92 protein-coding genes, 1 tRNA gene, 1 other RNA gene and 2 pseudogenes (1 of these 96 running past the window's edge) are annotated in these 115343 nt (G+C 51.3%); 36 read left to right on the top strand and 60 right to left on the bottom strand.

Going from position 1 to position 115343, the window contains the following annotated elements; all coding sequences use genetic code 11:
* The first annotated feature begins 317 nt into the window (after positions 1 to 317).
* From A6301_RS20880 to A6301_RS20895, 4 genes are all read left to right on the top strand, one after another.
* The gene (locus A6301_RS20880) at positions 318 to 2222 is read left to right on the top strand and encodes a beta-glucoside-specific PTS transporter subunit IIABC (RefSeq protein WP_234258709.1); all 1905 of its coding nucleotides are present in this window, start codon (positions 318 to 320) and stop codon (positions 2220 to 2222) included.
* Positions 2223 to 2287: 65 nt separating this feature from the next.
* Positions 2288 to 3715 carry a glycoside hydrolase family 1 protein gene (locus tag A6301_RS20885; protein WP_234258710.1) on the top strand — a complete coding sequence of 476 codons (1428 nt, stop codon included), beginning with the start codon at positions 2288 to 2290 and terminating at the stop codon, positions 3713 to 3715.
* A gap of 141 nt (positions 3716 to 3856) precedes the next feature.
* Positions 3857 to 4705 (top strand): BglG family transcription antiterminator LicT, encoded by an 849-nt coding sequence (gene licT / locus A6301_RS20890; RefSeq protein WP_205541184.1) that lies wholly within the window; start codon positions 3857 to 3859, stop codon positions 4703 to 4705.
* Between the two features lie 248 nt (positions 4706 to 4953).
* On the top strand, positions 4954 to 5985 hold the full coding sequence (locus A6301_RS20895) for a LacI family DNA-binding transcriptional regulator (protein WP_234258655.1): 1032 nt from the start codon (positions 4954 to 4956) through the stop codon (positions 5983 to 5985).
* 61 nt (positions 5986 to 6046) lie between these two features.
* Here the strand turns inward: A6301_RS20895 and A6301_RS20900 are convergent, their stop codons facing one another.
* The 6 genes from A6301_RS20900 to nudK form a co-directional block, all read right to left on the bottom strand.
* Complete coding sequence (locus A6301_RS20900; RefSeq protein ID WP_107170346.1) at positions 6047 to 7570, bottom strand: glycosyl hydrolase 53 family protein; 1524 nt, start codon at positions 7568 to 7570, stop codon at positions 6047 to 6049.
* Positions 7571 to 7794: 224 nt separating this feature from the next.
* Positions 7795 to 8880 (bottom strand): ABC transporter ATP-binding protein, encoded by a 1086-nt coding sequence (locus tag A6301_RS20905; protein ID WP_107170347.1) that lies wholly within the window; start codon positions 8878 to 8880, stop codon positions 7795 to 7797.
* A gap of 36 nt (positions 8881 to 8916) precedes the next feature.
* Entirely contained in the window at positions 8917 to 9729 is an 813-nt protein-coding gene (locus A6301_RS20910; protein ID WP_107170348.1) for a carbohydrate ABC transporter permease, read from the bottom strand.
* A gap of 1 nt (position 9730) precedes the next feature.
* Positions 9731 to 10612 carry a carbohydrate ABC transporter permease gene (locus A6301_RS20915; protein WP_107170349.1) on the bottom strand — a complete coding sequence of 294 codons (882 nt, stop codon included), beginning with the start codon at positions 10610 to 10612 and terminating at the stop codon, positions 9731 to 9733.
* Between the two features lie 63 nt (positions 10613 to 10675).
* Positions 10676 to 11941 (bottom strand): ABC transporter substrate-binding protein, encoded by a 1266-nt coding sequence (locus tag A6301_RS20920; RefSeq protein WP_107170350.1) that lies wholly within the window; start codon positions 11939 to 11941, stop codon positions 10676 to 10678.
* 392 nt (positions 11942 to 12333) lie between these two features.
* Positions 12334 to 12915 (bottom strand): GDP-mannose pyrophosphatase NudK, encoded by a 582-nt coding sequence (nudK, locus tag A6301_RS20925; RefSeq protein ID WP_107170351.1) that lies wholly within the window; start codon positions 12913 to 12915, stop codon positions 12334 to 12336.
* Positions 12916 to 13095: 180 nt separating this feature from the next.
* Here nudK and A6301_RS20930 point away from each other — a divergent pair, with 180 nt between their 5' ends.
* Both A6301_RS20930 and A6301_RS20935 read left to right on the top strand, forming a co-directional pair.
* On the top strand, positions 13096 to 13326 hold the full coding sequence (locus A6301_RS20930; RefSeq protein WP_215483854.1) for a 2-hydroxymuconate tautomerase family protein: 231 nt from the start codon (positions 13096 to 13098) through the stop codon (positions 13324 to 13326).
* Positions 13327 to 13472: 146 nt separating this feature from the next.
* Positions 13473 to 14138 (top strand): hypothetical protein, encoded by a 666-nt coding sequence (locus A6301_RS20935; RefSeq protein ID WP_107170353.1) that lies wholly within the window; start codon positions 13473 to 13475, stop codon positions 14136 to 14138.
* Positions 14139 to 14248: 110 nt separating this feature from the next.
* Here A6301_RS20935 and A6301_RS20940 read toward each other — a convergent pair whose 3' ends face one another.
* Positions 14249 to 15487, bottom strand: a complete 1239-nt coding sequence (locus tag A6301_RS20940; protein ID WP_234258656.1) for an Nramp family divalent metal transporter — start codon at positions 15485 to 15487, stop codon at positions 14249 to 14251.
* Between the two features lie 241 nt (positions 15488 to 15728).
* Entirely contained in the window at positions 15729 to 16316 is a 588-nt protein-coding gene (grpE, locus tag A6301_RS20945) for a nucleotide exchange factor GrpE (protein ID WP_234258657.1), read from the bottom strand.
* A gap of 148 nt (positions 16317 to 16464) precedes the next feature.
* Here grpE and nadK point away from each other — a divergent pair, with 148 nt between their 5' ends.
* The 3 genes from nadK (at position 16465) to bamE (ending at position 19574) form a co-directional block, all read left to right on the top strand.
* Entirely contained in the window at positions 16465 to 17343 is an 879-nt protein-coding gene (nadK, locus tag A6301_RS20950; RefSeq protein ID WP_107170356.1) for an NAD(+) kinase, read from the top strand.
* An 81-nt stretch (positions 17344 to 17424) separates the two neighbouring features.
* Positions 17425 to 19086 carry a DNA repair protein RecN gene (recN, locus tag A6301_RS20955; RefSeq protein WP_107170357.1) on the top strand — a complete coding sequence of 554 codons (1662 nt, stop codon included), beginning with the start codon at positions 17425 to 17427 and terminating at the stop codon, positions 19084 to 19086.
* Positions 19087 to 19238: 152 nt separating this feature from the next.
* The gene (gene bamE / locus A6301_RS20960; RefSeq protein WP_107170358.1) at positions 19239 to 19574 is read left to right on the top strand and encodes an outer membrane protein assembly factor BamE; all 336 of its coding nucleotides are present in this window, start codon (positions 19239 to 19241) and stop codon (positions 19572 to 19574) included.
* 235 nt (positions 19575 to 19809) lie between these two features.
* On the opposite strand, the gene A6301_RS20965 is transcribed toward bamE, so the two are convergent.
* The gene (locus A6301_RS20965) at positions 19810 to 20091 is read right to left on the bottom strand and encodes an RnfH family protein (protein ID WP_207189301.1); all 282 of its coding nucleotides are present in this window, start codon (positions 20089 to 20091) and stop codon (positions 19810 to 19812) included.
* Complete coding sequence (locus A6301_RS20970) at positions 20081 to 20527, bottom strand: type II toxin-antitoxin system RatA family toxin (protein WP_107170359.1); 447 nt, start codon at positions 20525 to 20527, stop codon at positions 20081 to 20083. Before A6301_RS20970 ends, A6301_RS20965 begins: the two co-directional genes overlap by 11 nt.
* A gap of 155 nt (positions 20528 to 20682) precedes the next feature.
* Between A6301_RS20970 and smpB the strand changes: the two genes are divergently transcribed.
* The 4 genes and pseudogenes from smpB to A6301_RS20990 all read left to right on the top strand — a co-directional run.
* Positions 20683 to 21165, top strand: a complete 483-nt coding sequence (gene smpB, locus A6301_RS20975; protein ID WP_010282425.1) for an SsrA-binding protein SmpB — start codon at positions 20683 to 20685, stop codon at positions 21163 to 21165.
* Between the two features lie 50 nt (positions 21166 to 21215).
* Positions 21216 to 21578, top strand: a transfer-messenger RNA (tmRNA) gene (gene ssrA, locus A6301_RS20980).
* Between the two features lie 193 nt (positions 21579 to 21771).
* A pseudogene (locus A6301_RS20985) lies at positions 21772 to 22059 on the top strand (integrase arm-type DNA-binding domain-containing protein); the annotation flags it as partial.
* Positions 22055 to 22288, top strand: a pseudogene (locus tag A6301_RS20990) (winged helix-turn-helix domain-containing protein); the annotation flags it as partial. The pseudogenes A6301_RS20985 and A6301_RS20990, both read left to right, overlap by 5 nt.
* A gap of 173 nt (positions 22289 to 22461) precedes the next feature.
* On the opposite strand, the gene A6301_RS20995 reads toward A6301_RS20990, so the two are convergent.
* The 3 genes from A6301_RS20995 to A6301_RS21005 all read right to left on the bottom strand — a co-directional run bounded on the left by A6301_RS20995 (position 22462) and on the right by A6301_RS21005 (position 24365).
* Positions 22462 to 23046: a putative adenosine monophosphate-protein transferase Fic gene (locus A6301_RS20995; protein ID WP_234258658.1), complete on the bottom strand. Its 585-nt coding sequence runs from the start codon at positions 23044 to 23046 to the stop codon at positions 22462 to 22464.
* Positions 23039 to 23530, bottom strand: coding sequence for a YhfG family protein (locus A6301_RS21000; RefSeq protein ID WP_234258659.1), 492 nt, complete (start codon positions 23528 to 23530; stop codon positions 23039 to 23041). Before A6301_RS21000 ends, A6301_RS20995 begins: the two co-directional genes overlap by 8 nt.
* A 505-nt stretch (positions 23531 to 24035) precedes the next feature.
* The gene (locus A6301_RS21005; RefSeq protein ID WP_234258660.1) at positions 24036 to 24365 is read right to left on the bottom strand and encodes a DUF1493 family protein; all 330 of its coding nucleotides are present in this window, start codon (positions 24363 to 24365) and stop codon (positions 24036 to 24038) included.
* Between the two features lie 74 nt (positions 24366 to 24439).
* On the opposite strand from A6301_RS21005, the gene A6301_RS21010 reads away from it, so the two are divergent.
* Both A6301_RS21010 and A6301_RS21015 read left to right on the top strand, forming a co-directional pair.
* The gene (locus A6301_RS21010) at positions 24440 to 24928 is read left to right on the top strand and encodes a hypothetical protein (RefSeq protein WP_107170362.1); all 489 of its coding nucleotides are present in this window, start codon (positions 24440 to 24442) and stop codon (positions 24926 to 24928) included.
* A gap of 195 nt (positions 24929 to 25123) precedes the next feature.
* Positions 25124 to 25750 (top strand): LysE family translocator, encoded by a 627-nt coding sequence (locus A6301_RS21015; RefSeq protein WP_205541152.1) that lies wholly within the window; start codon positions 25124 to 25126, stop codon positions 25748 to 25750.
* Between the two features lie 45 nt (positions 25751 to 25795).
* Here the strand turns inward: A6301_RS21015 and A6301_RS21020 are convergent, their stop codons facing one another.
* Positions 25796 to 26278: a GNAT family N-acetyltransferase gene (locus tag A6301_RS21020; protein WP_107170364.1), complete on the bottom strand. Its 483-nt coding sequence runs from the start codon at positions 26276 to 26278 to the stop codon at positions 25796 to 25798.
* 91 nt (positions 26279 to 26369) lie between these two features.
* Here A6301_RS21020 and A6301_RS21025 point away from each other — a divergent pair, with 91 nt between their 5' ends.
* From A6301_RS21025 to A6301_RS21035, 3 genes are all read left to right on the top strand, one after another.
* Positions 26370 to 27302, top strand: a complete 933-nt coding sequence (locus tag A6301_RS21025; RefSeq protein WP_107170365.1) for a LysR substrate-binding domain-containing protein — start codon at positions 26370 to 26372, stop codon at positions 27300 to 27302.
* 355 nt (positions 27303 to 27657) lie between these two features.
* Positions 27658 to 29094: a glycoside-pentoside-hexuronide (GPH):cation symporter gene (locus tag A6301_RS21030; protein ID WP_234258661.1), complete on the top strand. Its 1437-nt coding sequence runs from the start codon at positions 27658 to 27660 to the stop codon at positions 29092 to 29094.
* Between the two features lie 54 nt (positions 29095 to 29148).
* On the top strand, positions 29149 to 30717 hold the full coding sequence (locus A6301_RS21035) for a glycoside hydrolase 43 family protein (protein WP_234258662.1): 1569 nt from the start codon (positions 29149 to 29151) through the stop codon (positions 30715 to 30717).
* Between the two features lie 77 nt (positions 30718 to 30794).
* Here A6301_RS21035 and A6301_RS21040 read toward each other — a convergent pair whose 3' ends face one another.
* Positions 30795 to 31220 carry a hypothetical protein gene (locus A6301_RS21040; protein ID WP_370642267.1) on the bottom strand — a complete coding sequence of 142 codons (426 nt, stop codon included), beginning with the start codon at positions 31218 to 31220 and terminating at the stop codon, positions 30795 to 30797.
* Between the two features lie 514 nt (positions 31221 to 31734).
* Here A6301_RS21040 and nifJ point away from each other — a divergent pair.
* From nifJ to A6301_RS21060, 4 genes are all read left to right on the top strand, one after another.
* Positions 31735 to 35268, top strand: a complete 3534-nt coding sequence (gene nifJ / locus A6301_RS21045) for a pyruvate:ferredoxin (flavodoxin) oxidoreductase (RefSeq protein ID WP_234258664.1) — start codon at positions 31735 to 31737, stop codon at positions 35266 to 35268.
* Between the two features lie 206 nt (positions 35269 to 35474).
* Positions 35475 to 36011: a cytochrome b561 gene (gene cybB, locus A6301_RS21050; protein ID WP_107170371.1), complete on the top strand. Its 537-nt coding sequence runs from the start codon at positions 35475 to 35477 to the stop codon at positions 36009 to 36011.
* A 21-nt stretch (positions 36012 to 36032) separates the two neighbouring features.
* Positions 36033 to 36830 carry a deaminated glutathione amidase gene (locus A6301_RS21055; RefSeq protein WP_215483866.1) on the top strand — a complete coding sequence of 266 codons (798 nt, stop codon included), beginning with the start codon at positions 36033 to 36035 and terminating at the stop codon, positions 36828 to 36830.
* Positions 36831 to 37011: 181 nt separating this feature from the next.
* Positions 37012 to 38082 carry a L,D-transpeptidase family protein gene (locus A6301_RS21060; protein WP_205541140.1) on the top strand — a complete coding sequence of 357 codons (1071 nt, stop codon included), beginning with the start codon at positions 37012 to 37014 and terminating at the stop codon, positions 38080 to 38082.
* 61 nt (positions 38083 to 38143) lie between these two features.
* Here A6301_RS21060 and A6301_RS21065 read toward each other — a convergent pair whose 3' ends face one another.
* Positions 38144 to 39424, bottom strand: coding sequence for an O-acetylhomoserine aminocarboxypropyltransferase/cysteine synthase family protein (locus A6301_RS21065; RefSeq protein WP_107170374.1), 1281 nt, complete (start codon positions 39422 to 39424; stop codon positions 38144 to 38146).
* 322 nt (positions 39425 to 39746) lie between these two features.
* Here A6301_RS21065 and A6301_RS21070 point away from each other — a divergent pair, with 322 nt between their 5' ends.
* The gene (locus tag A6301_RS21070) at positions 39747 to 41234 is read left to right on the top strand and encodes a mannitol dehydrogenase family protein (RefSeq protein ID WP_234258665.1); all 1488 of its coding nucleotides are present in this window, start codon (positions 39747 to 39749) and stop codon (positions 41232 to 41234) included.
* Here the strand turns inward: A6301_RS21070 and A6301_RS21075 are convergent.
* Complete coding sequence (locus A6301_RS21075; protein ID WP_107170376.1) at positions 41227 to 41601, bottom strand: hypothetical protein; 375 nt, start codon at positions 41599 to 41601, stop codon at positions 41227 to 41229. The genes A6301_RS21070 and A6301_RS21075 overlap by 8 nt on opposite strands.
* A 384-nt stretch (positions 41602 to 41985) precedes the next feature.
* On the opposite strand from A6301_RS21075, the gene A6301_RS21080 reads away from it, so the two are divergent.
* Positions 41986 to 43512, top strand: a complete 1527-nt coding sequence (locus A6301_RS21080) for an MFS transporter (protein ID WP_107170377.1) — start codon at positions 41986 to 41988, stop codon at positions 43510 to 43512.
* A gap of 141 nt (positions 43513 to 43653) precedes the next feature.
* On the opposite strand, the gene A6301_RS21085 is transcribed toward A6301_RS21080, so the two are convergent.
* The 5 genes from A6301_RS21085 to A6301_RS21105 form a co-directional block, all read right to left on the bottom strand.
* Complete coding sequence (locus A6301_RS21085) at positions 43654 to 44664, bottom strand: AI-2E family transporter (RefSeq protein WP_107170378.1); 1011 nt, start codon at positions 44662 to 44664, stop codon at positions 43654 to 43656.
* Positions 44665 to 44846: 182 nt separating this feature from the next.
* Positions 44847 to 45794 carry a FecR domain-containing protein gene (locus A6301_RS21090; RefSeq protein WP_215483869.1) on the bottom strand — a complete coding sequence of 316 codons (948 nt, stop codon included), beginning with the start codon at positions 45792 to 45794 and terminating at the stop codon, positions 44847 to 44849.
* Positions 45791 to 46315 carry a sigma-70 family RNA polymerase sigma factor gene (locus tag A6301_RS21095; RefSeq protein ID WP_107170380.1) on the bottom strand — a complete coding sequence of 175 codons (525 nt, stop codon included), beginning with the start codon at positions 46313 to 46315 and terminating at the stop codon, positions 45791 to 45793. The genes A6301_RS21090 and A6301_RS21095 overlap by 4 nt, the downstream gene beginning before the upstream one ends.
* Positions 46316 to 46488: 173 nt before the next feature.
* A complete protein-coding gene (locus A6301_RS21100; protein WP_234258666.1) occupies positions 46489 to 48873 on the bottom strand; it encodes a TonB-dependent siderophore receptor in 2385 nt (794 codons plus the stop codon).
* A 745-nt stretch (positions 48874 to 49618) separates the two neighbouring features.
* Positions 49619 to 50011, bottom strand: coding sequence for a transcriptional regulator (locus tag A6301_RS21105; protein WP_107170381.1), 393 nt, complete (start codon positions 50009 to 50011; stop codon positions 49619 to 49621).
* A 901-nt stretch (positions 50012 to 50912) separates the two neighbouring features.
* On the opposite strand from A6301_RS21105, the gene acs reads away from it, so the two are divergent.
* From acs to A6301_RS21125, 4 genes are all read left to right on the top strand, one after another.
* Positions 50913 to 52874 carry an acetate--CoA ligase gene (gene acs / locus A6301_RS21110; RefSeq protein WP_234258668.1) on the top strand — a complete coding sequence of 654 codons (1962 nt, stop codon included), beginning with the start codon at positions 50913 to 50915 and terminating at the stop codon, positions 52872 to 52874.
* Between the two features lie 124 nt (positions 52875 to 52998).
* Positions 52999 to 53310, top strand: a complete 312-nt coding sequence (locus A6301_RS21115) for a DUF485 domain-containing protein (RefSeq protein ID WP_234258669.1) — start codon at positions 52999 to 53001, stop codon at positions 53308 to 53310.
* Complete coding sequence (actP, locus tag A6301_RS21120; protein ID WP_107170384.1) at positions 53307 to 54965, top strand: cation/acetate symporter ActP; 1659 nt, start codon at positions 53307 to 53309, stop codon at positions 54963 to 54965. The genes A6301_RS21115 and actP overlap by 4 nt, the downstream gene beginning before the upstream one ends.
* A 253-nt stretch (positions 54966 to 55218) precedes the next feature.
* Positions 55219 to 56127, top strand: coding sequence for an Rpn family recombination-promoting nuclease/putative transposase (locus A6301_RS21125; protein ID WP_095993715.1), 909 nt, complete (start codon positions 55219 to 55221; stop codon positions 56125 to 56127).
* A gap of 216 nt (positions 56128 to 56343) precedes the next feature.
* Here the strand turns inward: A6301_RS21125 and A6301_RS21130 are convergent, their stop codons facing one another.
* From A6301_RS21130 to lpxP, 24 genes are all read right to left on the bottom strand, one after another.
* Positions 56344 to 58059 carry a polysaccharide lyase family protein gene (locus A6301_RS21130; protein ID WP_234258670.1) on the bottom strand — a complete coding sequence of 572 codons (1716 nt, stop codon included), beginning with the start codon at positions 58057 to 58059 and terminating at the stop codon, positions 56344 to 56346.
* Between the two features lie 327 nt (positions 58060 to 58386).
* Positions 58387 to 60516, bottom strand: coding sequence for an HlyD family efflux transporter periplasmic adaptor subunit (locus A6301_RS21135; protein WP_234258671.1), 2130 nt, complete (start codon positions 60514 to 60516; stop codon positions 58387 to 58389).
* 2 nt (positions 60517 to 60518) lie between these two features.
* A complete protein-coding gene (locus A6301_RS21140) occupies positions 60519 to 61877 on the bottom strand; it encodes an efflux RND transporter periplasmic adaptor subunit (protein ID WP_234258672.1) in 1359 nt (452 codons plus the stop codon).
* Positions 61874 to 62629, bottom strand: coding sequence for an efflux RND transporter periplasmic adaptor subunit (locus A6301_RS21145; protein WP_234258673.1), 756 nt, complete (start codon positions 62627 to 62629; stop codon positions 61874 to 61876). The genes A6301_RS21140 and A6301_RS21145 overlap by 4 nt, the downstream gene beginning before the upstream one ends.
* The gene (locus tag A6301_RS21150) at positions 62629 to 64431 is read right to left on the bottom strand and encodes a TolC family protein (protein WP_234258674.1); all 1803 of its coding nucleotides are present in this window, start codon (positions 64429 to 64431) and stop codon (positions 62629 to 62631) included. The genes A6301_RS21145 and A6301_RS21150 overlap by 1 nt, the downstream gene beginning before the upstream one ends.
* A gap of 254 nt (positions 64432 to 64685) precedes the next feature.
* Positions 64686 to 74411 (bottom strand): beta-propeller fold lactonase family protein, encoded by a 9726-nt coding sequence (locus A6301_RS21155; RefSeq protein WP_234258675.1) that lies wholly within the window; start codon positions 74409 to 74411, stop codon positions 64686 to 64688.
* Between the two features lie 57 nt (positions 74412 to 74468).
* Positions 74469 to 76100 (bottom strand): Tad domain-containing protein, encoded by a 1632-nt coding sequence (locus tag A6301_RS21160; protein WP_234258676.1) that lies wholly within the window; start codon positions 76098 to 76100, stop codon positions 74469 to 74471.
* A gap of 109 nt (positions 76101 to 76209) precedes the next feature.
* Positions 76210 to 76848: a TadE/TadG family type IV pilus assembly protein gene (locus A6301_RS21165; RefSeq protein ID WP_234258677.1), complete on the bottom strand. Its 639-nt coding sequence runs from the start codon at positions 76846 to 76848 to the stop codon at positions 76210 to 76212.
* Complete coding sequence (locus A6301_RS21170) at positions 76841 to 77401, bottom strand: hypothetical protein (RefSeq protein WP_205541092.1); 561 nt, start codon at positions 77399 to 77401, stop codon at positions 76841 to 76843. The genes A6301_RS21165 and A6301_RS21170 overlap by 8 nt, the downstream gene beginning before the upstream one ends.
* Positions 77401 to 78252 carry a tetratricopeptide repeat protein gene (locus A6301_RS21175; protein WP_205543260.1) on the bottom strand — a complete coding sequence of 284 codons (852 nt, stop codon included), beginning with the start codon at positions 78250 to 78252 and terminating at the stop codon, positions 77401 to 77403. Before A6301_RS21175 ends, A6301_RS21170 begins: the two co-directional genes overlap by 1 nt.
* Before the next feature lie 119 nt (positions 78253 to 78371).
* Positions 78372 to 79331: a type II secretion system F family protein gene (locus tag A6301_RS21180; protein WP_205541090.1), complete on the bottom strand. Its 960-nt coding sequence runs from the start codon at positions 79329 to 79331 to the stop codon at positions 78372 to 78374.
* A 14-nt stretch (positions 79332 to 79345) separates the two neighbouring features.
* On the bottom strand, positions 79346 to 80326 hold the full coding sequence (locus A6301_RS21185; RefSeq protein WP_107167826.1) for a type II secretion system F family protein: 981 nt from the start codon (positions 80324 to 80326) through the stop codon (positions 79346 to 79348).
* A gap of 18 nt (positions 80327 to 80344) precedes the next feature.
* Positions 80345 to 81751, bottom strand: a complete 1407-nt coding sequence (locus A6301_RS21190; protein WP_107167827.1) for a CpaF family protein — start codon at positions 81749 to 81751, stop codon at positions 80345 to 80347.
* A 78-nt stretch (positions 81752 to 81829) separates the two neighbouring features.
* Positions 81830 to 83029: a hypothetical protein gene (locus A6301_RS21195; RefSeq protein WP_234258678.1), complete on the bottom strand. Its 1200-nt coding sequence runs from the start codon at positions 83027 to 83029 to the stop codon at positions 81830 to 81832.
* Positions 83030 to 83043: 14 nt separating this feature from the next.
* A complete protein-coding gene (locus tag A6301_RS21200; protein WP_107167829.1) occupies positions 83044 to 83730 on the bottom strand; it encodes a CpaD family pilus assembly protein in 687 nt (228 codons plus the stop codon).
* A gap of 21 nt (positions 83731 to 83751) precedes the next feature.
* Entirely contained in the window at positions 83752 to 85176 is a 1425-nt protein-coding gene (locus A6301_RS21205; RefSeq protein ID WP_234258679.1) for a type II and III secretion system protein family protein, read from the bottom strand.
* Positions 85177 to 85256: 80 nt separating this feature from the next.
* A complete protein-coding gene (cpaB, locus tag A6301_RS21210) occupies positions 85257 to 86201 on the bottom strand; it encodes a Flp pilus assembly protein CpaB (RefSeq protein WP_107167831.1) in 945 nt (314 codons plus the stop codon).
* A 46-nt stretch (positions 86202 to 86247) separates the two neighbouring features.
* Positions 86248 to 86799, bottom strand: coding sequence for a prepilin peptidase (locus A6301_RS21215; protein WP_107167832.1), 552 nt, complete (start codon positions 86797 to 86799; stop codon positions 86248 to 86250).
* A 10-nt stretch (positions 86800 to 86809) separates the two neighbouring features.
* A complete protein-coding gene (locus A6301_RS21220; protein WP_005971678.1) occupies positions 86810 to 87034 on the bottom strand; it encodes a Flp family type IVb pilin in 225 nt (74 codons plus the stop codon).
* Between the two features lie 308 nt (positions 87035 to 87342).
* On the bottom strand, positions 87343 to 88857 hold the full coding sequence (locus tag A6301_RS21225) for a HAMP domain-containing sensor histidine kinase (protein ID WP_234258680.1): 1515 nt from the start codon (positions 88855 to 88857) through the stop codon (positions 87343 to 87345).
* On the bottom strand, positions 88835 to 89545 hold the full coding sequence (locus tag A6301_RS21230; protein WP_107167834.1) for a response regulator transcription factor: 711 nt from the start codon (positions 89543 to 89545) through the stop codon (positions 88835 to 88837). The genes A6301_RS21225 and A6301_RS21230 overlap by 23 nt, the downstream gene beginning before the upstream one ends.
* Before the next feature lie 358 nt (positions 89546 to 89903).
* On the bottom strand, positions 89904 to 91550 hold the full coding sequence (locus A6301_RS21235; RefSeq protein ID WP_107167835.1) for a Na+/H+ antiporter: 1647 nt from the start codon (positions 91548 to 91550) through the stop codon (positions 89904 to 89906).
* 291 nt (positions 91551 to 91841) lie between these two features.
* Complete coding sequence (locus A6301_RS21240) at positions 91842 to 93209, bottom strand: NCS2 family permease (protein ID WP_205541082.1); 1368 nt, start codon at positions 93207 to 93209, stop codon at positions 91842 to 91844.
* Between the two features lie 905 nt (positions 93210 to 94114).
* Positions 94115 to 95038, bottom strand: a complete 924-nt coding sequence (lpxP, locus tag A6301_RS21245; RefSeq protein WP_234258681.1) for a kdo(2)-lipid IV(A) palmitoleoyltransferase — start codon at positions 95036 to 95038, stop codon at positions 94115 to 94117.
* A gap of 377 nt (positions 95039 to 95415) precedes the next feature.
* Between lpxP and A6301_RS21250 the strand changes: the two genes are divergently transcribed.
* Positions 95416 to 96483, top strand: coding sequence for a DUF1176 domain-containing protein (locus tag A6301_RS21250; protein ID WP_234258682.1), 1068 nt, complete (start codon positions 95416 to 95418; stop codon positions 96481 to 96483).
* 107 nt (positions 96484 to 96590) lie between these two features.
* Here A6301_RS21250 and A6301_RS21255 read toward each other — a convergent pair whose 3' ends face one another.
* The 10 genes from A6301_RS21255 to xerD form a co-directional block, all read right to left on the bottom strand.
* Entirely contained in the window at positions 96591 to 96983 is a 393-nt protein-coding gene (locus A6301_RS21255) for an SgcJ/EcaC family oxidoreductase (protein ID WP_234258683.1), read from the bottom strand.
* Positions 96984 to 97046: 63 nt separating this feature from the next.
* Positions 97047 to 97181 (bottom strand): hypothetical protein, encoded by a 135-nt coding sequence (locus A6301_RS22440; protein WP_255765098.1) that lies wholly within the window; start codon positions 97179 to 97181, stop codon positions 97047 to 97049.
* A 78-nt stretch (positions 97182 to 97259) separates the two neighbouring features.
* Positions 97260 to 97333, bottom strand: a tRNA-Gly gene (locus A6301_RS21260).
* Between the two features lie 81 nt (positions 97334 to 97414).
* On the bottom strand, positions 97415 to 98098 hold the full coding sequence (locus A6301_RS21265; protein WP_107167841.1) for a LysE family translocator: 684 nt from the start codon (positions 98096 to 98098) through the stop codon (positions 97415 to 97417).
* Positions 98099 to 98160: 62 nt separating this feature from the next.
* A complete protein-coding gene (locus A6301_RS21270) occupies positions 98161 to 98916 on the bottom strand; it encodes an AraC family transcriptional regulator (protein ID WP_234258684.1) in 756 nt (251 codons plus the stop codon).
* A 280-nt stretch (positions 98917 to 99196) separates the two neighbouring features.
* Positions 99197 to 100714 carry a lysine--tRNA ligase gene (gene lysS, locus A6301_RS21275; RefSeq protein ID WP_107167843.1) on the bottom strand — a complete coding sequence of 506 codons (1518 nt, stop codon included), beginning with the start codon at positions 100712 to 100714 and terminating at the stop codon, positions 99197 to 99199.
* Between the two features lie 8 nt (positions 100715 to 100722).
* Positions 100723 to 101821 (bottom strand): peptide chain release factor 2 gene (gene prfB / locus A6301_RS21280; RefSeq protein ID WP_107167844.1). Its coding sequence is split into 2 segments (ribosomal slippage): positions 100723 to 101745 and positions 101747 to 101821, totalling 1098 coding nucleotides; the frame shifts between segments, so codons are not numbered across the junction.
* A 114-nt stretch (positions 101822 to 101935) separates the two neighbouring features.
* Positions 101936 to 103696 carry a single-stranded-DNA-specific exonuclease RecJ gene (gene recJ / locus A6301_RS21285; protein ID WP_205942447.1) on the bottom strand — a complete coding sequence of 587 codons (1761 nt, stop codon included), beginning with the start codon at positions 103694 to 103696 and terminating at the stop codon, positions 101936 to 101938.
* Between the two features lie 6 nt (positions 103697 to 103702).
* Positions 103703 to 104419 carry a bifunctional protein-disulfide isomerase/oxidoreductase DsbC gene (dsbC, locus tag A6301_RS21290; protein ID WP_205541071.1) on the bottom strand — a complete coding sequence of 239 codons (717 nt, stop codon included), beginning with the start codon at positions 104417 to 104419 and terminating at the stop codon, positions 103703 to 103705.
* Between the two features lie 125 nt (positions 104420 to 104544).
* Positions 104545 to 105444 carry a site-specific tyrosine recombinase XerD gene (gene xerD, locus A6301_RS21295; RefSeq protein ID WP_107167847.1) on the bottom strand — a complete coding sequence of 300 codons (900 nt, stop codon included), beginning with the start codon at positions 105442 to 105444 and terminating at the stop codon, positions 104545 to 104547.
* Between the two features lie 311 nt (positions 105445 to 105755).
* Between xerD and A6301_RS21300 the strand changes: the two genes are divergently transcribed.
* The 3 genes from A6301_RS21300 (at position 105756) to A6301_RS21310 (ending at position 108113) form a co-directional block, all read left to right on the top strand.
* Positions 105756 to 107081, top strand: a complete 1326-nt coding sequence (locus A6301_RS21300) for an MFS transporter (protein ID WP_107167848.1) — start codon at positions 105756 to 105758, stop codon at positions 107079 to 107081.
* Positions 107082 to 107242: 161 nt separating this feature from the next.
* Complete coding sequence (fldB, locus tag A6301_RS21305; protein ID WP_107167849.1) at positions 107243 to 107761, top strand: flavodoxin FldB; 519 nt, start codon at positions 107243 to 107245, stop codon at positions 107759 to 107761.
* 28 nt (positions 107762 to 107789) lie between these two features.
* Positions 107790 to 108113, top strand: a complete 324-nt coding sequence (locus A6301_RS21310; protein ID WP_234258685.1) for a hypothetical protein — start codon at positions 107790 to 107792, stop codon at positions 108111 to 108113.
* 65 nt (positions 108114 to 108178) lie between these two features.
* Here A6301_RS21310 and rlmF read toward each other — a convergent pair whose 3' ends face one another.
* The 3 genes from rlmF to sdhE all read right to left on the bottom strand — a co-directional run bounded on the left by rlmF (position 108179) and on the right by sdhE (position 110001).
* Positions 108179 to 109114, bottom strand: coding sequence for a 23S rRNA (adenine(1618)-N(6))-methyltransferase RlmF (gene rlmF / locus A6301_RS21315; RefSeq protein WP_107167851.1), 936 nt, complete (start codon positions 109112 to 109114; stop codon positions 108179 to 108181).
* Positions 109115 to 109340: 226 nt separating this feature from the next.
* Positions 109341 to 109754 carry a protein YgfX gene (locus tag A6301_RS21320; protein ID WP_039477900.1) on the bottom strand — a complete coding sequence of 138 codons (414 nt, stop codon included), beginning with the start codon at positions 109752 to 109754 and terminating at the stop codon, positions 109341 to 109343.
* The gene (gene sdhE / locus A6301_RS21325) at positions 109735 to 110001 is read right to left on the bottom strand and encodes an FAD assembly factor SdhE (RefSeq protein WP_107167852.1); all 267 of its coding nucleotides are present in this window, start codon (positions 109999 to 110001) and stop codon (positions 109735 to 109737) included. Before sdhE ends, A6301_RS21320 begins: the two co-directional genes overlap by 20 nt.
* Before the next feature lie 235 nt (positions 110002 to 110236).
* Between sdhE and ygfZ the strand changes: the two genes are divergently transcribed.
* Positions 110237 to 111238: a tRNA-modifying protein YgfZ gene (gene ygfZ, locus A6301_RS21330; protein WP_234258686.1), complete on the top strand. Its 1002-nt coding sequence runs from the start codon at positions 110237 to 110239 to the stop codon at positions 111236 to 111238.
* A 54-nt stretch (positions 111239 to 111292) separates the two neighbouring features.
* On the opposite strand, the gene A6301_RS21335 is transcribed toward ygfZ, so the two are convergent.
* A complete protein-coding gene (locus A6301_RS21335) occupies positions 111293 to 111940 on the bottom strand; it encodes a hemolysin III family protein (RefSeq protein WP_107167854.1) in 648 nt (215 codons plus the stop codon).
* A 407-nt stretch (positions 111941 to 112347) separates the two neighbouring features.
* On the opposite strand from A6301_RS21335, the gene A6301_RS21340 reads away from it, so the two are divergent.
* The 3 genes from A6301_RS21340 to A6301_RS21350 all read left to right on the top strand — a co-directional run.
* Positions 112348 to 112956 carry an HD family hydrolase gene (locus tag A6301_RS21340; protein WP_234258687.1) on the top strand — a complete coding sequence of 203 codons (609 nt, stop codon included), beginning with the start codon at positions 112348 to 112350 and terminating at the stop codon, positions 112954 to 112956.
* 53 nt (positions 112957 to 113009) lie between these two features.
* Positions 113010 to 114014, top strand: a complete 1005-nt coding sequence (locus A6301_RS21345) for a LacI family DNA-binding transcriptional regulator (RefSeq protein ID WP_107167856.1) — start codon at positions 113010 to 113012, stop codon at positions 114012 to 114014.
* Positions 114015 to 114223: 209 nt separating this feature from the next.
* Positions 114224 to 115343, top strand: partial view of an alpha-galactosidase gene (locus tag A6301_RS21350; protein WP_234258688.1) — the 5' portion only. Its footprint extends 1025 nt past the window's final position; 1120 of the gene's 2145 nt are visible here — the first part of the coding sequence; it begins with the start codon at positions 114224 to 114226; the stop codon falls past the right edge of the window.

Consider the following 115343-nt stretch of genomic DNA (forward strand, 5'->3'; position numbering starts at 1 on the left):
TAAAGCGGCGGCGCGGTAAAATTGATGCGATAAAACTGCGATACCGTGCGCAAAAGGATCGCAAACAGCCACATTGTTTGTGATCCAGATCAATTAATTCATCTGACTACATTGCATAACGCCAGCGCCGCATGCTGATATTGCGGCGCAACACCATAAGTTGCACCAGCCTATTTTTATCGCGGCGTGCTACTGCTTCGGCAGGCAAGACCAAAGTAAAAATGCATTTCCTCTTTTTTAGAGGTGCATTTTTATTTTGGTCTTTTTTTTTGGCCTAATTGGCGTCAACACAGGGTAAAGCTATGAATTATCAAAAAATGAATTATCAAAAACTTGGAGTCGACATCCTCGCGTTAAGCGGCGGCAAGCAGAACGTCAGCAAGCTGACCCACTGCGCCACCCGCTTACGCTTTGAGTTCAACGATAGCCATGCCGTACAGGCAGAAGCGATTGCCAAACTCCCCGGCGTCATCAGCGTGGTCGATCGCGGCGGTCAGTTTCAGGTGGTCATCGGCAACGATGTCCAAATCACCTATCGCGCGATTTTGAACGAGATTGGCGAGATGAACGGCCAGCGCACTGCCAGCAGTAAAGAACCGCAGAAGAAAGGCGGCATTTTCTCGCAAATCATCAGCGTGATTTCCACCACCTTCACGCCCGTTATCCCGGCGATTACCGGCGCAGGGATGATTAAAGCCCTGCTGGCGATCCTCAAGCTGACGGGGTTAATTTCCGCCGACAGCACAACCTATCGCCTGCTGGACACCATCTCCGATGCGGCCTTCTTCTTCCTGCCTGTGCTGCTGGCTTACGGTGCCTCCATCAAGTTCGCCTGTAACCCGATTCTGGCGATGACGATTGCGGGCGCACTGCTGCACCCGAATCTGGCTCAGCTACTGGCCTCCGGCGGCCCCATCAGCTTTATCGGTATTCCGGTACGGCTGGCGGACTACGCCGGATCGGTGTTGCCAATCATTCTTACCGTATGGATCATGTCTTACATCGAGCAGTTTGCCGAAAAGATTTCGCCGTCCATGATCAAATTTTTCACCAAACCGATGATCGTGCTGCTGTTTACCGCACCGCTCGCGCTGGTGGTCATTGGGCCTTTCGGTATTTTCCTCAACGATCTAGTCGCCAGCGGTGCTGCAATCATCGATGGCAAGGCGAGCTGGCTTATTCCGATGCTGATGGGCGGTCTGCAACCGTTTTTGGTCATCACCGGTACGGCGTGGGCAATGACGCCAATTGCCACCTCGCAGTTGACCCGCAATGGTTTCGAGATGATCAACGGACCCGGTATGTTGGCTTCCAACATTGCTCAGGGTGCCGCCACGCTATGTGTCGCGTTTAAAACCAAGAACAAGAATCTGAAACAGCTGGCTTCTTCAGCAGGCTTTACCGCCCTGCTGGGTATCACCGAGCCTTCCTTGTACGGGGTAACGCTGAAACTGAAGAAACCGCTGATTGCCGCCATGATTGGCGGGGGCTGTGCGGGTATCTATGCTGGTTTAGCTGGGTTGGTTCGCTATGCCTTCGTCTCTCCGGGGCTGGCAGCGCTGCCTGCCTTTATCGGTGAAAACCCAATGAACATCGTCCATGCGCTGATCACCTGCGCCATTGCGATTGTCGTCACGTTTGCGCTCACCTGGATCATGGGATTCGACGATCCGGTGGATGAAACCGAGACCGCACACACCAGCAATAGTCAGCCGACATCAGTAGCAGAGCCTTCCCAAAAACCGCAGGCGGCGGAAAGTCACGCTGAACCACAAACGATTCTCAGCCCGCTGTCCGGCAAGCTGGTCGCGCTGAATGACATCAACGATGACGTATTCTCGCAGGGATTACTGGGGCAAGGCGTCGCGATTATTCCTGACAACGGTGAAGTCGTCGCGCCCGTCAGTGGGGAGATCATCACGTTCCTTGAGTCAAAACATGCCGTCGGTATCCGGACAGATAACGGTCTGGAATTACTGATTCATGTCGGCCTCGACACGGTGAACCTCAACGGTAAGCACTTTACCGGCTATATCAAACCGGGCGACAGGGTTAGCGCGGGCGACAGGCTAATTAGCTTCGATCTGCATGAAATCACGCATTTGGGGTATGACCCGATTACGCCAGTGGTGATCATCAACAGCGATGACTACGCCAGCGTCGTCTGTACCGCACCACAGCCGATCGCACAGATGGATACCATCATTAACGTGCACGCCTGATACCCATAGAGGCATTGGGCGTCTTGCCCGATGCCTTTTCCGTCTTCCCGGATGTGAGAGAAAATATGCACTATCAACAGCAAAAACACTTCCCTGCGGGCTTTCTGTGGGGAGCCTCAACCTCGGCTTATCAGGTCGAGGGGGGCTGGCAAGCCGAGGGGAAAAGCCCGTCGATCATTGATAAATGCCTACACCCAGAAAACACCGCCGACTTCACCGTTGCCAGCGATCACTACCATCGCTTTAAAGAAGACGTGCAGCTGTTTGCGGAACTGGGGTTAAAGGCCTATCGCTTCTCTATCGCCTGGACGCGTATTCTTCCCGACGGCACCGGTGCAGTAAATCCGCCGGGCATCGCGTTTTACAACAGCCTGATTGATGAGCTGAACGCCCACGGTATCGAACCGGTCGTCACGCTCTACCATTTCGATTTGCCTTATTGTCTGGAAGCACAAGGCGGCTGGCAGAACCGCACCACGATTGATGCCTTCGTTCACTACGCCCGCACGCTGTTTACGCATTTCGGCGACAAGGTGAAATACTGGCTGACGATTAATGAGCAGAACACCATGATTCTGCACCCCGGCGCGATTGGTCTGCCGGAAGGTGGCGTTTTGCCCTCCAAGAAAGTGCTATATCAGCAGAACCACCACATGATGCTGGCGCAGGCGCAGGTCATGGCGCTGTGTCACAAACTCGCCCCCAACGGCCTGATTGGTCCGGCGATCAACACCACGTCTATGTATCAGGCCACCAGCAAACCGGAAGATGCCATTGCCGCGCATAACTGGGAAACGCTGCGCTGCTGGAGCTTTCTGGATGTTGCCGTACATGGCCGCTACAACGCGCTGGCTTGGCGCTATCTGGAAGATCGTGGTCTGGCACCGGAGACATTGCCCGGCGATGACGAGATCCTACAGTCCGGCAAGCCCGACTACGTGGCAATTAACTACTATTCCACCGCCACCATTGCCGCCAGTAAAGGCGATGCATCGGACGTCAGCGCCCGCGCGGGCGATCAGCAGATCATGCTGGGTGAACCCGGCGTCTATCGCGCAGCAGACAATCCGCACGTCGATAAAACGCCTTATGGCTGGGTGATCGATCCCATTGGTTTGCGTTTAACGCTGCGTAAAACCTACGAGCGCTATCATCTGCCGATCCTGATTACGGAAAACGGCATGGGCGCACCGGATAAGCTTGAGGCCGACGGTACCGTCAACGATCAATACCGCATCGATTTTATTGCTCGCCATATCGAACAAATGCAGCTCGCCATCAGCGATGGCGTTGATCTGATTGGCTATTGTCCGTGGTCCGCTATCGATGTAGTTAGTACCCATCAGGGCTACGGTAAGCGCTACGGATTTATTTATGTGAACCGCGATGAATTCGATCTGAAAGATCTGCGCCGCATCAAAAAGAAAAGTTTTTACTGGTATCGGGGTGTCATAGAATCAAATGGCGCACAGTTATTTCCCAGTACGCCCTAATACCCGGTAGGCGGTATTAAAACGGGGATAAGCCCGGTTCTGAATCACTTATGTTGCGGGAGGCCCACCTGCAACATAAAAGAGAAGAAATGGGTTATTATTTCACTGACGTTCCCACAGATATCACTCAAGAAACGCATAATGGCTAAACCGATAAAAGCAATAAAAATACTGAACAATAGCCTGGTGTTATCTTCTGATGCAGATAACAACGAAATCATTGTCATGGGGAAAGGGATCGGCTTTAACAGCAAGACGGGAGATATTCTCGATCCAGCCAAGATTGAGAAAACCTTTATTCTCAAGGACGGAACATCGCCACGCGAATTTGCTCGTCTGATTGAGCACGTCGGGGAAGAATATGTCCACATCGTGAATAAGATTATTGATGATGCGAACCGGCAGCTTCATAGCCGCTTGAGCGAACAGGTCTTTTTTACGCTGATCGACCATATCAGCTTTGCGATTGAGCGTTATCGCAAAGGCATCAGCATACAAAATCGTCTGCTTTATGAGGTAAAGCGGTTCTACCCGCAGGAATTTGCGATTGCTTTGCGGGCGCTCAACGACATTAATCAGCAGATGACGCTGGAATTGCCAGAAGAAGAAGCGGGCAATATCGCGTTTCATTTGGTCAACGCGCAAACCGACGTTCAGAATATGGAGAACACGCTTCAGTCGGTTAAGATGCTGAAAGATATCTTTAATATTATTCAGTACAACTTCCATATCGTGATTGATAAAGAATCGATTAACTACTCACGCTTCCTGACGCATATGCAATTCTTTATCCAGCGCCTGTTAGAAAATAGCCTGATTCATTCAAATGATGATTTTATTTTTGATCAGGTCACCAAAGAGTATCCTGATGCCTATAAATGTAGCCGCCTAATCAAAGACTACATTCACAACCTTCTCAACATCGACATCTCTAACGATGAAATGCTGTACCTGATTATTCATATCGTTCGCATCACTCCAGAACAGTAAAGCTCGCCCAATCGGCGATAAATTGATCAGCGGTTTTCCTGCCGCGGCTGTACCGCCTCGTTCTGATGAACTCACAAGTGCAACACGCACAAGAACCCATCCCTGATAGTCCATTTGGACAAGGAACAACCCATGCGGGTGACACGGCGATTACTGAAAGTTTCATCGCATTTTTGGGTACTGGGCATGTTCAATCAATAAGGCATTGGCTACTATCATTTTCATAAGCAAATTATGGAAAATTTTTTGTGGCAACGATTACAGATATCGCTCAAAAAGCCGGGGTGGCAGCCTCAACCGTTTCTCGCGTACTTAATAACGATCCCAGCCTGTCCATAACCAAAGAAAAGCGCCAACTCATCAAGAAAATCGCCCATGAGTTGGCATATTTATCGCCGACACAACGTAAGCAGCAGAAAAAAAGGTTAGAGAACTCGCTTGTTGTCCGCTCTCATTTCAAAATGGATAATGACAACTTATTGAATCTCGCCGTCGTCCACTTTCTTACGCCCTCAGAAGAACTCAACGACCCTTATTTCACCGCAATGCGTATTGGCATTGAAAACCGCTGCCACCATTTTAATATTTCGTTACGCAATCTATTCACCACCAATTTATCATCCAATAGCCAGACCTTAGCTCAGGCGCAAGCGATCATTTGCGTAGGTCACTTTAGCGATAGCGACATCGCCTTAATCTATTCATTAAATAAAAACCTAATTTTTATCGACTCGGCCCCTCTCGATAAACAATGTGACGCCGTGCTTTTTGATCGGGAAGCGGCTGCACGCGAAGTCTTACATTACATTGTGAATAGTGGCGCTCAGCGCCCCGCATTTATAGGGAACAATGAAAGCCGGTTGCATGTCTTTCAGGATATAACGCAAAAACACGGTATCTACGACGAGTCGCGATGCAAGGTCAGTCAGTTATTCTGTATTGAGTCCGGCTATCAGGCGATGAATGAGTTGCTGCAACAAAAAGAGTGGCCTGATGTCGTGTTTGCGGCGACAGACATTATCGCTATTGGCGTGTACCGGGCGATTCAAGAGAAAGGTATTGCCATTCCTAAGCAAATAAAAGTGATTGGGATGAATGACATCCCCACAGCACAGCATCTCAATCCCAGTTTGACCACAATGCGGCTCTACCCCACTGAAATGGGCGAAGCCGCCGTCGATCTGTTTTTAGAGTTGGTGGCAGGACGCTATTATAAAAAACACGTACAGATTGGTTATGAGATGGTTTGGCGCGAAAGCTTCACACTCAACCCGATGTAACCGTACCCGTATTATACTTCTATTTATTACCTTTATGAATAAGCTACGTGGCCAGAGAGCATCAATTAGCGGTAATTTTCCACAGCTGATTCCATCCCCCGTTATCATGCCATTGAATACCGGATGCACCGTTCTCTGTTGAACGGCTGTTAACATCCAAAAGCTTCCCACTGTTCCTATTCATGATTTTATAATAGCCATCGCCAGCATCTAAAATCAGCCATTGCTGGCTAAAATGGCCGGTGTTATACATTTGGAGAATTTGCGCACCATCCTCATTGGCACTGAAATTAACATCAATGTACTTTCCGCTATTCACATTCACCAGATTGAAATAACCATTGCCAATCGCATTAAAATAAAAACGCTGGCTGTCCCAGTTGCCGTCACTGTATTGTTCAACCCATGCGCCATCTTCACGCGAACCGCTCACAACATTAAGCGATTTACCACTATGTCGATTAGCGATCTTATAACGGGTTCCGTTGATGAAATTGATTTGTGATTCGGCAAACGCGTCCAGTGCTCGGGTAAATTGCAATACATTGTTTGAAACGCGCGTCGTCGCCCCTAATGCGTAGCCATCCGGCAACACGCTGGCATTCCCCGCAGGTTCCCAATAAAAAACCCCAATCCCTTTATTTCCCGGCACCGCTTTAACAAGATTAATCGTATCCTTAATCGTCCAGTAACTATCTGTCGGGTTAGTTTCCAAACCGCCGACTTCAACGACCATGACTTCTTTACCATACCGGCTCGCCATATCATTGAGATTGCTCGCCAGAGCGCCAGTAAGCTCCCAATAATTTTTCCCCTCCCAATAGGGGTAGAATGAAAAACCAATCACATCGGTTTTCCCACCGTGCGTGGTGAGGAAATTGTCAAAAAACCAGCGAGAGTTGGAATTATTATCTCCATGCGCCAAATGGCTGATCACCTTAGAGGAAGGGCTGACTGATTTAACCGCATCATAGCCCGCATTCAGTAGCTGAGTTAAATTGGCAAACCGACTGGTGCTGCCTTCCGGTAATAAAATTCCTGGATTCATTTCGTTGCCGACCTGCACCCATTCAGGCGTCACGCCCGCGGATATCAACGCAGCCATCACCTCATGAGTGTGATTATAAACGGCCGTCGTTAATTGGCTCAGATTGTAGTTCTTCCACGCGGCTGGTTTGATTTGATGACCAGGATCTGCGAAAACATCGCTGTAATGAAAATCGACCATGACGCGCATTCCCATCGCTTTGGCACGCTGCGCGGCATCCACCACGCGGGTTTTATCCGTATAGCCAAGCATCGTCCAGGTCGTATTATCTTTATGCCATAACGCGCTGGGATCGGGATTAACAAAAATACGCAACCGCACGGCGTTTATGCCGTGATCGCGCAATATCTGTAAGACATCACGCTGAGTTCCAGCATCGTCACGCCAGGTAACCCCTCGATCTTCCAATTGCTTTACCCAACCAATATCTGCACCATAAGCAAACGGCTGTGCCGCTTTAGCCAGATTGGTCGCCATGAACCCTATAAATAGCATTAACAATACAGGGATCATTCCTGAATAATTATTCTTTTTCATTCATTTCTCCTTGAGATAACACTCTTAAATGGTATTGATTACATAAACATCCGGTACAGAAAAAATAGCGTTCGATATTTATAAAAAATAAATTTCACATAACAAACCAAACAGCCAATGTTAATATCATTGGCTGCTTAGTTAATTCCCTGATCTTTTCCCACGAATTCAATATTACGTTTTCGATGAAGTTAACCTCACCATTACAGGCATCTATTATTTAATTAATTAATTCGCTTTCCGCTCTCATCAAAAAAATGCAGATTTTCACTACGACAGGTAAGCGGGATCGTTGAATAAGGCGCAATACTGTTGTCACCCGATAAATGCACCTTAAAATGATTCACACCAGAGTAAGCACCAAAAATATACGTAGCATTACCCAACCTTTCAGTGACCTCATTATTGATAGACAAGCTGACATCACCACCATTCGGGTCAATACTCAGATGCTCAGGGCGAATACCCACGGTGATTTTCTGATCGACACGCAATCCGTGGTTAGCAAGATTAACGGAAAGCGTATTGAGTTTATTGATCAAAATACTCACGCAATTCCCTTCAATCTGTATCACTTCACCGGGTAGAAAATTCATATTCGGTGAACCGATAAAACCAGCGACAAAAATATTCTCTGGCTTATGGTATAGCTCCATCGGTGTGCCAACCTGCTCAATATATCCTTTGTTCAGCACCACGATTTTATCCGCCAACGTCATCGCTTCCACTTGATCATGCGTCACATATACCATCGTGTTACGCATTTCCTGATGAAGCCGGGCAATCTGCAAACGCATTTCCACGCGTAATTCGGCATCAAGGTTTGATAACGGCTCATCGAATAAGAACACTTTAGGATCGCGTACAATGGCCCGCCCGATCGCAACGCGCTGACGCTGGCCGCCAGACAGTTGCTTCGGTGTACGATCTAACAAGGCTTCGAGCTGAAGCGTCATCGCCGCCTTTCGCACCATTTTTTCGACTTCGGCTTTAGGGTGCCCATTCATTCTTAACCCAAATCCCATATTTTCAGCCACTGTCATATGTGGATACAGCGCATAGGATTGGAAAACCATCGCAATTCCTCGCTCCGCGGGATCAAAATGGTTAACCAGACGGTTATCAATATGAATTTCACCCTCCGTGATCTCTTCCAGTCCAGCGATCATTCTCAGCAACGTCGACTTACCACATCCCGATGGGCCAACGAATACCACAAACTCACCAGAATTAATTTCAAGATTGATACGATGGATCGTTTCCGTCTTATCGTAACGTTTCACTATATTTTTTAGTAAAATATCAGCCATGTGAACCTCAAACGTTAATTTGCCATTGAGAGCGAATTACTTTACCGCTCCCGTCATGCTGGCGATAAATTGCTTCTGCATGGCAAAGAAGATAAGTAAACTGGGAAGTGTAGAAATCACTGTTCCAACCATAATAAGTCCGAAATCTGGAGAATAAGCGGAAGCAAAACTCGATAGCACCAGATTAATCGTTTTTAATTCGTTAGATTGAAGGACAATAAGCGGCCAGAGAAAGGCATTCCATGACGTCATGAACACAATAATAAAAGCAGCAGAATAACTGGCACGCATAATCGGCACGTAGACATACAAGAAAATTTTCCACTCAGCAACGCTTTCCACACGCGCCGCATCGATCAGTTCTCTCGGAAATGTTTTAGTACACTGTCTAAAGTAGAAAATAATAAATGCCCCGGCCACGGTCGGCATGATCACGGCAAAATGCGTATCGAGTAACCCAGCCTGACCAAACATGGTGAAGAGCGGAATCATTAATGCCGCAAACGGAATCATCATCGTCGTTAATAGCGCCACATAGACACGCTCACGATTCTTACTGGCATAAATTTCAAACGCATAGCCTGCGATAGAGCACACGACAAGTGTTGATACCGTACTAATCAACGCAATTTTTGATGTGTTCCAGAATACCAGCCCCAGATCCACCTGGCTCGTCAGATTGGTAAAGTTGACCAGCAATTGATCGCCAAACGTGAATTTCCCCATGTTAATTTGACTGGTGCTATTGGTACTCGATACCACCATCCAATAGAAAGGGAAAAGCGAAAAAATGCTCATCAACACGAGAAAAATATGCATGAGTATACTGTTAACTTTACTTTTTCTCATATCATCCCTTCCGCGCAGCTTTAAACTGAATCAGTGCCAGCACTGCTGAAAAAACAACAATGACGTATGAAACCGTTGCAGCATAGCCAAAGTTAGGCACAAATTTGAATGACAGGTTATAGATATACAGCGATAACGTCAGCGTCGCATTTGCCGGACCACCATTCGTGATATTCATCGCTTCATCAAACAACTGTAATGTACCAATAGTTGATGTCACACTGGTAAAAAGAATAACCGGTTTCAGTAAAGGTATCGTAATGAAGAAAAATTGCTTAATGGGGCTAACACCATCAACCCGGGCGGCCTCATAAATCGACTTATCAATATTCTGCATAGCGGAAAGATAAAATATCATGTTATATCCCGTCCAACGCCATGTAATGGCAATAATGATAGTCACTTTCGCCCAGAAGGGATCGGATAGCCACGGAATCGGATCGTCAATGACATGAATAAACAATAAAAATGAGTTAATCACGCCATCCAGTTCAAACATACTCTTAAAAAGAATTGAGTAGGCAACCAATGATGTTACACAAGGTAAAAAGATCGCGATTCTAAACCACTGTCGATATTTCAGCTGAGACGAATTTAAACAAGAAGAAATAGCTAATGATAATAAAATCATAATCGGAACTTGGATGACCAAAAACACTAACGTATTCCAAAGTGCCGTTTTGAACATAGGATCATTGAATAAACGAAAGATATTTCCCAGGCCAACAAATTGTGTTACTACACCACGGCCAGACTGAAACGATAGCCAAAGTGACTTGAATATAGGGTATATCGTCATTAAGGCAATTAACCCAACGGCGGTAGCAACAAAAAACCAGCCGTTGATGTTATAAAGCCTATTCATTTTAGGTTTATACATCATTATTACACCATCGATTTCTGGAGAGAAATGCTTGAGGGCTCACCACCCCCAAGCTCACACTCGCTACTGCATAATCTGGTTTTTTAATGTCGTTTCGGCACGTTTTAAAACGTTATCAACAGAATCACCTTTTAGTAATGCAGGTATTTCCGCGGCAATTGCGTTATCAACTTCCTGGGTATACATGCCGTAGGAAACTTGTGGGATTTCAGTCACCCATTTAGAAAAATCAGCGAACACGGGTTGCCCACCAAAGAACGGATCGTTTACTGCGTAAGCAGGGCCGGAAGTGGCAGGAAGGAAGGTTGCGAGCGCACCACGATCGACCAAAAGGGTTTGATACATACTGCTATCCGCCGCGAAGGTTTTCTGCAAAAATTCAATCGCCTGTTTAGTATTTTTCCCCCCCTTTAAGACATACCAGCTCGAGCCCCCCTGATTGGAGGCATGTACCGCGTTGTCGAGGTTCAACCGTGGAATAGGCGCAACACGCCATTTCCCTTTCTGATCTTCAGCACTTTTAATTGAACCAATCACCCATACCCCAGAAACCACACTCGCTGATTTCCCGGCATTAAAACTCCCCACAAAACTAGACCAACCAGAAATAGGACGTGCTATTTTGGCGTCATTAATTGCTTTAATTGTTTTCAATGTTTCTTTCAGTGCATTGTTTTTAGTGAGATTGAGCTGCCCTTGATTATCAAAGAACCACTCTCCACCGGACTGCATCATAATATGAGGAAGAACCACATCGTTCATATCGTAGGTCAGCATATCAACACCGGTTTTCGCTTTTACCTGCTTGCCGATCTCAATATATTTATCCCAAGTGATATTCACCATATCACTTTCTTTATAGCCAGCAGCTTCCAGATAATCGAGTCGATAGAACATTCCGGCCACGCCAGAATCAAAAGGAACACCGTATACCTTATTCCCTACCGTCATCACTTTAGTTTTATAAGGTGCAAATTTACTATAATCGATAGAATCTTGTAATGGGATAAACGAGTCAGGATAAGCCTGAAGATATTTCTGAGCATTATAATCTTCAATAAGTACAATATCAGGAAGCGCGTTTTTAACCCCAGAAGCCAGCATGGTATTTAATTTCTGCTCAATATCTTCTTTACCTGAGTCGATCACCTTCAGACTAAAACTTGGATCGGACTTTTTATATACCGACGATGCCTCATGCATTGCCGCGACATTGAAGTTAGGGTCCCAGGCCCACACGCTGACTTCAGCAGCCAGGCTTTGACTCGATAAACTCAGCGTGAGGAATGAAACTGCAAATAGGGCAGGTACTTTATTCTTGATCTTCATCAGAGCAGTCCTTCTTTACTTTTTGTAAAGAGAGGATATGAGTTACTGCATAATGAAGCAACGAGTTACACCGCTTACATTCTTTCATCCGGTGATACGGGTCACACAACAGGGAGAAAAATGACTAAATATTCGATCTAAATACAAAAAATTTAGGAAAAATTTCCTCCCATAAATCCCATGCCAGTCGATAATCTTGATTAAAATAAAAACAACAAAAACCACAATCAATTGAAAATAAAGCAAAAAACAACAATACAAAAACAAATAAAAAGATTATTCAGCTCATATTAACCATAATCACCCCTTCACCGTGGAATTACGCAAAAATGAAAGCGTTACCACAGAAAATCAAGCGGCACATGGGGATACCCGTGTGCCGCAAAACATGCCTATGCCTTGGCAAACCAGCCGCGAATGATCGCGTGCTGTAGCAGCATGATGGTCTTGCCGTCTTTAATCCGTCCATCGTTCATCATCGCGACGGCTTCGCTGAACGGCAGTTCCAGTACCTCAATATCTTCATCTTCCACGCCACCGCCCGCATTATCCCGCAGCGATTCATCGTATTCGGCAGCGAAAAAGTACACGCGCTCCGTCACGCTGCCCGGCGACATATAGGCATAGAACAGTTTCTCAACATTGCCGATCGCATAGCCCGTTTCTTCTATCGCCTCATTACGAATGCACTCTTCGGGCGAATGATCGTCGAGCAAACCCGCGCAAGTTTCCAACAGCATGCCGCTTTCGTTGCCGTTAACGAAGGTGGGAATACGGAATTGTCGTGTCAGAATTACCGTGCCTTTCTCACGGTTGTACAACAGAATCGTCGCCCCATCCCCCCGGTCGTAAACCTCACGGACCTGGCGAACCACACCGCCATTATTTCTTTTTAAATCAAACGTATATTTATTCAGAATATACCAGTTATCGGATAGCAGCTTCTTTTCGACGATATCAATAGGAGACGACATGCAAACACCTCGGTGATCGATGGTTGGAAAGGCTCATTCATTTACGACGACGTTAATCCATCATATCCCCTTTTATTTGATGAGAAAACGGGCAGGATAACGGCACATTCTTGTTATGGTTCGTCGTATGATAGACCTCTCTACCTTATCGCTGACCACTACCATCGCTCTGGAGAACCCATGCCATACGTCAATATCAAAATCACCAATGAAGGTGTCACCGCGGAACAAAAACGTCAGTTGATTGAGGGCGTGACACAGTTGCTGGTCGATGTGCTTGATAAAAACCCAAAAACAACCGTAGTCGTCATTGATGAAGTCGAAACAGACAATTGGGGGATCGGCGGCGTGCCAGTAACAGAATTGAGAAAAGCGCCAGAGAAACCCTCTGCACCGCCTGATGTAGATTAAGGATGTTCACCCGCGATACATCCCCTTTCGCGGGGCGCAGCTGATGTACGAGGCTGATACTGATATGCTGGTATCCGTCTTTGCCAAGTATGAACGGGAATACCTGCATTTTCTCTGAGAGTCCACCGCTTAAGGGATCAAGAAATATGGATATTGAACAGTTAGCCGAGGCGCTGTACGAGGATTTAAACGGCTATATTTCCAGCGTACAACACACCAGCACGAATACGCTAACGATCCACTTCTGTTGCGATAACTGGCGCTATGACGAGCAACACAATCACTCCGTCTACTGCGAACCGCATGAGTCTTATCTGCGTCACTTTATGATTTGCTGCTATGACGTTGTCGAACATGATATCCAGCCCACCAGCTCAGGCGAAATAACATTCACCGATCGGCATCCGCTATTGTGGGACTACAACGCACAGAAAGGTGGCCTGTACTATTCCACCGCAGCGACGGCATCAAGCTATGAACTACTCGGGCGTATCTGGGTGGCTCACAAGCATCTTCTCGGCGACTGGCGGCCAATGAGCCGTTACATCAATACGTATCGACACCAAGGCGAGCCGATATTCGGCAATGATGGCAACGGGTTACTCGCTAACGGACCTAAACCTCTATTAGAAGCTTATCAACACGCGTTATCCAGCGTGCTTAAAACCCGATTCGTTCCGTCAGTTGAAATGAAAGGGAGCGTTAAAGCGTTGCTCTTTGATTCTGGCTTTGTCATCTGCAAACGTGTGGAACTGCAAGAAATCTTCCCCGACACTGAAATATCAGCAGACCAAGAAAACATCGACTACTGAATGCTCATGAGACGATGATGAATGAACGAGTTGAGCCTAACTATAACGATCTGGTTAGTGACGCTTATTTTATGGGGCAATTCTATTTTAGCGGTAAGATCGCCCCAAATTTATATCCCCAGTATGGTATCAACCAGTAAATACATATTCAGGGAAACGACTAGCACAACAATGAGTTGTCCGATGCGCTGTACCCATTTGCCGTTAACCATCGAGCCCATCAGTTCACGGTTACCAGTGAAAGACAATAACGGAACCAGTGCCAGAGCAATCCCGAAGCTCAGTATCACCTGACTCAGCACCAGCACCCGCGTCGGGTCCATACCGGACAGGATCACGATAAATGACGGCAGCATTGTGACAGTACGGCGAACCCAGAGCGGAATATGGAAACGCACGAATCCCTGCATCACCACCTGCCCTGCCAACGTACCAACGACGGTAGAGGAAAGACCCGCGGCCACCAAACTTAAGCCAAAAATGACTGCGGCAGCTTTTCCTAACAGCGGCTCAAGCGTGAGATAGGCTTTATCCAGATCGGCAATATCCTGGTTGCCGCTAAAATGGAACGCTGCGGCTGCTGTTGCCATCATCGCCAGATTGACGAATCCCGCTATCGTCATCGCAATCGCGACATCGACTTTCGTTGCCGAATAGCGTTCGGCACGGGTATGGTTTCCCTCATGTTGCGTCAGCGAAGAGTGCAGGTAAATCACATGCGGCATAATGGTCGCCCCTAACACACCCGCCGCTAGCAGCACGGCATCGGAGGTCGGTAGACTAGGCATTGCCATGCCTTTGGCTAACGCGGACAGCTCAGGCTGAGAAAATACCAGCTCGACAATATACGCCGCTGCCACAAACAGCAGCAGCCCGCCGATGACCATTTCTAACGGTTTCTGCCCACGCTGTTGCAGCATGAGAATCAGGAAAGTAGCGATAGCGGTGAGGATAGCACCTTCAAGCAGTGACACGCCCAGCAACAATTTGAAGCCAATCGCCGCCCCGATAAACTCCGCCAAATCGGTCGCCATCGCAATAATTTCGGCCTGCACCCAGTAAGCCCAAACGGCCGGGCGCGGGAAACGATCGCGGATATGCTCCGCCAGATTCTTACCCGTTGCGATCCCCAATTTGGCGGACAACAACTGGATCAGCATCGCCATCAGGTTAGCCCACACCACCACCCACAGCAGCGTGTAACCATAGGCCGCACCTGACTGGATGTTTGTGGCAAAGTTACCGGGATCGATATAACCAATTGCCGCGATAAACGCCGGGCCCATCAGCGAAAGTTTGACCTTCCTTGATGTACGGCTTGTGGACTCAATAGCACGACTACCCGGCATAGTATGACCCTTCTAACACTGTTGTTTTATTACTCTCACAAAAACGATAATGATTATCAAGTGCATTTAGAGTGGTAATACCAATTCTTTTGATAGTTAACGATGATGAGTCATTCAAAAGCTAAAAAACATCTTTTTTATCAAACAAATCTTAACAAGATATAAACAAAAAACCCCATGCGGTGGCACGGGGTTTGGGATGAAGATACATTTTAAATAGCGTGCGTAAAAGCAGAAAATATTAGTCTTGTGCTTTTGAAACCGCAACCATCGCCGGGCGCAGCAAACGCCCGTTCAGCGTGTAGCCTTTTTGCATAACCATCATGACATGGTTCGGCTGGTGATCGGCCGAAGGTAGCATGGTCATCGCCTGATGCACTTCTGGATTAAACGGCACACCCACATCACCCACAACCTCGATGCCAAACTTATGCACGGCATCCAGCAACGATTTCAGCGTCAGTTCGACACCTTCAATCATCGCAGCCAATGATTCGTTGGCTTTGTCTGCCGTATCCAGCGCACGTTCCAGATTATCGATGACTGGCAGCATTTCATTGGCAAATTTCTCTACCGCAAATTTATGCGCCTTCTCGATATCCATTTCCGCACGGCGGCGAACGTTATCGGCTTCAGCACGAACGCGAAGCATATTGTCACGTTCACGCTGTTGCAGCTCACTCAACTGGGTTTCCAGCTCGGCGATGCGCGCATCACGCGGGTCAGCTACGTCTGCCGTCTCTGGTGCGGCATCCGCTTGCTGCCCTTTTGCTGCTTCCTTTTGATCCAGGACTTGCTCGTCAGGCGTTTTCTGTTCTTTACTACTCATGAAATTCTCCGCGGTTTAGCATTAATCTCGCTAGTTGCTTATTATGGGGATCAAAATCGGGGATTCAAGGGAACCTGTCATATATTGGTTCCCAACGCTGCCGATACACCACGCTGAGGACAAAACAGCAATGAACACACCGCTTACAATGAACAGGCCGTTTAATTGTATTGGCATTGTCGGCCACCCGCGCCACCCAACGGCGTTGGCAACGCATGAGATGCTCTATCATTGGCTCACCGAAAAAGGTTACTCCGTTCTGATCGAACAGCAGATTGCGCGGGAACTTAACCTCAAAAACGCACCGACAGCTAGCCTTGCCGACATCGGTCAGCAGGCGGATCTGGCAGTGGTGGTCGGCGGTGATGGCAACATGCTGGGCGCCGCACGCGTGCTGTCGCGCTATGACATCAAGGTGATCGGTGTGAACCGTGGCAACCTCGGTTTTTTAACCGATCTCGATCCCGATCATGCCCAGCAGCAACTTTCTGACGTGCTCGACGGCCATTACCTGAGCGAACAGCGTTTCATGCTGGAAGCGCACGTTTGCCGCGCAAACCAGCCCGACAGCATCAGCACCGCCATTAATGAAGTCGTACTTCACCCAGGGAAAGTCGCACACATGATTGAATTTGAAGTCTATATTGACGACAAATTCGCTTTCTCTCAGCGTTCAGACGGCCTGATTATCGCCACGCCAACCGGCTCAACCGCCTACTCCCTTTCCGCTGGTGGCCCGATCTTAACGCCATCTTTGGAAGCCATTGCGCTGGTGCCCATGTTCCCGCACACCTTGTCTGCCCGCCCGCTGGTCATCAACAGTAGCAGTACAATTCGGCTGAAATTTTCTTGCATCACTAACGATCTGGAAATCAGCTGCGACAGCCAGATTGCGCTACCGGTGCAAGAGGGCGAAGAGGTACTGATTCGCCGCAGCGAACATCACCTGAATTTGATTCATCCAGAAAACTATAGTTATTTCAATACACTAAGTTCAAAACTTGGCTGGTCAAAAAAATTATTCTAAGATTCCACCAATCTACTTTACTGTATATAAAACCAGTTTATACTGTATGTAATCACATGTAATTACATACAGAGGCTTATCATGCTGGCGCAACTCACTATCAGTAACTTCGCCATCGTGCGCGAATTAGAGATCGATTTTCAATCAGGAATGAGCGTCATCACCGGGGAAACTGGTGCGGGGAAATCGATTGCGATTGATGCCCTCGGCTTATGTCTGGGAAATCGTTCTGACGCCAGCATGGTCAGGCCGGGATCTGCCCGAGCCGACATCTGCGCCCGTTTTGCGCTCGCAGATACCCCAACGGCACGTCAGTGGCTGGAAGAAAACCAGTTGGATGACAGTAACGAGTGCCTGCTACGTCGCGTCATTAGTGCCGATGGCCGCTCACGCGGCTTTATTAACGGCACCGCCGTACCGCTGTCTCAATTGCGTGAACTTGGCCAGCACCTGATTCAGGTACACGGCCAGCATGCTCATCAGCTCCTGCTGCGTCCCGACCATCAAAAACACCTGCTGGATGCTTATGCCGATGAACCAAAATTGCTTGTTGCCATGCAACAAGTTTGGCATCAGTGGCACCAAAGCTGCCGCGCGCTGGCGCAGCTGCAACAAGCGGCTATTGAACGCGAAGCCCGCCGGGAACTGCTGCAATATCAATTGAAGGAGCTGAATGAATTCGCACCACAGCCTAGTGAATACGAACAGATCGATGTTGAGTACAAGCGTCTGGCAAATAGCGGTCAGTTGTTGACGATGAGCCAACAGGCCATGCAGTTGCTGAGCGAAGACGAAGAGCAGAATATAATCAGTATGCTGCACAGCGTAAAACATCAGCTTGGCGAACTCATCGGTATGGATGACAAGCTGTCCGGCGTGCTATCCATGCTCGAAGAAGCTGGCATTCAGCTTAGCGAAGCCAGCGATGAACTGCGCCACTACAGCGAACAAATGGACCTCGACCCAATTCGACTGTATGAGCTAGAGCAACGCCTGTCGCGCCAGCTCACTCTGGCACGCAAACACCATGTTGCTCCAGAGGCGCTCCCCGCGTTCCATCAGCAGTTGCTGGAAGAACAGCAACAGTTGGAACAGCAGGAAAGCGACCATGACTCGCTCAGCGCCTCCGTGGGCGAATATCACCAGCAGGCATTGCATCTGGCACAACAGCTTCACGTGCGTCGTCAGCACCACGCGAGTGAACTGGCACAGCTCATCACTGCCAATATGCGTGAACTGGCAATGCCGCACGGCCACTTCACCATTGATGTGAAATTTACGCCAGACAGCCTGACGGCCACCGGTGCTGACAATATCGAATTCCGCGTCACCACCAACCCAGGTCAACCGCATCAGACGCTAGCGAAAGTAGCATCGGGCGGCGAGCTGTCGCGTATCGCACTGATTATTCAGGTCATTACCGCGCAGAAAATGGATACGCCAGCAATGATCTTCGATGAAGTCGATGTGGGTATTAGCGGACCAACCGCCGCCATCGTCGGCAGAATGCTACGCCAGCTCGGTGAATCCACGCAGGTTATGTGTGTGACGCACTTGCCTCAGGTCGCAGGCTGTGGTCATCAGCACTTCTTCGTAAGCAAACAAACGGACGGCGCAGAAACGGAAACCCTGATGCAGCCGTTGGATAAACGTGCTCGGTTACAAGAATTGGCTCGTCTCCTGGGCGGCAGCGCCGTGACCAAAAACACGCTGGCGAATGCCAAAGAATTGCTGGCAGCCTAAAATCTGCTGCCGACGGGGCAAGAAAGGTGCATCACAGGTAAAAAAGCTCAACTTTTTTACCTTCCTGAGGTCATACAATCGCCTTGTAGGTTTCCAAGTCCTGCAAGGTCTATTATCATCGGCAACCTATGCCCTTAAGGAATGTAATCACTATGCGCTGTAAAACGCTGACTGTCGTCGCCGCGGTGGTTGTTATGCTGACTGCCGGTTGTTCCACACTGGAAAAAGTGGTCTATCGGCCGGACATCAATCAGGGAAACTATCTAGCACCGGCTGACGTTGCAAAAATTCACACCGGCATGACCAAACAACAGGTCGCTTATACGCTGGGTACTCCCATGATGCAGGACCCGTTTGGCAGCGATACCTGGTTTTACGTCTTCCGCCAACAGCCAGGTCATGAATCGGTAAAACAGCAAACGCTGACGCTCACCTTCAGCGGCGCTGGTGTGCTGACCAACATCAACAACAAGCCCGCACTGGATTAGTACTTTCCACGCTGCTTAGTTGAATCAGGATGAACGATCTTGGCAGCCAATGCGTTGCGACGAAGCCCACAATGGGCAGACTCTTAGGGAAATCGGCGCACACGCGGTTTGATGTCTGGTGTGGCAGGAATAACAGCAGGCAAATCTGAAGCCTTCAGGTTTGCCTGTGTTTTTTGTAAGGACATATCGGTCAGGGCAATCGGTGGAAACATCCTATGTCGTTTAACGACATAACTCAGGATTTACTCTTAGAACGCTCCGCCCGCTGGCGGCGTAGTTCTTTCGGATCGGCAATCAGAGGACGATAAATCTCTACGCGGTCACCATCCTGCACCACATCAGCCAGTTTCGCTGCACGGCTGTAAATACCAACTTTATTCACCTGCAAATCGATATCATGGCGCAGTTCCAACAGTCCCGATGCGACAATAGCCTGCTCAACCGTGCTGCCCTCTTCCAGCTTCACCGTGCGTAGATACTGACGTTCTGGCAACGCGTACACCACATCAACCTGCATTGCGGACACGGTAGACCTCTTTTGCTCGCTGCGTGAAAGCTTGCACCATATTTCCTGCCAGCTCCTTGAATACTTTGCCAAAAGCGAGTTCAATCAAGGCATTGGTGAATTCAAATTCCAGGTGCAGTTCGACTTTGCAGGCATCGGCGCTCAACGGCGTAAAATGCCAATCGCCACCCAACTGACGAAATGGGCCATCGACCAATTGCATATTGATATTCTGGTTGTGCGTCAGCGTATTACGTGTAGTAAATGTCTTGCTGATACCAGCTTTGGAAACGTCGACTGCGGCAGTCATTTCCCTTTCTGACGAAGAGAGCACGCGGCTCCCCGTACAACCCGGTAAAAACGCGGGATAGGAAGCGACATCATTCACCAGCTTGTACATCTGTTCAGCACTGAACGGCACCAGTGCGGAGCGACTTATCTTTGGCATACTATTTTCCGAAATTCATAAAACGCGCAAAATAATAGCACTGATAGGCCGACAGACAAAAATTCTGCGAAGCTTATCGCACGATATCATTAACCACGACACGGACGCACTGCGGGGATTTCATTCCCAATGACATCCAGTATAATGACGGCACTATGACAAAGAAAAAAGCATACAAACCCGGTTCCGCCACCATTGCGCAAAACAAGCGCGCCCGTCACGAATACTTCATTGAGGAAGAATTTGAGGCTGGCCTTGCGCTGCAAGGATGGGAAGTCAAATCACTGCGCGCAGGCAAAGCAAACCTCAGCGACAGCTATGTCACCTTCATGAACGGTGAAGCTTACCTGTTTGGCGCAACGATCACGCCACTGAATGTGGCTTCATCGCACGTCGTTTGCGATCCTATTCGCACGCGTAAACTCTTACTCAACAAACGCGAACTAGATTCTCTGTTTGGCCGAGTTAGTCGCGATGGCTACACGGTCGTCGCGCTGTCCATGTATTGGAAAAATGCCTGGAGCAAAGTCAAAATCGGCGTGGCGAAAGGTAAAAAAGATCACGACAAGCGTGATGACATTAAAGAACGTGAATGGAAGTTAGACAAAGCCCGTATCATGAAGAACGCCAATCGTTAAGTCACTGGCTTAACAACGGTAAGTTCTGGTATACTGGCAACAGTTTCTTGGGGGCTGATTCTGGATTCGACGGGATTTGCAAAGCCCAAGGTGCATGCCGAGGGGCGGTTGGCCTCGTAAAAAGCCGCAAAAAAATAGTCGCAAACGACGAAACCTACGCTTTAGCAGCTTAATAACCTGCTTTGAGCCCTCTCTCCCTAGCCTCCGCTCTTAGGACGGGGATCAAGAGAGGTCAAACCCAAAAGAGATCGTGTGGATGCCTTGCCTGGGGTTGAAGCACTAAATCTAATCAGGCTAGTTTGTTAGTGGCGTGTCTATTCGCAGCTGGCAAGCGAATGCAAAGATAGACTAAGCATGTAGTACCGACGGTAGAGTGGTTCCGGACGGGGGTTCAAATCCCCCCAGCTCCACCAATTTAGACATCGGGTATTACCAGATAAGTCCGATGAAGTACGAAAAGCCCGCATGGCGCAAGCCCTGCGGGCTTTTTTGTGTCCGTCATTGTCCGACGATATTCGCCTGAATCCAGAGATTATTGGCCTACGTTTAGGCCTACGGTATCATATAGGCCTAAAAACGTAGGCCTAAAACACGGACGACCCCACCATGCCAAGAATTGCCCGCCCTCTAACACATACCGAAGTCAGCAAAGCACGAACGCCTGATAAAGAGTTAAGCCTGCATGATGGTGATGGCTTCTTTCTACTTATCAAACCGTCAGGGAAAAAATTATGGCGGTTTCGCTATCTACGCCCTAATACCAAGAAACGCACGACACTCTCCTTTGGCAGCTATCCAGCCTTATCGTTGGCCGACGCAAGACAGCTACGGGCAGAACATTTAGCCCTGCTGGCAAAAGGCATCGATCCACAGCAAAAAGTGGCTAAATACGCCGCGTAATCCACGTAAATACCTGTACCACGCCTATCTGCCCTCTATGGAGTCGCACGGTCACCAGAAGCCGATCAGCCTGACGGCCTTTGGTAAGGTGCTGCCGAATATGATGTCGGAATACGGGCAGACTTACCTCAAGAGCAGAACCAATCAGGGCATACAGACTAACCTTGAACTGAAAGACGAATCAGACTCCGACTGGCTGCCCAAGTGCGAGATAGCGAGGTAGACACCAGAAACGACAAAACCGGCTTCGGTCGGTTTTTTGGCGTCCAAAAACTTCAAAGGGTGACGAGTGACTCATCACCTGTTCACCAACTCATCTCCGATTAATCCATTGATTAATAAAAAACCGTAGTGAAGAAAGTGAACAGTTTTGGGAAAAATCTTTTTATTGGGAATTCAGAGAATACTTTTCTCGAAGATATCGGCTAATGGTCGAGTATTGCCATGGTATCCGGCCACGTTAGCCGCTAACCATTCCTGAACGCCGATATTTTCGAAAGAGGCACCATAGCCACAATTGATAATCATATGCTCGAACAATAAACGCTGAGAACGTCCATTGCCTTCCCGAAACGGGTGAATCACATTCAAATCTGAGTAATATTCTGCTAACTGGGTTATTAGCGCTGGACGTTCAAGGCCTTGTAAAAAATCATCATTGGATAGCTGCGTAAAAATTTTATTGGCTTCAATTTCAATACGGGATACGGTGCAAAAACGTGTTTGACCTTTAGAAATATCGATACGCCGTATTTCTCCTGCCCAATCGAATAAATCTCCAAATATTTTCCCATGCAGACCACACCAGTAATGCAGATCGTAAGGCGGTTCTTCAAATTCAATATCGAGAACGGCCAGTTCGGATAGTTGACGCTCCGCATCGTCGAATTGACTGTCATCGTTAACGCCGAGCTTATTTATCAGAACATTGCTATCAGGGTAGGTATAAGGATCTTGCCCTGAGCCGTATTTATCAGACATAACCACCCGCTTTATACATGGCAATCAGATTTTTTCTCAGCGCTTCCCTTTCCTGTTTGTCAGCGGGAAGTGGTGTATCTTCAATATTGAATCCCTCAAGGCGCATACTGTCCCGATAGTTTTTGAGTTTCACCTGATTGTAGTAATCACGCTTTTCTTCCAGCGTCACCATGCGCGAGGATCGCGTTTTGTTTGGCGACGCTTTTGTGGTGACTTTACGATGTTGTTTGAATATCAACAGATCGATATTTTTCAGTTTCTCGATCAACCTTTCTCCGTCACCAAACACGCCCCATGACGAGACAGACAAAGCTTGCCGTTTGCCATTTTTTACGCGTGTAATGCTGATATCCATCGTTGACTGAAGCGTGTTTAACACGTCCTGTACTTTTCTTTCAGAGATACCTGTCGCGGTGACGATAGATTGCGTATTAGGAGAATCCTCTTGAACCAGAGCCGCGAGTACCGCCATTTCATAACGCATGGGCTTTCACCTTTAATCCGCATATATATGCGATAAAGAGTACCACAATTGCAGCCTGGCAGTATCTTATCTGTATGGGTGATAAGTAACTCGTCACCTGTTCACTCACTGTTAACCACTTAACGTGCTAAAAATAAAGATAAAAAATGAAAGGTGAAGAGAGTGAACAGTTTTGTGAAAAATCTTTTTATTTTGGCATCTCGTTTATAACGCCCTATTGCTGCTTTTTGGGTTAATCGCTAAATTCCGTATCACGAGTGAAGGAGAAACGCGTTAGGGTCGATCTGGATGAGTTATAAATTGAAGCGTGAAGAATTGAGTAAAAATCGATCTCGTTTTTATCTCATATACTCATCGTCATTTTTCGTAGGCTCACGTTTAGGTGTACGCAAACAAGACCTACAGACTAACGTTGAGCTGAAAGACGAACCAGCGCCGATTGGCTGCCAAAATGTGAGCAGGCGTCAAACGAACACATCAATACGACATCCACGATGAAATACCTCTAATCGTATAGCCACTTCCCTGCTTTAGCGGATTCAATAATCATCTCGACAGTGAGCGGTTTTAACGCTTGCGGTAGTGGTTTTTTTTGCCAAATTGGATACTCGTATGCAAAATAATTTCTTCCCTCAAAATTTGAATAATCAATAGCAAAGTGTCCGAATACATCGAGAAGGAAATCGTGCGCATCTTCCGGCAGAAACTGATAATCATCCTGCAATGTCCAGTCTTTAGTGACGTGCCTAATACCGGATTTAAACCCATGTTCCCTAATAGGGTAATGTTCCATGAGATATTGAATAACCTCACTTTCAGTATTTTTCTCGCTCATACCCGTTTGAATGTATTGTAGGATGAAAATCGTTTGTCTTGAATTATACACAGACACATTAACTAGGTAGAAAAATGCAGACTATACCCGTAACCGTATTTTCAATTAGCACCTTTATTGGCGATCTCGTTACTTACCCAAACAATGATGATATTGCGGTTCCCAACCCAATAATACAGGACGTTCTAAACCTGTTAGATATTGATGTAAATCTGTGCACACTGTGCGATCACTATTTTGATGATGTCGTCTGTGGTCAGGGTGACATTTGGGTATATCGTTCAGCTTCGCTTTCCGACACCTATTTCATTGTCGATTTCCATGTTGGGATGACAGAGCAATTAGATATCGCCCCCTTTTACATAAAAAGTGTCGATCCATTCGCTATTGGGAAAATCAGGCCACTGCTGCGACATTTCTTTGACCAACTGCAATATCAAGTCAGCTATGAAGAAAGTTGCGGGCTAACAAAAGTGGATACGATCATAGAGACCCCACCGGGGAGCACGTACTGTGTGATTAAAGAAAACGGTTATGAACAACAGGTAGTATTTAAGAACTAATGCTTCCTCATGACCTAACAGTGAGTGATCCCTCCCCTTCTTAGCAACATTCTTTTGATAAGAAGGGGCGCGCCGCCAGCCCCCTTTTCTGTTACTATCGCGCGTTGGAAAATAGCGGTATATATGTGAATATATCTCGCATCACATCGCCGCTCTCAATCACGCTTTCACAACGAACGACACGCAGGAGAAATCATGAGCCTTCACCTCTGGCTGGCTTATACAGGTATCATCATCGCCCTGATTGCCATTCCGGGCCCCTCAGCCCTCATCAGTATGTCGCACGGTTTACGCTACGGTGCTTCACGCGCAACGGCCACCGTGTTCGGAGGTGTCAGTGCGGCAATGATATTAATGTCCTGTTCAGCACTGGGGTTAGGTGCCATCCTCGCCGCGTCAACGACCGCATTTATCGTATTAAAAATTATTGGTGCGGTTTATCTCATCTGGTTAGGTATCGCATCATGGCGTTCCAAAGATATGACCACAGCGGAGCAAGATGTGCAGGAAACAGGGGCTCCAGGCTGGTTTCCGCTATACCGAAAGGGCTTTCTGGTTGGGATCAGTAATCCTAAAGATCTGCTGTTTTTCGCAGCACTGTTCCCAAATTTTATCGATACTAGCGCCCCGCACGCCTTACAGCTCGTCATTCTGGCGGTAACCTGGGCTTTCTTCGATTTCAGCATCATGTTTATCTATGCCTGCACCGGCCGCCGTTTATCGGGTCTGTTTTCCAATCCACGCCGCATCAAGCTGTTCAACCGCTCAACGGGTGGGATTTTTATTCTGGCAGGCACCACACTGGCGGCGTCGACGCGTTAAGAAACATGGCTCCTGCTGCCTTCAAGCCAACAGGAGCCACGGTCTTTAGGATGCCGTAACGAAATCAGCAATGCCCTTCTCGTCCATCCGATAGCGAACCCACTCATCCTGTGGCTTCGCGCCGATGCTTTTATAGAAATCGATCGCGGGTTGGTTCCAGTCCAGCACACTCCATTCCAACCTTCCACACTGCCTTTCCTGTGCAAGACGCGCAACCTGTTTCAGCAGCGCTTTGCCCGCTCCTGCATTGCGATACGCCTGCGCGATGTAGAGATCTTCCAGATAGATGCCATATTTCCCCAGCCAGGTTGAATAGCTCATGAAGAAAATTGCATAGCCGACGGGCTTGCCATCAATCTCACAGATCAGCGTTTCGGCCGTCGCCCCCTCGCCAAATAACGAGTTCTCAATATCCTCAAGCGAGGCTAATACTTCGTGACGCGCCTTCTCGTACACGGCCAGTTCAATAATTAAATCCAGGATCACGCTCGCATCTGATTTCTGCGCAGCGCGGATGACAATGTTCATAAAGCCTCTTTTTCCAATGCTCACCATAACCAAGGCTTGCCATGCTACCGGATTAAAAATACTGTATGAACTGCATTTTCTACAGTGACTAATGAACATCATGCATCTGGATTTACGACGTATCGATTTAAATTTGTTAGTGGTGTTTAACAGTGTGTACCAGCATCAATCCGTCGCCACCGCGGCAAAAGAGCTGGCGATGAGTGCATCGGCAGTCAGCCACGCGCTGACGCGTTTACGCAATACGTTTTCCGATGAGTTATTTTTTCGGGTTGGCAACACCATGCACCCAACCGTATTAGCAGAAGATATCGCCGAGCCTATCGCAGAAAGCCTGGCCCTGCTGACGCAAGGTTTGACGCCGCGGCCACGCTTTAATCCCGCACGCAGCACGGAAAGCTTTACCTTTTCCATCACCGATTACACTGCATTTTCGGTGTTTCCTACCCTAATGGCACGAATGGAAAAGCTGGCTCCCCACATCAAATTCAATCTGGTTTATTCGCCGCAGAAAGTTGCGATTACAGATTTGCTGGCAGGAAAAATCGACTTTGCTTTAGGGTTCACCGATATGACGCAAGCGGAAAACCGAGAGATTGAAGAGATAGACTGGATTGAAGACAGCTATGTCATCATCAGTGCCGCTGATTATCCGTCAGGCGAAGTGCTTACGCTAGATGATTACCTTGCCGCACGGCATCTTGTCGTTACGCCGTGGAATGAATCACGCGGGGTGATTGACTACGCGCTGGATAAGCTCAATAGGAAACGTCATGTTGCGTTGAAAACGCCGTCCATGATGAGCGCACCGTTTATCATAGCCGATTCGGCGCTGATCATGGCATTACCATGCAATGTTGCGAAAATTTTTGCGCAACTTCTGCCGTTACGTATTCACGCTCTACCTTTCACTGTGCCGTCCTATCGCGTGAAAATTTACAGCCATCGCCGCAATAGCCGTTCAGAAGCCAGCCAGTGGATTAAAAACCTATTACACAGCTTGATTAATCCCTCTGCACAGTAGCGCTACGGGCTTTCGCTCTACATGACCAACCCCATATCTCCGCTCCTATAATTGCTCCAATAATGGGATTCAGAAGCCCCCACAGATAGCAATTTCCCTCCAAAATAGTTCTTCAAGGTGACTTGTCATACAGATCAATAAGAAAAAGACCACGTTAATTTATTGATATAAAATGGAAATAACTCCGTACATCTTCTGGTCACGCTACTTTTACTGTCATTTTTTTGTGACCTGTCTAACACATACCAAGAAACGTAACCTTCTTAATAAAATCCGCAATAGTTAATCTCAGCCAAGGAGATAACAATAGCCGCGAGCCTGGCAAGAAGTTCCTCATCCTCTTTTGGAGTTTCCAATGACCAACAATAATAAGCTGAGCGTTGCGGAGAAAATCGGCTTTGGCATGGGCGATGCCGCCTGTGGCATCGTCTATTCTTCCGTAACCATGTTCCTTACCTACTTTTATACGGATATCTATGGCATCTCCGCCGCCGCAGTAGGGGTAATGTTTTTAGTGACTCGCGTGCTGGACGCCATCGTTGACCCGCTGATTGGTCTGATTGCAGACCGCACTAAAACCCGCTGGGGGCACTTTCGCCCGTGGCTGGTCTGGTTTGCCGTCCCCTATGCTGTAATTGCCGTATTGGCCTATACCACACCAGAACTGAATGGCACGGGCAAACTGGTTTATGCCTACATTACCTATACGTTGCTAATGCTGTTCTACACCTTTATCAACATCCCTTACTGTTCACTCGGTGGTGTCATCACCAGCGATGAAAAGGACAGAATTTCCGCACAGTCGTACCGCTTTACCATTTCCTCAATGGCTGGGCTATTGGTGTCGGTCGGCACGCTGTGGTTGGTTGACTGGATTGGCGGCACCAACAAACAATTGGGTTATCAAGGCACGATGATGATCATGGGCAGCCTGGCTGTCGTGATGCTGTTTTTCTGCTTTTTCACCACAAAGGAGCGCATCAACCCTGCCGTAGATAAAAATCAGAACGTCTGGGACGATGTCAAAAACCTGCTGAGCAACGATCAGTGGCGCATCGTGGCTATTATTACGTTCTTTTCCAGTATGGCAGGCGTTATGCGTGGCGCGGCAACGCTGTATTACGCAACTTACCTGATGGTGGGGCCGGAACAAGGCAGCGCCGCCGGAACGGCCATGAAATCTGCATTTATTACCACCAGCGTTGTCGGCACCATTATTGGTGCGATGATGGCGGGTTATTTTGGCAAGCGCTTCAGCAGCATAAGCCTGTTCAAAAATATCAACCTGCTGCTGGTGTTTGTTGGCATCATCCTGTTCATGGTGCCGCCGCAGTGGCTGGCTGTCGTCTTCCCGCTCTACTTTTTGATCGGCTTTTTCCACCAGATGTACCAACCGTTCAAATGGAACATGATGGCGAATGCCGCCGATTACGGCGAATGGAAAACGGGCCGCCGCATTACCGGTCTCTCCTTCTCAGGTAATCTGTTTGCACTGAAATTAGGTATGGCAATTGCCGGAGCCACCGTCGGTTTTTCACTCGGCTGGTTCGGCTATGTGGCGGGTTCACCTACGCAAACGCCGCTCGCCACAGCTGGAATTATCGGCCTGTTGAGCATCGGCCCCTCACTTTCCTATCTGGTGTTGTATTGGCTGGTACGTTTTTACAAGCTAGACGATAAGACAATGGAAACCATTCAGGCCGATCTGGCGAAACGTCACAATACGGCCGACCGCGCGGCGGAAAGCGAACTTCCTGTCGATCAGAGCCTGACGCCAAAAGGTGCAGCCTGATCGCGATATCTGCGGGTGGCACGCTGCCCGCCCTTTAATTATCAGGATGATGACATGAGTACAACACATTCTCCCTGGAACCCAGATTTGGGTAACGGGCGCTATAAGAATCCGATTTTATGCGCTGATTATTCCGATCCTGACATTGTGCGCGTCGGCGATGACTTTTATATGGTGTCGTCCAGCTTTAACCATATGCCCGCGCTACCGATCCTGCATTCTCAGGATTTGGTGAACTGGACGCTGATCAATCACGTATTCAGCCAGTTCGATCTGCCAGGATATGAACAATTTCAGCCGGGAAAAGGCGTATGGGCACCCAGTATTCGTTACCATGCTGGAAAATTTTGGGTATTTTTCAGCACACCAGATGAAGGGATCTTTATGTCACAAACTGACGATCCCAGAGGCAGATGGAGCACACCACATTGTCTGAAACAGGTTAAAGGTTGGATCGATCCGTGTCCGTTCTGGGATGATGACGGCACAGCTTGGCTAATCCACGCTTTCGCCTTCAGCCGCAGCGGTAAGAAACACCTTCTGCAACTGTGCAGAATGGCAGAAGATGGTCGTTCCCTGCTTGATGAAGGAAAGATCGTTGTCGATGGTCGGGCAACGCAACCCACCATTGAAGGGCCGAAGCTGTATAAGCGCAACGGCTGGTATTACATTTTCGCACCGGCGGGTGGCGTACCCACCGGCTGGCAAACGGTGCTACGTGCACGCTCACTGAATGGGCCGTGGCAAAGCAGGATCGTACTGCATCAGGGCACCACATCGGTTAATGGTCCGCATCAGGGGGGTTGGGTCGAATTAGATAACGGTGAAAGCTGGTTTGTACATTTTCAGGATCGCCATGCCTATGGACGAGTCGTCCACCTACAGCCGATGCGCTGGCAGGACGACTGGCCGCTGATCGGTGAACAGCATAACGCACAAGGATTAGGCCAACCGGTTCTGGAAGCCGTCAAGCCTCGCGTAAGCTCCCCGGTTAGCACACAGCAGCCCTCAACCTCCGATGATTTTTCTTCGACAACGCTGGGGCGACAGTGGCAATGGCAAGCAAACCCCGATGAACGCTGGTTAGCGCATACCCAACCGGGGCTTAAGCTATTCTGCCAAACTATGCCGATTCGTGGAGGTGAGCCTTCATGGTATGACGTACCGAATTTGCTGATGCAAAAATTTCCGGCTGAGGAATTCGAAGTGACGACGAGCCTGGCGCCAATGTTAGAGCAGGTGGGCGATCGCTGTGGCCTGATTATTTATGGCGAACGTTTCGCTTTCCTCGGCGTAGAGAAAAGCGCAGAAGGTCTTGAATTAGTGACCGGATTCGGCTGGATGAGTGATGCACAGCAGTTGGAACAACACCAGAAGACGTTAGCGGTGTTATCTGGGCAGTTGAACATCACTCTGCGCGTCACCGTGCGGCAAAACGCCATTTGCCAGTTTGTCTGGCTAGGCGATGACGGGAAATATTGTTCGCTTGACGATAGCTTCGCAGCAGGACCTGGCAAATGGGTGGGTGCTAAAGTGGGGTTGTATGCGCTGACAACGGCATCGGGAAATAGCACAAGTCACGCTTGGGTCAAAGAGGTGAAAATTACCGCTATCGATCACTAACCCAATAGCGGCTATAGAGAAGTCACGAGTTTGGCTGCTTGCGCTTCGGTGCAGCGCTGGTATCGCATTGTTTAGTATTAAATACCGAGAGAATCAGCAGCCTGCTCGCCTTCCGCCTTGGAAAAGTTTGCATAGGTCAGCGCATCAAGTAGCGCAGCCCGATCGATCGTCGGATAAATATCAGAGCGCTGCAAAAGCTGGCCGATTTCCTGAACCGTCAACTGAGGGTAGATGGCGTGTGATGCAACGGCGATGTCGCGGGCAGCGTAACCTAGTTTGCGTAAAATCACCGCAATCTGCTGGTGTGTTATCGCATCTTGATACACGGTATAAAGCACATCGGCAATGAGTGTTGACGTCAAAACTGAAATGCGGGACACATCACCCGCTCGTCCGCCCAATGCCTGAAGGATGTGCTCGACGGCCTGTTCTGGCGTTTTTCCCTGCGCCTGTTGTGAAGCCAGTACGGAAACCAATTTATTTTTTATTTCATCATTCGCCATCATTCGGTTCCTTCATACATTCATTACAGATGTTATTTTTAATACCAGCACGCTACCTGTCATGGCGGCAATGAGCAAACAAAATCATGCATCAGTACTCTTGAATAGGTACAAAAAGACACCAACCTGCTTTGAGGTGTATAATAACGTCCATCTTTCGGAAACGCGGCTCTTCCTCATCACGAAAGCAACGTACAGAAAGATCGCTTGAAGTATGACGGAGTATCTCCTAAATAATTCGAGTTGCAGGTAGGCGGCGACGCAGCGAGTCCCCAGGAGCTTACACCCGTAAGTGACTGGGGTGAGCGAGGAAAGCCAACGCACATGCAGCTTGAAGTATGACGGAGATAAAACACATATTGATACAACTCCGCATACATCGTTCCACCCTCTTTTTTCCTGAAATGCGATAATCCTCCGATAAAAATCGTATTTTCGTTTATGCCCTGTCATTTTCATCGCCCGAAAAGACCATGCAAAATGAGGGGCTTAGTGAGCAAGAAGGCTATAAGTCATGATCACCACCGACGGTAATAACGCAGTCGCCTCTGTGGCGTGGCGAAGCAATGAAGTCATCGCCATCTACCCCATAACTCCCAGTTCCAGCATGGCTGAACACGCCGCTGCCTGGTCGAGCGACGGTGGGCTGAACATATGGGGAGACACGCCACGCGTTGTTGAAATGCAATCGGAAGGCGGCGCGATCGCTACCGTCCACGGCGCATTGCAGACAGGTACACTCGCCACCACGTTTACCTCATCGCAGGGTTTGCTGCTGATGATCCCCACGCTATATAAGCTGGCTGGTGAGTTAACACCGTTCGTATTGCACGTCGCTGCCCGTACGGTTGCTACGCATGCACTTTCCATCTTTTGCGATCATTCGGACGTCATGGCGGTACGCCAGACAGGCTGTGCCATGCTGTGCGCCAGCAATGTGCAGGAAGCGCAGGACTTCGCGCTGATTTCACAGATTGCCAGTTTGAACAGCCGCCTACCGTTTATCCATTTCTTCGACGGTTTCCGTACCTCACACGAAATCAATAAAATTGAGCCGCTGAGTGATGAGGTTATCCGCCAGCTTCTACCACAGCAGGCTATTGATGCACACCGTGAGCGAGCACTCACACCAGAACGTCCAGTGATTCGTGGTACGGCATCTAACCCAGATACTTTCTTCCAGGCGCGTGAAGCCACCAATCGGTGGTATGACGCTGCTTATGAGCACGTCGAACAGGCGATGAATGATTTCGCCGCTGCCACAGGACGCCAGTACCAGCCATTTGAATACTATGGCCACCCAGAAGCGACAAAAGTCGTCATTCTAATGGGTTCTGGCGTCGGCACCTGCGAAGAAGTGGTTGATACCCTGTTGACGCACGGCGAGAAAGTTGGCGTAGTGAAAATTCGCCTGTACCGTCCGTTCTCCGCCAAACATCTGCTGGCCGTCATTCCACAGACGGCAAAGAGTATTGCGGTACTGGATCGAACTAAAGAGCCGGGTGCACTGGCAGAACCCCTGTATCTCGATGTGATGACCACGCTGGCAGAAGCGTTCTCCGCAGGTGAGCGTTCACTTATGCCACGTGTGATTGGCGGCCGTTACGGACTGTCTTCCAAAGAATTTACCCCGCAGTGCATACAGGCCATCTTTAATGAGTTAGCGCTTGCTAACCCACGCCCCCGTTTCACCGTCGGGATTTATGACGATGTCACCAATCTGTCTCTGCCGCTGCCGGAACAGCACTTTCCAAGCAGTGCCTCACTCGAAGCCTTGTTCTACGGTTTGGGTAGTGACGGCACCGTTTCTGCGACCAAGAACGCCATCAAAATCGTCGGTGAAACCACGCCGATGTTTGTACAGGGCTACTTTGTCTATGACTCGAAGAAAGCCGGTAGCCTGACGGTTTCCCACATGCGTGTTGGTCCGCATCCGATAAACTCAGCTTATCTGATCGATCAGGCTGATTTTGTCGCCTGCCATCAGTGGCAGTTTATCGACAAGTACAGCATGGTCGAACGACTAAAGCCCGGCGGCGTTTTCCTGATTAACTCGCCGTATAGCAGCGATGACCTGTGGCACCGATTGCCACAGGAAGTGCAAGCTGGGCTTAATCAGCGTAATGCGCGTGTGTACAGTATCAACGCGGCCAAAATTGCCCGAGAGTGCCATCTGGGCGCACGTATTAACACTGTGATGCAGATGGCGTTCTTTCACTTGTCGCAGATTCTGCCAGCAGATGTAGCGGTAGAAAAACTCCGTACCGCCATCGCCAAGAGCTACGGCAGTAAAGGTCAAGAGTTGGTTGAGCGTAACTGGCAGGCGCTGAGCGCCACGCTGGAAGCACTAGCGGAAGTCCCACGAGAAGCCGTCAATCCAGACAGCCCGCAACGCCCACCAGTGGTTTCTGACGCCGCACCCGATTTCGTCAAGACCGTCACAGCGGCCATGCTGGCTGGGCTGGGTGATACGCTGCCCGTTTCTGCGCTGCCACCCGATGGCACCTGGCCGACTGGCACCACCAAGTGGGAAAAACGCAATATCGCGGAAGAAATTCCGCTGTGGCAACCGCAGCTCTGTACGCAGTGTAACCACTGTGTCGCCGCCTGCCCACATTCGGCCATCCGCGCTAAAGTTGTCCAGCCCGATGCAATGGAGAATGCGCCTGCTTCGCTGCAATCATTGGATGTAAAAGCACGCGACATGCGCGGCCAGAAATACGTGTTGCAGGTCGCTCCAGAAGACTGCACTGGCTGTAATTTATGTGTTGAAGTCTGTCCGGCCAAAGACCGTCAGAACCCAGAAATCAAAGCCATCAATATGGAATCCCGTCTGGATAATCTGACGGCGGAAAAAGAGAACTTCGATTTCTTCCTCCAACTGCCGGAAATCGACAAATCCACGTTGGAACGTATTGATATCCGTACTTCTCAGCTGATTTCACCGCTGTTCGAGTATTCCGGTGCCTGTTCCGGCTGTGGCGAAACGCCGTACATCAAGCTGTTAACCCAGCTCTATGGCGATCGTCTGCTGGTAGCGAATGCGACGGGCTGCTCGTCTATTTATGGCGGTAACCTGCCTACTACGCCGTGGACTACCGATGCCAACGGTCGCGGCCCAGCCTGGGCTAACTCGCTGTTCGAGGATAACGCCGAATTCGGTCTGGGCTTCCGTCTGAGCGTCGATCAACACCGTCAGCGCGCCGTACGCTTACTCAATAAACTGGCACCACAGCTGCCACAAGATCTGGTCAATGCCTTGCAGGAAGCGTCCATCGCGCCTGATTTGCGCCGTCAGCAGATTGAGCAATTACGTGGATTGCTCAAAGCCGTCAATGATGCCGACGCCAAGGTGCTGGCGAACGAAGCCGACCACTTTGTCGATAAATCCATCTGGCTCATCGGTGGTGACGGCTGGGCGTATGACATCGGCTATGGCGGGTTGGATCACGTTATGAGCCTGAGCGAAAACGTCAACGTGCTGGTGCTGGATACGCAGTGTTACTCCAATACTGGCGGCCAGCAGTCCAAAGCGACACCGTTGGGCGCCGTGACTAAATTTGGTGAGAAAGGGAAACGCAAAGCGCGTAAAGATCTGGGCATCAACGTCATGATGTACGGTCACGTGTATGTTGCACAGATCTCGCTGGGTGCACAGCTGAATCAAACGGTGAAAGCGATTCAGGAAGCGGAAGCCTGGCCGGGTCCGTCACTCATTATCGCCTACAGCCCGTGTGAAGAACACGGTTACGATCTGGCATTCAGCCACGATCAGATGCGTCAGTTGACGGCAACCGGCTTCTGGCCACTCTATCGCTTCGATCCACGTCGTGCCGAAGAAGGGAAAGCGGCGCTGGTGACGGATTCTCGTCCGCCATCAAGCAGCCTGAGTGAAACGCTGCTGAAAGAGCAACGCTTCCGCCGCCTGAATAGCATGATGCCGGAAGAAACCGCACAGCTCTATGAAGAAGCAGAGCTGGATCTGCGCCGCCGCTTTGACTTCCTGACCATGATGGCAGGCAAGGCAGAGAAAAGCCCACAGGAATAACTTTCCCCCCAAACCGGCTTCGGCCGGTTTTTTTATATCCCTGTTTTCCTATCCAAACGGGAGGAAGAACTAAGCATCCGCCGCTGATAACCCAGTTTGTCAGGCTGGGTAAAGAAGGGCTGACAAGAGGCGCGTTACCTTATACTTTATGGGATTATTCGCTCGTTACGGTGTTAAATCGATCTCAACGTTGCAGAGGATGAAACATGAAAGGAAAGTTCGCACCATCGCAGATTGCACTGCACTGGCTGGTTTTTATATTGCTCGTTGTTACCTATGCCACAATAGAATTACGCGGATTTGCTGAACGAGGTTCACTGCTGCGCACCGTGATGATCGTGACGCATTTTAGCTGTGGCGTAGCCATACTGGTTCTTATGCTGGCTCGTCTGTTCTTACGCCATCGACACACCTCACCCGCGATTACACCCCCCCCGTCCCGTTTGCAGAGTGCGCTGGGTTCACTCACCCACGCTATCATTTATCTACTGTTTATCACGCTGCCGATACTGGGCGTAGCCTCGCGTTACTACAACGGCCGGGACTGGATGCTTTTTGGTATCGGTATGCCAACATCAAGCACGCCGAATTTCGAACTGGCCGAAACGCTGATTGGCTGGCATGAAACGCTGGCGCCGCTAGGATACTGGCTCATTGCACTGCATACCGCAGCCGCCCTGTTCCACCACTATATTATGAAAGACAACACGCTGCTGCGCATGATGCCAGCCAAGCGTGATTAATCAGGCAACGAAGGAGCAAGAATGAAAGTCGCGCTGGGACAATTCGCCGTTGACCGCGAGTGGCAAAAAAACGCCACGACCATTGCTGAGTTTATGTCAGCAGCACAGCAAAACGGTGCCGATCTGCTGGTGCTGCCTGAAGGTGTGCTGGCTCGCGATATCACCAACCCGAATATGGTGCTCACCGCCGCTCAACCGCTCGATGGCCCGTTTGTGTCGCATCTGCTGGAGGCCAGCAAAGGCAGCGACATGACAACCATGCTGTGCGTGCATCTCCCAAATGGCGAAGGAAAAGTCTGGAACACGCTGCTGGCGCTGCGTAACGGTGAGATTATTGCCCAATACCGAAAGCTGCATCTGTACGATGCATTTTCCGTACAAGAGTCGGAAAACGTTCTGGCAGGCGAAGCCATCCCGCCGTTATTAACCATCGCTGGGTTAAACGTCGGGCTGATGACCTGCTATGACATTCGCTTCCCTGAGCTTGCACGTCGCCTGGTACTGGACGGCGCAGATGTACTTGTTCTCCCTTCTGCCTGGATTAAAGGGCCACTAAAAGAAGCGCATTGGGAGCTACTGGTACGTACAAGAGCACTGGAAAACACGACCTATCTCGTCGCCGTTGGCGAATGCGGCGTCAAAAATATCGGCAACAGTATGGTCGTCGATCCTTTAGGCGTTGTCGTAGTTCAGGCACCGGAAACACCCGCGCTGGTCTATGCCGATATTCAGTCAGAACGGCTGGCGCACGCCCGTCAGGTTCTTCCGGTACTCGCTAATCGACGCTTTCAAAAACCCATGCTGGAAGGGGAAAACTGAGTCAGCGATAGACTGGATAAGCCAGCTATCTCATTGGCGCATCAAAAAGTGTGATTAGTTGCACATGTTGTTTCCCTAGAAGACCATTCTGCACATATAATGCGCATCCGGTCTTTATCGACCCAAGCAGCCCGGCCTCCCTATTCGGAGGCGCATTTATCACTCAAATAAAGAAATGAAAATGAGTATTCGCGCGATCTTTACTTTAGTTTTTGCAGCCGCCGCATTCAGCCAGGCCGCTTTTGCCGTTGTTTATCCCCTGCCCGCGGCTAATAGCCGACTGGTAGGCGAGAATATCGAAATCACCATACCGGAAGATAGCACGCAGCCGTTGGAGCATTTTGCCGCACAGTTCCAAATGGGACTAAGCAACATGATGGAAGCCAACCCAGATGCGGACGTCTACCTGCCCGTTCCCGGCAGTAAAATGGTGATCCCTCATCAGTTAATTCTGCCAGATGCACCGCGTGAAGGCATTGTCATCAACAGCGCAGAAATGCGTCTGTATTACTACCCGAAAGGCTCCAAGACCGTGGTCGTACTGCCTATCGGTATTGGCGAATTGGGTAAAGATACGCCGATTAACTGGACAACCTCCGTTCAGCGCAAGAAAGCAGGTCCAACCTGGACGCCAACCGCCAAGATGCACGCAGAATATGCGGCACGCGGTGAAACGCTGCAAAAAGTATTCCCAGCAGGCCCAGATAACCCAATGGGGCTGTATGCACTTTACATCGGTAACCTGTACGCCATCCACGGCACCAACGCCAATTTCGGTATTGGCTTACGCGTAAGCCACGGCTGTGTGCGTCTGCGTGCTGATGATATTAAATATCTATTCAACACTGTTCCGGTCGGTACACGTGTTCAGTTCATCAATGAACCAGTGAAAGCCACCGTTGAGCCAGATGGTTCACGTTATGTCGAAGTTCACAATCCGCTGTCCCGTACGGTAGAAGAATTCCATTCTGATTCTCCAGCACCGATCAGCATGACGCCAAAAGTGAGCAAAGTTCTGGCTGATGCCAGCGTGAACACCAGTGAAGTGGATCAGGCAATTCAGAGACGTTCTGGTATGCCGACCAAAATCAATGGTCTGATCGAACAAGCCACGCCTGCCATTCCGGTTGAATCTGTTGCTGCGCCAATCGCTCCAGAAGCACAGCCGCAAGATAGCCTTAATGCGGATCAAAATACCGCGCCAGTTGAGTCACAAGCGACGACGGCAGAGGCCAACGCCAGCCGTTCGTAATCGTCATAACGCGTTGGAAACCGACTCAGGTTTCCAACGCGTTTCTCAAACGCCAGACGGTTTAATTTTTCTGCGAGGCCTCCAGCGCCTGCGCCACATCAGCGATGATGTCGTCAATGTGCTCGATACCCACTGAAATTCTAACCAAATCTTCACTCACTCCCGCTTTCGCCAGCTCTTCCGCATTCAGTTGCCGATGTGTCGTACTTGCAGGATGACACGCAAGCGATTTGGCATCACCAATATTAACCAGTCGTAAGATCATCTTCAGTGCATCAATAAAATGACCACCCGACGCTTTCCCGCCTTTAATACCAAAGCTGATAATCCCAGATGCCTTACCTGAGGTAATTTTGTCGCAGTTCGCTTTGTATGGGCTATCCGGCAACGCGCCATAGTTCACCCACGTCACCAGCGGATGCTGATTCAGATAGCCAGCCAGCGCCTCCGCATTGCTGCAATGGCGTTCTATGCGCAGGCTGAGGGTTTCCAATCCCTGCAACAACAGAAACGTGCTGTGAGGAGAAAGCGCCGCCCCCGTGTTGCGCAAAGGCACCACGCGGCAACGCCCAATATAGGCTGCCGGACCGAAAGCATCGGTGTACACCACTCCGTGGTAAGAAGGATCGGGCTCATTTAATAACGGGAAACGCGCTTTATTCGCGACCCAGTCAAACTTGCCAGAATCGATAATCGCACCGCCGATCGTGGTGCCATGACCGCCAATATATTTGGTCAGCGAGTGGACAACGATATCTGCGCCGTGCTCAAAAGGCCGGCACAGCACAGGAGTCGCCACTGTGTTATCGACAATCACCGGGACGCCGTGGCGGTGCGCAATCTCCGCAATTTTGGCAATGTCTACAATATTTCCCGCAGGATTCCCGATAGATTCGCAAAAAACAGCGCGAGTGCGCTCATCAATCAGCGATTCTAACGTTGTAAAGTCATCGAAAGAGGCCATCCGTACTTCAACCCCCTGACGCGGCAATGTGTGAGCAAACAGGTTATAGGTGCCGCCATACAGCTGGCTGGTGCTGACGATATTGTCACCAACCTGCGTGAGAGCCTGAAGCGAATAGGTAATTGCCGCCATGCCGGATGAAAGCACCAGCGCACCAATTCCCCCTTCGATCGCCGCCAAGCGCTGTTCCAGCACGGCATTCGTCGGGTTCATGATGCGGCTATAGATATTGCCTGCCACCTTCAGATCAAACAGATCGGCACCGTGCTGCGTGTCGTCAAAGGTGTAAGAGGTCGTTTGATAAATCGGCACAGCAGCAGACTTCGTTGTCGCTTCAGACTCATAACCATGATGGAGCGCGAGGGATTCAAGTTTCATCTTACAGACCTTGTTGTTGATCGTTGGAGTGAGGAAAATATTGAGACAAAATAGCAGACTACAATCGGGAAAAGCACTTGATGATGTAGAAGAAATGGAGATAAGTTAGTAAAAACAAGACTAAATTTCAGCGTTACATTATTACGCTGGAGCCCCCTCACAAAACCGCGCACTGCCACTGAACAGAATCTGAAAAAGTACTCAAATTTGCGCAGAGAAAAAAACGTGCGCGCCGTAACCTATCTGTGCGTAGCGTATTGCACCGCCTGCAAATCACAGCTACTTTTAACGTCATGGATCTCCCCACCCAAAAGCGCAATAAATGACTGATAAAATAAAAAATATCGCCACCTGCGAACTACCCAGTACCGTTCAGTTCCCCCACTACGATCGCCAGGCGCTGAAGCCGCGTATCGTCCATATCGGTTTTGGCGCTTTTCATCGCGCTCATCAGGCGCTGCTCACCGATCGCGTACTGAATAGGGTGGGAGGTGACTGGGGGATTTGTGAAGTTGTGCTATTCAGCGACGACACCATGATCAACGCACTTCGTCAGCAGGATCATCTGTTTACCGTGCTGGAAAAAGCCGCAACGGGCAATCAACCCATTGTCGTCGGTGCCGTATGCGAATCGTTACATGCCAAAATAGAAGGCATTGACGCCATTATTGAGAAACTCGCGGCGCCAGAAACGGCCATCGTTTCCCTGACGATTACCGAAAAAGGCTATTGCATGGACGGTGCGAGCGGCAAGCTGGATCGTACCAATAAACTGATTCAGCAGGATCTTGCCGATCCACGCCATCCCGCCTCCGTACCGGGGTTACTGGCGGAAGCGTTGCGCTTGCGCCACGAACGTGGGATTGCACCGTTCACCGTACTCTCCTGTGATAACGTGCCAGAGAATGGCAAAACGGCCAAAGCCGCCGTGCTGGAATCCGCGGGGATCAACGATCAGAACCTGATCGATTGGATCAACGCTAATGTTTCCTTCCCCAACACAATGGTGGATCGCATTGTCCCTGCTGCGACGCCTGAAGCGTTGCAGGAAATTGCCGATCACCTTGGCGTCGCCGATCCCTGCGCGATAGCCTGTGAGCCCTTTATTCAATGGGTGATTGAAGATCGCTTCACTGCCGGACGTCCAGAGTGGGAAAAGGCAGGCGTACAGCTGGTGCATGATGTTCTGCCGTTTGAGGAAATGAAGCTGCGCATGTTGAACGGCAGCCACTCATTTTTAGCCTATCTTGGCTATCTCGCCGGGTATGATCACGTCAGCGATTGTATGAATGATGAGAACTATCGCCGGGCCGTGTCCCACCTGATGTTGCTAGAGCAGGCACCGACGCTCAGCGTAGTAGATATTGATCTGAAAGACTACGCCGTTCAACTACTTACCCGCTTTTCCAATCCGGCACTCAAGCATCGAACCTGGCAGATCGCGATGGACGGTTCACAGAAGCTGCCTCAACGTATGTTGGAATCCTTGCGTTGGCATGTGCGCAATGGCGGAGACTATCGCGCTCTAGCCCTGGGGATCGCAGGCTGGATGCGCTATGTCAGCGGAAAAGATGATGCAGGTAACCCAATCGAAATTCGCGATCCGCTAGCTGACAAGCTCGGACACATCGTTGCGGAAACCTCAGATAGTGCCGAGCGGGTCAGTGCGTTTCTCAATATTCGCTCTATTTTCGGCGAGGATCTGCCAGCAAACCACGATGTATTTAACGCCATCGCACAGGCTTATTTGAAGCTGCGCGATCACGGTGCCAAAAACACCGTGGCTGCACTGGTACAAGACATTAAATAACAATAAACCCAAGCAGGCCAAGGTACAACGCACTCTGGACACCCAACGCCAGAGTGCGGCTTTTACCTTTTGTTTCATCCAGCCACGGCAGCGCTGACCAGCTCATTCCCCCACCGATCACCGCAATCACCAACATCGCTGCGGCAACCAACCAGACAAGCTTATCCAGCAGCGAATTGGGGAACAGTATTTGCAACGCAGAAACCACAAGAAACAACGTGACGCAGCGTAATACCCCGACCACAATACCTGCGCGATCTCTCAACCCACGCGGCGCGGACGCCGGTAACCAAGCCTGAAAAGCAAACAACCCAACCACAGCAATAAAAATCACATAAATAATGGCATAGACCAGCAAATGACTCACGTTACGGCTCCTGATGAGGGAATACGATAAAGCACACTGCTCGGGATGATGACGACATTTCCTCTATGAGGTCAATGCGTTATTGCACACCACGCTATCGATTTGTGGGGCAGCGCTCACTATTGCCTCGTCACCCCGCTTGCATGCCGATCACTTCACTGTAATAAATCTACACATTTTGTAAATTAAGAACATAAACAGAAAATCAAAAAACAATAAAAAGCAAATTAAAATATCTAATTTCATGATCAACCTGACAGATCGCCATTAAAAGCACTCAAAAGCGTGATCGTCAGTTTACTTTCTTTTCAATAGAGCAAATTATAAAGAAATGATAGTTCAATCGAACTGAAATATTGTTTCATATTTGTAATTAGGCTGATCATGAATAAACCAATCTCTTTTAAACACACCTTCTGCTACGGCAGCGCAAACCTGCTTGGCAGTGGCGCGCTCGCTATCAGCGGCGCATGGCTGATGTACTTTTACACCACATTTTGTGGGTTAACATTGGTTCAGGCTGCTGCTATTTTTTCTGTCGCCAGCATCATTGATGCTATCAGTAACCCTATCATGGGATACATCAGCGATAACTTCTACAACACCCGTATTGGTCGCCTGTTTGGCCGCCGACGCTTCTTTATTTTGCTAGGTGCACCGCTGGTACTGGTTTACCCCATGCTGTGGGTTGAGGGCTTTGGCTTCTGGTACTATCTGGCGACATACGTGCTGTTCGAGCTGATTTATACCTCGATCATGGTGCCGTATGAAACGCTGGCTACCGAAATGACTTCCGACTTTAAACTGCGCTCTAAGCTGACAGGTTCTAAAGCCATTTTCGGTAAAATCGCCAACTTCCTGGCAGCGTTCATTCCAGGGCAGTTTATTGCCATCTACGGTAAAGATTCTGCAACGCCATTCTTCTACACCGGACTGGTCTATGGTGCCATCATGTGTGCGGCAATGATCGCGCTGTATATGACATCCTGGGAGCGTCCGGTAAACGAAATCGTACGTGAAAGCACGTCCAGCCTGTGGCAAGCCATGAAAAAGCTGAGCGTGGATATGGTCTCTACCTTCCGCCTGCGTATTTTCCGCAAGCATCTGGGGATGTACCTGTTTGGCTTCGGCGCGGAATGGCTTTTCGCTTCTGCGTTTACCTACTTCATCGTCTTTGGTCTGAAACAAAACACGGCGCTGGTGTCACACCTCAACAGTTTCAGCTCCGTCATGCAGCTTATTTCTACCGCAGCCTTCATCGGTATTTGCGTGAAAATGGGCTTCGCACGACCGTTCCGTCTGGCACTGATGGTAGTGATTGTCAGCGTATTGGCCTATGCCGCGCTCTATTTCACAAACTGGTCAGAAGACATGACCATCTTCGTTCTGTTTGCGATTACCGCTGTATTTGGTCTGAGCACTGGTGGTATCTACTACATTCCCTGGACGGTTTATACCTTCCTGGCCGATGTGGATGAAGTCCTGACTGGACGTCGCCGTGAAGGCATTTACGCAGGTGCAATGACGTTTGCTGGCAAAATGGTGCGTTCCGTCATTGTCTTCGCGATGGGTTGGACGCTGAGCCAATTTGGGTTTGTCTCCGGGCAGTCAGTACAGCCGGAATCTGCCGTACAGGCGATTGTTGGCGTGTTCTCACTGGGCGTTATCGCTCTTGCGCTGGTTGCGATTTACTACACGACGCAGATGAAACTGGATCGTAAGAACCACGCCATTCTGCTGGAAGAAATTGCACGTATCAAAGCGGGTGGCGCCATTGCCGATGTACCCGCTCATGCTCGTGCAGTCGCAGAAGAGCTGACAGGTTGGGAATATGAGAAGTGCTGGGGCAACAACCCGTTAGGTGTTCAGTCAGAAGAGACGAAACCTCAGGTTGCAACGGCGCAACATTAATCGAAGCCAATCATTTATACAGACGTTTATTGAAAACCATCAGCCCAATCTCGTATTGGGCTGATTTATTTTGGCTTTTTGACTCGCAGAGCAAGCAAGATATGGCAGGCGATCGCGTCAATCACCAGCCAGAGTGCAGGATTAAATCAGTGACGCTTCTTTCAACTCACTTTTCAGGTAGGCGTAGTATATCGGCGCGGCAATCACACCGGACAGACCAAATGCCGCTTCAAACACAAGCATCGCCAGTAGGATTTCCCACGCGTGTGCCTTGATCCTCGTCCCGACTATTTGTGCATTCAGGAAATACTCAAGCTTGTGAATCAGCATTAAATACACCAGCGCAACCAACGCGATCGGCAACGAAAGGGATAAACCAGAAAGAAAAACGATCGAATTAGAGATCAGGTTACCGATAACCGGTAGCAGGCCAAAAACAAAGGTGAGCACCACCAGCGTTTTGGCAAACGGCAGATGAATACCACACAGCGGCAGAGCGCCAAGAATAAAAATGGCGGACAATACCGTGTTAACCGCAGAAATTTTTACCTGAGCGAAAACGATGTTGCGAAACGATGCCGACAGCAGTGAAACACGGCGCAGCAACTCCGCTTTTAGCAGTGGCTTTTCCGTATCCTGATCGACGTTATAAAGCGAGACAATCGCGCCAAGCACCATACCGATGAGCATCGTCACAAACCCATGCAGGAAGCTTTTCCCCATGTTCTGCAACATCACAATGTGTGCCTGAACCCATTGCAGCAACTCATGCTGAAGCTCTTCAATACTGACCGGCAAATATCCCGGTAAGTAGTGAACAATCTGCTGCTGGATATCATTAAGGATATAGCCAATACGCACGTTGAACGCCGCGGTATCCTTCATTTCCTGCATCAACAACCCGACCAGACTGCCAAACAATAAGCTCAGCAGGCTGACTACCAGCGTGCTGATTACTGCGACTACAATCCAACGGGCGCGTTTGCCGCTGATGACCCGTTGAAAATAGGGGGTCAGCAAATTGACAATTTCATACACCAAAAAGCCAGCAATGAAACAGGCCAGCAAGCGTAAAGGCAGCAATATAAACAGGCCACCCATGATAAAGAAAAAGCTCAGCAGGCGAGCTTGTTTCAGGTTCAGTAACTGCATGATGACATCCTGTATGAAGAGGCAACACCGAGAATACCCTTTGTGGAGTATGCTACGCCTTTTTCAGCATCAACAGATTGATATATATGCGCTAGATTTGTGTCTACTCTGCGAGTGATAACCAACCAGATAACAAACGAGGCGTATTTTTGGTGTTTTATCAGCGAAATACCAGCAGTGTTTTAGCTCGGGCGGATATCAATCCACCAGGAAAAACGCCTTGTCACCTTCACGGGTAACGTCCGTGTCAGTGCATCAAGCAAGCGCTCGGTCTCTTGTAGTGGAAAAACGCCCGAAATTCGTAGATTCACAACAGCAGAATCAACATGAAAATACCCATTGTGATAACGGGAAATTTCATTGATGAACTGCCCTAGCGGCATGCTGTCCGCCACCAGTTGCCCTTTGCGCCAGCTCTGGCGGAAACTCTCAACGGGTGCAGGTTCGCTGCACCTGTCACGGGTAAAAATAACCTGCTGCCCAGCGACTACGCGCTGCGCGGCAGGCACTGCCGTTTGTAGCAAAACCTCACCGCGAAAAACAGAGAGAACGCTGTGGGCGGACGTATAGCGTAGTGCCAATTGGCAGGCGTGCGCCGCAGCAGCGAGATCGCCATGTGGCGTGGTCAACCTGACTGCATGGGCCGTTTGGTTATCCAGCATCAGCTCACCTTTGATCAATTGAAACGTCAGCGGCTGAGACAACGCAGGGTTACCCTGTTGATTCAATGACGAATCCGTATTGAGCCAGAGGGTCATGCCCTTTTCGATGCTAAGTTCACGGGTTTCTCCCGTACCGGTACGGTAATCCGCAGCATAGCTTTCCCACGGCAGACTAAAGCCTACGCCACCGGTGAGACTAGCAATCACCAACAACTTGAGCATACGCCGACGTTCTTCGCCGCGCTTACTCAGCACCGAGGAGGCTAATCGACTGTCTACCGCATGGAAACGGGCATGAATCTGTTCAACCTGCTGCCAGGCAAGACGATGGGAGTCATCTTGATGTAGCCAACGCTGCCATGTCTGACGATCGTGTTCAGAACAATCTTCGTCATACAGCGTGGCATACCACTCTGCGGCAGCATAAAGAACGTCTTTCGGGATAGAGGAAGTGATAGAAGAAATCATAAGTCCTGACACAATAGACAATTCAGCATTGCCTGTGCCATATATTTTTTCACCATCCGCTCGGAAACGGCTAATTGTTCAGCCACCTGCCGATAGGTCAAACCGTCAAGATGCACCAGCAAAAATGCCTGACGTACTTTACCCGGTAACGTCGATAGCATCTGTTCTATAGCCAGCAACGCATCAACCACCATAGCCTGCTGTTCCAATGAGGGCGAAAAGGTAAATTCCTGCTCTGCCAGCACCTGAAGATAGGCATGCTCGATATCTTTACGTCGCCAGTGATTCACCATCAGCCCATGAGCCACGGTCGTCAGCCAGGCGCGCGGTTCGCGGATGCGATCGGTCTGATGCTGGTAGATCAAACGTAGAAACGTATCCTGTGCCAAATCCGCAGCCTGCTGTGAACACCCCAAACGCCGACGCAACCATGCCTGCAACCAAGCATGGTGGTCATGATAAATTTGCTGAACGCTTAAAGTTTCAGGCTGATTAGGGCAGACAGCAGTGGGACTCTTCACGGTATTCGCTCAACGTGGCAGCAATGAAATGATTTTCATTATCATTAAAAGCAAAGTCAACGACTATTCACGCCGATCGTACCGATTACAGTAAAACGGAGGGGTTGCATGGCCTATAATGCAAAAAAGAAAGAAGCCCGAAGGCTTCTTTCAGTCCTATTCGAAGCGGAAGATTACCAGCGATAGCTGACATTCGCGCTAACGTTACGGCCTTCGCCGTAGTAGCACCAGAAATCGCACGCACTGACATACTCACGGTTTGTCAGGTTGGTGGCATTAACCTGCAATCGCCAGTCTTTACTGAAATCATAGGCGATCATCGCATCCCATAACGTATAAGCTGGAACTTTCAAGTTCCGACTTTCAATTTTATCACCGAATGAACTCCCAACGTAACGTACGCCGCTCCCTACCGTCAGCCCTTCAAGTGGGCCAGAGAAAGCGTAGATTGCCCATGCAGAAGCGCTATGTAACGGCAAACCTGCCAGACGTTTTCCCACTTCTTCCACGGTGCCAGACTGCGTTGTCTCAACTTTGTTGTACGTGTAGTTGGCTGTCACTGAAAGACCGGAATACACCTCGCCACTCAGTTCTAACTCAACACCACGAGAGCGTGCTTCACCCGCTTGCACCCGGCGAATAGGGTTATTGATATCTGTCGTCAGGATATTGACCTGATTCAGATTGAAAACGGCAGCTGAAGCATAGCCGTTAAACCCACTCGGAGTGTACTTAACGCCCACCTCAGTTTGCTTGCCCATCGTCGGTTTATATTGCCGTCCTGATGCATCGTAATCGGCGATAGGCAGGAAAGATTCCGCATAGCTGATATAAGGAGAAACTCCATTATCAAACAGATACATCACTCCCGCAGACTTCGTAAATTTGGAATCATCCGTCCGGGAATCAATCCCCATAATTTCATTTTGCGTGCGTGATTTTGACTGGTCGTAACGCCCTCCCAGCAAGAAGATCAACCGTTCATCATATTTGATCTGATTCTGGATATAGTAACCATTCTGATGGCGGCCGGAGCGATGGTAAGAGAGTTGATCGTCACGCAGCATATAGTTGCCATAGACTGGATTGAAAATATCAATCGGGTCGTTAATGAACCGATACTGTGCTGAATTATAAGGTGATAAATCAGCATCGTGACTTTGTGTATTGGCTCGACGATAGTCGAACCCGAGTAGCAGCGTGTTTTCAATATTTTCCCACTGCCATTCGCCAACGAGACGGTTATCGGTAGCCCAGTTTTGCGCAAAGCCGTCGCGGTAGGTCAGCCCACGGTCGGCACGGCGTTCATCTACCATACTTATTGCATAAGCATTACGCAGATCCAAATTCAGATAGGCATAGTTCAGGTTCTGGTGGAACGTCCAGGTGTCGTTCAGATGATGCGTAAACTCATAGCCTAAGTTGAACTGTCGGGTATCGTGGCGGTTCATACCCGGCTCGCCCAGCGACGTTTTATAGCCAACTTTGCCAAACGGCGTGCCATGTAATGTACCGTACGGCAGCTTAAAACCGTTGGTCGTGTCGGACTTCGTATCCATGTAGCTGGCTAACACCGTCAGTTCCGTATTTTCTCCAAGGAACGTAACGCTTGGCGCTAAATAGAAACGTTTGCTCTTCGAGAAATCCATCTCTCCCGAGGTATCACGTGCCAGCGCGACAACACGGTACAGCACCGAACCATCATCATTCAACGGACCTGCACTGTCGACGGCCAGATGGCGATAGTCGTTAGAGCCATATTCCAGCTCCACTTTTCCCTGCGGCAAACGCGTTGGTCGTTTAGTAATGACGTTAACCAGGCCACCCGGTGGGTTTTGCCCGTACAGAACAGAGGCGGGGCCTTTCAGCACTTCGATACGCTCGACGCCAAATGGCTCAATCTGCTGACCATAGAACCCATCTTCATTCAGCGTAGCCAGGCCATTTTGGAACCGGGATTGATCGCTAAATCCACGAATGGTCACCCATTCGGCTTTATTATCCGGCCCATATGGCGTAGCCAGAATCCCGCTGCTGTAACGTAGCGCCTGATCGATTTTTTGTGCTCCGCGCTCTTCGATCTGTTTACCTGTCACAACCGCAACCGCACGCGGCGTCTCTGAAATAGGTACATCCAGCTTCATCGCGGTATTCGGTGGTGCAGTGACAACGATCCGATCGTTTTTAGCAGTAACAGGCGCTGAAACTGGCACTGGTTCACTCGCCATACGCTGTACTAGCGTCGCGCTGCCATCGGCACTGAACTGTGCATTTAAGCCACTGCTGCCAAGAATCTGCTGGAAACCTTGCTCAACGCTGTAGTTTCCCTGCAATCCCGCACCACGTTTACCTGCTACTAATGCAGGGTCGTAAGAAAGTAATACACCAGCCTGTTGTGCAAATTGATTGAGTACCTGATTAAGCGGACCTGATGACACCGCGTATGGTTGGACAGATGCAGCATAGACCACTGCCACTGGCAGCACTGAGGCAAACGATGCCCCAAGTACCCCGGCACGTAAAGTACGCGCCAACAGGTGGGTACGAAATTTGACCATTATTTATCCCCTATCGCATAAGAAACGCTTGTTTTCAGAAGCTATGCCAGTTGAGGGTGTAAAAAGGGGAACTAAAAATCGAAAAATAATTGAAATGATGCATTGTGAATAAAACACAACCATTACGGGAAACCTGTTGTCAATATTGGTAAACCATGCCAGAACCAGTAAAAAAATAGCATCATTCTTATCAACATGTACTGCATGGTCGGAAAGGCCATATTGGCTTAATGACATCAATAATTAGACGAGGGTCTACTTATTTCACTTACCGCGAATTCGGATTCAACAGGCTAAAAATAAAGAAATTTTTCAGAGCTTATTACTCGTATTTAATAAACAGTGATGCTTAAAGGAATAATTCGTGAGCAAACACAAGCGAAAGGGAATAGAGAAGAGAAGAATAGGATAGGATAAAATCGAAACGTTTCGCTGCTTATTTTAAAGAGGCATATTATATACAATAAAATAGTTAACTCTTTATTTTAACTTGTTTTTCACATCCCTGTGGCTAATGAAGTCGGTGTTTATTCTCCATTAGAGGAAAATGGGTACTGCTTTATCGTTCTACTGTCCGTAAACGAATGTGGTAAACAATCTAAGGCAATCGTTTGCTATTGATAAAACGCACCTATGCTAGCAATAATGGCGTTGTTAATAACAATAATTTTTCTTTTGCCATTATCTTTCACTGGAAAATGCGCGAGTCTACGCTTCCGGTCAGATAGTCTACGATTCTTCAAACTTATGAAGCCAAATTTGTTGAAGGCTCAACCGTCTCTTGGTTCAGGATTAGCAAAGAAAGTACCCGGTTTTCAACGTTCAGCTTAGAAAAAGACAGCGTACTGAGCTGCTTTTTCGTAAAGCCATCAGACAACAGATCCGACACCACGCGTGTACTCAACACGTTCGCATTCGTCATAAAGTCGTGATAGGCAAACTTCACATTGATAGGTAGCACATCATCAATTGAGACGGGCGTATTCATTTCAGCACGTAATCCAAAATGGGCGTTGAAGGCAGAATTTGCGCAGACGACTTTACATTTCTCGTCAATCACTGCCACAGCACGCCGATCATTCTGAACTGGTTGAGAAAGCATGCCTAAAATCTCATTCCGGCCAAATATCAGACTCATTGTTTCCTCTGCATCATGCTATGTAAAAAGATATCTCACAGCGCACCATGCCCTCACAGTGCACCATTGATAAGCAATCAACCTACCGGAATACAAAAGGTTTCCGGATTAATAGTGTTCTTCCCTACCCCAGGAAATCACCTGATGAAGAAGGTGAAATCACTAACCAGAACCCTTTACATGTTCTTAGGCTACCAAGGCTCAAACATCTGCCGCCTTACTCGACGTCAGTGATGTTGGGTATATCTATGTTATTTATTTTTGGAAACCGGATATTTCTGAATAAGACACAAAAATAACATTTCACTTTTCTTTGTTGTCAGCAACTTGCTGAGCGGCATCTTTACTCTTTTTAAGAAAGCCAGCATCTGTGCTATGCAACCACCTAGAGTGTAGATTATTCATACTTATCTGCCCGTTGATAATCAGATAAATCTATTTCATTAATAGTCCACATATAATTAACAAATAGAACAAAATATCAACATATGAAACACACTTGAGTGCGCTAAATAGCTGGCTCACGTAGAAATATACTCTGAACAGGATTTTTACTATCGGCTGAATAAGCGGGATCTTTATACCCTTTGATCGTAAAGGGCGATCAAAAACTTGATAACGATAGACATAATCTATTGAAAACAATGAATTGATCGTTAATGACATTATAACAGCATAGATAATTCTACTGACTTTCATATTGTGACATACATCACTTATCGCGTTTTGGCTACCCAAAAAAAGCAGCCTGTTTCCTGAACCAAAAGACTATCTTTTAAGTAACGCTTCATTGCTTTTCCTGCATTGCGTGATCAATCGCGCAAAAAAGAAACAAAGATAACGGGTTAACTACAATTAACCATTATTTGACATAGCATTAACATGTTTAAGGAGAAGCGCTATGACACAACATAATAAACACGCCATTCCCGCTACAATTGCGGAAAATGCACTGATAAATGCCCAGCAATACGAAAATATGTATCGGCTGTCCGTTGACGATCCCGCCACCTTTTGGGGTGAACAGGGAAAGATCGTCGATTGGATCAAACCCTATGAAACGATTAAGAACACCTCATTCGACCCTGGCCACATCCGTATCCGCTGGTTTGAAGACGGGACGCTTAATGTGGCAGCAAACTGCCTAGACCGTCATCTGGCAGAACGTGGCGATCAAACCGCCATTATCTGGGAAGGCGATGACGCAGCAGAAAGTAAGAAAGTCACCTATCGAGAGCTGCACCAATCTGTGTGCCGCTTCGCCAATGTACTGAAGTCACAAGGCGTCAAGAAAGGCGATGTCGTTGCCATTTATATGCCGATGGTGCCGGAAGCAGCAGTAGCCATGTTGGCCTGTGCAAGAATCGGCGCGATTCACTCGGTGATCTTCGGGGGCTTCTCTCCCGAAGCGATTTCCGGGCGTATCATCGATTCCAACGCCAAACTGGTCATTACCGCTGATGAAGGCGTACGTGCCGGACGGGTGATTCCGCTGAAGAAGAATATTGATGAGGCGTTGAAGAATCCGAACGTCACCACTATTTCCAGCGTTATCGTTTTCCGTCGTACGGGAAAGGGCGGCGAATGGAAAGATGGGCGCGATCTGTGGTGGCACGACCTGGTTGAAAAAGCAGACGACCATTGCCCACCAGAAGAGATGAATGCGGAAGATCCCCTCTTTATCCTTTATACATCAGGGTCGACCGGTAAACCCAAAGGCGTACTGCACACCACTGGCGGCTATCTGGTTTATGCCGCGCTGACCTTCAAGTATGTCTTCGACTACCATCCTGGCGACATCTACTGGTGTACGGCGGACGTCGGTTGGGTCACGGGGCATAGCTACCTGCTTTATGGCCCGCTGGCATGCGGTGCGATTACGCTGATGTTTGAAGGCGTGCCAACCTGGCCAGATGCCAGCCGTATGGCACAAGTGGTCGATAAACATCAGGTCAACATCCTCTACACCGCGCCGACCGCAATCCGTGCACTCATGGCCGAAGGTGATAAAGCGATCGAGGGTACATCGCGTGAATCGCTCAGGATCATGGGTTCTGTCGGTGAGCCCATCAACCCGGAAGCCTGGGAGTGGTATTTCAACAAAATTGGCAATGGAAAATGCCCTATCGTCGATACCTGGTGGCAGACGGAAACGGGCGGCTTCATGATCACCCCGCTCCCCGGCGCGATCGAGGCAAAAGCGGGCTCCGCGACACGTCCGTTCTTCGGTGTCCAACCTGCGCTCGTCGACAACCTCGGCAACCCGCAGGCAGGCACCGCTGAAGGCAATCTGGTTATTGTGGATTCCTGGCCGGGTCAGGCACGAACCCTATTTGGCGATCACGACCGCTTTGAGCAAACCTACTTTTCCACCTTTAAAGGCATGTACTTCAGCGGAGACGGCGCACGCCGTGACGAGGATGGTTATTACTGGATCACGGGTCGCGTTGACGACGTGCTGAACGTTTCCGGGCACCGTCTGGGGACGGCGGAAATCGAATCTGCGCTCGTTGCCCACCCCAAGATTGCAGAAGCTGCCGTGGTAGGTATCCCGCACCATATGAAAGGTCAGGCCATTTACGCCTATATCACACTGAACCACGGCGAAGAGCCGTCCAGCGAGCTGTATACGGAAGTGCGTAACTGGGTGCGTAAGGAAATCGGTCCCATTGCCACGCCGGACATTCTACATTGGACAGACTCCTTACCCAAAACGCGATCCGGCAAAATCATGCGCCGTATTTTGCGTAAGATCGCCGCCGGTGACACCAGCAATCTGGGGGATACCTCAACGCTGGCCGATCCTGGCGTCGTCGAAAAACTGCTCGAAGAAAAGCAGGCCATGAGTACCGCCTCTCAATAACTACCTGACCCACCGCTCTCTCCATTCCCGTAAGCCATGACGTGGCTTGCGGGGATGTGGCTGGTGCTAAATCAGGCGGTGACTCGCGGTAAGACCCAACCCTACAGATTACTGGAGACTTACGATGAATGATGCCATTTATCAACGGATTGAAAGTAACCCCTTATTCAGAGAACTGGTTAATAAGCGGCAGCGTTTCGCTGCTTTTCTCTCGCTGATCATGCTGGTGCTTTATGTCGGCTTTATTCTGCTCATTGCCTTTGCGCCCGGCTGGTTAGGAACACCGATCAGCCCTGATTCCAGCATTACCCGCGGCATTCCGATTGGTGTGGGATTGATTGCGATTTCCTTCATTCTGACAGGCGTCTATGTGTATCGCGCTAACGGTGAATTTGATCGTCTGACCAAACAGTTACTGGATGAGGTAAAGCAATGAAAATACGCTTTATGATGCTGTTCGGGCTATTGACGCTGCCGGTGCTTGCGTGGGCGGCGGATGCACTCACGGGAGATGTACAGCGTCAACCGTTGAATATTCAGGCCATCGTGATGTTTCTGCTGTTCGTCGGCGGTACGTTGTATATCACCTACTGGGCGTCGAAGAAAACCCGTTCACGTAGCGATTATTATACGGCTGGCGGCAACATTACTGGTTTCCAGAACGGGCTGGCGATTGCGGGTGACTACATGTCCGCTGCCTCCTTCCTCGGGATTTCTGCGCTGGTCTATACCTCCGGCTACGACGGCCTGATCTACTCACTTGGCTTTTTAGTCGGTTGGCCAATTATCCTGTTTCTGATCGCAGAGCGGCTGCGCAACCTCGGCCGTTATACCTTTGCTGACGTCGCCTCCTATCGCTTGCAGCAGCGCCCAATCCGTAGCCTCTCTGCCTGCGGCTCGCTGGTGGTCGTGGCCCTGTACCTCATCGCACAGATGGTCGGTGCGGGGAAACTTATCGAACTGTTGTTCGGTCTCAACTACCATGTAGCCGTGGTACTGGTTGGTATTTTGATGGTGATGTACGTGATGTTTGGCGGCATGCTCGCCACCACATGGGTACAGATTATCAAAGCCGTCCTACTGCTATTCGGTGCCACCTTTATGGCCGTCATGGTCATGAAATCCGTCGGATTCAGCTTTGACGCACTATTCAAGCAGGCAATGGCGGTTCACCCAAAAGGTGCCTCGATCATGAGCCCCGGCGGACTGGTTTCTGACCCAATTTCCGCGCTCTCTCTCGGGTTAGGTCTGATGTTCGGTACCGCCGGTCTTCCGCACATTTTGATGCGCTTCTTCACCGTCAGCGATGCCAAAGAAGCCCGGAAAAGTGTGTTTTATGCCACAGGGTTCATGGGTTATTTCTACTTCCTGACCTTCATCATCGGCTTCGGTGCCATTCTGTTGGTTAGTGCCAACCCTGCGTTTAAGGACGCGACGGGGGCACTTATTGGCGGGAATAACATGGCGGCCGTGCATCTGGCTGATGCGGTCGGCGGCGACTTCTTCCTCGGCTTTATCTCCGCCGTGGCCTTTGCCACCATTCTGGCCGTCGTCGCCGGGCTAACGCTGGCAGGCGCGTCTGCCGTCTCTCACGATCTTTATTCCAACGTGATTAAGAAAGGGAAAGCGACAGAGCGTGATGAGCTGAAAGTCTCGAAAATCACCGTACTGGTGCTGGGTGTGGTAGCAATTTCGCTCGGTATCCTGTTTGAGAACCAGAATATCGCCTTCATGGTTGGGTTAGCGTTCTCTATCGCTGCCAGCTGTAACTTCCCGATCATTATCATTTCCATGTACTGGTCGAAGCTGACGACACGCGGTGCCATGATTGGCGGTTGGGCGGGTCTGTTAACAGCCGTCATTCTGATGATATTGGGGCCAACTATCTGGGTGAAAATTCTCGGCCACGCCACGCCGATTTATCCTTACGATTATCCAGCGCTCTTCTCCATGCTGGTCGCGTTTATCGGTATCTGGTTCTTCTCCATCACCGATCGCTCCGAAGCCGGACAGCAGGAACGCGCTCGCTTCCATGCACAGTTTGTCCGTTCACAAACTGGCGTCGGCGCTTCAAAAGGCAGTTCCCACTAATACCAGCCTCTCTGGCCCGCATTTCGCGGGCCAGTTCCTTTCAGAAACCCAACGCTTCGCGTTGTTGAAAATTGCTCCTGCGATTTTTTATCGTGGGCTATCCCTGCCCACGACCCTTCGGGCCAACGCTTTGCGTTGTTGAAAATCGCTCCTGCGATTTTTTGCGGGACGGATTCCCAATAATAACCTGCACACTTTTCCTCTCTGAACCATTCACTATGGTGTCAGCATACTCATCACAGGGAAGGATGCGATGCAGCCTCACGATGCCATTTTCAAGCAGTTCTTGAGCGATATTGATATCGCCAGAGATTTTCTTGCCGCTCACTTACCACCCGCTATTCAGCAGCAATGCGATTTCAGTACATTACAGTTGGAGTCAGCATCGTTTATCGAAAACACATTACGCTCACGTCTGTCAGACATGCTGTACTCACTACAAACTCGCTCAGGCTCTGGATATATCTATTGCGTCATAGAGCATCAAAGCCGCCCCGACAAGCTCATGGCTTTCCGGTTATTACGCTATTGCCTTGATGCGATGCAGCAGCATTTATCCCAAGGCCATCAGTCGTTACCCGTGGTTATTCCGCTTTTGTTCTATCACGGCAAACGCAGTCCTTATCCGTATAGTATGCAGTGGCTGGATCATTTCACCGATCCACCGCTGGCAGCACAGGTTTACCATCATGCCTTTCCGCTGATAGACCTGACCGTGATCCCAGATGAAGAGATCAAAACGCACCGTCGTGCCGCACTGCTGGAACTCGTGCAAAAACATATTCGAACACGGGATATGCTGGAATTGGCACACGACATCGGGCTATTATTTGAACACTGGAACCTGTCTTTACCACTGCGGCACGCGTTATTACTGTACGTCGCAAAAGTGGGTAATACATCTGACATAGACAGGTTCATTGATTCAGTGGCTGAGCCCCTGTCAACGCATAAGGAGGACACAATGACCATTGCACAGCAATTACACCAAAGGGGATTTGAGCAGGGGATGCAGGAAGGTATGCAAGAAGGGATGAAATCTAGCGCACTAAACATCGCCCGCCAACTGCTGCAAAACGAGATGGAACTGGAATTAGTTCAGCGCGTGACCCAACTGTCCGATGAAGAGATGGCTCAACTGCTTCGCAGCGAGCAGAAGTAATTTTTTATCGTGGGCTATCCCTGCCCACGACCCTTCGGGCCAACGCTTCGCGTTGTTGAAAATTGCTCCTGCATTTTTTTATCGTGGGCTATCCCTGCCCACGACCCTTCGGGCCAACGCTTCGCGTTGTTGAAAATTGCTCCTGCATTTTTTTATCGTGGGCTATCCCTGCCCACGGCTCTCTGAAATCCAGCGCTTCACCTTGTTAAACGGGGTTTATTCCTCGCTTAAGGTCACCACGTCATACATCACACTACCGCCTTTTAATTGTAGCGTGATGGTGTTGTTGCCATTTTTCAGGAAACGGGAGGACACTGGGATACGGGCAACCTGATAGCGACCACTCTGTAGCGCACCGCGATAGATGGCTTTGTCATTGTCGTAAGTCAGCGTCTCCAGCGTTGTGCCGTTTACCATTACCGCCAGTTGCGGCGTGGATGGTTCACTCATGCCGCTGTTGCTAGCTGCCGCCAGTGCGATATTCAGGAAATAGGTTTTCTTCTCCGGCCGCAGAGCAAAACGGATATCCCATTTTCCCGGTTTGGTCTGTGCGTAATACCAGTCGCGCTGATAGTCGCTGCGGCCAATATCGAACGTCAGATTTGCCGGAACCTCATGCTGCCAGCGGGTATTGCGCGCCTCGTTACCAAAGCGGAATTCGCTCGCCAGCCGATTTGCCTGTCCAATCGCCCAAACCACCGGTTCAGCGTTCGGCAGCGTTATCACCGGCAACGCTTGCTTATCACCGGAAACGGACAGCGTTTGCTCTGCCAATACCCCTGGCTGAGTACCACTGTTGGCGTACACGGTTAGATGGTAATTGCCCGGACGGACATGAGGAATAGCAAAATGTCCCTGTGAGTCTGTCGTTGCCTGATACGAATAACCGCGGGTCTGCACATCGAACGGTTCATCCAGCGATGACGAAAGCACGACGGTCACCGGCTGCTGGCTGGCAATGCGTCCGCTCACCTGCGTGCGTTCGAACGCATAGCGAGAATCGTTCACCCATTGGTACGGCCAACTGACGGTTTCCGTCAGCGCCTGACGCTGTGCATCCGCCAGCATTTGTGCGGTATCGCCCTGATTGATATACAGCAGCCACGGCCCGTAGAATTTCTTCCAGCCTGGCGGGGCTTTCATATCCGGCGTGCCAAAATGCGAACCCGTCATGTAGTTCAGAATGATCGCATCCTGATGCACCAGCAAATCCTGCTTGAGCGCATCGCCGGAGAAATACTCCCGATTGCCGTGAATCAGCCACGCGCCCACGCCGTTACCAAAAACGCCCCAGAAAGGCGCGGCACGCATATAGCCAGCAAAATCATATTTAGAATAAATGCTGCCATCTGGTAATCGCCAGGTTTCATCCTGCACCTTTGGTGAGGCCTCAAGCTGGCTATAGAGTAGCGGTTTGCCCTGACGAACGCCGCTGTAGAGGTGGTCTAACCGCGCAGGATCGAAGCGATAAACGTTACGCAGTTCACTGACGTTAACATTCTGACTTCCGCTATTTTCGGCCACCACATAGCTATAAAGCCCGCTAACGCCGCGCCGCATAATCAGGTGATATTCAAGCTTTAGCAGCCCGCCGCGATCGTCAATATAGGCCACATGCGCCATCTCACGATCGTTGCGCAGCACCTCTACGCGCTCGGGGACAAAATCTTTGACGCCTTTAACGTAATAGTCGAGGTAAGCACTACGGGTTTTGCTCGGGTCACGCGCCGCACCGGACAGGTTGGTGACGATATTTTTACCCCCCGTCACCATGCTCACCGCGCTGCCATCCTCACCGAATGTGACTTTCAGCAAGCCATTATCCAACACGGTATTCAAGCCCGAAACGGATAACGACACGGCATTATCCTGTGCACTATAGCCATAGGGTGCCAGCATGGCTCCCACCAACAACAAGACAGATCGCTTCACAGTCAGCCCTCTTGTGTTCCATTGTTTAGACAGAAACGTTTATCGCGATGGTTCGGGCTACGGCATATATCAGATATTAGGGGAAACACGGTGATGAGGTTCCCGCAGGGACACCTCGCACCGTGGTAGCCCCGTGTATCTCGGTATGGCACCAAACCTTGTCGCTGAAATTAAAAATTTCTGCCATTTTAAATAGATAGGATAGAAACATCAGGAACAACATAATCGAGGCGTTAAGCGCCCTCCTTCACGCCACTGCCAGAAAAAATAACAATCTGGCAATAGCGGGAAGAAAGTCAGGATCGACATCGCAGAAATCAAAACTAATCAGAATGACAGCTCTCGGATCAGCACTGCGGATACCACTTTCCAGCCACGAACCAATAGGCTTTGTGCTTCACCGTCCATCACCACCGTGCCGCGCAGTACCTGCGGCTGAGTACGGTAATCGGCAGGCAGGCTGAGCAATACGCGATACACCGCCTGTTCAGGGTGCAGCTTGCGCTGTGCATCGCTCAGCGTGGCAATATCACCGCCATATACGGAGGCGAGTTCCGGTGCCGCATTCAGATCGCGGGTCGCCGTACTGGCGATTTCCACAATCGTGATCGGCAACGATGAACGACTGACATCCTGTAAATAAAACGTGCCTTTTGCGCCAGTACTGAGCCGCTGCCAATCTTTCTCCGACACGAAGGCTTCCACCAGTCCACCGGTTGGTTTGGTCACCACAGCCAGCCACTCGCCCTGCCCTAGCCATTCGCCCGCATCCAGCGGTGTCGCCATATCTGCCACTACGCCGTCTATCGGCGCACGCACCGTCAACTGCTCAGACTGTCGCTGCAATACCTGCAACTTTTGCAGTGCGGCTTCATGCTCCTGCTTCACGCGTTGGTGATCGCCTGCGGCTTCCTTGTTGAAAACCTGAAAAGTGCTTTGCCAGTTCAATGTCGCAATCTGGCGTTCAAGCTGTTGCCGTTCATGCGCCAATGCGTCAGACGACAGTGTAAACAGCGTTTGCCCGGCGTGCACAGGCTGACCAACCTGCACCTCAATGCGCTGAATCATCGCAGGCACGGGCATGTACAGGCTGCTTTGCTGTTCCGCCCGCAGCAGCGCAGGTGCGTATACGCTGCGCTGCCAGGGAATCATCAGCAAGAGCAGAACTACGGCGCTCACCGCCAGCGTTGTCGTCATATTACGGTTCATACGGTAATCCTTACGGCGTTTACTCCACTCGCGTACTTCATTCACCACGGGCATCACCACGAAGTAGCCGATTTCAATCGCGAAAAGCAGCATTCCTAATAACTTGAACGCCATGTGATAAACCAGAATCGCGATACCGGTAAACAGAAAGAAACGGTATATCCACACCGCAAAGGCATAACCCACCAGCGTGCGTTGTAGCCAACGGGGAAAGTGCTCCGGCGGCGCATCACCTAAGCCAAACAGCCATTCCCGCATCTTCCAGCGGCCAATAGCAAAGCCTCGGTTTTGCAGATTCGGCACCTGTAATCCATCAGAAAGCAGAAAATAACCGTCGAAGCGCATCAGCGGGCTGAGGTTAATCGCCAACGTCATGATCCAGGTGGTGGTCGCCAGCATAAATGCGGCGCTGCGCAGCATACCGTCCGGCAAGAAGCTCCATGCCAACGTTGCCCATGCCGCCAACGCCAGTTCGGTCATCATACCCGCTGCACCAATCGCCATCCGCTGTCGGCGGCGGGTGAGCTTCCACGAACCGGACGTATCGGTGTACAGCACTGGCATCATCACCAGAAATGCGACCCCCATGGTGGCAACCCGCGCACCAAAGCGCTTGCAGGTGTAGGCGTGACCGAGCTCATGCAAAATCTTGGTGACGCATAGCGTCAGTCCTGCCAGCGCCGCCCCTTCCAGCGTGAAAAAATGTAGAAAGGTATGTTTGAACGTTTCCCACTGGCGTCCGGCGAGGAATAACCCCAGCACGGCCACCAGCAGCGTTAGTTTGAGAAAAGTACGACTGAAAAAGGGTTCGACCCACGGCAGCGTGGCACCCAGAAAGCGATCCGGGTGCCATAAGGGAATGCGGAAGAACAGATAATTCTTTAGCAGCTTGCGCCATATCGAAACACGCGATTGTTCTACCTGACGAGCAAACTGCGCCAGCGCGTCATCGCCGGAAACACGCGTCAGGCTGTTAGCCTGTAAGAAACGGTTGAAGTACTGCACATCGCTGTCATCAAGCGTCAACGCGGAAGTCTGGTTAATCTCGGCGACAATCTGCGCGGCGTTCCCCATCGACCAGCGCGATAGCATTGCCATTTCTGCCCAGCCGATACGAAAATAGAGGCCGCGCAGCGGATCTTCCAATGTCCAACTGGGCGAGCCGTCACGGTTAGCCGGTCCGGCGTGCAGGATCAGTTCATCGCGCAGCGGGCTAAGCCCAGCGGTAGGCATCGCGCCTCCAGCCATCGTTACACGCCCAGCCAAACGCGCAAAGAGGCCAGCGGTTTACGCAGCAGGTAAACGAACAACACCGTACGTTTTCCGTATAGCTTAGCCGTCCCCTTCAACCCTACGCGCAGTTGTGGATCATCCTGCGTAAAACGCGCACGCAGCCGATAGGCCATCACATTATCCGGCGTTGGCGCGGCACGATAGCCGATCTGTTCAAGCCGCGCTTCTTGTGCTGAATTCGGTGCCACATTGAGGAACAGGCGTACATCCGCACCGTTTTCCAGTGCAATCGCGTCTGCCGCAGGCAATTGGATCTCCAGCTCCACATCGTGTGGATCGGCGATCATCATGATACGTTCGCCAACCGCTACCGAACGGCCAATCCAGTCACTGGCATCATCAAGAATCGCCACGCCGTCACGCGGGGAAACCAACTGCATACGTTCCTGCTGACGTTGCAGAAAATCCATGTCGCTCTGCGCCTGCTCGCGGCGGCTTTGCAGCACGGCCAGACTGGCCTTGCTGTTGGCATCGAACAGCGCCTGTTGTTGTGCCTGACGGTACTGGGCATCGGCAGTCGCAAAAGCCTGCCGAGCCGATTCCAAACGATTTTCCAGTTCGCGCACGTCCAGCCGCACCAGCGGTTGGTTAGCGCTAACGGTTTGATTAGGGCGAACCAGAATATCATCCACCACGCTCGCTACAGGAGCGCGAACCATCACCGGACGATGTGCGACGATTTCCGCCGGAGCCAGCACCGACTGACGAACCGGGAGCAATAAGATCAGCATTAGCACCACCACAGCAGCAACGATGAGGCGGCGTTTTTTCGGACTGCTTTTGACCTGACGACGGCGCACTTTACACAGGCTTAACCATGCATGTGCGTAGGCGTCTGCCAGCTTTTCCAGCAGGATAATTTCGGCGGGCAACCACGCGCTGTCTCGCGCTAACACCAGCACTAACGGCGCATCACCTTGTGCCACGCGCAGTGGTAACCAGAGTAAAAATTCCGGCAGATGCTCCTGCCACAGTTGGCGATCGTCCGTGGGCAAATCCCGAAAACTGAGCGCCTGCACTTGACGTCCTTCTGCCTGCCACTGCCGGCATAGGCGGCTAAATTCGGTGCAAAACGGCGCATTGTGATCGAGCGAGGCCAGCCCGGAAGCCGCCTGCAAGTGCTGTTTATCGCAGTCCCACAGCAGCGCCTGCCGATACTTCACTAAATTATGTGTCTCGTTGACGATGAAAAATGCCAGTTCATCCAGCGTTTCTCGCGCTCTGGCACGGCTTTGCAACTGTAACAGCTCGGCCAGCAGCGCCAGCCGGGTATCCTGTTCAGTTGATGCTGCTGCCGTCGAATGCCGCTCGGTCATGGGGTTACGCTACCTGCATCAGGCGGTACGATTTGTGCCACACCGCTCATACCCGGCAGCAATCCGGCGGTAGATTGCGTAATCCGGCCAAAGACCTTCACCGATTGGCTAACCGGGTCGATGGCTGACGAGAGGCGGCTGATTTCAGCCGGATAGCTCAGGCCGGTTTCATCCAATGTGACCTGAAAAACACTACCCTGCTTTAACCACACTAGCCAGCGCGATGGCACGATCATTTCCAACTCGAACGCACTGTCATCATAGATCGCCAACAGTTCTTTGCCTTCCGGTACCGATTCCCAGCGCTTAACCTTGGTTTCTGTTACGCGACCAGAGAACGGCGCTTTAATGGCACAGCGTTGCAGCATCGCACGATTGACGCCGCTTTCCGCCTGCGCCATCGACACCGACGATCGCGCCTGATCGACATCCGACAGGCTGATCGAATTGAGTTTATCCAACCGATCGGCAATAGCCAGTTTCTTACGCGCGGCATTCTCTGCCGCATTTGAGTAGTTCAGTTTTTCACGCAGCACGGTGCAGTCAAACGTGAGCAGCGTATCCCCCTGTTTGAAGTGTTCACCTTCTTTCACGGCAATATCCGTCACTTTCCCGGCAATTTCGCTGGATAACACGGTATAGCGCTGCGCGCTAAGCTGCACGCGAATGTCTCCCTGCGTCGCAGCTTGCCCCCATAGGGGCAGACTTAACGCACTGACCAGTAACAGCGGACGCACCATGCCGACAGCCATTAACGCGAGCCTCCCGCCTGTAAGGATTGCAGGTTATCCCACATATCCGTATTCACCACGCGGTAAGGTTTCCCCGCGTTAGCCGCAGGCGTAACCGTCGTGGGCACGATAGGTTTTGTGACTGGCGCAGCGGTTGACGGTGCAGGCGCGGTAGAAATGGCTTTGGTGGAAGCCGTCGTGGTGGCTGGCACTGCCGGTGTTGACAGGGACAAACGCGGCACCGCAACGCCGCCTTTTTCAAGATCCCCCGTGGTGCGAGCGATCGAGTTGCTTAACGCCGCCAGACTGACATCGTTCACGTTATCCGGCAGCACGTCCAGACCTGCGGCCTGATAAACTGCGCCCAATGCGTTCTGCACATCGGCAAAGCTGCGATCGCGTGCGCGCGTGGTCAGAATGGTTTCCGTGCTAACGCGCACCTGTTCCATCTGCGTCTCGGCACGATGCTGTACGCTAAGCGTGGTCTGGTTGAGGATACCGCGCTGAATCCGCGCCAGTTCCTGATAACGACCAAACATCCGCGTGCTCTGCTGATACTCCTGCCAGGCGACATTCACCTGCGTCAACACCGCCATACGCAGTGCCTGACGACGCACTTCTGCCAGATCTTCATTCGCCTGTCCGGCACGTTTCACCGATGACCACGACAACACGTTCAGCAGGTTACCGCTGACCTGAACGCCCGCGTTTGCCCACTGGTGATTAACCAGATAGCTGTTGCTGTCGCCGTTGATACCAGCAAACAATGACACGCCCGGCAGCAGACGCAGCAGCGATTTACGGGTTTCCAGTACGCTATTGCGTGCCAGATAGCTCTCTTCGCGCACTTCCGGGCGTTTCACCATCGAGAAGTTTTCCAGATCGTCGAGCGAGTAGGCCATCTTTGGCGCAATCAGACTGCTTTCGCTCGGCACGACGACATCGTATTTGCTGGACGGCGGCAGGTTCATCAGCGCGGCCAGACGGGATTTCGCCACCACCAGATCGCTGTCGACGATTTCCAACTGGCGCACCATCTCCAGCATATTTTTCTGGAAACGTAGCGCCTCAACCGGTGCCAGCAAACGCTGTTGTTCGGTCTGGCGTGCGTATTCCAGCGCCTGACGCGCCTGCGTCAGCGCAGTCGTCACTTCCGGCTGCAAACGCTGCGCCGTTGCCGCTTCCCAATAAGCGGTACGCACCTGACGGGTAATATCTGCCACTACGCGACGACGACGCTCTTCCGCCGCCAGCGATTTGTTCGCCTGTACTTTAGCGTTGAAATAGCTGATACCGAAGTCCAGCACGTTCCAGCTCATTGTCAGATCGGCGGTACGTTGGGTCTGATCCTGACTGGTAGACGCCTCCAGCGACTGCCGACCCGTTGTGACCGACTGACTGCTAGAACCGGCCACATTATCGCGCGTTTGCAGCCCGGCACGTGCGGTCAGTTTAGGCAATAGCATGTCCAGATTCTGCACGCCTAACAGGTCATCTTCCATTGCCTGTTCCATCAGCGCGACCCGCTGTTGCAGGTTATATTTCAGCGCACGGGCAATCGCCTCATCCAGCGTAATCGTGCCGCGTACCGGCTCCTGATTAGCGAACATCTGCGTTCTGTCACTCAATGCCTGTGCAACCTGCTGTTCGACCGTAACAGGTTCTGGTTTGACGGCACAGCCGGCTAACCCCAGACAGGCGAGAGTTACCGCGATCCGTAACGCTCGGGAACCTGCGGTGCGTGGTGTAGCCTCGTGTTGAACATTCTGCTGCTGACTGTCGTGTTGCTGGCTATCCCAGAAATGCGCTATGTGCTGATTCACCCGGGTTCTCCCCATCTTCTATTTGTCTGTTCCCTTCATCTTGCAGGCGGTGGTTTGGTTACCGCCTGCAAGCGCCTGGGTTAGTGGTTATACCCGTCATACTTCAAGCTGCTTGTGCGTTGGCTGCCCTTACTCACCCCAGTCACTTACCTGTGTAAGCTCCTGGGGATTCGTGCAGTTGCCGCCTTCACGCAACTCGAATTATTTAGGGTATAAGTAAATAAAATCTCGTCTCAATATTCAGTCTGCGTGTGTTATGCACGCAGGCTGCTCAATTCACTGAGCGCTGCCAGCAATGCATCCTGTTCCGGCTGATGCTGACGCAGCTGTTCGGTAAAGGCGGTTTTCCCCGTTGGTGCTAACGGCTCCACATCGTCGTTTTGAGTAGCATGTGAAGGCAGTTGCATCGCGCCACGGTCGGTCGCCATCGCTGCGCCATCGCCCTGCCCGGTTTGCAGCGTGATCGGTACCGTCCGGCTAGTACCATCTGCGGCTTGGGCTTTCAGCACCAGTTGGATCTGGTTCACCTGCACAGCACTGGCATCGGTAATCCGTACGACACCGCTGCGGGCATCAAACTGCACCCACGCCGGTAGCGGGCGCCCGTTCGCCAGTTGCAGCGTCAGCGTGGCATTACCTTCACGCACGCTGAACATGCGCTGCGGCAAGCTAAAGGCGAGCGCACCGGAGGCATCAGGCTGTAACGCGCCCTGCACGCTGCTGAACGCCGATTCCAGTGAAGTTGTTTGACCACGCACGCTCAGGAACAGGTTGGAATCCGCCAGAGAGGCTGGCGAACTGTCACGCACAGCGGTGCTAGCACGAGAAGAGAAGTTGACCTGCTCCAGCGTCGGCATCAGCTGTGACATCACAGGATCGAGCACCCAAGGCGCATCCGATTGGCGCACCGTATCGGCATCGCGCTGGCGCACAGGTTCGATAACGGTGTTAGTCGGTGACGACTGTGTTTCTGAACGAGACAGATCGGCGACAATGGCATTCAGCGGCTGTTCGCGTTCTCTTTCGCTCGCATCAACAGGTAGGCTTGTGCTCTGCTGCACCAGAATCACCGGAGCCGCAGTCGCGGTGTTATCGGGATTTGCAGGCTCCGTCGGCGTGCCAGGGTCAACCGGTGTTCCCGGATCGATCGGCGTTGCGGCAGCATTAACCGTCAGCGCCACATTCAGCGCCGCCGCGTTGCCCGCGCTGTCCGTCGCGGTAATCGTCAGGTTGAATGTTCCCGCCGTTAACGGCGTGCCGCTGAGAGTACGAGTTGCGCTATCGAAGCTCACACCGTTAGGCAATCGCGTATCGTCAACGGTAAACGTCAGCGCGTCATTTTCAGGATCGGTAAACAGCGAATCCGGTAAGGTATAACTCCAGCGAGTGCCAACCTGTGCGACAGGCGGGGTAAAGGCATCACTATTCCCCACAGGTGCCTGGTTCACAACACTATCGGAAATCGTTATCGTCGCCTCATAAGGCGTGGAATCCTGCTCTCCGTCATTCAGCACCACGCGGAGTGCTACAGAACTTTCATTAACCACTACCGTACTACGCCACCCCATTTGGCGCACAAGAGCGGTTGCTTCATCACGGGAAAGGCTGGCAGTAAACGTCACAGAAGCACGACCATCAGTCTGGCTCAACGTTGCCACCGGCTGCCCATCTTTACTGATAACGTTACCCAAGACGGTAAAACCGTTGCCGGCAATCATCTCGAAACGATCGTTTGATGAAGCCGATTCACTACGTTGAAACACAACCGATGCGCCACGGTAATCCCCTGCCCCGCCATTTGCGGCATCTAACTCCGCATCGCTGAGTGTCAATGTTGGCACTACCGCTACCGCAGATCCTCCATTGGTATAGAAAGCACTTAGCGGAGTCTGGCGCATAACCACCAGCGCATCGGCAAGAATAATGAGCTCACCTCGTGGTGATACCGCAATTCTCTGGGCATTCGCCAGATTATTCTGGGCATCAATACGCTCCAACGTGTCCGCCGAATAATAAGCCAGAGAACCATCGGATAAGGCGACATACAGCGTTTTATCATCCGCTGACAGTGAAATGTCTTCCACCGTCGCGGTGCCATTGATGGTACCCAAATGCGTTAGCGTCCCGGCAGCGTTGAGGCGGAAAGCATCTATCTTCAACGGATGGTTATTTACCGTCATTTCCCCTGTCCATCCGTTAAAGGAACTGGTACGGCTATTCGCGATAAAGATCGTTTGACCATCGGCACTGACAGATAAATGTTGCACATAGTCCAGATTCACGACCTTACCGGCGCTATCCGTTTCCCCTGAATGGAGATACGTCAGCGGGGTCAACTGGCCCGTTTCACTATTACGTTGGTAAACAATCAGGGATGAGCCGTTGCTGGGGTTGGTAACCACATAAACTTTATCTCCCTGCGTGATGACTTTCGTCGGAGCCCAGAGATAAGGCGGTGTTGACATATCATTATCGAGCGCTTGAAGACGGGTAAGCGTACCGGTCGTCGTATCTCGACCATAAACGATCACCGTCTCCCGATTCATCAGATAAAGGTTTTTCCCATCATCCGACAGCGTAATCTGCGCCGTATCCCAGAGCTGTTTCAGAGAGCTTTGTTCTGTCAGATTACCTTCACTATCGAGAGTGAAAGTAACAATAATGCCTTCGTTATTATTTCGTTGCAGAGCGTATAAATTCGCACCATCAGACGTCATTTGGAGTTGAATGACGCCGCTAGCAATCGCGCTCGTACGCATGTGTGTCAAGGTGCCATCAGCATTACGAGTAAATAACGCAATGTGACCTTGCTGGTCGGCAATATATACACGGCTACCGTCAGCAGACACCGCGCTGTTCGTTGAACCTGCCAGCCCAAATGCCGACAATTCCAGAGTCTGGAGTCGATCTAAATCACCAAATGACAGAACAGGATCGGTATTGACGGCTGGAACATCATTAATCTGTGTGATGTCTATGGTTAAAGCCGTATCCTGAGACACCAGATAGCGATCGGATAATGTTACCGACACTGCCACCTGTGCGGCAGGTGTATGGCTGTCACTGGCATAAGTAATCTGACGCAGCGTGTTCTTCACATCTTCCGTGGTGGGGATTGTGCCCTCATGGCTATTGAAACGGATGGTCAGCACGCCGTCTTTATTCTCCACCTGACCAATAGTCACGCCATCCTTCTGGAGCGTATCGCCGGATAACGTCAAGCCGTTGCCCGCCTTAAAGCCAAGTTTATCCAACGGCGTTTTACTGTCGCCCAATGTAATTTTGAGCGTCGCACCGTCATAGTTACCTTTGCCGCCGTTGAGTTTGTCCATCTGCGTATCGGACACCGTTGCGTCAGGTGCCAACGCAATAGGGTCGGCGCGTTCGGTATATGTCGGCGCCGCAACCGGAACGGTGATAACCGGCGCGGTATTGTCTTCTGTCGCGGGCACCAGCGTCAGCGTAATGCTTTGTTCCAGCGTGGTGACGGGGGAGCTTCCGCTATAATCATTCTCTTTAATGCTCAACGTAACGTGCCGTTCTCCGCTGCCGTTGCTACCCAGATAGTTGTAGCCGATGCTGTCAATCATCGCTTCGGGGCCAATACCGTCTTGCTCAACATAGAGGGTAACGGTAGCTTTGCCATCCACAACGTCAACCAGATACTCCATACCCGACGTAGTTCTCCTGACACCGTTAGTGTCTTCAAGAACGATCGTTTCACCGCCTACGCTTATGGCTTCATTCGGACCTGATGCATCAAAGGTTAGTATCACTTGCCAGATGGTTTGCCCGCTTTCGACCGTATCAATCTGGGTATCTTTAAACAGCTTCACAAACTCGCCGTTGCCCGGAACCGATGGATTCAACACCGTCGTCGTCAGTACAGCCGGATCGTTTACGCCAATCAGATTAACCGTCACGTCCAATGTCGCAACGTTATTGTCGCCGTCATTAATGCTGAAGGTGAAGACAGGTGATGCGCCCGCATGTTCAGGATCTTTGCTACTGTTGAGATAGGTGATCTGGCGCAGCACGTTCTGCGCATCCGCTTTTGTCACCGCTGCGGTAAAGGTCACTGTCAACGCACCGTCAACCTGCGTAAAAGTGGCGATCGTGGTGCCATCTTTGACGATATTATTACCGTCCAGCGTTAAGTCGTTATCAGCCTTAAAGCCGAAGACGTCTTCCAGTAGCCCACCCGTTTGCCGACCTACCGTGATGCTCGCACCGCTATAATCACCCTTTCCTTCATTTAACGCATCGAGCTGCGGATCGGACAGACGGCCTGACGGCAGTAACACCGTTGCACCATCACCTTCGGTGTAACTCGCACCGGCGGTACCGACATTCAGCACATGAACCTTATCGCCGCCAATCAGATACAGTTGCTTACCGTCTGCACTCAGTTCTACATTTTGTAGATCCGAGAAGGAAATATTGATCGAGCTATCCCAGCCGCCGCTAATTGTATTCTTCAGCGTGAGGCTGCCATCTTCGGCACGAGCGAAAACAGAAATATTCTTGCCAATTACGAACAGCGCCGTGCCATCGGCAGAAACCACCAAACCGGTTGCCAGTGCTTCACCGCTATCGCCTCCGTCATCGGTAATTGGCGTTGTCTCCGTAAGCGAGAGCGCCCCATCAGCCCCCACCGTTATCGTATTAAGCGTGTACTGAACGCCATCAGCATTAATCGCATACAGCGTTTTGCCATCAGGTGACAGGGCAAGTGAATTGATGTAATACAGGTTGTCGCCTTCAGCTCGAATCTGGGAAACCTGAGTGAGCTTGCCCTCGGCATCAATACTGAAACCAGTGACGCCAACGGTATCACCTGAACCCGACACGAACAGGTAACGCCCTTCAAGATCAAGCACGAGACGGCTCGCCCCGATCAAATTATCAGTCTGAGAAACCGACGTCAGGGTACCGTCCGTCCCGCGCTTAAACACCAGCACGCTGCGGCTGTCATTATCACTGCCAGACTGGGCAGCGGTGAGATAGAGATAATCGCCTTGAGAAACAATGTGAGAACGCACATCCAGCGAACGCCCTCCCAGATCGGCCTGATCGAGGACACCGGCTTGCGTCAGTTCCCCATCGCTGCCAACGCGGAAAAGGGTCACCGCATTGCCTTCACTGCCTACCACATACAGGTACTGCCCATCGGCAGACAGGGTAACGTCTGATGCCCCCGCCAACGCGGCATTGTCCACAATCTTATCAAGCTCTTTCGTTTCATCGTTATACACGGAGCGATAGTTATAGAAGGTCTTCGACAGGGTAAATTTGCCTTCTTCGTTACGGACAAACACGCTCAGTACCGCTGAACCACTATCCGGCGAACTGACAACGTAGAGCGTTTTTCCGTCAGCAGACAACGCGGTGTCTTTTACCCCGCTCAGTACATCCACATAATTATTCGAGTCATTGCCCTCAAGATTGTAATCATCCTGAAGGGTGCTGGATTCACCGCCAATCGTCGGCACCTGTGCAGGATTAGGGGCAATGGTCAGCGTCAATTCGTGGTCTACGCCCTCGCCTGACGCATCGCTTACCGTGACGGTAACGTCAAACGTACCCGCTCCATTAAGCGCAGACGTACCAGAAATGGTACGTGTTGCAGGGTCGAAAGCGAATCCATCAGGAAGACCAGTGACTTTCCACGTCAGCGTGTCATTTTCAGGATCGCGAAATAGATTTTCTGGCAGCACTGCGGTGTACGATTGCCCAGCGACGGCTGACGGCGGTACGTACCCCGTGTTATCCACAACTGGCGCTTTGTTCTCTACCAGCGCCAACAGCAGGCTGGTATCTTTAGACCCATCGCTCAAGGTGATCTTCAGTGGAATCGATGCGCCTGCCGCATCACCATCATTGCGGTAAGTGATCTGATGCAGAACCTGATTGGCAACCGCTTTTGTGACGCTTTCGGTGAACACGATCGACACCGCGCCTTCATTCACATTAAGCGTACCCATTGTCTCGCCTTGATACTGAATATCACTGCCGGACAGCGTCAGACCGCCGCCATCCTGGAAAGCGAAGTGGTCATTTGCCGACGCGGCACCGTTGCGGCTAATCGTGATTGATGCACCCTTATAGTCATCAGCAGCATCCAGCTCTTGGTCTGACAGCATGACACCTCTGGCAAACGCGATATCCGTCGTCTGGCTATAAGGGGCATTTGCCGTTGCGGTGAACACGTTTAACCCGGCAAAGAACGTGCTGACACCCGCATAGATATTCTTACCATCGGCACTGACAGCAAGATGGTTGACGGTGTTAACTGAGAGGTCAACACCGTTACGGAACGTTAGTGCCCCAGAATTAGCGTCGCGGGCGAACACCAGCAGTGAACTACCGCCGAACGCCGCAACATACAGCGCTGAGCCGTCCTGAGAGATAACGATTTCACGCAGTGATGTCGCGCGTAACTCAGTAGGAACGTGGCTTTCACTGTTGTACAAGTCCATTATGCCAGCGTAGGTCAGCGCGCCTGTATCGCTATCACGACTGAAAATCGAAACGGTACCCTGTGAGTTTGATGACACATAAACAAAACGGTTATCGGGTGAAATAGCGATGTCTTGCAACGCTGTCAGGTAACGATCGTCCTTCGGAATTTCCGCACTATTTACGTCAGCCGCGATCGTGCTTTTATTAATCGTCGCGACATAACTCAGGTTACCCGTCTCCGCATCACGCGAAAGTACGGTAATGCTGTTGTTCCCCTGATTAGAGATATAGGCTGATTTACCATCGCTGGACAGCACAATACCACTCGGGCTTTTCAGCGGGAGGGTATCACTGCCGATCAGTGAACCAACAAACGTCAGCGCACCAGAGGCGGTGTCACGCGAAAAGAAAGCCACGGCGTTTTTACCCGTAGAGCCATCCATCGGCGTCACACCATTAATGGTATACAGTGAAGTGCCGTCGTCGGATATGACGATCTCGGAAACGGCCGCATCCAGGCCGCTAACGCCATCCACACCCTGTGTGGCAACAATGCCGACATAGCTCAACTGTCCCGTTGTGGCATCGCGGCTAAACTGCACCAGCGAGTAGACGCTGGTGCTTCCCCCCGCCGCATAGCCTGCCACATACACGCTGGTACCGTCTTTCGACTGTGCCAGCGTGGTGATCGTGTTCAAACCGTTAACTTCAAACGCGGGAGTAGACGGATCATCCTGCTCGCCCTGCGTGAAACTTTGCAGTAGCGTCAGCTTACCGTTTTCCGCATCACGCGCGTAAACGCGCAGGTAAGTCTTTCCACCGTTATTGTTCCCTTCACTGCCGGTGACCAGCAGGGTTTTACCATCCTGAGAAACACTCATTGCCGAGACGCGTTCATTGTAATCGCTGAGCTTGCCGTCGTTGTAAAACAGCGCAGCATCAGGGGAATAGGTTACCTCGATCGCGGGTTGCTCATTTAAGGCCAGATTGATACTGCTGGAGACAGTCAGCGTCGCAGTATCATTTCCACCATTGGCGATACCGCCGTTATCCTGCAATTCTGTTAGCGTAATGGTACGTAAACCGCTGGCGCTGGTACTTTCTTTACCAGCAGAATAGCTCATGCCGTCGACCAGCTTCATCATCGCCATACTGCTGATACCCTGAGCACTGCTTAGCACCAGAGAAGACTCACCATTCACGGCGTTATAGGTGTAGCTATATTGGTAACCACTCACCGTGGTGCCCGCACTGTCCTCACTGAGATCGATGGCCGTACCATCCACCGTCAGGTATTCCTGATGCGGGTTATTTAGGCCACCAATACCGATCGACAATTTTGTCAGCGCCTGCCCAGCTTCTCCGGTGTTAACTGCCGTGTCTTTGAACAGCGTGACGGATGCACCGCGCGTATCCAACGTCAGGTTGCTTCCGCCCTGGCTAACCAGCGCTGGCGCACTGTTGGCAGTCAGCAGCAACGCAATGCTCGTCACCGTACTGTTGAGCTCACCATCGTTCGCCGTCACCGTCAGCGCCACCGTCTCGGTGGTACTCTGGCTGCCGATATTGCGATACGTAATCTGTTTCAGGACCGCATTAGCGGTTTCTTTTGTCACATCAGCAGTAAACGTCACGCTGAGCGTGCCTTGATTCTGTGCAAAAGTGCCAATTTCTACGCCAGCTTGCAGAATTTTTCCGCCTTGTAGCGTCAGGTCATTACCTGCGCTTAGGCCGAATTGATCGTCTGCCGAGGGGGTTTCACGACCGATAGTCAGCGTGGCACCGTTATAGTTACCCGTACCGCCGTTTAACACATCCAGATTGCTATCGGACAGCGTGACATGATCGGCAAACGGTAATTCACGGCCATAGAGGTAAGTGCGTAATGCGCTAAAGCGTTGGATTGCTTCGCCAGCCACCAGAAGTGATTGCCCATCTGGCGACAGCACCATGCCATGCGTATCGCCAATATTCGTCATCTGGCCGCTTTCATTTAGCGTCCCCGTAGAAGTATTGACGCTATAAATTTGCAACGTACCTTCGCTGCTTAAGGCATAGAGCTGGCTACCATCAGCATTAAGATACAGCGCGTTGATGTTTTCCAACGCTTTCGTATCCACACGGGCCAGCGTCTTTCCTTCGGTGCCATCACGCAATTGATAAACGCTGATTTCGCCGTTATCAGGATCGGCGACATAGATAAACTGCTGATCCTTCGAGATCGCCAGTTGATAATCCACCGCGCCATAACCTTCCCCAGACGTCTCCAGCGTTGTGACAGAAACTAATGTCCCGGCTTCACTCCGCTGGAAAACCGACAGCGTGTGCTTTGCTCCCATCCCAATCGTGAAAACATAGTTACCGCTGCTCGCCACAATACCGCTGCGATCGATCCCGCTGTCACTTACGCGCTGGAGGAATGTCAGGCCCCCTGTCGTCGCATCGCGAGTAAAGACGACCAAACCGTTCCACTGTGTGGCAACATAAACCTGAGTGCCATCACTGGAGATGGCCAGCCCAGTAATATTGCCGTTTTGCGAAGGGATTGTCTGGGTATCGCTGCCCTCGACTTGAATCACCTGTCCGTTGTCGCCAAGGCTAAGGGCGACAATATTGTTATTGCCCGTGATAGCGTATAGCGAACGGTTATCTGCGCTCAGCGCGATGTCTTTCACACCTTTAAGCGCGCTGATATCACTCAGCGTTTGGCTCAACGTCAGTTTGCCATGCTCACCAACCGTGAAGACACCCAGTGTTCCATCGCTTCCGATGACATAGGCACGCTCGCCATTACTGGAATAGCGCACGTCCTGTGGCGATTCCATACCGGGTACAATAATAAGTTCTGCCAGTTCAGGCGCATCCGATACAGACACCACTGGCGCGACGTTGATTTTGCTGTCAATGGTGATGGTCGAGTGGATATTCAGTTCGGCAGTATCGCTCTCATCACTCAGACTCTTCAGCGTTACCGTTACATCGCCACCTGCCACGGTTTTATCGAGTGGTCGGTAAGTCATACCCTCGATCAACGTAGCAACATCGTTGGGCTGAAATGCATCAGATGAATCAATGCTCACCGTGATGGTTGTCGTCGCACCGCTTACCGCAACGGTATAGCCGTATTTTCCAACACCTTCCGTCGTTCTTGCGCCATTAGCGGCCTCCAGCGTAATTTCCGTACCGTCGATGACGATTGCCTGATTCGCACCTGAACGATTGACGGTAATCACCAACTCTTTCAGTTCCTGCCCGTCTTTATCCGCTGACACGCTAACGCCGCTGAACAGATCGATCGGTTCGAAGCTGCTGCTGGTGTCGGTAACGGTGACCGTCGCCTTAACTGGCGTGGCATCAACACCGGGCGCGGTATCCGTTGCTGCAACAGCAACGTGTGCAGCCACATCGGCAACGGTAGCCACAGCAGCAGCATCAAACATCATGCGCGGTTCCAATACCCACGCCTGACGCGGAGGGCGCGTTAAGGCTGAACCAGATTTTGAGCGGGAAAAAGTCATCGTGTCATGTCCTGTAATAAAGGGGCAAATCGCGTTATTTCTGGCTACCTTCAGCGGTCATTCAACCAGCCGAACATAGCCGCCCTCGGTTTCGATCTGGCCGGCGATACGATCCAAACGCCGAATCAATTGATCCTCAACGCCTTCTGCACCAAAGCCCGAACCATCGATAAAGCTCATACGTTTTTCGCCCTCAGTGCAGACCAGCAGGCCCGGCGTCGCTTCTCTGTCGAACAGGTTGCGGCCAAAGTCTTCCGGATCGCCGGGACGAATGCCGACAAAATAGAATTTGATGTTGCTTGCGCGGAAGCTGGAGCACAGATCGTGAAAGCGCTGTACGGCAAAGGAGCGGGCAAGATCCGTTCCAGTACCGCCACGAAATTCATTGCGATTGAAGTTATAGCTGTCGGTGTCAAACCAGTTACCGATGGTGTTGGCCATCATCACAATCACTTTTTGCCCGTCACCGTTGCCGTCCAGATTGAAATCCAGCGGCAGCTTGGAATCGCCCCAGCCGTCTGAACCGCGCATGTTTGGCGACAGCGCCGCCCCTGCCCACGACATGCCGATGGCGTAGTTCACGTTAAAACGGGCAGAAAATTGATCGATACGTTGATCCAGTTTGCTTTTTTCGTTGGTCAACGGCATCAATGCCGCGTTCGGGCATCCTCGGTCTGCCACGATAAAGCGGGTATCTACAGCATTGGAGTCGTTATCCCACGGATAAAGATCGGGGTTGGGACCGCGCCAGCTAATCGGTGGGGCGCCGGGGCTGCCGTTTTGCGGCAAATCGTGACGGTAATACACACGAAATTGCCCAACGGGCGGCTCATCCCAGAAGAAGTTTTCTTCCCGACCCAGTCCACGGTACATGCACAGCAGGTTAGCGCGCCGATCGGGGAAACGGCGGTCTGCCAGGCTACTCACCACACCACTGGCAAACAATGAACGCAGCTCCGGTGGGTTCAGCGCACTCGGTGTAGACCAACGGCGAATCCGGTTCGTATCTTCCGCATCGTACACATTGACCGATTGGCTGTACGGCACCAGCGACAGCCACAGGTTGTCGCGCTTAGTATCCCCAGTGCTGAGCAGACGCTCGACAAACGAGCGACTGACACTTTTCAACGCGCGAATATCAGCATCACTCATATCCCCCGTCACTGGCATAACAAGGGCGACTTCCGTCGGGCGATTGATGACTTCCGAGGTCGAGTACACTTCCTGAGCCCTAGACCCCAAACTCAACAGGCTGGGCTTGGTTTCAAAAGCCACGGTCACGGTATAGGTTTTACGCGTAGCGCTATTGCGCCCTTCAGTGACGGACACGTCGCCCGCCACCAGTTTTTCACTCAGGGCCTTATTCATTCCCAGATTGCTTTTGACGTATTCATACGCCAGCGCATTGATGTCTTCCTGGCTGTATTCTTCGCCATTGATGGTGGCCTGATGGCCAACGGCCAGCGCGGCGGCATCCGTCGCACGCTTGATCTGCGTCGCATCACCCGTTGACGTTGAGGTATCCACAATGAAAGCCGCCGTCACCAACAGTGCCATCGCCCCTAGCGTATAGAATGCGGTACCCGCTCCCTTTTCCTGCTGAATAAAAGCAGACAGGCGTTCGCGCCAGAACAGAGTGGTTCTGCTATCGTCTTTTTTTACTCTTCTGTTCTGTAAGGTTTTTTTCATCAATTTCTATCCTGTGTACCTGGATTCAGCGCGTACTCATCCCGCCCATAAAACGGGAAAATAAAAACGACATTGCTCATAGTGATAGCGTTATTATTCCGGCTCGGGATTACGGGTTCCGCTCATCCTCTTCTAATCCGGCTTCTTTTCTGAGTGTCTCATCCAGCGTCACCACGCCAATAGCCACCCGGTTGATGGATGAAGCATGCAACATGCCGCCCAGTGACAAGCCCCCCAACAACCCGACATCTTTCCCCTCGCGGCAGATTTCGACTACCATCATAGAGGTGTTCTTACTGCCTTCTTCCCGGTCTCTTTCCGGCAGTTCGGGCGTATATTCTTGACCGGGCAGCGTCTCGCTTTCGGCGCAAAGTGCTGCCGCCGTCCCTCGACTTAATTGCCAATACAGTTCGCCAGTCTGGCGCACGTTACTGATTAACAACTGGTAATTTCCCGTTCCTTCCGTTGGCAACACCGTGTCAAGCAAGCCTTTTAGCCCTTGCTCATCCAGCGCCTGCTGCATCGCTAATATTGATGCAATGGCACCCGCACGCTGTTCCATTCGCGTACGCTCCAACCCAACGGTGTAGATATCCGCACACAGCGAACCTATCGCCAGCACGATCGGAAACGCCAGCGCCGTTTCTACCGCAGTAGAAGCATGGCAAGAACGCCAGAAGCCGCGGAGCCTGCTCAGGAAGCGGCTGATATGCAACACATGACGGGGTTTCAATAAGCGATCAGTCATTACGCAGTTCCGTCCCGAACACATGTTTGTACTGATAGCGGAAGGTGTCACCCAGCGTTAACACCTCCGGCAGCGGCGTAATAAACGCCTTTTTGATCTGCACCGTCACGGACCACACGGGCAACGTCGTGGTTGCCTCGCTGTCGGGATCGTCCTGACTGCTATTTCCGTTTGTTAACCCGCCAAGCTGAGTCAGATTGTCGAAGTGCAACACGCTAACGGTTAAATCGTCTTCCTTGAGGTAGCCATAACCGGCCTCAATCATGCGCGCCTTCAGTCGGGTTCCCATCTGTTCCGCACTGTCCGATACAAGGTTATCAAGACGAAAAGTCTGTACCGCTTTATCCAGCGCGGCGCTGCCGATGGCGATCACGAGCCCGATACGTGCCAGTTCAAACAGCATCATCACGCCAACCAGCACGACGGGTACCAGAAACGCCACTTCAGTCGCGATTACGCCGCATGTGCTACGCCAGTTGCGATCCTGACGCGGCACGATTCCTTGCACTCTGCCTGCATCACGCCTGGAGGAACGACGGTGAAACCACGCCATTACTCAGGCGAACTCAATTGCAGGCGTTGACGACTGGATAACAGCAGCGCTTCGCCACGAGATTTATCCTGCTGCATCTGCTGTAAACGCTGATTCAACTCATCGATCAGTCCATCAATACGCTGCGGCTGGGCAATGGTTGTCAACGCCGCACGTGCCTCATCGTTTCTGCCACCAGCAAGGTAGGCTAGCGCCAGATTCAACTTGCCCGTTGCGTTACTGCCATCGACCGAACGCAGCAGGGAAATCGCTTTGTCCGCATTGCCACTTGCCAGCCATGAGAGCGCCAGATTGTTGAGCGCCGCGATATCTGCCGGATTCACCTGTAGCGCTTTTTCAAACAGCTGACGCGCCTCTGCATGTTTGCCCGATGCATCCATCACCACACCCATGCCATTGAGTGCACCTGCGTCGTTCGGCTGCGCTTTCAGCGCACAGGTAAAGTCAGTTTGCGCCATCGCATTACGTCCCAACGCAAGCTGTGCACGTCCCATTCCCAGACACACCGCCAGCGCTTCTTCCTTCGTCATTTTATTGGTATCACCGCCCAGCGCCTGACGTGCTCGTCCATATAATTCCAGCGTTTGCTGCGGCGAACGCGCTAAAGCAGCCACACTGGCATACTCCAGCATCTCAGCCCCTTTCAGCGCATCACGGCTATCGAGGCGCGCATACACTTCCGTCGCCGCTTCAACACGCCCCTGATCGCGCAGTAGGCGTGCCAGACGCAGGCCTTCATCCTTACTGCCCTTAATCGCCATTGAGCTGCCGCATCCCACCAGCACGGTACTGACGATCAGCAGTGCCAGCATGGGCGCACCGCGCTTGAGTTTTGCTACCAGATCGACCATCTTCGATAACTCCATCGGTTGTCACCCTTGCGACTCCCGGCGCATATCGGGAATCGATGTTTTAAAATCAATACTTTTAAAATCAATACTTTTAAAATCAATACGTTATAAATAAAATGCTACTGCGCCAGCAGGCGGACCACCCGCACCAGTGCAGGTGACGCCATAATGGCGATAATCGGTGGCAGGATCAGCGCCATCAACGGCACGCTCAACTGCGCAGGCAACTTGCCCGCCTTCTCTTCCAACCCTAAAATCAACGTCTTGCGACTTTCATCCGCAATCGTACGCAGCGCCTGAGACAACGGCGTACCGTAGCGCTCCGCCTGAATCAGTGTTGCGACCATGCTTTCGATCTCGCTGACTTTGGTACGCTCTGCCAGATGTTTCATCGCCAGCGTGCGATCCGACAGGATCTGTAGTTCGGCAGCGGTGTAGTGCAGTTCATCCGCCATTTCCGGTGACGATAGCCCCAACTCCTTCGACACCACCTGCAATACACGCCCGATAGGCAAACCGGCTTCGGCACAGACCACCATCAGATCCAGTGCATCCGGCACCGCACGCGCCAGCTTTTCACCTCGACTTGCTGCACGCCACTTCAGCCACCACTCCGGCACCATAGAGCCGACAAAGAAGCCAATGAGCCCCGCAGCGACTCCCGTCAGGCCAGCACGGTCAGCAGGTGGCAGCCATCCCCACACCAGAGCGATCGCGAGCAGCGCGCCGGCGGCAAATTTCCCCATGACCAGCCAGCCCACCGCTTCGTTACGGCGGAGGCCTGCCAGATCCAGCAGGCGGCGCAGATTGCGACGATCGCGTTCCGATCCCGACAGACGCTCCCCCTGTGTGGCAAGGGGCTGCAACAGCTTTTCCAGCAGGGGGGAAAGGGTTGTTCCCTGACCTCTCAGGATGTTTTCCTGAGAGGTCGCCTCTATAGAGGCCGTGGGCAGATGCCCGCGCATGCGAATTTCCAGCTGCTTGTATTGCTGTGTTTTATGATGCGTACGGGCCAGATAGATTCCAGCCACCATCAGCACGAGCGCCAGCAGCAGTAAAGGATCGTCAAAAACAGTCATGAGTGGCTCACCCTTTACCCTATCCGTTTAACCATAACGTGTGTCACCAGCATGCCGATCGAAACGCTGCATAAGGCGTAAATCAGCACCGTTGTCCCCACCGGATCGGAGAACAAAAAGCTGAAATCCTCCGGCGATTTCATGTACAGATAGGCCAAACAGCCGGGAAACAATGCGGCGACAATCTTGGCCGATGCACGTGCCTCAGAGGTTTTCGATTGCACTTTAAGTTGCAGTTCCCGCCGGTCACGCAGCGTAGCGGACAAACGCTCAAGCGTTTCACCTAGTCGTCCACCCGCTTCCTGATTGATGATCAGAATCACCACGAAGAAACGGTACTCGGACATCGGCACTCGCGTGGCCGAGGCCTGAATCACCTGACGCAGTGGGATGCCGAGCCGCAGCCAGTGGTCGATCGTCTTAAATTCATTCGCCAGCGGCCCGGTCAGGTGCTCAGCGACAATCGAGAAAGTATTCGCGACAGGCACACCCGCACGGCAGCTACGCGTAATCGCATCAATCGCTTCAGGCAGGCTCTCACGTAACGCTTTCAGGTGCTTTTGCAACGTCGATCGAAACATCAGCATGCCGATACTGACAAACAACAACAGTGTAAATATCAGCCCCATCGTAAGCGGCAGCAGAGTACGTTGCCCCAGGATCATACCGAGTATCAGGCTGGCTGCCGCCAGCGCGAGGGAACGCTGAAGCAGGTTCTTTTTCCAGCCAATAAACGCCATCTGCGCCCAGAGGATCGCTAACCAGCGCCCGATAACAGGAATTCCCATCAGCGGCGTTTTAATCTCGTCACGCAGAATTGAATCAGACGCCACGGCGGCTACCGATGGACTCACCTCGTTCAAAACCTGTTGCCAGCGTTGTTCACGCTGCATGCGTTGCTGACGTGATTTTCTCCAGGCGTTGACCGCCAAAAGCAGCATCAGCACGCTGCAAAACACCAGCAGCGTAATCAGATTCAGGCGTAAATCACTCATCAGCGTCTCCTCAGCCCATCACTGCGCATCAAACAAATGCGCTTTATCGCTGTAGAACTGCGGGCGCTGTATGTGCTGCACATATTCACCCGTCAACAGACCCTGTCCATCCATCCCCTGAATATTGAAGCTGAACAGATCCTGAAGTTGGATCACTTCATTCTCCATGCCACAGACTTCGGTAATGGACACGACACGGCGCATGCCGTCACGCATACGTTCGATTTGCACGATCAGGTGAACGGCGCTGGCGATCTGCCGACGGATCGCCATCAGCGGCAGTTGCATGTTCGCCATCATCACCATGTTTTCCAGACGCTGTATCGCATCACGCGAGGTATTGGCGTGCACCGTACATAGCGAACCGTCATGGCCAGTGTTCATCGCCTGCAACATGTCGAAACTTTCGCCACCGCGCACCTCACCCAAAATGATACGATCAGGGCGCATACGCAGTGCGTTACGCATCAGATCGCGCTGATCGATGCGGCCTGTACCTTCGGCGCTGACAGGGCGGGTTTCCAGTCTCACGACATGTTCTTGTTGCAATTGCAGTTCGGCGGCATCTTCAATGGTGATGATGCGATCGGTACTGCCTATTTTCTGCGACAGCGCGTTCAGCAAAGTGGTTTTACCCGCCCCCGTACCGCCAGAAACGATCACGTTAACGCGCGCCTGCATGGCTTTGTTCAGCACATCCGCCATCGCATAGGACATACAGCGGCGCTCCGCCAGCATTTCCAGCGACAGGTTGCGGCGCATGAACTTACGGATTGAGATCGTGGTGCCGTCGATCGCCAGCGGATAGGTAATGACGTTAACGCGGCTACCGTCAGGCAGACGCGCATCCACCATTGGGCTGGCTTCATCGATACGCCGCCCGACCGCCGCTGCAATACGCTGCGCGGTATTAAACACATGTTCTTCATCGATGAAGGTAATCGGCGACAGCTCCAGCTTGCCAAAACGTTCGACAAATACCTGACCTGCACCGTTAACCAGAATATCGTTGACCGTATCATCCGCCAGCAACGGCTGGATCGGCCCGATCCCCGTCATCTCATCCAGCATTTCGGTAGCGATGGCTTCCTCTTCCTGTCGAGAAAGCTGCAAGCGCTGCTCATCACAGATACGGCGAATGACCGTTTCGATCTGTACCAGCAGCTTGTCACGCCCCATCATCGCCGCTTTACCCGCGTCGATCTGATCGTAAAGCTGTGCGCGGATAATACGGCGCTGGCTCGTCCGGTTGTCCGTCTGGCGGGCTGCTGGCGTAGCCGATCCTGAAGACGTATTTGCCGCAGGTTGCGTGCGGTTCTCCGCAGCAGGACGCGTTTTCAGTTCTGCCACATTGGCAGCAGGCGCAGGCTGAGGCGTGCTTTTTCCTGCTTCACTTTTTTGCAGGTTATTCTTGCGAATCAACATAATCCTTAACCCAAAAAACAGTCCGTAACCCTAAAATAGTCGGTTAACCCTTTGAGAAACGCCGACCGCTGAACATCATCAGGCTCGCTTTAACCAACGCGAGAACCAGCGTTTTTCCGCCTGTCTGGCGCGTACACCGCAGGCTAAATCGACCAGTTGGCGTAATCCCTGCTGGAAAGCAGGCGCTGCGGCGAAATTTAATGCGCCGAGAGCGAGGCTCTGCGCCAGCGCATGACCGGCATTAGGCAGCACGACATCAATCTTCCGGCCAATAAACTGTTCGAACTGATCGCGACTCAGCGGTGCAGTCGTGGCAAAGCGGCTCTGGTTATGCACCAACAGCAAACGCTGCCCTTCGCTTTCATCACCGATCTCATTCAGTACGCGCCGTACATTGCGTGCATCCTGAAGCGTCAATTCCGTCACGATAATGCGCAGATCCGCATAGGTCAGCACATCCAGCGCCCCTGCCGGGTAGCTGCTGGGCAGATCCCAGATAACCTGATTGAACATGCGGCACAGCGCACCGCCAAGATTCAGTACGTTATCTACGTCAACCGGGCTCAGCTCACCCAGTTCTGGCTTCTGTGCCAACAGGTGCAGACGCGTATCGACACGCAACATCGCGCGCTGAAGCAGTCGGGTATCCAGTTCCTGAGTCCCCAACACCGCAGCCAGCCCCGCATCATCGGTTTGCCCCTGCAACAGCAGTTGGTCACCGTTACGACGGTCAAAATCCACTAGTGCCACGGGTAAATGACGTTCACCGGACAGCAGACGGCTCAGTCCCATCGCGACAGTACTTCCGCCGCTTCCGCCGCTGGCGCTGACGACAGCAATCGTCCTGCCAGTACGGGCATATTCCGGCCCAGCCTGCTGGCCTTCGCACTTCGCCAGCGTTGCCGCTAGCAGATCCAGCGTGAACGGCTTCACCAGATAATCCACCACGCCCGCCTGAAGCAGGGCGCGGTACAAGCCAACATCCTGCTCTTTGCCCGTCGCAATCACTTGGCTGGTGGGGCCGCAGACGCTCAGCAACTCTTCCAGAGCCGGAAGCGGCCAATGCGCCCCTTCCAGATCCACCAGTAAAATGTGTGGTGGCACATTCAGTTCGCACCACTGACGAGCAGCGGTAATACCACCGGGCATCACCGGAACATCCGGCTGTTTCAGACGCGTGAAGAGATCGCTAATATCGGCCACATCGCGCACGTCATTGGCGAACGCGACCAGCGGCAGCGCCAGTTCTTCACCATCGTTAGGGGTAATTTCACTCATGGAATGTCACGCCCTTAATCTTCTTCAAAGTTAATGTCGATGAGCTCTTTCACTTCACCTTTGTGATAGCGTTCAATGCTATTCACCGCCGCTACGCCATCCGCATCATCCAGCGCTTTCGCCTGAATCAGATCGCGTGGCTCGGCGACCATCATCGCCAGGTTGTTTTGCGTGGCGCAGCCGAGAGAACCAATCGCCTCATAGGGCTTCACCATCAACTGGTTGGGATCATTAATCGTACAACGGGTGGCTTTGACCACCAGTGCCTCGGAGATCACTTCCAGATCGCCGTTCTGACCGCTCGCCGTAGAACGGCGCATCTGTTTCACGTTCTGTGGATTAGCACCAGCGTTTTTAAGCACGGTCGCTAATCTTCCAGCCATCTGCTCACCGCTCGCACTGTGCGGAATCAGCGTGATCGTCTGTGCCGATAACCGCCCCTGATCCTTCAACATGACGTTGAGCTGCTTTAACGACTCAGGGAGGAAGCCCCGCCCGTTCGGCGCAGCCACTAACGGCATGGACACCGATGACGGCTGGACGGCGATGGGTTGCAGAGCAGGTTGGTCAAAACGCTGCATACGTACATCGTTAATCGGTTTATTCCATCCGCAGCCTGCCAGCAGAAAAACGGCGGTCAGCACCGCTGCACGCAGGGGCAGAGGACGAAACGGAGGGTGGTTGCTATTAATCGTTTTCATGTGTTATTTCCCCTCGCGAACTCAGTAGAGATAGCCGATAGATGCAGAACGTGGCATGGATGAATCCAGCATTTTTACGCCTTGTCCCGGCGTCTGAAGATCGCCTGCATTAACCGGTTCAACCACATAAGCGGTCGCGATAATCACCAGTTCCGTTTCTTCTTGGCTGGTGGCTTCGCTTTCAAACAGGCGGCCAAACATCGGGACGCTACTCAGCCCTGGCACGCCGTTGATTGTCTGGCTACCGGCGCTACGCAACATGCCCGCCAGCGCAAAGCTCTGTCCGCTGGCCAGCTCTACGGTGGTATCCGCACGACGTACCGTTAAGGCTGGAATACGTGAGCCGCCTTCCAGCTGTACGGAACCGACGTCCGTGAGTTCACTGACTTCCGGCGCAATGTGCAGGCTGATACGGTTAGCAGACAGCAGCGTTGGCGTCATACGCAGAATGACGCCGTAGGATTTGTAATCGATGCTGACGCTGTTGTTGGTGATCAGGACGATGGGGACTTCACCACCCGCAGCAAACGCAGCGGTTTCCCCTGACATCGCCGTCAGGTTGGGTTCGGCCAATACGGTCGCCATGCCCTGCTGATTCATGGCGGTTAACAATCCACTCAGTCTGGAGCGGCCGAAGTTCAGGAAGCCAGAATCTGTTGGGTTAGCAAATCTTCCGGTTGTGGCGTTGAACAGATTCAGACGCGAACCGCTGCCTGCGGTCATGTTGCCGCTACCGGTGCTCAGTGATGCCGCCCAGTTGAAGCCCAGTTCACTGGTTAACTTGCGGGACACTTCCACCACGCGAACCTGAATATTGATTTGCGAAGGCGTTTTGATTTTCAGCTGGTTGATCACCTTGCCGGAGGATTCGCTGGAGCCCGGCAATTTTTCGCCACCGCCACCACCGCCCTGCCCGCCTGAGGACGCGCTGATATAAGCCTGTATGCTGTCGATGACGCGTTTAGCATCCTGTGGGGTATCGACGCTGCCGCGTACAATGACCCCACTCGGGATCGAAGCTTCCAGTTGGATATCCGCACCGGGGAATTCACGCTTCATGCGTTCACTCAGTGCTTTCAAATCATGTTCAGACACCAGACGAATGGCGTTGATGACATTGCCATTTTCGTCCATCGCATAAAGCGTGGTCGTACCGACACTTTTGGCGTAAACAAACAGATTCCCCGGTGAAGGCAGTTCAAAGCTGGCAATATTCGGATCGGCCACCAGCACGCTGTCCGGCAACGCATCAAGCTGGAGTAACCGCCCCTGATGCACGGTCAGATGCACCACATTGGTTTCAGCGACTTCAGACACCCCGGCAGCCTGCGTGGTCACAGGCAACATCAGCATGACAGGCAATACTGCATTAAACAGGCTGGCAATCAGCAACCGTTTGCACGTTCCCCGAGCGTCCGATTTCAAAAACAGCGAAAACATCGTCATTTACTTAATTTCCGTAATGGGCTTTATTTTTCTACGATCAGCACACGGCTCTCCGCAGGCTGTCAGATTACGTGTTCGTCCTATCGGGCAGGGAACGCCACCACGTCTTTTTGTTCACCGCGATAGACTTTTACCTTGTGACTTCCGGCGGATAATGCACCGTAGATATCCGTCGCCTGTGGCACGGTGGTCACCAGCGGACGCCCGGTCAGCGAATCAACCGCATCATCTTGCTCGGCACTGCGCAACGCTAAATGCAGAATGCCCAGCTCTTTTGCCACGGCCAACACCTCAGCCTGCTGCGGTGTCACTTCCAGCGTAACGGTTTGGTAGGTAGCGGAACGCGCACGAGGACCTGCGGCAGGCTCACGGCTTTTGGCTGCGGCATCAAGCGCCACATCGTCTTGTGCAACATCTGCACGTAGGTAAACAGGGGAGTGAACTTTATCGTTCAGCGCCAACACGCGTAAATCACGCGCAATGGTTTGTGATGCCAGCAGCGGCATGACCACGGGTTGCGTACGGCTTGGCGGTAACTCAGGCTGATCATCCCTTTTCATGCTGAGGATCACATCTACACGATCGTTTGGCGTCACGAGGCCAGCGCTGCTGGCAACGGCGCTGGTGGGAACAGAAATGGCGCGCATCCCTTTGTGCAGGACCGCTGCAACAAAGCCCGGTTCATTCGGCTTCACCAGCACGTTACTTGTCAGTGCGGAACCTTCTGTCACGGTTTCACGCAGCGTCGCACCGAATAGCAGTGATTGGCTGTCTTTACCGCGAACAAAGTTAAACGTACGGGAAACAGGTTCCTCAGTGACCTGCCAGCGCAGTGATGCGGAATCAATAAAATCACCGGGATGCAGATCTTTCGCCGCCACCAAGATAGCCGTTTTTTCCGGTGCCTGAACAACAACCGGAGGCGGCGGTGGGGGTGCAGAAGAGAGATGGCTGCGTACCATCAACGCAACAATACCTGCCAGAACGAGCGCGCCTGACAGTACGTATGTAGAGTTCACTTTCATTTCAACTGGCCTACCCTAGCGTGTGTGTCTTAAAGCTGCGACGGAATTAAAACAAAGGAAAAATCAGGACATATATCGCGCCAAATGCAATCGCGACACCGTAAGGTATGCCTTGAGAAAGATCGGCGGGCAACGCGGGTGGCATAGGCAACCGACTCTTGAATATCCGATTAGTGGTTTGGATGCCCAACGCAACCGCTGTCGGTACGGTATTAAGCAGAGGCAGACTCAATGCCAAAACACCGCCAGCCAGCGCTGTTACCATGACGAAAACGATCTGGTGCCCTTGCCCAACCCACAGGCACAGCACACTCATCAACTTCACATCCCCGGCACCCAATCTACCCGTGAGGAAAAGTAAAAATCCCACAACCAGAACGACCGCCGCACCGGGCAACGCCCATAGCATTTTACGTAATGCCGACATATCTAACGCACCGGATTGCAGGACATGTAAAGCGCTGAAGAACAGCCAGCCCAGCAATAAAATCAATACCGCCTGATTGGTAATTTTTCGTACTAACAGATCGGTGCTGATACACCACAGCAAGCACCCTACCAGTAGCGCTATCTGTAGCCAGTGCGTGTAATCCGTCATCTTGCGTGAGTTATTTCGCAGCGCCGGATGAACCACCGCCCGTCGTACCCGTGCCGGTAATCTGATCGGCGATTTGGGTGAATTTTTCATTCAGCGCTTTCACGAAGATACCGTCGCCGCCGAAAATAGCACCGATGGCCGCCGCCATTGCCGCCGCGAGGATGCCGTATTCGATTGCCGTTACACCGCTTTCGTCACGCAGGAAAGAACGTAATTTTGTTTTCATGTTTTTCATGGAAAGATTCTCTATCCGCCGCCAAAGAAATCATGGCTTACTTGGAAATCGGGGGGAGCCATGATGATAATAAGATTAATAATGAGACTTATTATCAAGCGTCGCAAGCAGCAGAACATTAATATTCGTTAATCTTTCCATACAAATAATTATCGATACAAATCAATAGTTAACATATTTTAACCTTACCGATAAAACTGATAAATATTCATATTTTTTGCAGGGATATTCATAAAAAATCATGAGAGGAACATCGTAGTAAGCAATATGTGATCGCTTATTGCGCGGGGTATTAACCAACGAATGGATTAACATCGGTTAAGACAGAGGTAGACGTTCAAGCCCGGCTCGGAGGAATCCAGGTAAAGTTTTCCACCATGTAGATCGGTAATCGCCTGAACCAAAGATAGCCCCAGACCATAACCAGACTGAAACCAGGTATCCAGCCGTTGAAAGCGCTGTAGCGCTTTAGCATGAAGTGCGGGCGGAATGCCCGGCCCACGGTCAGCAACGCTCAGCGCGATCCAACCGCGATAAAGCGTCACACTCAACGTGATGTATTTCCCTTGAGCCGCATATTTCAGCGCGTTCTCTACCAGATTAGCCAGAGCCTGAAACAGCAGCGCCCGATCGCCGAAGAGTTGGATGCCTGACTTAATTTCAATCTTCAGTTGGCAGCCCCGAGCTTCCGCCAGCGGTTGATAGTATTCCGCAATTTCTTCCAGCAGTTGGCGCGCTTCAATGTTCTCAAACTGGTGCACGCAGCGCCCGCTTTCAATTTCACCGATACGCATCACGGTGCGGAACAGCCCGAGAATTTTGTGCACCTCATCCACGGCCAAATTCAATTCATCACGAATGTCGTTATCCAGCCCTGTCCGCTCTGTCAGGTTAAACAGGCGGTTTTGTAAATGCGTCAACGGCGTACGCAGTTCGTGTGCAACATGGCTCGATGTATTACGCACCTGCTCCATCAGTCGCTCAATACGTTCCAGATTCTGGTTAATATCAGCGCTCAGGCTGTCAAAATCATCGTCGTAAGGCGACAACGGCATACGTACCTGCTGCTCACCGCTGCTGTAGCGATGTAAAGCCGTGCGAATTTTCTCCACACTGCGTAAGCTACGTAAGCTGAAATGGCGGCTGACAAACAGGCAGAAAAGCAGAACAACAAACAGACCAGCCCCTGCTACCAGCGGAATCGTTCTCACCCGCTCCAACATGGGCCGAATATTGTACGCGGTGAATAGCACGCCTCCGTCATCTAACATGACAGACAGACCAATCAGATTAGGATCGTCCGGGCTGGAAATTTCGGCCTTGAGACAGCTGACATCCATTTGGCAATCGGTATGTTGCCGCATTTCCAGAGGATGCATGTTTGTGGGATGCGGTATTAATGGGTCCGGCTTTAATGGATGCACCTTTAATGGATGATTGTGATACAGAATATCACCCTCTTTATCCATCACCAGAAACAGCGGTAACTCGTCACCCTTTGCGCGATTATCCTGCCGCAATTGCGTAATCAGGCTATCGGCATTCGTTAAACGCGACTGCATTGAGTAATCGTAAATATTACCCAAAATAACTTCGCGAACATGCGTTCTAATCAATGTTTCACTTAATGAGCTGAAGCCGACAATACACATCAGCATCATTAATAAGAACAGAAAAACAATGGTTATTGCCTGGCGAAAATTAGAGGTGCATAAGAAGCCAGGATATTGGCTTGCCCCAAGTAATTGCCAATGTTTTATTTTTATCTGCCAGCGCTGCCCCAGCCTCTTTATTTTTATTTTATTCAGCGTGGCTGCCAACATCGGTTTTACCCTTATCTACCGCGCCTAATGCATAGCCCATTGCTCTCAGCGTTTTAATTAATGGACGAGGGAACCCTTTATCAATTTTCGCCCGCAGCTTTGACATATGAACATCGATGAGGTTAGTCTGCGGATCAAAATTATAGCCCCATACTCGCTCTAACAGCATCGTGCGCGTAATTGCCTGGCCTGGATTTTCCATTAATATAATCAGTAACTTGATCTCTTTATCGGTCAAGTCGATACGTTTGCTACCGCGCCATGCTACACGCTGCATACGATCAAGTTGCAGATCTTCAAAAGTTAGCATTGACGGATTATCAGTATGACGTTTACTACGCCGCGCCATAATATCCAGACGTAATCTAAGCTCATTAAAGTTAAAAGGTTTACCGAGATAATCTTCCGCACCAAGTTCTAATCCCATGACGCGATCAACATCACGATCCAGAGCCGAAAGCAGCATAATAGGCGGATGACGAGACCCTTGTAATTCACGTAATACCGTAAATCCATCCATGATGGGTAGCATTCTGTCCAACAGAACGACATCATAAACTTCATCCTTGATCGCTTTTAATGCGTGTGCGCCATCGTGCACCATTCGGCAAGAATGGCCGTGGGAATGTAATTTAGACCCCAGCCAATGGCACAGCACAGAATCATCATCAACCACTAATACACGCATAAATGTTCCCCTATAAACGCAGATTTCCCCTCATTAATTTAGGGTTAATAGGCATTTATTTTTTATCTGGTCCTTCAAACAGCCATTCACCCCACACGGTTCTGATACCGTGCGGGCCGTTTTTACTTCAGAGATTTTTGTTTCTAAGCTTTCTATTCATGGCTTTTCTACTTCTAAGAAAAGTCCTACAGATAATAACAATCATTATCATTTAATGACAAGCAGTTTACAATCGTCTGACGCTGTTCTTAGATCCGGCGTATAAAAAGCATCCCCATTGCTTACGCAAGGGGGATGGAGAGGAAAGAAAGAGAAGATAAATAAATCAACGCAGTAGCGGAGATCACTTCACACGGTGTTACTCATTTTCGATCAAAAGCGCTTCCATCAGATCGAGATCGCGCAGCATTTTTTGCAATGTTTCATTGCTGATCTGCTGCGTGGCACGCAGGTGATACAGCTCCGCACGCTCGGAATTCAGCGCAGTCAGGCGAAAACGCCGCTCCAGATCCTCAATCAGCATACCGTTTTCAGGATCGTCTTTATTAATTAGCCGTCGACGTAGATTACCGATGACACGTGCGCTGACTTCTTTCAGCACTTGCTCATCGATATTTTCCTCTCGATCGGCTGCCAGACGTTCCTCCATTTTGTGCATGCTTTTGATCGCCACTTCCGCCACGGCCATGCGCGCCATGCGGATTTCTTTGGCATGCGCTGCTTTGTCCGCCACCACAACACCACGCAGCAGAAACGGTAACGCCAATACGCCACAGAGCAGAGAAAACAAAATGACACCCGTGGCGATAAACACCAACTGGTAGCGTGACGGAAATGCCGTGCCATCCGTCAGCAACAGCGGAATAGACAGCACACCCGCGAGCGTAATCGCGCCTCGAACGCCGGCAAAAGACGCGATCCACAGCTCGCGTGTGGAAAATTCGGCGAAGACCATCGGACGCTTTTTCTGGATATGCGTACTGTATGTTTTCATCACCCACAGCCAGCTGAAACGTAGCAGCAGCAAGGCACCATAGATGATCGCAATATCGGTAAACAGCATCCAGGTTTCAACCGTTGGGTCCAGCTCCGCCTGCGTAACCGAGGTTTCCAGAATGTCCGGCAATTGCAGGCCCAGCATAATGAACACCATGCCGTTGAACACAAACTCCAGCATCGACCACACGCCATTAGCACGCATCCGCATCGTCAGCGGTGCACTACGGATCACACCAGACTGGCCGATAGTCATCCCCGCCGCGACTGCCGCCAGGATACCCGACACGCCGATGTGTTCTGCAATCAGATATGACGCAAAAGGCAGCAGCAGCAGCAACACAATCTGCGTTGCTGCATCATCACCGCTCCAGCGGCTAATAACGCGCAGCGATTTACCGAATATCCAGGTCACGCCGACGCCCGCCAGCAACCCACCTAGCGCTACCTGCATAAATTCCAGCGTCGCACCGGACACCGTAAACACCATGGTGCCCATCGCAATCGCGACGGCAAACTTCAACGACACCAGGCCTGACGCATCGTTCATCAACGCTTCGCCCTGCAAAATGCCCATTAGCTTTTTCGGAATGCGGCCTTCTCCAACAATGCCAGACAGCGCGACGGCGTCCGTTGGCGACAACACCGCAGCCAACGCGAAAGCCGCGATCAGCGGCATGCCCGGCACCATCCAGTAGATGAAATAGCCGATGCCCACTACGGTAATCAGTACCAGTACCAGTGCCAGGCCAATAATTTCTCGACCGTGCTTCAGGAACTCACGCGTGGGCGTTTTCCAGCCGTCGGCAAACAACAGCGGTGGAATAAAAAGCACCATAAACAGCTCAGGATTGAAATCAACATGTAAACCGAACTGGGGCCAGGCAAGGATGGCACCAAGCGCGATTTGCATTAAAGGCAGAGGAATTTGAAAAGGTAAAATGCGGGTAACCACCCCGGAAAGGGAGACAACCAGGGTCAAAATAAGAATCGTAAAAAATATTTCCATGCTTTCCTTAGACGTACTCCTAAATCAAAAAATTCTGCCTGTTAGCACACAAACACCCCTTCCATATTTAGCGCATTTAGCCCGGTATGAAAATGGGTTTTTGGTCGAAAAACTTAAATTAATAACAAGGTTGATTATCACACAAAAAACTTAAACCCAAAGCCAATAAAAAGGCCTATACACACCTATTCTGGAGGCATACCACGAGGAACGAAGAGGAAAAGAGAGAAGAAAGGAAAACGCGAGGAATAAACCTTCGGGACGGTGCCCAAAGGTTTATAGAAAAACGACTTACAGAGCCCAGCCGCCAGCGTAGAACACCACCAGAGCCACAGCGATAACCACTGTACCGATGTTCAGTTTACGCCATTCGCCGGAAAAGATGCGACCTAATACCAGTGCGCCAAAACCCAGCATGATACCGGTCACGATGTTACAGGTCAGTACGATAAATACAGCACAGACCAGACCAGACATCGCATCTACGAAGTCATCAAAATTCAGTTTGGATACGTTGCCCAGCATTAGCAGGCCGACATACATCAGCGCAGGAGCGGTAGCATAACCGGGAACCAGATACGCTAACGGAGACACAAACAGTAACAGCAGGAACAGCACGCCGACAACCGTTGCTGTTAAACCTGTTTTACCACCAGCGGCTGTACCTGCGGCAGATTCGATGTAGACTGCCGCCGGTGACGTCCCAACCAGACTAGAGAAAATGCTGCTTACGGAGTCTGCTGTCAACGCTTTGCCGCCGTTGATGATTTGCCCGTCTTTATCCAGCAGATTCGCCTGCCCGGCTACCGCACGAATCGTCCCCGTAGCATCAAACACCGCCGTCATGACCAACGCCAGTACGCTCGGCAGAACCAAAGGCTGCAACGCGCCCATGATATCCAGACTGAAGATCAGCGACGAACCGTCAGCCGCCGTCAGGCTCGGCAGTGCGAAGAAACCGGCATATTTTACATTCGGATCAAAAATCAGCCCCAGAATAGAGATCACGATGATAACCAGCAAAATGCCGCCCGGTACGCGACGTTTCTCTAAACCAATGGTCGCGGCTAATCCCAGTAGGGACATTACAACAGGGAAAGAGGTAAAATTACCCAGCGCGACAGGCAGGCCATCAATCGGGTTTTTTACTACCAGTCCCACACCGTTGGCAGCAATAATCAGCAGGAACAGACCAATACCAATCCCGGTACCATGCGCCACGCCTAGCGGCAGATTACGCAAGATCCAGGAACGGATGCCGGTAACGGAAATGATGGTAAACAGTACCCCCATCAGGAAGATCGCCCCCAGCGCCACGGGAATACTGATTTGTTGCCCCAGCACCAGACTAAACGCAGTGAACGCCGTCAGAGAAATAGCACAACCAATCGCCATCGGCAGATTAGCCCATAATCCCATCAGCAGCGATCCCAGCCCAGCAACCAAACAGGTTGCAACGAACACGGCAGTTGGCGGAAACCCTGCCTTGCCCAGCATACTCGGTACGACTATCACCGAGTAAACCATAGCCAGGAACGTTGTCAGACCAGCTAACACTTCCTGACGCGTGTTACTGCCACGCTGTGTAATTTTGAAAAAAGCATCAAGCGCGCCTTGCGGACGCGCCGCATTCTCTGCCTGACGGGTGGTGTTTGACATAGTGGTATCCCCTGAAATGCCATTATTATTTACGATCAATTCTGAACGGTTCTCGCAGCCTTGCCCCGCGAGCGCATTAGCACACTAATTAGCAATGAACAGAACGCGCCATGAACCCTATGGCTCCGCACGCAAACGATTAACTCGCTGGATGCAGAACCAGAAAACGTTGCCCGATCAAAACGAGCGGTATAAAAACAAGCGGAAGTAAAACATCACCGGATAAACAGTGCCAGGTAATGCGAAGCGCACGATTATCCCGCTTCCCCCGCGCTTATTTCAACTGCTAATCGAGACAATTTACCTATCTCTATTTCACCTTCCCGTTAAGGAAATGTGCAATCGGTACAAGTACTGTGCAATCAGGCAACTCGCTGAAAACGCGCCAGTATGAATAAAAAACAGAAAGGGTTTTTAGACTGAAATCAAAACAGCGGTTTACTCCTCACAAACTGATCGTTCATTTTTTTGTGATTGCCATCACAAAAAAGTTGACCAGCCGTATCAGTGCGAGTATTCTTAAAAACGTGAACAGCATCACAGAAAACAAATTAACTAACAACGAGGAAATGACCATGAAACTGCTGAACAAAATCATCGCTATGTTTGAAAACATCAACATCAACTTTGGTACTTTTAACCAATAATTATTTAAGAATCGTGGGGATAAAAAGATGCGCGTTGTCCGCAAAATCAATCAAATATTAAAAGCGTTGGGCAAAACCTATCGCGGTGTTAACCCCCACGCTATCTTCCGTTAATCGTACTCAGTACGTTAACCACCCTAAAATGGCTGCCATCTGGCGGCCATTTTTGTTTCTGCACCAAACGTAGCAACTGTCTTGTCAGAATGGCGCCGAAGCGCCACCCCATTTCGCACATGCTTACGTCATCTCACCCAATCATCAGGCGTAAAGTGATATTTCCCCTGCGGGACGCGTTTTAAAGCGGCGATGCAGCCAAAGATACTGTTCAGGCGCACGCATGATTTCTTTCTCAATCACCTTATTCATGTAACACGCCGCAGCCTGTTCATCGTGATAAGGATAATCCTGTAATTCAGGCTGAATCACCAGTTGATAACCCAAGGCATTGGGTTTGCGAATCAGCACTGTCGTCATCATCGCCGGTTTTGCGAGACGGCTAATCGTGTACGTGCCGCTCGTGGTTGCCGCATTTTTCACCGCAAAGAACGGGGCAAAAACACTGCCTTTAGGGCCGTAGTCCTGATCGGGAGCAAACCATACCGCTTCACCCCGTTTTAACGCTTGCACCATGCCACGCAGATCTTTACGGTCGATCATCGCTTTGTTGGAACGAGAACGTCCCCAGGTTTGTACCATTTCCATCGCTTTATTATTGTGCGGACGGTACATCGCCATCATTGGTCGACACAGCCCCATCGCCCTACCGCCCAGCTCCAGCGACATAAAGTGAATACCAATCACCATTACGCCCTGACCTTTTGCGGTCGCGTGCTGTAAATGCTCCAGCCCTGAAACATCAAACCACTGGCGCACGCGGCGATCGGACCAGAACCAGGCCATACCGGTTTCGACTAATGCCATCCCGAGCGAAGCGAAGTTATTGTCGATCATCGCTTCTCTTTCATCGTCGGAGATCGTAGGAAAGCACAATTCAAGATTGCGTCTGGCAATCGACACCCGGCGTTTTAGGAAGAGGCGGGATAGACGACCTGCACTGCTACCGAGTTTCATCAGCAGCGGATAAGGGAGTTGAACTAATAAAAACAGCACGCCAAGACCAAACCAAGTCGTCCAATAGCGCGGGTGGAGTAATGCCCTGGTAAATGTTTGCTTAATTTTCATGATACTCATCTTTAAGTGATTAACAGCGTACCGCATAAAGAGTCGTTCTCATCGCGCTACATCTATCATGACACTTATTTATAGGGATCGTTTCAGCTGTGTGGAAACTGATTTCTGACCGTTATCACGCATGAGGTTAAAAAGCAGGATAAACATGCTGATAACGCAGAGGGGATTTTGAGCAACCGATGAACGGCTGACGGCAGCGGCATCATACCCGATTCGTTCTTAATAGAGGAGTGGCCGAACAAGAAATATTCGCAATATCACGTGGTCTAAAGCTAACATCTTGGCATATGTCAAAAAAAGCGACGGCCTTCTTTACGCTCTAAATAGGTCGAGGATGAGCCGTAACATAACCAAGGATTTGATGGAAAATGATTTTTTCTCTCCCTTACCGCGTCAATATGTTCACTGCCCTCATCGCGGGTATCCCGGCTCTGGCATTTGCCACAACATTCACCGATAGTTCTTTCTCTCATAAAGACTGGGAAGTGGTCTGTGATAACACGCTGACGTGCCGAGCTGCCGGCTACTCATCCGAAGAGCAGTACGCGGGGGACGAGCAAGATGTTCCTGGAATCTCACTGCTTCTCACGCGTCATGCCGGGAAGAATACGCCCATAACGGCAGACGTCATGCTCGCTGAGGTATACCAAGCGATTCCTAAAGGCACCACGCTCACGCTAACCATTGATGGTGTGGATAAAGGCCTGCTCACCCCAATCAAAGACAATCTCTGGCAGCTCAATGAGAAACAAATTCCCAGCGTATTGCAGGCTCTAAAAGGAAGCGGGAAAGTCGCTTTTCGCCACAATGGTGCCGTTTCCGAACTGTCCGGGGCCGGTGCCTACGCCGTACTATTAAAAATGGATGAGAAACAAGGTCGCATCGGTACAACAGACGCCATCACCAAAAAAGGAAATAAAAGCAGTGCGTTATCAGCCGTAGCAGCCCCCATCATTCATGCAGCAGTCACTAAGCAAGAGCCATCGCGAAATCTGACAGACGTCGAACAGTCAGCTATCCAGAAAAAACTGCTTAACACGCTAGATAGCGACTGCGATAAATTGCTACCGCAAGATGACCAAAAAGCGGAGCCTATTGAACTTATTCCACTAAATGACAGCATGTCCCTGCTCAGCACCCTTTGCTGGCGCGCGGCTTATAACGAAGGCTACGCCTACTGGGTCATCGATAACGCCATGCAGACTCAGCCACAGCTCGTGACGACAGATGGCACAAATTACGAGAACGGTGAAATTACCTCCGCGCATAAAGGACGCGGGCTCGCGGACTGCATGAGCTATGAATCCTGGATATGGGATGGAAAAACATTCCAGCAAAGCAGTGTATCAACCACAGGTTCATGCCGCATGATCCAACTCGGCGGCACCTGGAATTTACCCAGTTGGACAGCGACGGTGATTAAAACAGAGAAATAAAAGAGATTGGGGTCACTCGTTGGCCTCATATTCAAACATGGGAAAGCCATCGAGGAAGACGAAAAACGCGCCAGCATCACCCTGACGCCTGAATTGACTAGACATCATCAGTCAAGAAGTGTTGTTCCATAGGAGTTATCAATTGTGCAAAGCCAGCGTCCATCAGCGTCTTTCTTGAACACGTAGGTCGCTCGTCGGGTTGTGGTGACACTATTCCCCTGATCGTCTGGGTAATGAAGCACCGTTTCCATAATCACTAAAGCGTCTCCACCACCTTCGATGACCTGCATATTTCCTTGTTCAACAACAAGTTGATTTTTAAAGTAATCGGCAATAGCGATAAACGCTTTTCTTATATCACTTTTCCCTCTTGCAACCATTCCTGGCTTGATAACAAGTGCGGCATCCTCGGCATAATAATTCATCAAGGCATCAAAATTTCGTTCAGATATTGCTTTATCACAGGCTTCAATGATTTCGCGTATCGGATGTGGTTTCATAAACACTGACCTCAGGAACGTGACGCAGAACACTCTGACGTAAAGATTCAATAGAGACGGATATTAAATCCTTCTTTCTTCATCCAACGCCACAAAATAGCGAGTGATTTTTTCAACTTCATTCATCGATGACCGAGAAATCACGACCTTCTTCTCTTGAGCATGACGCGGATGTAGCCCGGCAGTTACAAATTTCATGGGTAACCATAGGGTAATATAATTGATTGTATAGCGCACGGATATACACTTTTGGAATCAAGGCATTAGAAATGTTTTTGGAGCGAGTGAAGGGAATCGAACCCTCGTATGCAGCTTGGGAAGCTGCCGTTCTACCATTGAACTACACTCGCACAGAGAGGCGAGTGGCATTATAGCGCTATGCCGTTGCCGAGCAAGTAAAAAACCCGGCAAAGTGCTGTTGTTTTGACCGGTCATACAGCCGTGGCTAGCGGTAGGAACAACGTCTCATAGCCATTGGAAATGACGTGCCAGGCAAAGTAGGCAAATAGCAACGTAGAGATCAGACTGCAATAGAATGAAATACGTTCTTTCAGCAGGCGCTGACCATATTTAACCAGCGCCGCGAGGAAGAACGTCCACAGTACGCCTCCGACGAAAAAGCCCAGCAGAAACAGGCTAATCATGAAAGCAGAACCATCGGTAGACTGCGCGATAATGGTGCCGCCAATCGCCGCAAACCACAGTAACGCGGTTGGTGATGCCAATGCCATGCCGACACCACTGAAAAATTCAGTGTACCGGGCTGGTGGCGCGGTGGAACCCATAGCATTCTCTGTCATAGATAAATCAGCAAAGCGCTTAACCTGATAGTCACGCCATGCCGCACGCGCCATGCTGATCGTCATCCAGATCAGAATCAGCCCGCCGCCAATCCATAATACCCAGCGTACCGGCGTAAGGTTAAATACCACCGCCAGCCCCAGCACCGACAACGTGGCATAAAACAGATCGCCGAAACAGGAACCCAGTCCGATATAAAACGCAGAACGCGCCCCGTGCCGCAACCCACGGTTAATAATCGCGGTATTGACCATTCCCAGATCGAGACACAGTGACAGGGACAGCAGCATCCCCGTGAAGACAACTAACAGCATGATATTCCCTTAGCGCGTTAAGCAATAAGGCGAGTGTAGAACCCAAAGGAAACGCTGTATTGTCAAAAATTGATACGGCGGAACTGTCCCGGCGTCATGGCGTTATAGCGATTGAAAGCTTTAGTGAAATGCGCCTGATCGGCAAACCCGACATCGCCTGCGACCTGACTGATCGCTGTCCCCTGCCGCAGCAGTTCTCGTGCTTTGCACATACGTCGCTGCATTAGCCACGCCAGTGGTGGCAGCCCGACCGCCTGATTAAATGAACGTACCAGATGCGCAACCGACAGATTTTCCTGCTGCGCGAGCCGATCGAGCGTGGGGATATCACTGAGATCGTTCAGCAGCCCCTCTTTGATCCGCGTGATCCGCTCAGCCTCTTTGATCTGGCCTTGGGGCGGCATTCGATGTTGCCCTTCCATCAACCCTGCCAACAACAGAATAATGCGCTCCTGACGGGTACTGTCGTCCAAATCAGAGGTGACGAGCTGTTTTAGCTCGGACGCCAGCTGCGCCGATGGATTCCAACCCTGTGAGAATAGAAACGTTTGATGGAAATAATACTCGAATGCCCGTGGGTGAACGTACAGCGATGCACACTGCCAACGGTCGGAGACATTGTCGCTGCCCTGTAGCTGATTGGGATTGTAGGTCGTCACCATATCGTTGGTGGCAATAAAGGTTTCACCATCCAGCCAGACCGTTTCCAACCCGCTGAGGTTGGCGCTAATGACGAACTCATCGTGCGTATGGCGTGGAAAACTGCGCCCGTTGGTTAACAGCGCCAGTTCGAACCAGGCATCGCGGTACGTCATCATAGTCGTGTTCCGGCAGTGAATGAATGCCTGAAAATAGCATCTTCCCCCGCTAGGCGACAATCACAGAATGACGACAAGAATGCGGAGATAAAACGAGATGATAATACTATCGAGGTGAGATCGAGATACACGGGGTTACCACAGTGCGAGGTGTCCCTACGGGAGCCTCATCCCCGTGTTTCCCCTAAAATTTTGCATTGTCGATAATAAAAAAACCGGCGCAATTGCACCGGTTCAATAAAGTATGGCGACAACGTCCGTCAGGCGGACTTTCTCTGCCTTACTTCTGCGGGCGCATCGCCGGGAACAGGATCACGTCGCGGATGGTGTGGCTGTTCGTGAACAACATCACCATACGGTCGATACCAATACCCAGACCCGCGGTTGGCGGCAGGCCGTGCTCCAGCGCCGTCACGTAGTCTTCGTCGTAGAACATCGCTTCGTCATCACCGGCATCTTTCGCGTTGACCTGCTGCGCAAAACGCTCAGCCTGATCTTCGGCATCATTCAGCTCGGAGAAGCCGTTACCGATTTCACGACCGCCGATGAAGAATTCAAAGCGATCGGTAATTTCCGGGTTCTGATCGTTACGACGTGCCAGCGGCGACACTTCCGCTGGATATTCGGTGATGAAAGTCGGCTGAATCAGGCTGCTTTCTGCCGTCTCTTCGAAGATCTCGGTCACGATACGGCCCAGCCCCCAGCTTTTCTCGATCTTGATGCCCAGAGACTGGGCGATAGCGGTCGCTTTCTCCAGATCGTCCAGATCGGCAACGTTGGTTTCAGGACGGTATTTGCAGATCGCTTCGCGCATCGTCAGTTTCTCGAACGGCTTACCGAAGTCGAATGTCTGATCGCCGTACACCACCGTCGTTGAGCCCAACACGTCCTGCGTCAACGTACGGAACAGATTTTCCGTCAACACAATCAGATCTTTATAATCGGCATACGCCATATAAAGCTCCATCATGGTGAATTCAGGGTTGTGACGTGGGGAAACGCCTTCGTTACGGAAGTTACGGTTGATCTCGAACACACGCTCAAAGCCACCGACAACCAGACGCTTCAGATACAGTTCCGGCGCGATACGCAGGTACATGTCGATGTCCAGTGCGTTGTGGTGGGTGATGAACGGACGGGCAGATGCGCCGCCGGGGATCACCTGCATCATCGGCGTTTCCACTTCCATAAAGCCGTTATCCACCATGAAGCGGCGGATAGCCGCCATCACGTTGGAACGGATGCGGAAGGTGTTGCGAGATTCGTCGTTAGCGATCAGATCCAAATAGCGCTGACGGTAGCGGGTTTCCTGATCGGCCAGACCGTGGAATTTATCCGGCAGCGGACGCAGCGCTTTGGTAAGCAGACGCAGTTCAGTACAGTGGATAGACAGTTCACCCGTTTTGGTTTTGAACAGCTTGCCACGCGCACCCAGGATATCGCCCAGATCCCATTTTTTGAACTGCTCGTTATAGATGCCTTCCGCCAGATCGTCGCGGGCAACATACAGTTGGATACGGCCACCGACGTCCTGCAAGGTCACGAAAGAAGCTTTACCCATGATGCGACGAGTCATCATACGGCCTGCAACGGTTACTTCGATGCCCAGTTCTTCCAGTTCTTCGTTCTCTTTGGTATCGAACTCAGCGTGCAGACGATCGGAGGTGCTGTCACGGCGGAAATCATTCGGGAATGCAATCCCGTTTTCACGCAGCGTCACCAGCTTTTCACGACGCGTTTTTAATTCATTATTCAGATCTTGCGCCTGATCGGCACCCTGTGATTGTGATTCAGCCATGTGAATTCTTATAACCCCGCTTTTAAACTTGCTTCAATAAATTTGTCCAGATCGCCATCCAGTACCGCCTGGGTGTTACGTGTTTCCACGCCGGTACGTAAATCTTTGATGCGCGAATCATCCAGAACATAGGAACGAATCTGGCTGCCCCAGCCGATGTCCGATTTATTATCTTCCATCGCCTGTTTCTCAGCATTTTTCTTTTGCATCTCAAACTCGTACAGCTTGGCTTTCAGCTGTTTCATCGCCTGATCTTTGTTTTTATGCTGGGAACGGTCATTCTGACACTGCGTAACAATGTTGGTCGGAATGTGGGTAATACGCACCGCGGATTCTGTCCGGTTAACGTGCTGACCACCCGCACCGGATGCGCGGTAAACGTCAATACGCAGGTCGGCCGGATTGATTTCGATATCGATATCGTCATCCACTTCCGGGTAGACAAACGCGGAGCTGAATGAGGTGTGGCGGCGGCCACCGGAATCAAATGGGCTCTTACGTACCAGACGGTGTACGCCAGTTTCAGTTCGCAGCCAGCCAAACGCGTAGTCACCAATGATCTTGATGGTGGCCGATTTCGTACCGGCCACGTCACCGTCTGACTCTTCAATAATTTCGGTTTTAAACCCTTTGGCTTCCGCCCAACGTAGGTACATACGCACCAGCATGCTGGCCCAGTCCTGCGCTTCCGTACCACCAGAACCCGCCTGAATATCCAGATAGCAGTCTGCGCTGTCATACTGGCCGGAGAACATACGACGGAATTCGAGCTGGCCTAATTTATTTTCCAGCGCGTCCAGTTCTAGCGAGGTTTCATTAAACGTGTCTTCGTCGTCTTCTTCCACCGCGAGCTCAAGCAGACCGGCCACATCTTCCAGCCCCTGATTCAGTTGATCGATGGTGTCCACGATGGCTTCCAGCGAGGAACGTTCCTTTCCCAATGCCTGAGCGCGTTCAGGCTCATTCCAGACATCAGGCTGTTCCAGTTCGGCGTTTACTTCTTCTAGACGTTCTTTCTTGGCATCATAGTCAAAGATACCCCCGAAGAACGGCGCTACGTTCAGACAGATCCTGAATGCGGTTTTTTACCGGATTAATTTCAAACATGATTTTTTGTATTCTTACGTTAAGTCGTTGACAACGGAATGATGTAACCCGCCATTCTAGCGGATAAAACGCCCAGTTTATAGACTTTCTGCCCGCCGTATTCGGTTCACGCGGTCAGCGCGGCCACAGATGTTGGATCATCAATTGCACCGAGCGTTTACCGCGAAATTCGTTAATATCCAGCCGGTACACCATTTCCACTTCTTTAATGCTCGGATCGGGCCAGACGGTGGTATCAATATTAAACGCGATGCCATCTAACAGCGGCACGGTTCCTGTTGCACCGATCGGTTCAAACATCGCTTTCAAATGGCGTTCTTTGAGCAAGCGGGGTTGAAGAATGCGGAAGCAGCCATCGAATGTCGGTTCAGGGAATGCTTGCCCCCACGGCCCGGCGTAGCGCAGCATTTCTGCCGTTGAGAGCAAATCCAATTCCGGCAGCGCTAGCTCGCCATCAGACCAGACGACCCCTTCAAGCTGAGATGGCTCGAGCCACTCCCCTACTAATTCGCCGAAGCGCTGGCGGAAATCCTCGAACTGCGTTTCATGCATCGATAATCCTGCCGCCATCGCGTGTCCGCCGAACTTGTCCATCATGCCGGGGTATAGCGTATCGAGTCGTTCCAGCGCATCACGAAGATGCAGACCGGCAATGGAACGTCCCGAGCCTTTCAACATGCCGTCGCCAGCGGGGGCAAAGGCAATCACAGGGCGATGAAAGCGCTCTTTAATACGTGAAGCCAGAATACCCACAACGCCCTGATGCCACTCTGGGTGATACATCGCCAGACCGTAAGGTAATTCAGTACGGGTACGCTCCAGCGATTCACACAGGCGCAGAGCTTCGACCTGCATTCCCTGTTCGATTTCGCGCCGATCCTGATTCAATGCATCTAAATCGTTAGCCAACATGCGCGCTTGAGTAATATCGTTACTCAATAGCAGTTCGACACCGACCGTCATATCATCCAGCCGTCCGGCGGCATTGAGGCGCGGCCCGATAGCAAAGCCTAAATCGCTAGCGACCAGTTGACTGGCATCGCGATTAGCCACTTCCAGCAGCGCTCGAATACCCGGACGACACTCGCCCGCACGAATGCGATTTAATCCCTGCGCCACCAAAATCCGGTTGTTGGCATCCAGCGGCACCACGTCAGCCACGGTGCCCAGCGCCACCAGATCCAGTAATTCAGCGAGATTCGGCTTCGCCAGACCTTGTTGCGTAAACAAGGGTTGCGTAAACCAGTCGCTGTCACGCAGGCGTACAAACAGCGCCATCATCATGTAAAACGCCACACCCACGCCAGCTAGCGCTTTGGAAGGGAATGCACAATCTGGCAGATTGGGGTTAATCATCGCATCGGCGTCAGGCAGGGTTTCGCCCGGCAGGTGGTGATCGGTCACCAGCACTGAAATACCGCGCCGATGGGCATCCTCGACACCCGCATGGGAAGAGATTCCGTTATCAACAGTAACGATAAGTTCCGCACCCAAGGCGGCGGCTTGCGCCACCACGGCGGGGCTTAGCCCGTAACCATCTTCAAAACGGTTCGGCACCAGATATTTTACGTTCGTGCCGCCCATGCTGCGCAACGCCAGTACGGCAAGCGTGGTGCTGGTGGCGCCATCAGCATCAAAGTCGCCCACAATCACGATGCAACGCTTCTCTGCCAGCGCGAGTTGCAGCAGGTCGATCGCTTTATCAATGCCGCTGAGTAAACGGTAATTGAGTAAACCACTCAGACTACGTTCCAGCTCCTGAGCCCCTTTAACGCCGCGCTGCGCATAGAGGCGACGCAATAAGGGAGGAACGGTATCAGGTAAATCAATATCCTCCGCCAGCGGACGCCGGCGGAGTTGGGTAATCATGTTCACGTAGCATCAACCGCCGGTTTTTTTCGAGGCTTTGTGTGCTTCCAGCATTGCCAACATCTCTTTCGGCCCTTGATATCCCGGTACAACCAAACCGTCTTGCAGCACAATGGCGGGGGTGCCCTGCACGCCAAACTGGATACCCAGTTGGTAATGCGCGGCGATATCGGTTTTGCACGTTGCTGGCGAGATCGCTTCGCTCTTCATCGCGTTATCAAACGCTTTATTGCGATCGGCCACGCACCAGATGGACTGCATATCTTTGGCTGCCGGGGATTTCATGCCCTGTCGCGGGAAGGCCAGATAGCGCACGGTGATGCCCAAGGCGTTGTAATCTTTCATCTGCTCATGCAGTTTGTGGCAGTAGCCGCAGGTGATATCGGTGAAAACGGTAATCACGTGTTTTTCCTGCGCGGCTTTATAAACAATCATCTGCTCCTGTAACGCATCCATCTTGCCGATCAGGATTTTATTGGTGGTGTTGACCGGCATCGTGCCGCTCACGTCATAAAGCGGGCCTTGCAGCAAATGTTTACCATCTTCGCTGATGTACAGCACGCCGCTCTCGGTAATGACGGTTTTCATGCCTGCCATTGGCGAAGGCAGAATTTCCGCCCCCTGCATATCCAGACGCGTCAACGTCTGCTTGATCGCGGCGTCGTCAGCGTGAGCAAAGTTGGTTGCCGTCGCCACCAGTAAAGAAAGCAGTAATAACCCTTTTTTCATTTCATCAATCCTGTTTGTGTCGCAACGTCATGGTGAATACGCCGCTCGTAGCAATACGCCAAGGTGGTTGGCGAGAGTCCCCGCCAGTCAGATAACATCCTGTTACTCTGTCTACTTACTCTATATTAGGCGCGCGGATGGTGCTGCTGATGAAGCTGCTTCAACCGCTCCGTCGCCACATGGGTGTAAATCTGCGTCGTGGAAAGATCGCTGTGCCCTAAAAGCATCTGTACGACCCGTAAATCCGCGCCGTGGTTCAATAAATGGGTAGCAAACGCATGGCGGAGAACGTGCGGCGAGAGCTTTTCGCTGTCGATGGACGCCAGTACTGCATAATACTTGATGCGGTGCCAGAACGTCTGGCGCGTCATTTGCCGTGCGCGATTGCTGGGAAACAGGACATCCAGCGTCTGCCCATTCAATAGCCACGGGCGACCATGTTCCAGATAATACTCGATCCAATACACCGCTTCTTCACCCAGCGGCACTAACCGTTCTTTATTGCCTTTCCCCAGCACGCGTACCACGCCTTGCCGCAGGCTGACATCGCTCATCGTCAAACCGACCAGCTCGGAAACACGCAGCCCCGTTGCATACAATACCTCAAGCATGGCTTTATCGCGTAATTCCAGCGGCTGTTCAATGCTTGGGGCGTTGAGTAATGCCTCAACCTGCGCCTCGCTCAGATCTTTGGGTAAACGCTGTGGCAACTTCGGGGACGATAGAACGGCGCTGGGATCGTCGCTACGCAGCTTTTCCCGATAAAGGTACTGAAAGAAGCGACGCATCGCACTCAGCAAACGAGCCGAGCTGGTCGCCTTGTAGCCCCCATCAACCCTATCGGCGAGAAACGCCTGGAGATCCAGCGACTGTGCCTGCAATAAATCGTTGTTATGATGCGCAAGCCACTCTGCCAGCGTTCGCAGATCCAACCGATAAGACGCCAGCGTATTTTCGGCCAGATTTCTTTCCAGCCACAGCGCATCGAGAAACTGTTCGATAAGCGCCTGATCGTGTTCTTGCATCGCTGTGCCCTTCTTCACTGATTGGCAATATTATGCCGATGAAGCAACGACTTTACATCTTCATCGAGGCGATATTCTCGCACAGACAGAATTGTGCGCGATCTCACATATTCCGTGAATACCAACATCACCATAACATTCTCCGGTAAAAATAAGGTCATATAACATTATATTTTATGTATCGACAGTATACTGGAACAGGTGCCTTGAAGCCTTGTTCGTACGGGTATTGACCTTACTTAATCAACGTTGAAAAGCCGATTTTTCTGTGCGTAGAATGGCTGTTCGTGTTGTTAAAATAAAGAAACATTATGCAAGCCACCATCACTCCCACTCTCGATGCCGAAGCGGAAGCGCCACCCGTAAACTCACGCAATAAGGTCATCGTTGCGTCACTCATTGGCACCGCGATCGAATTTTTCGATTTTTATATCTATGCCACCGCTGCGGTGCTGATTTTCCCGCATATATTCTTCCCGCAAGGCGATCCAACGGCTGCGACGCTACAGTCACTGGCCACCTTTGCAATTGCCTTTGTGGCTCGCCCTATTGGTTCGGCAGTATTCGGTCACTTCGGCGACCGTGTCGGACGTAAAGTCACGCTGGTCGCTTCTCTGCTGACCATGGGGATTTCAACCGTTCTGATTGGACTGTTACCGACCTACGAAACCATTGGGATTTTTGCCCCTATTCTGCTGGCACTGGCACGTTTCGGTCAGGGGCTGGGTCTGGGCGGTGAATGGGGCGGTGCGGCACTGCTGGCGACCGAAAATGCTCCGTCCAATAAACGTGCGCTGTATGGGTCGTTCCCCCAGCTTGGCGCGCCGATTGGCTTCTTCTTCGCTAACGGCACCTTCCTACTGTTGTCTTGGCTGTTGACGGAAGAGCAGTTCATGACCTGGGGCTGGCGCGTGCCGTTCGTCGCGTCCGCCGCGCTGGTGCTGGTTGGTCTGTATGTTCGTATCTCTCTGCATGAAGCCCCGGTCTTTACCAAAGCGGTCAAAGCCGGTAAGCAGGTGCGAATGCCGCTGGGAACGCTGCTTAGCAAGCATATGAAAGTGACGATTCTTGGCACCTTTATCATGCTGGCAACCTACACGCTGTTCTACATCATGACCGTATACTCCATGACGTATGGCACAGCCCCCGTGCCGAAAGGGCTTGGTTTCTCGCGCAACAGCTTCCTGTTGATGCTGATGATCGCGGTGATCGGCTTTGGCCTGATGGTACCCGTAGCAGGGTATTTGGCAGATGCCTTCGGCCGACGTAAAACCATGATTGCCATCACCTGCCTCATGATCGTCTTCGCCATGCTGTTCCCTTATATGCTCGGTTCAGGTAATCAGGCGCTAGTGATGGGCTTTCTGGTACTGGGTCTGAGCATCATGGGGCTAACGTTCGGCCCGATGGGTGCGCTGCTGCCGGAACTGTTCCCGACAGAAGTGCGTTACACCGGCGCATCGTTCTCCTATAACGTCTCGTCGATTCTGGGCGCATCGGTCGCACCGTATATCGCAGCATGGCTGACGGCCAACTACGGTCTGTTCTATGTCGGCGTTTATCTGGCGGCGATGGCCTCACTGACGCTGATTGCACTGCTGCTCACCAAAGAAACGCGCCACCAGTCGCTGGGATAATTTCCCTTCCGTGAGGGCTACGGCCCTCACTGCACCTTTTCTTACGCCTGTTCTCCTTTTAGAATACCGACATCCGGCGGCATCATTCGCCTGTCACGTCTTCTCTGTGACCTAAAGCGAACGCGCTCTTCTTGATAGAAATTGTTTATAAAGAACTGAATATGAAAATCGGTCTGTTTTACGGCTCAAGCACCTGCTACACCGAAATGGCAGCGGAAAAAATTCGCGACATTCTGGGCGAAGAATTAGTGGATCTGCACAACGTTAAGGATGTCGAACCTCAACGAATGGAAGACTACAGTACACTGATTCTCGGCATCCCGACCTGGGATTTCGGTGAGATTCAGGAAGACTGGGAGAACATTTGGGGCCAATTAGCGACGCTGAACCTCAAAGGAAAAGTGATAGCGCTTTACGGCATGGGCGATCAGCTTGGCTACAGCGAATGGTTCCTTGATGCGCTGGGCATGCTGCATGAACAACTGCTGCCATTAGGTGTCACATTTATTGGGTATTGGCCAATCGATGGCTACGACTTCACCAGCCCGAAACCGCTGTCTGCTGACGGCAAACATTTTGTCGGACTCGCGTTGGACGAAGTGAATCAATACGACCTCAGCGATGAACGGCTGGAACAGTGGTGTGAACAAATCCTACAGGAAATGGCATCGCTACTGTAAACGGTACGTATCAACAGGAGTAAGCACGATGAAGATGTTACTCATAGCAGTCACAGGATTGTTGCTTGCCAGTTGTGCTCAAACAGGTACAGAGGAATACGCCAGAAATTTGGGCGGAAAATGCGATGTGCCACAATATTACGATATCGATTTCTCAAGGTTTGATGAGACAGCGCAGCAAATCGCGCACGCGACGGGCTGTGGCATCATCACCGACACCACGCTGACTGGCGCGATTAAGCCACATCCCGTCAAAGGCTACCTAACCAGACGAGAAGCGGTGTTTATAGCGATTCAGGGTACGCCGTTGAAAGTAACCCAACAGGAACCGGATATGATTACCGTCGAGTAACACGTTCGCGGACACCGTTGTGGCCGGTATCCGCGAACATTGATATTTGTAGAAGTTGAAATAGCTTAGCGTTTTTGTAACCAGCGGGCACGGGCGGCAGTATCCAGGAAGCTCCACGCGACAAAGCGGCTTTGCTTCTGACCTTGTGCCATATCTATCGTTCTGACCTTTTCCACGTCAACCGCTTCCAGCGCACGATAAATTTCCGGCAGGTTCTCTTTGCGCGACACCAGCGACGTAAACCACAGGCACTGGCGGGCAAAACCGGCGCTCTCTTTGATCATCTGACCAATGAAAGCTGACTCGCCTCCCTCACACCACAGCTCATCCTGCTGGCCGCCAAAATTCAGCGGTGAGCGTTTATCCAGCCCCAGATTATGCAATTTGCGTTGCGTTCCCTGACGAGCATCTTCAGCGGAAGCATGGAACGGAGGATTACACATAACGGCATCAAACGTATCGTTCTTGTGAATAATGCCCGCCAGTATCGCTTTGCTGTTTTTCTGACGACGCAGGCGAATCGACCGATTCAAACCGGGGTTCGCTTCAATCGTTTCATTGGCCGCTTTCATCGCCAGCGGGTTAATCTCGCTGCCGGTAAAACGCCAGCCGTACTCGCGATGCCCAATCAGCGGGTAAACGCAGTTGGCACCGCAACCGACATCCAGTACGGATGCATCACGCGGCACCACCGAGCGGTTATCTTCCGCCAGTAAATCGGCCAGATGGTGGATATAATCAGCGCGGCCGGGGATCGGTGGGCACAGAAAGCCGTCAGGGATCGTCCAGTGCGCAATCTGATAAAAGTGCTGCAACAATGCCTGATTCAGCGTTTTCACCGCCTCGGGATTGGCAAAATCCACTGACTCATCACCGTAGGCATTCACCTTCACAAACGGGATTAGCGCAGGATAGCTCTGTTTGAGCGCGGGGAAATCATAACGGTCGCGATGGCGATTACGAGGATGCAGACCACTTTTTTGCACTGCGGGCTTAGTCATCAGTTATACCCAATAAATTTCAAGGCACGGCCAGACGGTGGCCGAATAAGAACATTTCCCCGAATAGCGCGGGGGAAAAAGAAAGGAAAGCCGACATTCCCGTGATGGGAACAGCCGATATCCTATCCTCACGAAGCGGCGTAAGATACCTGCTGCGATTATTTCCGTAAATCACCGTGGTGATGTTTCTACACACTAAGCGTGATACCTACGCCAAAACGCGCCGTTATCTCGCCCAGTGTTTCTGCTGTAAGAGAAGTTGGCGCAAATGGCGCCATTCGTCATCGCCCATGCTATCCGATGCCAGCCACAGTTGCTGCTTGTCTTTCCCATCAGCCGACTGCAATGCCAACAACACACCATTTTTTAAAAGCCATGGTCGTTTGACAATCTGCCACTCCTGCTGCCGCCAGTTTAGGGTCGTTTCGCTGAGCAGAGTAATACATCCTTGCCGCGATTTGATATTCCTTTGGCTACGAATAAAACCAAACATCACCATTGTAACAAGACAGAGCCACAGCCACGCATAGCCGTCCGGCCACGGTGCCAGCAGAATGAGCAACACTAATAGGCCATGCACAACCAATGACAACAGTTGCATGCGCCAGGAAACGCGAAGGTCACATTGCCACTGGGCCACGATCTTTATTTCGCGTCTGAATAAGGGAAATCATGCGTTTCAGCTCTCCGTCTTCCGGCTCACCGTGGTTCATCAACCAATTGAATAAATCAGGGTCGTCGCTTTGTAACAAGCGTACAAACGTGTGCTTATCACTGTCATTAAGTGTGTCATAATCATGCTCAAAAAACGGCATGATGGCGATATCCAGTTCGCGCATACCACGGCGGCATGCCCAATGAATACGTGATTTATTATCGATTTCCATATTTCATGTCCACCTTGTTATCGCTGCTTGCCGCTAGTGTACTCCGATTCCGGTAGCGGACATCAACTAATAGTAACATTTTGACATAACTTACTGACATGCACCGCGCCAAGCACGCTTATCAGCGTCAGGATGTGCTATGTCATAACACCGCGTGAATAACCACTTGCAAACCCTGAGCGCTCTTTTACCATTAGGCCATTCGGGTATCGCCCTTAGCGCAGGATTGTACTATATGGTTAATCAACATACGGCTCATCAACGCCCTTTTGCCTCACAACCCCCCTTTGCTTCTGCCGAGCTCACCGCCACACTCATCTCACTGGATGACTGGGCGCTAGCCACGCTGATCGGGCCGGATACCGTCAAATATCTTCAGGGACAGGTCACCGCAGATGTCAGCGCACTGGCTGACGATCGGCACATCCTTTGCGCCCACTGCGACGCGAAAGGAAAAATGTGGAGCAACCTGCGTCTGTTCCATCACGGCGAGGGGTTTGCTTTCATTGAACGCCGTAATCTACGCGACGCCCAGCTTAGCGAACTGAAAAAATACGCCGTTTTTTCGAAAACCACCATCGCACCAGACGACAACGCCGTGCTGCTGGGCGCGGCAGGAGCGGGTATCCGCGAGCTGCTGGCTTCAGTATTCAACCAACTTCCCGATGCCGAACACCCTGTTGTGCAGCTCGAAGGGGCCACCTTACTGCATTTCACTCATCCCGCAGAGCGTTTCTTGCTGGTACTGTCTCCAGAGCAAAGCGCTGCGCTACTTGAACAGCTCGGCGATACAGTCAGCCTGAATGACAGCCGCCAATGGCTGACGTTGGATATTGAGGCAGGTCAGCCCATCATTGACAGCGCAAACAGTGCGCAGTTCATCCCGCAAGCGACTAATTTACAGGCATTAAATGGAATTAGCTTCAGCAAAGGGTGCTATACCGGTCAAGAAATGGTTGCTCGGGCAAAATATCGCGGTGCTAACAAGCGCGCGCTCTACTGGCTGGCGGGTAAAGCAAGTCGGGTGCCGCAGGCGGGAGACGATCTCGAGCTGCAACTCGGTGAGAATTGGCGCCGTACGGGCACCGTACTGGCTGCCAGCCAATTGCAGAACGGTGACGTGTGGGTACAGGCGGTGCTGAATAACGATCTCAACGCGGAGAACGTTCTGCGTGTGCGTGAAGAAGCCGAAAGCCAGCTCACCATTCAGCCTCTGCCATATGAAATAACGGATTAATCCGACGGATGACATCGCGCATGAACCACTTAGGCTCATGCGCTTTATACTGGATTAGATATAAAGATAAATCGCCAGAAAGTGGCAGACGCTGCCGCCTAACACAAACCCGTGCCAAATCGCATGGTTATAGGGAATACGCTTGCAGGCATAGAAAATCACCCCCAGCGTATACACCACGCCACCCACCGCTAACAGCGTCACACTCCCTGCCGACAGTTTCATCACCATCTGATAAATCACCACCAGCGACAGCCAGCCCATGACCAGATAGGTAATCAACGACAGCACTTCAAAACGATGGGCAAACGCCAGTTTGAAGAGCACGCCCAACAGCGCCATGCTCCAGATGACGACCATCAAGCCATGTGCCAGCGGTGAATCCAGCCCCACCAGCAAAAAAGGCGTGTAGGTTCCGGCAATCAACAGATAGATGGCACAGTGGTCGAATTTTTTCAGCCACGGTTTAATGCGCTGAGAAGGGATCGCGTGATACAGCGTCGAGGCCAAAAATAGCAGGATAATACTGCCACCATAGAGGCTGTAGCTGGCAATCGCCACGCTCCCGGCATCATTGTTGACCGCCTGCACCAGCAGCAAAACCAGGCCAACAATCCCGAAAATCACGCCGATTCCATGGCTGATGCTGTTCGCAATTTCCTCTGCCAGCGAGTAGTCCGGCATCTGTGCATTTTTTGACATCAATAGGTTCCGCAGTATTTTTCAATAGAGAGTGTTCTGACATGATCTGCCCCGCTTTTCGCACTCTTGAGCGGACTGACGCAGACAGAGGTGTTTAACCTTTGAGCAGATTAACTGAGAATAGTTTCAGTGTACACGTGTAAGCTAAAATAATTATCCTCATGCCTCCTCCCAGTTTCTCTCTGATTTAACCTGCAATCATGCATGTCAATCTCAGACGACATCCCCTACAATGACCGACTTCGATATCTCCCTGTTTTTTGAAGGGCTCTGCCGTTCTTACCGGTTATTCGCGTTAACGGTCACCCGGTTCTAACGCCCACAGTGCCTTCCTCTGGTCTTATTGCATAACTTTGTCATGCACGACTTTGTCACGCATCGTTTTCACTGCAAGAGGTACGCTTTTCATGTCATCTTCCCCATCTACTCTGAATTTCGGTTCCATGACCGATGTCTTCGGCTTTCTGATAGAAATCGATAAATTAAAAAGCGTACAGCGCCGTACCAAAATCATCGGCAGCGAACGCCACGAAGATTCAGCCGAACACAGCTGGCATTTTGCCGTCGCCGCGATGGCGCTGGCCCCCTACGCGAGTGAAGGTGTGGATATTCAGCGCGTAATCCAAATGGCGTTGATTCACGATATCGTCGAAATCGATGCAGGTGATGTGCTCGTTTACGATCTTTCCGCACGTCTTGCGATTCACGACCAGGAAGTCGCTGCCGCAGCGCGTATTTTCGGCCTGCTGCCAGAGCCACAGCGCCAGCAATTCCACGATCTGTGGGAAGAATACGAAGCGAATGAAACGCCCAGCGCCCAGTTCGCCCTGATGCTCGATCGCGTCATGCCGATGCTGATGAATCTGTACAACGGTGGTCAAAGCTGGGTAGAAAACGGTATCCGTCTGGAACAGGTTCTCGACCGCGCCGAATTCATCGCCGATATCAACCCGGAACTGTGGCAATACCTGAAACAGCATCTGGAAGACGCCAAAGCCAAGGGATGGTTGCTATAATGCGATTTTCCCGATAAACGCCCGTCGCTGGGCATTCGCGTCAGGAGAGTGTGGTGTCTTTAAAAATAATCGCAAATAACCTGGGTTTGTCGGTGGCAGCAGTGAGTCGTGCCCTCAACGGCCATCGGGATATCTCCGACGCCACGCGCCAGCGTATTCAGGAAGAAGCCGAGCGCATCGGCTATCGCCCTAATACGCACGCGCGCCGCCTGAAAATGGGCAAAAGCGACGCAGTCGGGCTGGTCTATCCCTATGCCTCTTCTCTAAGTAACGATATCTTTTTTGAGATGATCGGCGCGATCAGTCGCAAACTGGCACAGCACGACGTCGATTTTCTCCTGCTGGCAGATGAACAAGACGAATGTCAGGGCGGTGTTCGGTTGATCAACAGCCGCCGTATCGACGCGCTAATCGTGGCGCACACGTGTGAGCAGGATGCACGCCTGATGCTACTGCAACGTAACAAGGTGCCTTTTCTCGCGCTGGGGCGCAGCCAGTTACCGCATCCTTATGCCTGGTTCGATTTTGACAACCGTGCAGGCATGGCGCTAGCGACAGAACACCTGATTGAACGTGGTCATCGCCGTATCGCCATGTTGAGCGAAGACCACCCGCAGGCGTTCATTATGCAACGTCGTCAGGGCTATCGCGATACTCTGCAACGCCACAGCCTACCCTTTCACGATGCCTACCTGCGCTGTGTCAGCCCTACGCGCCGTGCGGGCTACCAGGCCATGCTCGACCTTCTGGCGCTGCCGGAGCCGCCAACAGCAATGGTGATGGATGGCAACGTCCACGGCGATGGCGCTGTCGCCGCATTGCAGCAAGCAGGCCGCCTTTCCGGTTCACACCCTATCGCGTTAGTGATGTATGACGGTTTGCCACAGGACAGCCTGACAGACATTAGCGTGACGGCGATAGAGCAGGCGACGCGGGAACAGGTTGGTGAACAGATTGCCAGCATGACGCAGGCACTCATCGCGGGCGAAGCCGTAGAAAATTTGCAGGTGTTATGGCAGCCGACGCTGCGCCTCGGTAAAACGAGCTTTCCCGCCTAAGCTATTCAGCAAGCTGCCACCGTATATAACGATATCGGTTGGTTTTTTACGCCAGCCGCAAGCGAGATCGCCTTCACACCGTCATCGAAATCCTTTTCCATTCCCTAATGATTATTTTAACAACATCACACTTCTTAAACGTTTAAGTTGATGGCTTAAACGTTTAAGTTTTCACTGAGAAGCACGAGCCGTAATTTGGAGCCTTCCTCATGAAGCGTGATATTGTTCAATTAACCAGCGCACAGTGCGATGTCATCGTACGCTGCGCCCCAGCAGCAGAAATTCTCTATTGGGGGCCGCGGCTACGCGGTTTTTCGCCAGAAGATGTCATTTCTCTGCAACGCCCCGTCGCCAACGGTCGTCTGGATGTAGATCTCCCTCTGACGCTGGCAATGGAATATGGGCGTGGTCAGTTCGGTTCGCCGGGTATTGAAGGGCATCGAGCGGGCTATGATGCCGCGCCGATCTTCACCACCACGCAGGTTGACGTTCAAGACAACACACTCACTATCACAGCGGACGATACGCAGGCTGGTCTTCGCCTGACCAGCAAACTGCATCTGGACCCGCAAACCGATGTGCTGCAACTGCGCCACACGCTACAGAATCTGCGTGCTGACGCCTGGCAAGTACAACGCCTCGCTGTCACGTTGCCTGTCCCGGAGCGGGCGAATGATGTCATGGCGTTTCACGGCCGCTGGCTGCGTGAATTTCAGGCTCATCGTCTTACGTTGCAGCACGGCGGCTTTATTCAGGAAAGCCGTCGGGGAAGAAGCTCCCACGAATATTTCCCGGCGCTGATTCTCGGTGAATCCGCGTTCAGCGAACAACGTGGCTCAGTATGGGGCGTGCATTTAGGCTGGAGCGGCAACCATCGGCTGCGTGCCGATATCAAAACTGACGGTCGTCGCGTCGTACAGGCGGAAGCCCTTTATCTGCCGGGCGAAATCACGCTGGCGCAGTCAGAATCTCTCACCACACCGTGGGTCTACGCAGCATTCTCCGATACCGGCTTGAATGGCATGAGCCAGCGTTATCACACCTTCCTACGCCAGTCCCTCATCCAATTCTGTGGTAATAAGCCACGCCCGGTGCACCTCAATACGTGGGAAGGGATCTATTTCGATCACAATCCAGAGTACATCATGCAGATGGCGAGCAAAGCCGCCGACGTCGGTGTAGAGCGCTTCATTATCGACGACGGCTGGTTTCGTGGACGCCATCACGACAGGGCCGCACTCGGCGACTGGTATTTGGATGAGGAAAAATACCCTAACGGGCTGATGCCAGTGATTGAGCACGTCAAAGCGTTGGGAATGGAGTTCGGTA

Source organism: Pectobacterium sp. IFB5596 (genome assembly GCF_021432585.1).
GTDB lineage: Bacteria > Pseudomonadota > Gammaproteobacteria > Enterobacterales > Enterobacteriaceae > Pectobacterium > Pectobacterium punjabense.

What these genes read in the sequence shown, in the direction of transcription:
- A6301_RS20915 (WP_107170349.1), bottom strand. Translation starts at nt 10,612, where the DNA reads ATGATGTATAAACCTAAAATGAATAGGCTTTATAACATCAACGGCTGG.
- actP (WP_107170384.1), top strand. Translation starts at nt 53,307, where the DNA reads ATGAAAATACGCTTTATGATGCTGTTCGGGCTATTGACGCTGCCGGTG.
- A6301_RS21160 (WP_234258676.1), bottom strand. Translation starts at nt 76,100, where the DNA reads ATGAAAAAAACCTTACAGAACAGAAGAGTAAAAAAAGACGATAGCAGA.
- A6301_RS21265 (WP_107167841.1), bottom strand. Translation starts at nt 98,098, where the DNA reads ATGCTGTTAGTTGTCTTCACGGGGATGCTGCTGTCCCTGTCACTGTGT.
- ygfZ (WP_234258686.1), top strand. Translation starts at nt 110,237, where the DNA reads ATGGTTAATCAACATACGGCTCATCAACGCCCTTTTGCCTCACAACCC.
- A6301_RS21020 (WP_107170364.1), bottom strand. Translation starts at nt 26,278, where the DNA reads ATGAACATTGTCATCCGCGCTGCGCAGAAATCAGATGCGAGCGTGATC.
- A6301_RS21155 (WP_234258675.1), bottom strand. Translation starts at nt 74,411, where the DNA reads ATGACTTTTTCCCGCTCAAAATCTGGTTCAGCCTTAACGCGCCCTCCG.
- cybB (WP_107170371.1), top strand. Translation starts at nt 35,475, where the DNA reads ATGAAAGGAAAGTTCGCACCATCGCAGATTGCACTGCACTGGCTGGTT.
- A6301_RS21030 (WP_234258661.1), top strand. Translation starts at nt 27,658, where the DNA reads ATGACCAACAATAATAAGCTGAGCGTTGCGGAGAAAATCGGCTTTGGC.
- grpE (WP_234258657.1), bottom strand. Translation starts at nt 16,316, where the DNA reads ATGAGTAGTAAAGAACAGAAAACGCCTGACGAGCAAGTCCTGGATCAA.
- A6301_RS21190 (WP_107167827.1), bottom strand. Translation starts at nt 81,751, where the DNA reads ATGTTGATTCGCAAGAATAACCTGCAAAAAAGTGAAGCAGGAAAAAGC.
- A6301_RS21255 (WP_234258683.1), bottom strand. Translation starts at nt 96,983, where the DNA reads ATGAAACCACATCCGATACGCGAAATCATTGAAGCCTGTGATAAAGCA.
- lpxP (WP_234258681.1), bottom strand. Translation starts at nt 95,038, where the DNA reads ATGAAAATTAAGCAAACATTTACCAGGGCATTACTCCACCCGCGCTAT.
- bamE (WP_107170358.1), top strand. Translation starts at nt 19,239, where the DNA reads ATGCGCTGTAAAACGCTGACTGTCGTCGCCGCGGTGGTTGTTATGCTG.
- nudK (WP_107170351.1), bottom strand. Translation starts at nt 12,915, where the DNA reads ATGTCGTCTCCTATTGATATCGTCGAAAAGAAGCTGCTATCCGATAAC.
- A6301_RS20940 (WP_234258656.1), bottom strand. Translation starts at nt 15,487, where the DNA reads ATGCCGGGTAGTCGTGCTATTGAGTCCACAAGCCGTACATCAAGGAAG.
- sdhE (WP_107167852.1), bottom strand. Translation starts at nt 110,001, where the DNA reads ATGGAAATCGATAATAAATCACGTATTCATTGGGCATGCCGCCGTGGT.
- A6301_RS21335 (WP_107167854.1), bottom strand. Translation starts at nt 111,940, where the DNA reads ATGTCAAAAAATGCACAGATGCCGGACTACTCGCTGGCAGAGGAAATT.
- lysS (WP_107167843.1), bottom strand. Translation starts at nt 100,714, where the DNA reads ATGGCTGAATCACAATCACAGGGTGCCGATCAGGCGCAAGATCTGAAT.
- A6301_RS21215 (WP_107167832.1), bottom strand. Translation starts at nt 86,799, where the DNA reads ATGACGGATTACACGCACTGGCTACAGATAGCGCTACTGGTAGGGTGC.
- A6301_RS21250 (WP_234258682.1), top strand. Translation starts at nt 95,416, where the DNA reads ATGATTTTTTCTCTCCCTTACCGCGTCAATATGTTCACTGCCCTCATC.
- A6301_RS22440 (WP_255765098.1), bottom strand. Translation starts at nt 97,181, where the DNA reads ATGAAATTTGTAACTGCCGGGCTACATCCGCGTCATGCTCAAGAGAAG.
- nadK (WP_107170356.1), top strand. Translation starts at nt 16,465, where the DNA reads ATGAACAGGCCGTTTAATTGTATTGGCATTGTCGGCCACCCGCGCCAC.
- cpaB (WP_107167831.1), bottom strand. Translation starts at nt 86,201, where the DNA reads ATGAAAGTGAACTCTACATACGTACTGTCAGGCGCGCTCGTTCTGGCA.
- A6301_RS21085 (WP_107170378.1), bottom strand. Translation starts at nt 44,664, where the DNA reads ATGCAGTTACTGAACCTGAAACAAGCTCGCCTGCTGAGCTTTTTCTTT.
- A6301_RS20970 (WP_107170359.1), bottom strand. Translation starts at nt 20,527, where the DNA reads ATGCCAAAGATAAGTCGCTCCGCACTGGTGCCGTTCAGTGCTGAACAG.
- A6301_RS21270 (WP_234258684.1), bottom strand. Translation starts at nt 98,916, where the DNA reads ATGATGACGTACCGCGATGCCTGGTTCGAACTGGCGCTGTTAACCAAC.
- licT (WP_205541184.1), top strand. Translation starts at nt 3,857, where the DNA reads ATGGCTAAACCGATAAAAGCAATAAAAATACTGAACAATAGCCTGGTG.
- A6301_RS21225 (WP_234258680.1), bottom strand. Translation starts at nt 88,857, where the DNA reads ATGTTGGCAGCCACGCTGAATAAAATAAAAATAAAGAGGCTGGGGCAG.
- A6301_RS20910 (WP_107170348.1), bottom strand. Translation starts at nt 9,729, where the DNA reads ATGAGAAAAAGTAAAGTTAACAGTATACTCATGCATATTTTTCTCGTG.
- nifJ (WP_234258664.1), top strand. Translation starts at nt 31,735, where the DNA reads ATGATCACCACCGACGGTAATAACGCAGTCGCCTCTGTGGCGTGGCGA.
- A6301_RS21010 (WP_107170362.1), top strand. Translation starts at nt 24,440, where the DNA reads ATGCAGACTATACCCGTAACCGTATTTTCAATTAGCACCTTTATTGGC.
- A6301_RS21175 (WP_205543260.1), bottom strand. Translation starts at nt 78,252, where the DNA reads ATGGTCGATCTGGTAGCAAAACTCAAGCGCGGTGCGCCCATGCTGGCA.
- xerD (WP_107167847.1), bottom strand. Translation starts at nt 105,444, where the DNA reads ATGCAAGAACACGATCAGGCGCTTATCGAACAGTTTCTCGATGCGCTG.
- A6301_RS21105 (WP_107170381.1), bottom strand. Translation starts at nt 50,011, where the DNA reads ATGAGTCTGATATTTGGCCGGAATGAGATTTTAGGCATGCTTTCTCAA.
- A6301_RS20930 (WP_215483854.1), top strand. Translation starts at nt 13,096, where the DNA reads ATGCCATACGTCAATATCAAAATCACCAATGAAGGTGTCACCGCGGAA.
- A6301_RS21025 (WP_107170365.1), top strand. Translation starts at nt 26,370, where the DNA reads ATGAACATCATGCATCTGGATTTACGACGTATCGATTTAAATTTGTTA.
- A6301_RS21235 (WP_107167835.1), bottom strand. Translation starts at nt 91,550, where the DNA reads ATGGAAATATTTTTTACGATTCTTATTTTGACCCTGGTTGTCTCCCTT.
- smpB (WP_010282425.1), top strand. Translation starts at nt 20,683, where the DNA reads ATGACAAAGAAAAAAGCATACAAACCCGGTTCCGCCACCATTGCGCAA.
- A6301_RS21195 (WP_234258678.1), bottom strand. Translation starts at nt 83,029, where the DNA reads ATGAGTGAAATTACCCCTAACGATGGTGAAGAACTGGCGCTGCCGCTG.
- A6301_RS21185 (WP_107167826.1), bottom strand. Translation starts at nt 80,326, where the DNA reads ATGAGTGATTTACGCCTGAATCTGATTACGCTGCTGGTGTTTTGCAGC.
- A6301_RS21170 (WP_205541092.1), bottom strand. Translation starts at nt 77,401, where the DNA reads ATGGCGTGGTTTCACCGTCGTTCCTCCAGGCGTGATGCAGGCAGAGTG.
- rlmF (WP_107167851.1), bottom strand. Translation starts at nt 109,114, where the DNA reads ATGACTAAGCCCGCAGTGCAAAAAAGTGGTCTGCATCCTCGTAATCGC.
- A6301_RS21140 (WP_234258672.1), bottom strand. Translation starts at nt 61,877, where the DNA reads ATGACCGAGCGGCATTCGACGGCAGCAGCATCAACTGAACAGGATACC.
- A6301_RS20965 (WP_207189301.1), bottom strand. Translation starts at nt 20,091, where the DNA reads ATGCAGGTTGATGTGGTGTACGCGTTGCCAGAACGTCAGTATCTACGC.
- A6301_RS21180 (WP_205541090.1), bottom strand. Translation starts at nt 79,331, where the DNA reads ATGACTGTTTTTGACGATCCTTTACTGCTGCTGGCGCTCGTGCTGATG.
- A6301_RS21015 (WP_205541152.1), top strand. Translation starts at nt 25,124, where the DNA reads ATGAGCCTTCACCTCTGGCTGGCTTATACAGGTATCATCATCGCCCTG.
- A6301_RS20995 (WP_234258658.1), bottom strand. Translation starts at nt 23,046, where the DNA reads ATGTCTGATAAATACGGCTCAGGGCAAGATCCTTATACCTACCCTGAT.
- A6301_RS21065 (WP_107170374.1), bottom strand. Translation starts at nt 39,424, where the DNA reads ATGAAACTTGAATCCCTCGCGCTCCATCATGGTTATGAGTCTGAAGCG.
- A6301_RS21055 (WP_215483866.1), top strand. Translation starts at nt 36,033, where the DNA reads ATGAAAGTCGCGCTGGGACAATTCGCCGTTGACCGCGAGTGGCAAAAA.
- A6301_RS21240 (WP_205541082.1), bottom strand. Translation starts at nt 93,209, where the DNA reads ATGTCAAACACCACCCGTCAGGCAGAGAATGCGGCGCGTCCGCAAGGC.
- A6301_RS20935 (WP_107170353.1), top strand. Translation starts at nt 13,473, where the DNA reads ATGGATATTGAACAGTTAGCCGAGGCGCTGTACGAGGATTTAAACGGC.
- A6301_RS21200 (WP_107167829.1), bottom strand. Translation starts at nt 83,730, where the DNA reads ATGAAAACGATTAATAGCAACCACCCTCCGTTTCGTCCTCTGCCCCTG.
- A6301_RS20880 (WP_234258709.1), top strand. Translation starts at nt 318, where the DNA reads ATGAATTATCAAAAACTTGGAGTCGACATCCTCGCGTTAAGCGGCGGC.
- A6301_RS21090 (WP_215483869.1), bottom strand. Translation starts at nt 45,794, where the DNA reads ATGATTTCTTCTATCACTTCCTCTATCCCGAAAGACGTTCTTTATGCT.
- A6301_RS21080 (WP_107170377.1), top strand. Translation starts at nt 41,986, where the DNA reads ATGAATAAACCAATCTCTTTTAAACACACCTTCTGCTACGGCAGCGCA.
- A6301_RS20885 (WP_234258710.1), top strand. Translation starts at nt 2,288, where the DNA reads ATGCACTATCAACAGCAAAAACACTTCCCTGCGGGCTTTCTGTGGGGA.
- A6301_RS21145 (WP_234258673.1), bottom strand. Translation starts at nt 62,629, where the DNA reads ATGGCTGTCGGCATGGTGCGTCCGCTGTTACTGGTCAGTGCGTTAAGT.
- A6301_RS21205 (WP_234258679.1), bottom strand. Translation starts at nt 85,176, where the DNA reads ATGACGATGTTTTCGCTGTTTTTGAAATCGGACGCTCGGGGAACGTGC.
- A6301_RS21230 (WP_107167834.1), bottom strand. Translation starts at nt 89,545, where the DNA reads ATGCGTGTATTAGTGGTTGATGATGATTCTGTGCTGTGCCATTGGCTG.
- A6301_RS21340 (WP_234258687.1), top strand. Translation starts at nt 112,348, where the DNA reads ATGTCATCTTCCCCATCTACTCTGAATTTCGGTTCCATGACCGATGTC.
- dsbC (WP_205541071.1), bottom strand. Translation starts at nt 104,419, where the DNA reads ATGAAAAAAGGGTTATTACTGCTTTCTTTACTGGTGGCGACGGCAACC.
- fldB (WP_107167849.1), top strand. Translation starts at nt 107,243, where the DNA reads ATGAAAATCGGTCTGTTTTACGGCTCAAGCACCTGCTACACCGAAATG.
- A6301_RS21115 (WP_234258669.1), top strand. Translation starts at nt 52,999, where the DNA reads ATGAATGATGCCATTTATCAACGGATTGAAAGTAACCCCTTATTCAGA.
- A6301_RS21310 (WP_234258685.1), top strand. Translation starts at nt 107,790, where the DNA reads ATGAAGATGTTACTCATAGCAGTCACAGGATTGTTGCTTGCCAGTTGT.
- A6301_RS21165 (WP_234258677.1), bottom strand. Translation starts at nt 76,848, where the DNA reads ATGACTGATCGCTTATTGAAACCCCGTCATGTGTTGCATATCAGCCGC.
- acs (WP_234258668.1), top strand. Translation starts at nt 50,913, where the DNA reads ATGACACAACATAATAAACACGCCATTCCCGCTACAATTGCGGAAAAT.
- A6301_RS21040 (WP_370642267.1), bottom strand. Translation starts at nt 31,220, where the DNA reads ATGGCGAATGATGAAATAAAAAATAAATTGGTTTCCGTACTGGCTTCA.
- A6301_RS21000 (WP_234258659.1), bottom strand. Translation starts at nt 23,530, where the DNA reads ATGCGTTATGAAATGGCGGTACTCGCGGCTCTGGTTCAAGAGGATTCT.
- A6301_RS20920 (WP_107170350.1), bottom strand. Translation starts at nt 11,941, where the DNA reads ATGAAGATCAAGAATAAAGTACCTGCCCTATTTGCAGTTTCATTCCTC.
- A6301_RS21060 (WP_205541140.1), top strand. Translation starts at nt 37,012, where the DNA reads ATGAGTATTCGCGCGATCTTTACTTTAGTTTTTGCAGCCGCCGCATTC.
- A6301_RS21125 (WP_095993715.1), top strand. Translation starts at nt 55,219, where the DNA reads ATGCAGCCTCACGATGCCATTTTCAAGCAGTTCTTGAGCGATATTGAT.
- A6301_RS21005 (WP_234258660.1), bottom strand. Translation starts at nt 24,365, where the DNA reads ATGAGCGAGAAAAATACTGAAAGTGAGGTTATTCAATATCTCATGGAA.
- A6301_RS21300 (WP_107167848.1), top strand. Translation starts at nt 105,756, where the DNA reads ATGCAAGCCACCATCACTCCCACTCTCGATGCCGAAGCGGAAGCGCCA.
- A6301_RS21100 (WP_234258666.1), bottom strand. Translation starts at nt 48,873, where the DNA reads ATGGTCAAATTTCGTACCCACCTGTTGGCGCGTACTTTACGTGCCGGG.
- recN (WP_107170357.1), top strand. Translation starts at nt 17,425, where the DNA reads ATGCTGGCGCAACTCACTATCAGTAACTTCGCCATCGTGCGCGAATTA.
- A6301_RS21070 (WP_234258665.1), top strand. Translation starts at nt 39,747, where the DNA reads ATGACTGATAAAATAAAAAATATCGCCACCTGCGAACTACCCAGTACC.
- A6301_RS21220 (WP_005971678.1), bottom strand. Translation starts at nt 87,034, where the DNA reads ATGAAAAACATGAAAACAAAATTACGTTCTTTCCTGCGTGACGAAAGC.
- A6301_RS21135 (WP_234258671.1), bottom strand. Translation starts at nt 60,516, where the DNA reads ATGGCTGGAGGCGCGATGCCTACCGCTGGGCTTAGCCCGCTGCGCGAT.
- A6301_RS20905 (WP_107170347.1), bottom strand. Translation starts at nt 8,880, where the DNA reads ATGGCTGATATTTTACTAAAAAATATAGTGAAACGTTACGATAAGACG.
- A6301_RS20900 (WP_107170346.1), bottom strand. Translation starts at nt 7,570, where the DNA reads ATGAAAAAGAATAATTATTCAGGAATGATCCCTGTATTGTTAATGCTA.
- A6301_RS21035 (WP_234258662.1), top strand. Translation starts at nt 29,149, where the DNA reads ATGAGTACAACACATTCTCCCTGGAACCCAGATTTGGGTAACGGGCGC.